Source organism: Pseudoalteromonas sp. CuT4-3 (assembly GCF_035666335.1).
Lineage (GTDB): Bacteria > Pseudomonadota > Gammaproteobacteria > Enterobacterales > Alteromonadaceae > Pseudoalteromonas > Pseudoalteromonas atlantica.
Map to the genome: position 1 here is coordinate 576,713 of NZ_CP142031.1, position 115,343 is coordinate 692,055.

Here is a 115,343-nt window from a genome sequence, read left to right on the forward strand (position 1 = left end):
CTGCGCGACTACAAGGTAATTTACCTCGGTGTTAACTTTGCCGGTAGTAGGCGCGAAGCTTGCTCGCGCGCGATGCAAGTTACTTCTCTAAAAGCGAAGCGTCTCTTAACCTCTTTGTGGTTTATTGATCTTTAATACAGAAATGCACAAAGAGAAGGGAAAGAGGAGTAAATGAGAAGTGAAAGTTGTAGATACCATCTCTCATTTTAAGCTTCAAGGTCGTACTTAACTTTCTTGGAGCTTAAACTCTTCTTGGTTTTTTATTACACCAAAACATATATGAATGAGCTTTCTCATATTCGCACATACAGCTTGCATCGGTGTTTTACCGTTATTTATTAATGTTAACTTGTGTCGTTTTATTCTTTTATTCCATTGCCCAGCGACAATGGCTGCCATGTAGAGTTTACAGCGAATTCTGGCTGGCCCAAGTTTACTGATTGTTGTTCGCCCTTTTAATTTACCCGATTCATTGTGCCGTGGGATTAATCCACAATAAGCTGCTGCTTCTTTGGCTTTATTAAACTTTTTAGCCGCAAACAAATATGTCAGCTCTCTCGATAATACATGCCCAATGCCAGGTATAGACTCTAGTAGTTTCCTGTTTCTTTTTAAACCAGGCTCATTATCTATGTGATCATCAATGTCAGATTTAAGCTGTTTAATTTCGTCATCTAAAAATGCGATAGTCACTTTTATCGATTGGCGAACACGTGCTGAAACGTTGCTGAATTCACTTGCTTCTAATCGGTTAGCTTCTCGTTGCCGGTTACTCTCAAGCGCATCTAAACGACGGATAAGGGCTTTAAGCTCTCTAACTTCTAACGCTTCAGGTTGCCAATAATCAACGACTGCGTGCTTTGCACAGCCGTAGTGGGCAAGCATCGTTGCATCAGATTTGTCTGTTTTATGAATTATGTTTAACGCGTCAGCATACTTTTTCGCTTTGCCTGTATTCGCTAAAATAATATTAAAGCCTTGCTCATGTAAAAAATACATCAGTGCTTCATGATAAACACCCGTTGGTTCGAGGGTGATAACGAGCTCACTAGCAACGCTTTTAGTTGTATTTAAAAGCCACTTTTCTATTTTCTCAAAGTCTTGATGCTTGTTTTTAAAGACTTTTGTTTTAATCTTGTTTGTAAGCTGGTCTCTCAACCACGATAAATCAATTTTCTCTTTACTAATATCAATGCCGATAAACATCATCTCTACTTACTCCCCTTGTACATACAGCATCTACTTAAATAAAAGTGTGCTTGGATACCATTCAGTTTGTGAGAATAGAAAGTCAGGGCTTTATCTACGGAGCAGTATTAAATACTAGGCGCAAAGGCAAGCTCACTGACTTCGATGTGATAAATGATAGCTAATCATTTATCAACGAGAGATACAAGGCGCGAAGCTTGCTCGCGCAAAATAGTAGCTATGACATTTAATAAATGCTTACCTTACAACTAAAAAAGCGGTGTTAGAATTTAACACCGCTTTTTTACGTTAAGGCAATAAAGATGCGTTTAAAGCATTGGTTTTAGAACATCATATAAAGCGTTAATGTGGTCGTCTCTGTCGTTTAAGGCTGCAATATAACGGTACTTTTCGCCGCCTGCGTTTTCAAATATTTCGCGGTTTTCTTCTTCAAGCTCTTCGAGTGTTTCTAAGCAGTCGGCGCTAAAAGCAGGGCTTAAAATTGCTACGTCGGTAATGTTTTCATCAGGTAACAATGCAAGCGTGGCGTCGGTGTATGGCTTTAACCATTCGGCTTTACCAAAGCGGCTTTGAAAAGTGCTAATTACTTTATCTTTATCAAGGCCTAGTTTTTCTACCACTAAACGCGTGGTTTGCAAACATAGGCAGTGGTATGGGTCGCCTCTATCTAAAAATAGCTTTGGCATACCGTGGTATGAAAAAACTAATTTTTGTGGCATGCCGTTTTTTTCTAAATCTTCACTAATGCTGCTAGCTAATGAATCAATGTAAGCGGTGTTTTTGTGATAACCATTTACAAAGTGTAGCTCTGGCACCCAGCGCCATTTTTGCAATACTCTTGATACGGCATCAAATGTTGAGCCGGTGGTAGGGCTTGAATATTGCGGGTAAAGCGGTAGTACAATTATGCGCGTTAGGCCTTTATCGCGCAGCTCTTCAAGGCCCGCCTCTATTGAAGGGTTGCCGTAACGCATGGCCATAACAACTTCGGTATTGGTATAACCTTGCTCTTGGAGTAGCGCGTTTAGTTTGTCGCGTTGCAGGCGGGTAATATGTGTTAGCGGCGAACCGTTTTCGGTCCAAATGCTTTCGTATAGTTTTGCTGAGCGCTTAGGGCGAATACGCAAAATTATACCGTGCAGTATTATCATCCACACTAAACGTGGAATTTCTACAATGCGCGGATCGGATAAAAATTCACGTAAGTAGGTACGCAGTGCCGCTGGTGTGGGCGCGTCTGGACTGCCTAAGTTGGTAAGTAAAATGCCCGTTTTTTGATTAAAACGTCCGTCGTGGGGATTGTCAGTGACTGCAGAAAATCGCGACACGCTATGCTCCTTAAAGCAATGTGATACCAATTCGCAATAATACTTGCTCATTCTGTGGGACTAAACGTGTCGCTACCAGCGTTAAAAAACTCTCATTTAGAACAACTAAATAGCGAATTTTTTTGCCTAGCTATCTACACGTTTTTCCACCCTCAAAATAAATCACTTAATTAAGCGGATTGGTATTAAACAGTTTAAAATTTATACCCAGATTAACAGGTACCTGTTTGAATTAGTTTAGCTTATTTACGGTAATTGTAACGAAAAAAGCCACAGTTTAGATCACTCATTTAGCGCTTTTTACCATTATTCTAAATGGGGTCGGTTTTTTGGCTTCTAGTTGCTGTAGTTTTTCGATGGATTTTTTACCAAACACATGGCCTTTAGGTAACAACATAATACCGCTGTGGCTGTGTAACGTATGGCCTAAAACCATATTAGCTTTTAGCTCTTGAGCGCTGCATATAATAATAGAGCCCGCATTATTAAGTTGCTCATTTAATTTGCTATGGCTTGCCTCGAGTGCGCGCACAATTTTAGGGTGGTAAAAAGTACCACTGTACATTTTAACGCTTTCGAGTGCATCGCTGTGGCGCTCTTTGTCTGTGGGGCTTTGGCTTTGTTCAAATGCGTTCCAATAATCGCGAGCAACGCTAAGCACCATAGCGCCAATAGGAATGTCGTTTGCTGCTAATCCTTTTGGTAAACCGTTGCCGTTAAAGCGCTCATATTGATGATAAATTGCATCAGATACATCATGTAAATGTATAGCAGGCATAAGCATTAATTGTGCTGTGCTTGGGTGTGTATAAAAGGCTTTGCGCTGTTGCTCGCTTAGCCGACTCACTGGCTTTTTATAGAGCTCTGGGTCCATAGCAAGCAAACCTATTTGCGCTAAGTAACCCGCCATGGGGGCTAAATCTATACTTTTTTGCGAGAGGTTTAAGTACAGTGCTATTTGGGTGCAGGTGTCGGCAATTTTTTGCGCTTTGTTGCCATCTAAGTATGGGTTGGCGTTTATAAAATTATAAAGTAGCTCTACGGTGGCTTTGTGTTCGTGTTTTTCGCGCTCGTTGGCATCTTCTAGTTGTTTAAGTACCTGCTTAATTTGCTTTGTACGCTTTTCTACTCGTTGCTCTAACGAGTTATTTAATTCGAGAAGTTCTTTGTTTTGCTGTTTTACTTGCTGCTCGAGTTGTTTGTTTTGTTTTTTTAACTGAAATTTTTCGATGCTGTCGTTAATGCTGCGCAAAAGCATATCGTTTTGCCATGGCTTTTGTATGTAGCCGTTAATTTTTGCCAGATTAACCGCTGCTAGGGTGGTTTCTATTTCGACGTAACCGGTTAATAAAATACGTTGTGTTTCGGGAGCTTTGTTACGGGCTTGCTCTAAAAATTGCGCGCCATTCATGGTGGGCATTTTCATGTCGCTAATAATTAAGCTAAATTCGTGGCTGTTTAAAAGCTCAAGCGCTTGCACTGGGCTTTTGCAGGTCATAAAACTAAAGTTATTATTTTTTAATAAGGAGGTTAGTGAGCGCAGAACAATTTCGTCGTCATCAACACAAAGTACATCTACGGCAGTGATTGAATGTGCAGCGTCTGCTGGTTTGGTCATAGTGCTACCTTTTAAAATAATAAGCATAGCCTAAAAATTGCCCCTAGTTTGCATAATTACGTATGGCAAACTAAACGTTATACATGGATGCGTATTTATGGAGCGAATAGGATGAGCACTTTAACCGACGACTACAAACAAGCCTTTTTAGATGAGCAGCAAAAGCGTATAGCCGCAGAGCATGCTTGCCGATAAAAGCCAATTGTTAGTTGTGTTAAATGGCGAACTAACCAAAAACGTTGCTGAGCTGTCTTTGTATCAGCAAATGTTTGTTCAGGCCGACAAAATGGCAAGTGTGGGTGTTTTGTCTTGCAGTATTGCGCATGAAATAAATAACCCGCTTTCGTATGTAATTAGCAATATAGAAAGCTTGCAATATGTTAGCCCTCTTTTATCAAAATCTCTTCACTATAACGAGCAGTTTTTAAACGGCCAATTAAATGCAGGGCAGTTTAAAAACGTGTTGGTTGATCTAAAAAAACAATACGAACTGGCATGGAATGGACACGAAATTTACTCGCAGTTGAGCGAAAGCCTAGATGGTTTAAAGCGCATAAAGCAAACCGTGCATAATTTATTAAACCTTAGCCAATTTACTAGTACCCATAACAAGCAATATTTAGATGCAAGCGAGGTTGCAGGCTCTGCTTTAGGCGTGTTGCAAGGGCAACTAAAATACTGCGAAATAAAAACTAATTTTGAGCAAGTGCCGCTAATTTGGGGGGAGCTGTCGTCTATTCATCAAATTTTTGTTGAGCTGTTATTAAATGCTCAACAAGCGTGCGAACATGAATTAGAAAAAGGCACCATTATTGAACTAAGCGTAACGCAGCAAAATGAGGGTGTATGTATAAAAGTGAAAGATAACGGTTGTGGAATGGATGAAAATACCCAAGCGCACTTATTTAAGCCTTTTTTTACTACACATAAAACAACCCACTCATTAGGAATAGGAATGACCGTTGTTAACTTTATTTTGCAAGATCACGGCGGAAAAATAGAAGTTAGCAGTACTTTAGGAACAGGTACTACCATTTGTTGTTGGTTACCCGTAAAAGTACAAGAAAGCGTGATAAACCTATTGTAAATAAAGTGTTAATTTAGTTTGAGGTTGAAATTAAAATCCTTGATTGTATGTGTTTTGAACAAGTTTAAGTGTTATTTTTTAGTATTTACATTTTTTTTGCATAGTTAGACCTATCATTTAGTTTTTTTCATTTCTTTTTATTTGCATATGTTGCTAGGATGTTCCCCAGTGCGATGCGTTACATCGCAATAACAAATATTAAAGAACACACTAAACAGGGTCGTCACCATGTCAACATACCGTTTAAATACATTAGCTGCCGCTGTTGCGTTTGCCGTAAGCGCACCAAGCATTGTAAGCGCTCAAGAAGCACCTGTTGAGGCTGCACAAAATATCGAACAAATTTCTGTATTAGGATCGCGCGTTTCTAACCGCACCTCTACTGAGTCTTCGTCACCTATTGATTTAATAGACGCTGATGATTTAAACAAAGGCGGCTTTACAGAACTAGGGCAGAGTCTGCAAGCTACTGCCCCGTCGTTTAACTTTTCTCGTACGCAAGTATCTGATGGCTCTGATTTATTTAGACCAGCAACGCTGCGCGGCTTACAGCCAGATCAAACGTTAGTGTTGGTTAATGGTAAGCGCCGCCATAATCAATCTATTTTTGGCCTTAACGGCACTGTAGGTGCAGGCGCTGCCGGCACCGACATGAACGCCATTCCGCTAACTGCGCTTAAAGGTGTAGAAGTACTACGCGATGGCGCAGCAGCTAAGTATGGCTCTGACGCGATAGCTGGCGTAATTAACTTATCGCTTAATAATTCAACTGGCGTAACAACGGGTTACGTACAGTACGGCGGCACAAGTGAAGGCGACGGCGATACGCTTTCTGCAGGTTTAAACCGTGGTTTTGACTTAGGTAACGAAGGCGGCTTTATTAATTTATCGCTTGAGTATCGTGATGCCGATGGCACTAACCGTGCAGAGCGCGATACCGGTGGGTCGTTAAATGTTGAGCCAGGCACGCTGAGTGAAGATGTACGTTGGAGCCAAGGTAACTCAGAAAGTGAATTTACCTCGTTGTTTTACAACATGGCTTTGCCAATGGGCGACAGCGAATTGTACTCATTTGGTGGCTACTCTGAGCGCACCGCGCTGGGTAATGGTTTTTACCGTAACTTTAACGAAGCGTCTAAAAATGTAACGCAAGTATACAGCGATGGTTTTTTACCCCGCATTTATAACGAAGCTGAAGATATTTCAGTAGCGGTTGGTTTTAGAGGCGATATAAACCCAGATTGGGGATACGATGTATCGGCAGTGTATGGTGAAAACCAATACGACTTTACCTCACGTAATACTATAAATGCCTCTTATGCGGCGGAGTACGTATTTAACAACCCAGATGCAAGCGATGCCGATATAGCAGCAAATGCAGGCCCAAGCGGCGGTTACTCTGGTGGTTTTAGATTTGATCAAACAACAGTTAATGCTGATTTTAACGGCATCGTTGATATTGGCCGTAATGAGCCTTTATATGTAACTATTGGTGCTGAATACCGTAAAGAAAACTACGAAATAGTCCCTGGCGATGAAGCCTCTTACGCATGTGGCTTGGCAAATACCGATGCTTCGTATCCTTCAGTAAACGATCCTGATCAATTTGCTGAGTGTGGTTTTCAGGCTTATAACGGTTTGCGCCCAGAGGCAACAAACAAGAGCGATCGCCACAGCTACGCGTTTTATGTAGATGTAGAAACCATGGTCACTGATGCATGGAACGTAAGTGGTGCGCTGCGCTACGAAGACTTTTCAGATGCGGGCGATGACTTAATTGGTAAATTAGCGACACGTTATGAATTTAACGATGACTTTGCAGTACGTGGTGCGGTTTCTACTGGTTTTAGAGCGCCATCGCTTCAGCAAAGTGGTTATACCGCATTTACAACTAACCTAGGCTCAGATGGCACACTTACGCAGTCGTTCACTGCAAATACGGGGACTGCTTTTCCAAGTGCGTTAGGTGTAGATAGCCTAGAGCTTGAAACCTCAACTAACTACAGTGCTGGTTTTGTTTACGATGTAACAAGTGAGCTTTCGTTAACGGTTGATTTTTACCGCGTAGAAATTAAAGACCGTATTACGCTTGGTAGTTTACTTTCTGCAGAGGATGTTGCCTTTAGCGATGAAGCCGTAGCCGCGCTTCAAGCAACCGGCGCAGTGCAAGCTAATTACTTTTCAAACTCTGTAGATTCAACTACACAAGGTGTTGATATTATTGCCTCTTACCGTACTGATGTAGAGGGCGGTAATTTTGGAGTAACCTTTGCGGGTAACTTAAACGACACTAAAATTGATAACGTGAATGCAGAAGAAGGTATTCCTGAGTCGGTGGCGTTTGATGATTTACAACGTAGCTTTTTTACCGACGGCCAGCCAGGTGAGCGCGCAACTTTAACGTTTGACTATGAGCGAGATGCGTATGAAACAACGCTTCGCTTTAATTACTTTGGCGAAACAGACGTTAAATACTTTGGTAATGACCATATTTCACTACCGGGTGAGCTTTCGCCTACGGGGTCGTTTAAACCAACAAGTACAGTTGAATCAGCAGTACTAGTGGATTTAAACGTTAGCTACCAAATTAACGAAATATTTAACGTATCGGTAGGGGCTGATAATATTTTTGATGGAACCCCAGATGAGCTAGGTGATGACGAAGTGCTTAACTTTATTACCAACGGCGCGTTTAAATACCCTGTACGTGCATTGCCTTACGGCTTTGACGGGCGTACTTATTATGCAAAAGTAAGCTTTGAGTTTTAATTATTTGAGCTAAAACTTGTTACTAAGCGCAGTTATTTACTGCGCTTTTTTGTTTGCCCAGCGAAGCTGGCAAACCCGATAGGCTGAAAGATGCCTTATCACCCCGACTAAGGGGAAGATAATCTGAATGGCAAGGGCGTCACTGGCCAACGGTGGGGTCTGAAGGAAGCCATAAGAAGTTAGAGGTACACAACTAACCGTAACCTGTTTCGGCAGTATTGGTGGGTCAGCGTGCAAAATAGCGCAACGCCCTATACTTAGTCAGACCAATGCTGTGCTTGAGGGTGGAATTTCTAACAGGGAGCCAGTGCAGTAACTGGGGAAGCCTGGCATCTAAACTTAGTGTAAATAAGTGGCCTAAACTCAAGGGGAAACCCAAGGTTTAACGTCGGTGTGAGGTGGCAGATGAACCCGTAGTAGTGAATAAGGCTAGGCCGATGAAAGCCAGTAATGGTGTGGAGGACAAAACCAAGCCGACTATCAGCAGAATGTTTGATAGGGTCAATTTCAACCAAAAGTTTTAATTGATTGCGAAGGGGGAAGTATTCTTTAAGTGTATGAAAATCAGGAATATCGGCGTATAGGCTCACATGTATTTCGACGGAAATAGGCAAAAGATGACGGCTAAGCAGGAATGTGGACGCTGAGAATTGAAGGCCGAGCACGGGAGTAATGACTGACCACTTAGGCAGATTGCCATTCGGCTAGCACACCTAATGTCATCATGAAGAACCCGACTATACATCAATGTGAAACGACAGACATACCGCAAGCAAAGGCAATTGATGACAGTTTACTACAGCTTGTATGGGCAATTATTAGATATTAATAACCTGTACAAGGGATTCAAAAAAGTGAAAGCAGCGAAAGGAGCAGCCGGAATAGATGGGCAGTCCATAGCCACGTTCGCCTTGAATTTAGAAGAAAACTTGAAACAACTGCAACGTGAACTGCACACCAAGCAGTATCGGGCGCAGCCAGTCAAACGGATAGAAATACCGAAAGGCGATGGCGGCGTGAGATTGCTGGGTATACCAACAGTTCGCGACCGCATAGTACAACAGACACTATTGAACATTCTCCAGCCGATCTTCGACATCGACTTTCATCCATCAAGTTATGGGTACAGGCCGACACGAAGCTGCCATGATGCCATCAGTAAAGCGACGGTATTTATTCGTAAATATCACCGTGAGTGGGTGGTTGATATGGATCTGTCGAAGTGCTTTGACCTACTTGATCACGATTTGATTATTAGCAGCGTCAAACGCAAAGTGACAGACGGTAGCCTTTTAAAGCTGCTCGATCAGTTCTTAAAAAGTGGGGTAATGATAGGTAATCACTGGGAAGCGAGTGAGCAAGGAAGTCCACAAGGTGGGGTTATCAGTCCATTGTTGGCGAATATCTACCTAGATGCGTTTGATCAAGAAATGAAAAAGCGACATCACAGAATAGTGAGGTACGCCGACGACATTTTGATCTTATGCTGCACAGAAACAGCAGCCAAGAATGCACTCACTGTAGCAACCCATCTACTTGAAAAAGACTTGAAGTTAACAGTCAACCAAAAGAAAACCCATATAGCGCATAGCAGTGAAGGGGTAAAGTTTTTGGGAGTGGAGATAGGCAGTAATTGGACACGGATCCAAGCCTCAAAACTCAAAGGCTTCAAACAAAAAGTTAAACGATTAACAAAACGAAATAGCGGCATGAACTTAGTTGAAGTAATAAAAAGACTAAACCCAGTGGTGCGTGGTTTTGTAAATTATTTCAGTATAGCCAATTGTAAACGGGTGCTAGAGGTGTTGGCGAGGTGGGTGAGACGACGATTAAGGGCAATTCAGTTAAGGTTGTGGAAAAATCCAGCGAGGTTGCATAAACGACTAAAACAGTTAGGGAAAAAGCCGCCATTTAAGTTCATCAAAATGAACTCATGGCGAAACTCTCTAAGTCCATTATCGAGTGTAGCGATGCCAAACCAATGGTTTGAAGAGCAAGGTTTATATTCAATGGAAAAAGTAAGTACAGGGTGGCTTGCTCAATCGGCGTTTAGAAAATAAGCCGAAGGAATAAAAGAATACAGGAGCCGTATACGAGGCCCGTACGTACGGTTCTGTGAGAGGGATGAGGCAAAAGCCTCACCCTACTCGATTATGTTTATTTATTATGAAAAAGAGCGTTAAAACACTTGCAAGGTTGAAAATTAGGCATACAATCGCCACTTCTTAAAGTTCTTATTGTTATAAATAGTTAGGAAATAAAATGGCTAAAAAATCGAAAACCAAAGCCGTAAATAATAGAGCGGTAGACACCGGCCGAGGTGTTATTAATCATAATGCGCTGGCGGCGCTAGTAACCTCTAAAGTGTTTAAACCTCAAGTGGTTAAAGCTAAAAAAGGGAAAGGCTCGTTTAAGCGCAATAACAAACACGTAGGACGAGAGTCTTATTTAATCGCGGCTTAAATAGCACCGATCAAATAAGACTTTTAACTACCTACTTTTTGCCAAGCATACGCGTAAGTGTATTGTCTTTATCAATAATATGGTGCTTTAAAGCGCCCACAATATGTAAACCTAACGCGATAAGAAGCGCATTTGCTGTAATACCGTGAACGGTTTTTCCTATCTCAGCTAAGCCTTGGTTAAAAGCGAGGCTTTTTTGTGGGTTTTCTGGATTGGGGTTGTGCGGTATAAGCTCTAGCCCGAACACCTCTACGCCGTGCCCACCAAAGCCCGACATAATCAGTCTCGAAATAGGCATAAGTAACATGCTTATTATAAGAACGTAATGCACAATTTTAGCTAACACTTGCTCATAATTTGGGTGTTTAACATCGTGCTTTGGCCAGCCATTTACAATGCGCCATGTTACTCTTAATAACGCAAAAGCAAGCAGCATTATGCCAAATGATTTGTGCTAACTCATTAGAAAAAACGCTTTAAAGTTTTCCATATATAGGCCTGAGCCTAATAACCCAATAATTAAAATAGCTACAATCCAATGCAGGCTTATGGTGGTTTTGCTTAACGTACTTGTTGTATCTTTTGTAAGTTTCATTGTGGTTATTCCTAACTTAAAAAGTGGCGCTTAGTTGCGTGTACAATTGAATAATCTACATTATTGCAGCTAGCTTAAACTATAGAGGGTTAAAGTAGGGTTAACGAAACTTATTTTTTAAATTTAAAAGGATAAACCCGCAACGTGAAGTGAAAGTTTTAGGCGCGAAGCTTGCTCGCGCAAGATGTAAGTTACTTCTCTAAAAGCGAAGCGCCTCTTAACCTCTTTGTGATTAATTGAGCTTTAATACAAAAATGCACAAAGAGAAGGGGTAGAGAAGTAAATGAGCAGCCAAAGTAAATTGGTATAAGTTATCTGTATATCACCACCGAGTAAACTGAGGCGCTTCGCGCAACACAGAGAAAACACGAGTAACGTTTAGTCACTTCTCTAGGTATTCTCCTTCGTTTCTCGGTGGTATAACAATCACTTTATACCTCGGTTAAAGCGTTGCTTTTAAACGCCAGCAAGGTGCGCTTCTACAAGGTAATTTACCTCGGTGTTAATTTTGTCGGTACGCGCGAAGCTTGCCTGCGCGAGATGATAGTTGCTTCTCTAAAAGCGACGCGCTTCTAAGCCTCTTTGTGGATGCATTGGTTTTATTTACGAACTATCGCTCGTCACGCCAGCAAGCTGCGCGTCTTGTATCTCTCGTTGATAAATGATTAGCTATCATTTATCACATCGAAGTCAGTGAGCTTGCCTGTGCGTCTAGTATTTAATACTGCTCCGTAGATAAAGCCCTGACTTTCTATTCTCACAAACTGAATGGTATCCAAGCACACTTTTATTTAAGTAGATGCTGTATGTACAAGGGGAGTAAGTAGAGATGATGTTTATCGGCATTGATATTAGTAAAGAGAAGATTGATTTATCGTGGTTGAGAGACCAGCTTACAAACAAGATTAAAACAAAAGTCTTCAAAAACAAGCATCAAGACTTTTTAGAAATAGAAAAATGGCTTTTAAATACAACTAAAAGCACTGCTAGTGAACTCGTTATCACACTTGAACCAACGGGTGTTTATCATGAAGCACTGATGTATTTTTTACACGAGCAAGGCTTTAATATTATTTTAGCGAATCCTGGTAAAGCTAAAAAGTATGCTGACGCGTTAAACATAATTCATAAAACGGATAAATCTGATGCAACGATGCTTGCCCATTACGGCTGTGCAAAGCACGCAGTCGTTGATTATTGGCAACCTGAAGCGTTAGAAGTTAGAGAGCTTAAAGCCCTTATTCGTCGTTTAGATGCGCTTGAGAGTAACCGACAACGAGAAGCTAACCGATTAGATGCAAGTGAATTCAGCAACGTTTCAACACGTGTTTGCCAATCGATAAAAGTGACTATCGCGTTTTTAGATGACGAAATTAAACAGCTTAAATCTGACATTGATAACCACATAGATAGTGAGCCTGACTTAAAAAGAAACAGGAAACTACTAGAGTCTATACCTGGCATTGGGCCCGTACTATCGAGAGAGCTGACGTATTTGTTTGCGGCTAAAAAATTTAATAAAGCCAAAGAAGCAGCAGCTTATTGTGGGTTAATTCCACGGCATAATGAATCGGGTAAATTAAAAGGGCGAACATCAATCAGTAAACTTGGGCCAGCCAGAATTCGCTGCAAACTCTATATGGCAGCTATTGTCGCTGGGCAGTGGAATAAAACAATAAAACGACACAAGTTAACATTAATAAATAACGGTAAAACACCGATGCAAACTGTGTGTGCGAATATGAGAAAGCTCATCCATATATGTTTTGGTGTAATAAAAAACCAAGAAGCGTTTAAGCTCCAAGTAAGTTAAGTACGACCTTGAAGCTTAAAATGAGAGATGGTATCTACAGCCCATTTAACTTATGCGGGTTACTTTTACTTTTATTTTCCCTGCATTGGCGCCGTAAAATCGGCTTAAGTCATTGGCAAAGGGGCTAAATTCACCGGATTTAGTAATAGTTACTGTAGCGCCATTGGCTATTTCAAATAAATATTCGTCGTTATTGTTAATTGCGCCAACCAAAGAGAACCACTGCGCTCTTGGAAGTCGTCTAAATGGTTCAAGCAATGCCATGGGGATTTCTTTAACCCCTAATTGCACATTATCGCGGTGCCAGCCGCTTGCAGTGCATTTTATGCCGTCGTCATACCAAAATTGATTAGGGTAGGGTTCAAACTGATAAGTTGCGCCTTCAACTAACATAAGCCCTGTATTGTTATGTGCCTCGCTGGCAAACACTATCACATCTTGGCTTTGCGAAACTTGTAATACGCTCATGTTTTGGTTTTCAAGGGCAATGTGTTGGCTTAAACCAGTAAAGCTTAATGTGCTGTTATCGTTATACCTAATTTTGTAATGCAGGTTTTTAAGCGATTCTGGGCGATAGCTAGTTAGTTTATTAATTCGTGTAGCTACGCTTTGATGTATATGTGGTTCTAAGTTGCTGGCTTCGTTATCAATAAGTACATAGCACTCCCTATCCACCAATTTAAAAAACGGATTAAACCAAAAGTAATTTTGCTGATGGCTTAAAGCTAAAGGATCGGGCGTTACGGTTACATCGTCTTGGTCAACTAATTTACTGCCAGGCAATAAGGTTTCGTAGTCAATGTCGTGGCTGGTTAATAAACTAATATTAAGTGGTTGCTCAATTAACCATTCAAGCGCATAGCGCAGGCAAATGTCAGCTAGGCCATCGCGGTAATAACCGCCGCCAATATCTGAATGCGCCCCTGCAAACCAAAGCTCGGTAATATTATTTTGATGGTTCATTAGGGTGGGTTCAAACGCACGGCGTTTTTCATCAAGTGCTACGCAGTGCAGTGCCTGCGAAATATTATTAGCAATGGTGTGGTTTTCAAATATTACATGCTCGGCACCGCGCGTTGCTTTACTGACTTTTGATAAACCTATTGAGGCCACGGTATCAAATACACATACGTAAACATTATCGCTAATTAAAGGTTCTAGGATTTTTGCAAAACGCCTAGCGAGTGCGCCGCCTCGGCTAAAACCGTTAAGTAAAAGAGTATCGCCTAGTTGGTAATTTGCTTTAAAATCACTCATGGCTTGATTTAAAATACTAGCAACATCGTCACCACGTGGCGCTAAAGTTTGGTTTAAAATACGTTTTAAGCGGCTACCTTTAGTGCCAATACCTTGATAATAAAAACTAAGCTGGTTTGTAAATGGAGTGGTGGGGGAGTCATCGAGTTTGCCGCCTAATAATAAATGCAGCTTAAAAATATTAGAAATACTACTGTCTTCTTTAAAATGGTCTGAGCTAAATTGCTCAGCATCGCGCGGCTCGCCACCAGTACCATCAAAATTAAAAATTAGCGTTTTACCCGTCATAGCCCTAATCCTTTAATTGTTTTAAATACTCTACACAGGCAATGTTAAATATTAAAGACATTAATTTTTCAAATAGCACGCTAAGAGGCGTTAGCGTGCTTAGCGGGTTATTTAGTGATTATCAAACATATAATGATTTAGCTCTGTGCCCTGGGCAGGCTTAAGCGCTGGGTTTAGCTGAATTAACTGCTGATAAACCTCAGGGTAAAACATTTTTAATCGTGCTACGCGGGCTAAGTGGTTTGGCTCAAATTTTTCCACAAGCTGCAAAGCTAAAGGAATCATTGGGCTTAACTCCCCTTTGGTGTAACTTTGCTCTAGTGCTAAGTCGAGTATATCTACGCCAAGCTTACTGGGATCAGCCGGTATTTTATTATCAATTAAAAATTGTACTGCCTCAGAAGAAGACGATGCAGCTTGTGTATAAACGTCGCGCCCATGTATATCGGTAATCAAAAAATCAAAACCCGCCTGTGCGAGTGCTTGCCAATGGTTTAGCGAAAAGCGGCTTAATCGTGTTAACTCACGCGGTGGCTTAGGGTTTATGCGGTTTTGCCAAGTAGTGATTAAATCATCAGGGTTTAAGAGTAATAAAGAAAAAAGCGTATCGGTTTCGGCTTGAGTTAATACCGTACTGAGGCTGTATTCATAAGCTTTTTGATATTCTTTCTTAGATAAATATTCGTTAAATGTGCTTTGGCTTCTATCGTTTGAAAGCTGGTTACTCAGACTACTCCACCAATAATTGACTAAAACAGGGTCTATATCGTGCAAAACACGTACAAAGTTAGAACCGTGCTTATTTTTAACCTGTTGAACTTTGTCATAAGCTTGCATTACTGTGTGCAGCTGCTCTGTATCTTTTAACTGTTGTTGTAACAGCTCACAGTTTTGCCTTTTATTGTTTAGCTGCGCTTTTTGCTGCTTTAAATCTACTAAAAAAAGGGCAACATCAGAATTATCAGGCTCAGTTATTTGGGGTAACGCGTTATTGTTAATTTTACTAATAGGGCTAAAGTAAGCGTATTGCGCGGGGTTGTCCTGCTTATTAATATAGGCCCCTTGCTGGTAAATAAAGTCATTTACAAAAAATACCCCTTTGCTATTTAGGTCTTCATTCGCATTGCCGCTATGTGCTTTGTAACCACGCTTTTTAAGATAATCTAAAAGCTGGGTGTGCTTAGTATCTAATGGGGCTAGGGTTAAGTTACCGCTTTTAGGCAGGTTTACAATAGCCACGTCTAAGCTTGTAAATAGGCCTGGCTCGTTGGTTGGCGTAACGCCTTTTGTTTGCAGTGCTTTTACAAGAGGTAAATTAAATTTACTGACCGCAATATCGGCTAAGTTATATAAAACAGTGTTTTTTCGTATAACGGCATGGCATCTAGCACGGGAACTTGCTGTAAAAGCGCAATAATATACTCATTTGGAATATCGTTTTTTATAGCGGTAGCCACTTCATTCACTGTAAATTGGTTAGATGAAATTGCCTGCTCAAACTCTTTTGGCGTAAATTTATTTGCATTAAGCACAAACAATGTAGCCGGAGAAATTACCTCACTGCCTTCAAGTTTAATAAACGTTTTAGAGTAAGTGGTAAATGTATCTGTGTTGTTTAATAAAGCATAAAGGGTTTCTTTTTGTACATTTTCATCAAGGGGTACACTCAGAGTAAGTCCTGGAGGGCTATGCTTATTATCTCCAAGCTGTTGAATCATTTCCTTTACTTTATCATTGGTGAAGCCCTTAATAGCCTCAATACCTTGCCAATTAGCTAACTCGTTTAAAGAGCTAGTAATGTTAAGTTGCTGCTTTTGCTCTGCAATAATGGCATCTTTTAAAAGGGCAATGTATGTACGCTGATTGATTTTTGATAAATCTGTATACTTTAAAAGCGTGGATACCGATGTCCCTTTTTTAAGTTCACTTACAAAAAATGAAACAAGCGATTGATTCAATGTTTGTACTTTATTGCTTTGTTGTTGTGACTGATCTCTACACAGGCTAATCTGTTTTTTTAGTTTATTAACTACCTGTAGCGGTGAGTCCTCATTTGGCTGCTTTTTATTAACTACGCTGGTCTGAGAGGTGGTTGGTTTAACTTGTTCTGCTTGCTCTACAGCTACAGAGTGCGGTTGAGTTTGAAAAAAATAAACAGCTAAAGCAGTGATTATTACAATTCCAAAAAGTATTTTTTTCATTAGCGTCAATCCCTTGAATTACAATTACATCTAACTGCATGGTACTATTTTAGATACGCATAATGCAAAAAAGCTTTAAAAGATAATTTACATTACCTATTAAAGCTTTTTGACTATTTAGCTGCTGTTTATGTATTAATGCAGTTTCATTTTAGGGCGTACTACGCGCAGTACTTTTTCGCTTATCCATAACGCAAAGGTTTTTGCGCTGCCGTGTATGGCGCGCTGGTGCATGCGATACAGTGATATATACATAAAGCGAGCAATTTTACCTTCTATAAAAAAGGTATTGCTGGTTAAGTTACCCATTAAATTACCTACCGTACTGTAGCGCGATAAGTTAACGAGAGAGCCATGGTCGCTATATTTAAAGCCGCATAATGGCTGTTGTTTTAACGTGGCAATGAGGTTTTTTTCTACACATAGCGCCATTTGATGCGCCGATTGCGCACGCGGTGGAACGAGCTTTCCGTCTTCTTGGGTAAAGGCGCAGCAATCACCAATAACAAAAATGCTTTCATCTACGGTGCTTTGTAAAAACTCGTTTACTTGAATTTGGTTGCTACGAGTAAGCTCAAAAACACCTAAATCTTTAATAAAATCTGGCGCTTTTACACCTGCAGCCCATACCATTATATCGGCGTCTATGTGTTCTTCGTCTTTTGTTATAAACCCTTGCTCGGTGGCTTCTTTTACCAGTGTTTGCTCTCGTACGTTTACGCCGAGTTTTAATAACTCGCGCTTTGCGCTATCGGCTATGCGCTCGGGTAGGGCGGGCAAAATACGTGGCCCCGCTTCTATTAAATGAATATGTAAACGCTTAGACGACATATTTGTAAGGCCGTAAAGCTTTAATAATTCAGATACATGGTAAAGCTCTGCCGAGAGCTCAACACCGGTTGCGCCGCCGCCCACAATGGCAATATTTAATGATTGCTGTTGGTTATCGTCTTGGTGAAGGCGAGTAAAGCTGTCGAGTAGTGAATGCTGAAAACGCTCAGCTTGCTGGTTTGAGTCTAAAAAGTAGCAATGATCTTTTATGCCTGGGGTATTAAAGTCGTTGCTTACGCTGCCAATGGCAATAACAAGGTGGTCGTAGCGTACGCTGCGCTGCGGCAAAATAGTGTGGCCTAGCTCATCAAGGTGCGGTGCAAGGGTAATGGTTTTATTGCTTTGGTCTATATCGCAAAATGTACCAAGCTGAAAATTATAATGATGTTTTGCAGCGTGGGCTGAATACACAACGCCATCTAAATCGGGGTCAATAGAGCCTGTCGCTACTTCGTGTAGTAACGGCTTCCATATGTGGGTGCGGTTTTTATCGATTAAAAGAATTTCGGCTTGTTTTTTCTTCCCTAATTTATGCCCTAATTGTGTTGCCAGCTCTAGTCCGCCTGCGCCACCGCCAATAACGACGATTTTAGGTTTAGTTATATTCATAGCAATGCCCTTAAAAAATAATATACCCAAATAATCTGCTTATAACGCTTATAAAAAATCACTTGGGTATACAAAATTAGCTTGGCTGTTAACACCATTGAGCATCTGCTGCGTATTTTGCGCCTAAATAAAACATATGTCAGCAATTGATAAGCTTATTTGTTGTATACTAAGGTCTAAATTGCCTCAATATGAAAAATTTAGCGCTTTACAGGGGCCTAATATAAAGGCGTTACTTTACATAAAAGGCAGCTTGCTTTTAATAGGGTATAACGCTGATATTAAATGCTTTTAATTATTTTAATCTATTGATTTATAGTGGGTTTTAGTGCTTTGTGGACTATTGCAATAAAGCTGCTAATACTTGCAATCTATGCTTTATCTAAATTGCTTTTAATGCCAACAGACACTCTTATATTGAGATGCTTTGGGGTATATGCAAATATTTCATTTACGTTGCACTTTTGCTGTTAAAGCCTATTCCCTAGCCAAAAAGGATATTTATGACCACGCCATTAATTAAATCACTTGAGCAGCATTTTGGTTTTAGCCAATTTAGAGCAGGGCAACAGCAAACCATTGAGCAGCTTTTAAATGGGCAGTCTTCATTGGCTATATTTCCTACGGGCTCGGGTAAGTCGTTGTGTTATCAGCTAACAGCTATGCATTTACCAAACTTAACCTTGGTGGTGTCGCCCTTACTTGCATTGATGAAAGATCAAATTAGCTTTTTAAATAGCAAAGGTATTTACGCGGCAAGCCTTGATTCTAGCCAAGATCAAATGCAAAGCAGCACCGTAATGAACGATGTGCGAAATGGTAAAATTAAAGTATTAATGGTGTCGGTTGAGCGTTTTAAAAACGAGCGTTTTAGAGAGTTTATAAGCCAAGTTGCGCTTTCTATGCTGGTGGTAGACGAAGCGCACTGTATATCTGAATGGGGCCATAACTTTAGACCCGACTACCTTAAACTACCGCGATACCGCGAAGAGCTAAATATTCCACTGGTACTATTACTCACCGCCACAGCCACAAAAAAAGTAAAACGTGACATGAGCGAGCGTTTTAATATTGCCCCAGAATGCATTGTACAAACGGGCTTTTACCGCGCTAACCTCGATTTAAGTGTGCTAAGTGTAAAAACGGCTGATAAAAACACTGAGCTTACAAACATAGTGCGTGCGCAAAATGGCCCAGGTATTGTGTATGTAACGCTTCAGCAAAGTGCCGAGCAAGTGGCTAATACGCTAAGTGCGCAAGGTATTCAGGCGGTTGCGTATCATGCAGGGCTTGAAGATACACTACGCTGGCAAATTCAAGATGATTTTATGGCGGGTAAAATTAACGTTGTTGTGGCAACAATAGCCTTTGGTATGGGTGTTGATAAATCAGATATTCGCTTTGTTATTCATTACGATTTACCAAAATCAATTGAAAACTACAGCCAAGAAATTGGCCGCGCAGGGCGCGATGGCAACCCATCAAACTGCTACACCTTGGCTAATTTAGATGGCCTAAACACAGTAGAAAACTTTGTATATGGCGACACCCCTGAGCTTAGCGGCATTGAATACGTAATTAACGATATTAAATCGCAGCCGCAGCAATGGGAAATGCAGGAGTACAGCTTATCGAGCGAAAGTAACATTCGCCAATTAGCGCTTAAAACATTGCTGGTACAACTAGAAATGCAAGGCGCGATAACGCCGCAATATGCTTACTACGCCGATTTTAAATACAAGTTTTTGGTTGATAAAAACGAACTACTTAGCCAGTTTGACGAGCAGCGCCAAGCTTTTTTAACGCAAATATTTAGCCATACCGATTTTAAAAAAATATGGGGCACGCTTAATTTCGACACCCTTACCCAAGCCGCGCAGGTTGACCGTAAGCGGGTTGTGGCCGCGCTTGACTACCTAGCCGAAAAAAACCTAATAACCCTTGAAACCAAACGTATTACCCAAGTTTACAAAGTGCATAGTGAGGTTATAAATAACCCTGAACTTGCAAAACAATTACACAGTTATTTTATCGAAAAAGAACAAGCCGAGATTAAACGTATAGCTGCACTGGTGCGCTTTTTTGAACTACAAAGTTGTTTAAGCTATAACTTGGCGCGCTATTTTGACGATCAAAATGCGCCAGCGCAATGCGGGCATTGTAGTGTATGCCGTGGTAATGCTGTAAAGCTTGAGTATTCAATAGAGCCTGCTCACATTGCCGATGACGTTGTTTATCAAAAAGTGGATGAGTTTTTAGCGCACATGGCAACAAAAGGTATTCACAATGTAGGTATTGAAACTCAGTGCCGCTTTTTAGCGGGCATGAGCGTGCCATTATTTGCACGTAATAAAGTGCGCCAACTGAGTGGTTTTGCGCTTTGTGAGCAGATGCGTTACAGCGATATAAAAGCAAAACTACTAGCGCGTTAAATTAGTTACTGTATCCTAGTGGCTTATTAAAAAAAGTAAGTCACTATGCCTAATACTGTTATTCCAAGTAAAACTATTTCCTCTACACCTGAGCCCGTAACCTGCGCTAATTGCCAGGCATGTTGCTGCCAATTAGAAGTGCGCATAGTGACCGACACGGGCGTGCCTTTTCAGTACATTGATTACGACAAATGGGGCAGCGAAGTAATGAAACGTGCAGACGACGGCTGGTGCCAAGCACTCGACCGCAATACCCTAATGTGTACCATTTACGAAAACCGGCCACTTACGTGCCGCGAGTTTGAAATGGCCTCGAACGAGTGTATTACAGAGCGCGAAATAGCGGGTATTTAATAAAAACATATGCACTAAAAAAGGGGCTTAAAAAGCCCCTTTGGTTTATCTGTGTTTTGTACTAATTAATCGTATTTAGCTTCTAGCTCATTAGCTGTATGAAACTTCTCGTGGCTTTGTAATTGCTCATCGTATTTTACAAGGTGTTTAAAGTGGGCGAGCTGGCCTGAGTTTTTAACTATTTCTACAATAAACGACATCATAATATCGGCACCGGTTAAAGTGTCGCCTACTAAATAACGTTTACCTTGGAGTCGGTCGTTAAAGTAGCTAATTACTTTTACGGTTTCTGCATCGGCGTAATTTTCTAAAAACTCTGTTTTAGCGCCATCTTTTAAAACAAACATTTTAAGTAGCAGCGGTAAAATAGCAGAGCTTTCCGCAAAGTGTAGCCATTGTTGATATTCAACATATTCGGCAGTGCCGGCTTTTGGTGCAAATTTACCGTTACCGTATTTAGTAATTAAATAGTCGGTGATCGCGCCAGATTCGGTAACAATTAAGCCATCGTCTTCAATCACTGGTGACTTACCTAATTGGTGTACTTTTTTAAGTTCGTCAGGCGCTAAAAAGGTCTCTGTGTTGCGCTGGTAGTCAACAATTTCGTAATCAACATCCAGCTCTTCTAAAAGCCAAATAATACGTTTTGAGCGCGATTTATTTAAATGGTGTAGTTTAATCATGTCAGTCCTTGTTGGCGTTACTGCATGCGCAGTAACGCTTTGTAAAATTTAAAGTGGCTCGTTAATTTTAACAACGGTTTTACCAAAGTTTTTACCATTTAGCATATCGTTAAATGCGCTAATAGTGTTTTCAATACCTTCTACCATGTGTTCGCGGTATTGTACTTTGCCATCTTGTAGCCATTTTTGCATGTCTTGTGCAAATTCGTCGTAGCGGTGGCCGTAGTCGTCAAAAATTATAAAGCCCTGCATTTTAATACGTTTAGTAAGCAGTTGCCCCATTAGCATACCCATACGATCAGGCCCATCTGGAAGGCTGGTAGAATTATATTGCGACACTAAACCACACAGTGGCACACGGGCTGCGGTATTAAGTAGAGGTAATACGGCATCAAACACTTTACCGCCCACATTTTCGTAATAAACATCTATGCCGTTATCACAGGCTTTTTCTAGCTGCTCTGCAAAGTCATCGGCTTTGTGATCAATACAGGCATCAAAGCCCAGCTTTTCAACGGCATGTGTACATTTTTCGCTGCCACCAGCAACGCCTACCACTTTACAGCCTTTAATTTTAGCTATTTGGCCAACGGTTGCGCCAACCGGCCCTGTTGCTGCAGCTACTACGACGGTTTCGCCTTCTTTAGGTGCGCCAATATCAAGTAAGCCCATGTAGGCTGTAAAGCCAGGCATACCCATAATACCGAGTGCGTACGATGGATTTTCTGGCTCTTTACCTAATTGCATAAGACCTTCGCCGTTAGTAATGGCGTAATCTTGCCAACCGGTGTAAGCAAGTACCCATTCGCCTTCGCTGTATTTATCGTTTTTAGACTCTTCTACTTGGCATACGGTAGCGCCTACCATTACATCGCCCACATTAACCGGATCGGCATACGACTTTGCATCGCTCATGCGGCCACGCATGTATGGGTCAAGTGATAAGTAAATAGTGCGCAGCAGCACCTCGCCATCTTTAAGCGCTGGTAAATCTACTGTTTTAAGTTCAAAGTTTTCATCGGTAGGGGCACCGTGCGGGCGTGATGCTAAAGTAAGTTGACGACTAGTTGCAGACATAAAAATCTCCTCTTAAGAGTGAATTTACTTAGCGAATGTTTACGCGTTTAAAACCAGGTTGAGCCTAAACAATAATGCGCGCTAAGTTATACGAAAATAAAAATTTGTACCTTAATACACGAGCTTTGGGCGCGAGGCTGGTAATTCAAGCTTTGCAGAGTATTTATTCTAAACGGTTTATTTTAGCTTGCTAAAAATATGGCTATCGTAAAACACACCATTTTTATAAATGGCCTGTTTGAGAACAGCCTCGGCCTTAAAACCGCATTTAGTGAGTGCCTTTACAGAGCCTGTATTGCCAGCAAATACAGCGCCAAAAATACGGTTTAGGTTTGAGCTTTTAAATGCGTTATCGCAAATTTGCAAAATAGCATGAGTCATTACTCCTTGCCCCCAAAAGTGGCTATTAAGCCAATAGCCTATTTCGCCACTGCGGCTATATTCAAATTCTCCGGGGGTGATACCAATACACCCCGCAAATTGCTCATCTACAACAATGGCCTTAACTATTCCACTTTTAGAGCCTTGGTTTATCCACCAGTCGGCGTCGGCTTGAGTATACGGAAATGGAATTTTAGACGATAAAAAGCGCGTAACCTGTTCATCGTTTAAAGTATTAATAATTTGCGGCGCGTCCTTTGGTTTAAAGTCTCTTAGGGTGATCATTGTTTTAATTAAGTGTCTGTTGCATACGGGTCAACTTAGCAAGCAATTAGAGATTGCACAATCACAAAGATTAACCGTTTACGCCTATAACTTTGTTTTAAAGTACTCTAATATAAGCAAAATATGATACCTGTTTAAGATACCTTTATGCACCCACACATAGCTGCCCTTTATAATAGTGCCCAAAAACCAAGCCGTTTAATTATAGGTTTAATGAGTGGTACCTCGTTAGATGGGCTAGATGTAGCACTGTGTAAGGTAACGGGCGCAGGTATAAATACGCAAATTGAAGTGCTGAACTTTACCACCGTTGACTATAACAACGAGTATAAAAGTAAAATAAAGCAGGTATTTGCCAAACGAGAGTGTGATTTAGAACTTGTTACCTTACTGCATCCATGGGTGGGTAAACTCCATGGCGATATGGTTAATCAGTGCTTACATACTTGGCAGGTAAATCCAGCAAGTATTGATGTAATAGCCAGTCACGGCCAAACAATTTACCACTGCCCACAGTCGCAGCATAATCATAAAAGCTTTACTAATGGCACACTACAAATTGGCGACAGCGACCAAATAGCCGTTACTACCGGTATTACAACGATTGGCGACTTTAGGCAAAAACACATAGCCGCAGGAGGGGAAGGTGCACCGCTTGCGGTATATGGCGATTACTTATTTTTTGCAAACCCCACTGAGAACCGCATTTTATTAAACATGGGTGGTATTGCTAATTTAACGTTTTTACCTAAAAGCGGTGATGCAAATAGCGTATTTAGTAGCGACATAGGCCCTGGTAACACCATTATGGATGCGTACGTACAGCAGAATTTTAAAGGCATGCACTTTGATGATGGCGCAAAAATAGCAAAAGCGGGCAAGGTAAATATAGCCTTATTAAATGCAATGTGTAGCAACACTTTTTTTGAGCTTGCGCTGCCTAAAACAACGGGGCCTGAGGTATTCAATTTAGGCTATTTATATGCTGCTCAACAGCAAACAAATACACAGCACTTAAGCCATGAAGATGTAATGGCAACTTTAAATATGTTTAGCGCGAGGGTAATTGCAAATGCGTTAAACGAATGCGCGCAAAGTGCTAAAGAGTGTGTGGTGTACGCAAGTGGTGGCGGTATTCATAACCCATTATTAATGGCGCACCTTAATGCGCTGTGCCCGACTATTAAAGCGTTTAAAAATACTGATGATTTAGGCATAAACCCCGATGCCAAAGAAGCCGTACTATTTGCCATTTTAGCCAACGAATGCCTAGCAGGTGAGCAGCAGCACCTAAATAATACTGCGCAGGGTATTGCTGGGGTTACTATGGGTAAAGTGAGTTTTGCTGATTAAGGTTTTATGAGTGTGTATACCAACAGATTAAAAAAACGAAAATAAACTTGAGCTCATATTCCGAAAGTATTTTTTAACGCCGTGTGGCTTAGTTTGGCTTTTAAGGGCTTGCTGATTTTTATAACCAGCCTCAAACGCATTTACTTGCATATCAAACTGTAAACTATTTTTTAAAGTGGCATTTAAGCCATGCAGCATCAATTGCATTACTAAGCAGTGGCTTTGGGTAATTTTACTTAATGTTAAATACACATAACCACGCTCTAAGTCGGCGTTAGTGAGTACTTTTTCAGTAAAGTATTGCGCATCACGGGCACTGGGATACGTTGCGCTCAGCGAAATAATATCGTTTTCGTGGGCGTCGTCAGGCAATACGCATTGCAGCGTTATTTCATGCATAGCACTGGCTTGCAAGGTTAACTGCTCGTATTCCATTGTGTGGCCCATAGCCGCAGAGAGAGGATCTTCAAACGATTGTAACGCAAATGTGAGTTGCGTCATTGGTGTGCTCATTTACTTCAACTTCTAGATTATAAAAAATACAGTTCGAGTTTAAATTATCACCTATTTTGATTGCAGTTTTATGACAAATTGCACTTAATCGGATAATCGCTGTATTTTGATCAAAAAAGATCGCTATATGTTCTTTCTCATTCAACTTTGGAATAGTTTGTCACACATCTAGAATAAAGAGCCTTATGTGGCAAGGCTTGTAGCGATGGTGTTGTTGTTCCTTATTTGAGTTTTTCTCATAGGGTTTTCTTCATAGGGAATAGAATTTGGTTTTTAGGCTTTACCTAATCAAAGCATTAAATAGAGATTCCAAATTAAAATTTCATACTTATCTTTTTTGATTTAATACGGTATGCATTGCGGTTGAATGTTGTAGCCCGTATTAAAAGAGTGCCCGCACAAGCCAAGCTATCTTATGCTAAAAATGTAGTAAGGCCTTTATGAGCGATAACAGGTCATTGAGATTGGCTAAATATCGTCGTTAATTGATTGGTTAAACTGCACTTTGCGCATATATTCATGAAAATGAGCGCTGCGCGCAAATTGGATTATTTAAGTTTACCTAAAAACTTTAGAAAACTTAGTGATAGTAATACCTTAGGTAATTTGTTAAAACTATATAAAGTAGATAAATGAGCGCTAAGTCGGTAGAAATATGCGCGACGAGCGCACTATTAAATTGTTGAACTAAGCCGCTACGCGGAGATCCTATTCTTATCATTTGAGCCACACTTACCTTGGGGTTATCCCATAACTTGGAGGTAAGTCATGAATACACTCATTGAACAAGTCAAAACTGAAATAGCCTATCGTGGTTATTCGCAAAGTACATGTAAAAGCTACTCTGAACATTTACTCAAACTCAGTCATTATTTTAATAAACCGCTCGATTCGATTACTGATGAGGAACTTAACGCCTTTTTTAACGATCCCGCTATTCGTAAACTGTCTAGAGCAAGCCAAAAAATACAGATAAACAGTATTTGGTTCTTGTTTAAGAATATTTTACATCGGCCACTTAACTTAGATATCGCATTGCCAAAAGCGAAGTCACGCGCACCCACCTATTTATCACGTGATGATATGCGGCGGCTGATAAAAAGTTGCACGGATATGCGCTTAAAAACGTTAATAGTGGTGTGTTACGGGTGTGGTTTACGTATTGGCGAGTTGTTACGTATTAAAGTGCAAGACATCGATGGCCAGCGTAAAACCATTTTAATTGAACAAGGTAAAGGAGATAAATCGCGTTATGTTGTAGTTTCAGATAGCGTACTAAACCAATTACGCAGTTACTGGAAAATGTACCACCCAACGGGTTGGATGTTTTACTCGCGATTGTTAATGGATAAACCTATGTCAGCATCGACCTTCAGGAAGCCATTGAGAAAGCACGGACAAGCGTGTGGCTTAAAGCACTGTAATCCACATGCACTTCGCCATGCTTATGCAACACATCAACTTGAATCAGGGATGCCACTGCATCAACTTCAACAGCAACTTGGACACAGTGACATTAAAACCACGCAAAGCTACTTACATTGGTTGCCTGAATTGGGGCATGGCGGTGTTGATTTACTCGCAAGTTGGGTAAAACCATGAACGCTTTGCACCTCGCTGATATTTTAAACTCAAACCTTGAGAATTATCGGCAACATCATACGATGAGCTATCAAGCATGGCAATGTGATAGCTGTGGTGAGTTACAAAAGATTGGATGTAGTTGTCGAGACCGACATTGTCCACGTTGCCAAGGCATGGCCACGGCTAAGTGGGTGCAAAAACAGCAAGAGGATTTATTACCATGTCGGTATTTCCACCTTGTTTTTACGCTCCCTCATGAGTTGAATATCATTGCTCACTATAACCCAAGTGCGTTGTACCAAAGTTTATTTAAAGCCGCATGGCAAACGCTGAGCAAATTTGCGAAACGAAAGAGGGATGGCCAATTAGGAATGACAAGCGTACTGCATACATGGGGACAGAACTTAAGTCAGCATATCCACTTGCATTGTTTGATACCCGCAGGAGCGCTAAAAAAATCGCATTGGCATGAAATAGAAAAAGGCTATTTATACCCCGTAAAAGCGTTATCAACAGTCTTTAGAGGTAAAATGCTGGCGGCGTTAAATGAATGCGATAGTTCATTTACGAAGATAAACATGCCAACCAAATGGTGTGTTTATAGCAAAGCCTGTTTAACGTACAGTGAAAATTTAGTTAGCTACCTTGCTCGCTATACCCGAAAAGGCGTAATGTCAGAATCACGTTTAGTGAGAGCAAATAAACAAACTGTGAGTTTTAAATACCGAGATTATGCAGATAAGAACCGCGATAAAGTAATGACACTGAGCTGTGATGAATTTTTACGGCGTTACTTACAACATGTATTGCCGAAAGGGTTTATGCGCATTCGTCACTATGGTTTTTTAGCTAATGCATGTCGCAAGCGAAAGTTAGCATTAATAAGGTCACAAGAATCACACATAGGTAAAGTGGAGAAGCTAAAGACAGAAAACGTAACACTGATACCGCATTGGCCTTGCCAGCATTGTAAGGCAGGTATCTTGCGATTAATTGGCGTATTCAAGTTATATGAAACAACGACCAAAGTAGAGCGAACGAGTTAGCAGCTAGGTAGCTGCTTAAAATCAATTAGTTAACCTGCTTAACTGCTCAGGCTAGCGGCCTCTGTACGTGTAAAAAATATAATTGCTTATTAAGGCAAATTTAGGTGTAATGAATATATAATAAGCGCTGAGCAATGCAGGGAAAGCTTACATAACACTAGCTAAGCTGATTAAATCAGCTAGGAAAGTGAGAGCCTCCAAAAAGCAAATTCCCATAGCATAAACAACACCAACTCTGACACACCGAGCAGGTAGCGGCTCAGTCCAACAAGCGATTATGCAACACAAACAGCGTGTCGCATAAATACTAAAATGTTATACGCAAACTAGGAATCTGTGAATATGTCGGATGTAATGGAAAAAGTAGAAGATGACATTAAGAAACATGGTTGGCATGTTCTTTCTGTTTTTAGCAAGGATGCTCCGAGCTTTTCATATTCAATAGGTTTTACTGAAACGCTTGATCATCCTGAAATCATCATGTCTGGGTTGGATACCTCATTGATGCACTCACTTATCAACGATATTGGACAGTTAATCAAGAACGGTCAACGATTTACCAATAACCAATTAAGTGAAGAAGTTATAAAAGGCTATCCGGTCAAATTTAGTAAAATTAGCGAACTCAACAAAGAGGAATACTTAAGGGCGGCTGTTAGTATTTATAGCATTGAAAAGTTTGACGCTCTTCAATGTATTTGGCCTGATAAAGAAGGTAAATTTCAAGAAGAAAGTAACACAGCTCAAGAGGTATTATCGTGATTGCGTATAACAAAAAAATTAAGTCACTCACTTCGTTCGCTGGGACGCATACATGCGGGGCGGCTTCGCCATTATGCCCCACATGCCTGCGCCCCTTATTTAAAAGTTATGTGACAGGTGGAAAATTAAACTTTTATGGCCTTAAGTGAATTCGAAATAAAGAAGATAGAAAAAGCTGCCAACGCTTTTTTAAATAAGCGTAGGCCACCAGTGCATATTAGAAATGAGTTAGACATTGGTTGGCGGCTGGAGAAGCAATCAGTTTATATATATGAAACGCGTCCTGTTTGGAACAGCCCAAATGAATATCATGACCTGGACATGGCTAAAGCAACTTTTATCCTCGCTCAAGGTAAATGGAAAATTTTCTGGATGCGACAAGATCTAAAATGGCACGGCTATGAGCCAAATATGTATGTAAAAACTATTGAGCAAGTCTTTGCCGTTATAGATCATGATGAATACGCTTGTTTTTTTGGGTAAGTCACATAACAAAAAAATCAAGTTCGCCCGCTGCGCGGGCTGGGACGCATACACGCGGGGCAGCTTTGCCATTATGGCCCACATGCCTGCGCCCCTTATTTAAAAGTTAGCTGCTTTGAGGTCAATCATTAGTAAGGTGTTTTGATGAGAATTTTAGTAACAGGCTCTGCCGGTAGAGTCGGGCGTGCAATCTATATTAAATTAATGCGCACCCATGACGTGGTCGGCATTGATAAAACGCCTTGCTCAACAGCCGATTACATTGGTGATATTCTTGATAGTGATCTGATTGATCGGGCTCTTAAAAATGTTGATGTCATCATTCATACAGCGGCTCTTCACGCTCCACATGTTGGTTTAGTACCTGATTCAGAGTTTCAGTCTATCAACGTAGACGCGACCGAGAAACTCGCTCTGGCTGGATTAAAAGCAGGTATTAAGCACTTTATTTTTACCAGCACTACTGCATTGTACGGCTATGCTTCAACACCTAAAGGTATTGCTGGTTGGATAAATGAAGACGTCACACCTCAACCCAAGTCGATTTATCATAAAAGTAAAATTGCGGCTGAAGCTAAGCTAGAAGAAATTTCAAAGTTGTTTCAGCTTCCAGTTACTGTGCTGCAAATGTCGAGATGTTTTCCTGAACCTGCGGATTTAATGGCAGTATTTCGCCTTACTCGTGGCATAGATGCTCGTGATGTAGCAAACGCTCATTTATGTTCTGTGGAAAAACGCTTAAGTGGTTTTAATCGTTTTATAATCTCAGGCGCTACACCTTTCAACTTTCTGATTGTGAAGCTCTATATAATGATGCTGCATCTGTCATCGAGCGTCAATGTCCTGACATCGCGCTAGCATTTAAACAAAGAGATTGGCAACTACCTCAAAGCTTAGATCGCGTATATGATTCATCATCTGCATGTGACAAATTAGGGTGCTCACCTATACATGGTTTTAAAAGCGTTTTGGAAATGCTAGATACTGAAATACCTGAAGTATTGCCAATTTTGAAACGCAGCTAACAAAGCAGTTAAGAGTGATTCGGCATGGGCAGCGTTTTTACTATGCATTGCTTTTAACATTAGGCAAAGCGAGTTCGCCCTCAGTACACTCTTTTTTAAAAGTTTCATACTTTGTGCCTAAACTCGTTTGCAAGTTTAGTTTTTCGATAGCTGCCTGTATTAGCCCTTGTCCATCTTTTGTTCACTAAATGCTGGTGTTCATTTTTATTGAACGATATTAATTAGTGAACAGGTAAACTTAAATCCCTTACTGTAATTAGTGGAATAAGTACAAGCCTGATAAGTAACCTTTAGAGAGTTTATAACAGCTCAATTAAAAAGCCCTGTGTTAAACGTTACGTTTAACACAGGGCTTTATAGTTTTAGGCTAACCGGCTTAACATGCAAAGCGCATTAAAACGAATACTGCAGCCTTAATGAGATTGCATTGCCCGATGTGATAGTACCGCCTGCTTCAAAGTAGTCGGCTTTAATGTAGTCGGCCATAAACTTTATATTCTTGTTTACGGTGTAGTTAACACCAAGGGTGTAGGTTTTTGCGTCTTGGTTTTCTTGCTTGAGCTTAAGTAGGCTGTAGCGGCCTGTAATTTCCCAGCCTGGCTCTGAGCTTGCGCCTAGTTTTGCGTTTTTATACTTACGGTATCCGCCCGATAGCTGATAACCAAATTGCAAATAGCCGCCTTCGTAATCATTGGTTGTATTTTCAATACTGGTTACTTGTGCTTGTTGCCACTCGGCCATCATGGTAAATCTATCTTTAAGCCATAGTAGCTCTACGCCTTGTTGCGAGAGGCTATCTGCATTAATTTTATCGCCTTCTATTAATGAGTCGGCGGTATAAACTTCAAGAGGTTCATTCACTCTAAATTCGTTACCGTCGTACTGCCTCTCACTAAAGGCGATGCCTAGGTGTAAAAGGTTGGTATCTTGCTGCCACGGCACCCAAGCTACGCGCCCTGTAATAGCCGACGTTGCTTCGTCTTCATCGGGCTCGTAATAACCTAACTGCCAATTTACTGAGGCTATGTCGCCGGAAAGGCTAATACCTAAGCTGCGCCCTGGTGAAAATGCTTCGCTTATCATGCTGCGTTCGAGCATTAGTAATTTACGCGAGCTGGTTAGTTTTTCTAGGCCAAAACCTTCTTTTTGTTGGCCTATGGTTACATCGGCATATTTCCAGCCAGAGTATTCTAGGTAGGCGTCTTTTATTTCGGTTTCGCCATCGGCAAAGCCAAGCTGAAATTTACTTTTCCAATCTTTGCTTATGTCTGATTTAAAACTTAGGCGTGCGGGGCGTATTTCTGAGGTACTTTCTGAGCTGTTGCTGTCGTATTGCCCCTCTAACAATGAGGTATCAAACTTGTTGTAGTCGAGCATGATATAGCCGCTTAAATCTATGTCGTCGTTAATTTTGGCAAAGGTTGCGTTACTAACAAGGCAAAGAGCTGAAAGTGCCGCATAGGTAATCGTTTGTTTAGAGATCATGTTAGGCTGCCTTTGTTTGTTTTTCGGCTAAGTAACTTACTTTTAGTTGCGCTACGTCTCTTAAAAAGTCGATGTGTTCTATATCAATGGCAACGACGTTTAGCCCTGTGCGCTGTTTTAAATCGCTGATCAATGTGGCTTGGTTTTGCGGGGTTATGTTTTCTATGCGCTCGTAGCAAACGCTTTGTACTTCGTAGCGTTTTACAAATACGCTTGAGTCAATCAAAAAGGCAATTAAGCAAATAATACCGTTAAGAATGCTTAGCTCAATTAAACTCATTTGCCCTACAGAGGTCAGTAAAGCAATGGCAGTAACAAGGAATAAGTAGGTCATTTCTTTAATCGAAATAGACTCAGTGCGGTACCTGAGCATGGTAAATACGGCAAATAGGCCAAATGCAAATTCCATCGACATATCAACGCCGTGCAGCAAAAAGGTAATAATAAAAACGCCTACCCCAAATAAAATAAACGAGCCTGCCACCACTGCATTTTTACTTATGCGAAAGTAACAGCCATAGCAAAGTACAGCCAGCGATAGGATGTTTACTAAAAAGCGGGAAAGAAAAATAAGATCTAATTTGGTCATTTTAATTATTCTCTAAAGGTAAAAGCGGGTTAGTGCGGTTAAGGTGTTTTAAACGGGCTAAAACAGGTTTAAAGCGGTTTACTTTTAATCGCTCGGGGTAGAGCAAAGCACAGCCAATGCAGTATTTACTAAACGAGGCAGGGAATATGTGGTGTTTGCTCATAAGTTTATAAAATGGCGAGCGTTTTGTTTTTTTACTTTGCTTAAGCTCGGCAATAAAAAAGCCCGGAGCCGTAACTAAAGCCTTCAGCGGCTTCACCTTCTTCCCAATCAAGTACAGACACCGCAGTGCCGTCCTCGTATAATGTAACCGCATCGTCGCTACCTAATTTAAAGGTTACGTAACAGCCGCTAGCGGGCGGGGTGTCGGTTTCATCAATGGCTTGAATAACAATAAACTCACCTTGGGAAAGCGATACTGCAGGCAAAGCTTGAGGCTCTCTGTCGGCGTTATCATCAACAAGTGAAAATACCGATAAGTCGGCTATATCTTCAGTGGCGTATAGCTCAATCCAATCGTAGGTGGTATCGCTTGGGCTTGCGACAATTTCGTTAATAACTAAGCCCGTTGAGGTGGTTGTTGATGATGAGTCAGTTTGCTCTGTGCTGCTATCGGTTGTTTGCTCAGTACCGCCACAGCCATATAAAAATGTAGTAGAGGCGATAACTGAATAAAATATAAAAGGTTTTATATTCATGTATGCACGCTTATTATTTTATTAAAGTGGGCAAACTATAAAAATAGAAGGTGCAAACAATGTGTAAACATTCAGTAAGTTACATTTTTATGATGGTTTTATGACTGGATTTTAATAACTAGTGTGAGGAGCTTTGTAGAGCGCGTTAAAAACACGCTTAGTTTAAAGTTATCAAACAGCGTCAATGGGCGTGACGATGTCGATATCATTATTCGTGGTGGTTGTGATAAATAGGTGAACAATGGCTCAACGTATCAGCACCTGCTATCGCTATTTCAAATAATGGACTTTGGCTTGCTAAAAAAACCTGCAACGGTGAAGGAGTTTTAATGTCGACTCGAAGGGGGCTAAAATCAGAGCATGAAACGGATGAGCTTCAGAAGTCTAATTTTGAGTATGAGTTAGCGATAACGCAAAACACCAATATGGCGGTTTATTTGTTGTATAAAAAACAGCGCTCTTTAGTGCCAAAGGTAAAAGCGGCGGTCGACTTTTTAGTACAAAAAATAAAAGAAACAAATGAAGAGTAATAAGCGAGCAGAATAGCGCTTAAGAGCTAGGTGGGTTGTTTGTATAAATAATAGGTAAAAAATATCTCCTTAAGCTAAAGCTTTTAACTAAGCGCCCGATACATTACTTAATAGGGTCTAGAGATTAAGGATAATCATGGTTTATAATGCACTTGGCAGCCAGTCTAATTTAAGCACTTTACTTGCCCAATCAGTTAATAACGCTAACCAAACCTCTGTGAGTCCTTCGCTACTGACCGGTAGCGACCTTCAAGCTATTAATGATTTACAAACTAACGCCCCCAAAACATCCGATGAATTATTAAGCCAGCTAAATAACCACACTATTGACGAAGCACTAGCTAGCAATCAAAAAGTAGGGGATATTTTACAACAGCAACTTACTTCGCTATTTACTATTTCAAGTACGCCTAGCACTCTTAACTATAAACTCTCCGGTGAAGAACTCGCCCTGCGCACCGTAATAAGCTCTCAGCATGAGGGGTTATTAAAAAACGAAAATAGTACCCAATTAATTGAGCGATTAAATACATCCGTTAAAAATATTCAGGGTGCCTATGCTAATACCAGCGATATTTTATCGAGCTTGGGGCAACTTGGGCATGAGCAAAAAACCTTTTTAGCCTCAAGTCAGCAACGTGTTGAGCGCTCACTTAATCCCTACATCGAAAGCCTCAATCGCGCAAAATACGAGGATGACGATAACTACCTGTTTGAGCTCTCGGTAAAAACTAAAGAAGGTGATGTTATAAACATTACCTTCAACTCGTCACAAGGTTATGACGAAGAAACAGGCGAAGCCGTTGATGGCTTTAGCTTAAGTTACGAAGTTAATGGCGATTTATCTGAGGCTGAGCATAAAGCACTTACGCAGGTGCTCAGTGGTGTTGGCGAAATGGCCGATGAATTTTTTAAAGTGAGTGAAAACTCATTTAATCCTCTTATAGTGCCAAACCAAGCAGACATGAGTTTAGATTTTTTAGCAGGGTTTAATAGTGAGCAGCTAACAGGCTTTGATGTGTCGTTTTCAACAACGCAAAATAAAGATCTTGATTCGAAAGAGAACACGCTTGATTTAAGTTACTCCATTGATGAAGCATCAAACCAGCAAGCACTCGTGTTTAAAGCTGTAGGTGGGCAAAACGACATTGATTTTGCACTCGATATGTCAACCATTGGCGCTAAAGACAAACAGCAAATGCAGCAGTATTTAGCGTCGCTCGATCAAAGCCTAGAAGATAGCCGAGTAAACAGCACCCAGGACGATAAAGAGTCGGCATATGGGCGCAAAGACGACGAGGTAATGCAGCAAGGGTTTGCATTATTTAAAAGTGCATTTACGAGCATGTCATCAGCGGCTGAGCGTTATAGCAAATTAGAGTCGCTTGCCAGTCAGCAATTTAATAACGGGCGCGCTATAGTGGCCGACTTAGTCGATAATATGATCACAAATGATCCTCGTTACCAAGGCCTTGGCGATAAAGCGCCAAATACCTTAGGCGCGGGGATTTCTAAGCTCGCTGATTTTGATGCTACATTTTCTTATGCGCTGGATAACGGCGATTATCAGCCTAAAAGTACCATTGAGCTAAGCCAAGCGACTGATCGAACCCAATTAGGGGATCTTAGCGGTGTAACGCAAAGTAAAAATGTAAGTAGCCATTTTGATTATCAATACAGTCGCCCTGATTACTACAACAAAGAAGAGAGTTATAACGTAGGGACTGCGGTTAAAAATAAAGAGCTAGTGGGGCTTGATCAGTCTCACGAAGTGGATGTTGATGCAAAAATGTATGCGTTTAACCCGCAAACTAACCAATACGAGCTGCAAATGGCGATGCAAGAGCAAACCGTTAGTAAAAGTGACATTCGCTTAATTGACGATATTTGGCTTGAAGAAAACGAAAACAGCTACTCAATGCATAAAAAAGAGCGTGATAATAGTGATGACAAGCAAGATGATTTTATAGAAACAAACCGTCACTCACACACTAAGCTTGTTACCTTAATTGGTGACTTAGATAAGTTAGCCGAGAATAAAGGCGTAAGGCGAGAATATTTAACTAACTTATCGCAAGTAAACTTTTTTATGGATAAAAAGTAACGCCTGAGAGCTGTTCACTCCACGCTTAATATTAGGTATAGTCGTTTAATACCTAAATTAAGAGTAACCTCATGTTTAAACAATTAATTTTATTGTGTGCTTTAAGCATGCCGTTATTAAGCTGTGCTGCTGACGCACCATTTGCGGGGGGTATTACAACTGATGTACTATTAAGCGATTACGATAAGTTTAATAAGCAGTACAACGCATTTACGCCAACCGAGCAAGATATAGCCTTAATGCAAAAGCTAGAAGGCAAGGCATTAGTTGTATTATTTGGCACTTGGTGTCACGACAGCCAACGCGAAGTCCCAAAGCTTATTAAGTTACTTGATGCGTCTAAGGTAAAACTTGCAAGCGTTAAATATGTGGCCGTGGGTTACAACAAGCAAGACGACGCTGGAATAGCACTAGCGCACGACTTGCAATACACGCCAACGTTTATAGTAAAAGACGATGGTAAAGAGTTAGTACGCGTAATTGAAAAACCAACGGGCACACTGGCACAAGATTTAACGCAGGGTTTGTGAATTCAGCTTGGGGGTATAAGAGCTTACGGATTTAGCTAATAGATTTATGGGTAGCTGATGAACTGCTATGAGTGATTTCTTAAAATTATAATGTGTGAAGTCGGGTTTTGCCCATTTAGCTATCTTTGTTTTTTGCATTATGGGCGCACTATAAATTGTTTCTTCTAGAATGAGTGGTAAAGGTGAACTTAAAAAAATCAAACAGCTTAGGAAAACTCACTCTCTCGAGAAATTTGAGTTGGTTGACTGTGAACGAAATATTACGGGGCTAAATACCCATTACAACGTCTCAGTGCGGTTAGGTGATTCTGTAACAAATTTCAATATACTTGCGGATGCTACTGATACCGTTTTATATGTTGAGCGGTGGGCTGATGAAGTGAGCTTGGTGCGAACAGAGCGATTTGAAGAGATTTCCAAAAATGTTTTTCAGCCATTTACGAATGGCGAAACCCTAGATGATGATACTGTGATTTGGAAGTATATGGATTTAAACAAGTTTATTTCTTTACTTTCAAGTCAATCCCTTTGGTTTGCAAGATTAGATAAAAATTGGGAAGTTGACCCGTTTGAGGGGAAAGTTCCAACTGCACATTGGGAATCACTTGTAGAAAGAATTCTAAATACCAAATTTGCTCCTCAGTTTTTTGGTAACAGTAAAGTACAGTTTGGTGGAATGCCAGAAGTAGGAATGGCACAAGTTCCGCAATCCGAACAAAAATCGAGGGAGATCGATTTACAAAGAAATATGTATGAGGCTGCCATCTACAATTCTTATGTGACTTGCTGGAATATCAGCACTCATGAGTCTTATCATATGTGGAAGTTATACTGTAATCATCACAACGGAATTGCAATTAAGTCTACTATAGGTCGACTTAAATCATCATTAGGAAAAAACAAAAACTATACTGTACTAGGTGGACTAATTGAATATTTAGACTTTAAAAACCAAATGCCAGCTAGAGGCGACAATCTCTTAACACATATTTATTGCAAAAGCATGCCATATTCTTTCGAGAATGAATTTCGTTTATGTTTAAGAGACTTTGGTTTTGTTAATGATGTCATAGGGGGAGACGCCCCGTACTCAGTAGATCCAGAAGAGATTAGAGCTAACTTAGATTCCTACAGATCAGGATATACTGTCAAGCTGGATTTAAATACTCTCATTGAATCAGTCGTAACATCTCCACACTCTGACCCTTGGTTTTTTGACTTAGTCACTTCAATCGTAGGAGATGGTCGAGAATTCCCGAATTCACTTAGTGATTTAAATGCGATTAGTGTAACTTCCTCTAACATGAATTAATACATTAGATAAACGGAGTAACAAGCGCATGTTTTCGAATTGGCTTTCCGGTGCGCTCTAAAGCAAACTCGAATGTGGGTATAACCAGTGTCTTTAAACCAAACATTCGCAACTTACAGCTCAGATCTAAATTCACTCATATAAATATTATTCACTAAACAGGCTTTTTTCGAACGCTTGCGCAGCATGCGAAGACGGTCTGTCTTTATAATGCAGTTGGTATAGCGGCCGAGAGAGTTGCTTGTTATTTTTTTGGCTCAGGCGCGTTAATTTGCCTAACTGCACTAAATCTTCTGTGACTACATTTGGCAATAAAGCGACCCCCATACCTTGAGCAACAGCCCTGGCAATGGCTTCGTTGCTGCCTAATTGCATACTTTGCTCTGCTTGTACGTCATGTTGTGCTAATAACTTTACCGACATTTCTAACGTGCCAGAGCCTGGCTCGCGTAATAACCAAAACTGCTCGTTTAACCATGCTTTTAAGTCTTTAGTGGGCTTAAAGTTGCTCGGTATAACCACACTCATTAAATCATTTTGCCAGTGCTTACTAATAATGTGCGGCTCGGTAGGTGTACCTTCAACCAGTGCTAAATCGATAGTGCATTCAAGTAAGGCATGCTCAATTTGCGCGGTATTAGCCACTTGTACTTCTACTTTTATATGCGGGTACTGCGCACAAAATTTGGCTAAATAAGGCGGTAGCCAATAACTGGCAATGGTGGTGCTGGTGCCTATAACTAATGTACCGCGCTTAAGCCCTGTGCGCGATTTAATATCTTCAATGGCGGCTTTTTCGATAGCAAAAATACTGCGGGCGTGATCATACAAAGCTTGGCCGCCTTCGCTTAAGGTGAGCTTTTTACCCTTAGATGCACGTTCAATAAGTTGAATATTTAACTGATGCTCTAGCTCTTTTAGCGCTTTAGAAACAGCGGGCTGGCTTATACAAAGCGCTTCGGCTGCGCCTGAAAAGCTACCCAATTTAGCCACTGTATAAAACACCCTAAGCGCATGTAAGTTCATTGTATAACCTTAAATTGCATAACTCTAAATTGTATAACTCTAAATTGTATAACTTTAAGTTATCAAATCATGATTTTAATATATTGGAGTTATATTTTGAGCTTTCTTACAATTAAGTCAACACATCAATATGGTTTAAGTGAGGGAATATTATGCTTAGCGCTATTAAAAATAGTTTTCAGCCTATAGGTATTAATACTAAGCAATACGGCGATACGCGCTGGTGGTTAGGTATGCTGCTGGTGGTTGTGTTAGCGGGGGCATCTGTTGCATTAAGTAAGTTACCTATAATGCAAAGTGCGCAATTTAGCTCCTTAACAATTGGTATAGTGCTTGGCATTATTGTGGGTAACAGTGTGTTTTCGCGTATAGCTACGCGTACAGATGTAGGCGTTGATTACGCTAAAAGTATATTACTCAAAGCGGGCGTTATTTTATTTGGGTTTAGAATTACTTTTGCGCAAGTAGCGGGTGTAGGCTGGCATGGCCTATTAACCGATGTGGTAATGCTGCTTGGTACGTTTATATTAGCAGTACAGCTAGGTAAGCGCGTTTTTAAGTTTGATGAACAAACAACCATACTAATAGGTGCGGGTAGCTCTATTTGTGGCGCCGCAGCGGTAATGGCAACTGAGCCAGTTATAAAAGCACAAGCGCATAAAGTATCTGTAGCGGTGGCAACGGTTGTGGTGTTTGGCACGTTAAGTATGTTTGCCTACCCAATTATGTTTGAATATATGGGTGTGAGTGAGCATGCGTACGGTATTTTTGTTGGTTCAACCATTCATGAAGTTGCGCAAGTGGTAGCAGCAGGGACTGCGGTAAGTGCCAATGCAGCCGACACCGCCGTGATAGAAAAAATGCTCCGTGTAATGATGCTTGCGCCATTTTTAGTAGGCTTATCGTTTTGGCAAAGTAAAAAGCATGCAAACATAAACGCACAGGGCGGCGAGCAAAAATCAGGAATTACAATCCCTTGGTTTGCAGTGTTATTTATAGTGGCAAGTGGCGTGCATTCGTTATCGGTTATTCCGCAAGGTACTACAAGCGCCATTATATGGTTTGACAATATACTACTTACCATTGCCATGGTCGCACTTGGGCTTCGTACCCACGTTGGCGCTATTCGCCAAGCGGGTATAAAGCCACTGTTATTAGCAGGTTGTTTATTTTTGTTTTTAACCTTAGGTGGCTTTGCCATTAATATAGGCATTGCGCAGCTGTTTTAAAATATAACCTGGTGGAGGGAGATTGGCTTAAATAGGCCAGTCTACTTCGTTTAAGTGATCGAGCTGCTGTGTTTTATTACTGTGCCCGTGCCATTTATTGGTATAAACACCATTTGGATCAAACTGCGCCGTTTGCTTTTGTATATTAAAGTGGCGGCCGCCACGCGGGTCAACCCCCACACCGGCTATGTATTGCCAGTTGCCCCAGTTTGCTGCTACATCGTAATCAATAAGTTGCTGCTCAAAATAGGCTGCGCCGTATCGCCAATCAAGGGCAAGCTCGTTTACTAAACAGCTTGCTGCAATTTGCCTTGCTCGGTTTGAAATGTAACCCGTAGTGTTTAGCTCTTTCATAATGGCATTTACAAGCGGGTAAGGCGTTGTGCCGTTACACCAAGCAGCAAAGCGTGTAGGTGTAAAAGTAGTAAGCGGTTTAGTTTGTTTTTGCCCTTTAAAGCTAAACAGGGTGTTACCTGCTTTAAGTGCGTGCCATTTAAAATACTCTCGCCATAGCAGTTCAAATTTAATCCAATAAGTAGACTCGTTTGCCGTATTGCATTGCTCGTAATTTTCTACGATTTTGTAAACTTGTTTTGCACTTATACAGCCAAAGGCAAGCCAAGTACTAAATTTGGTGGTGTTGTTAAAGCCATCAAGTTCGTTGCGAGTCGTTTTATAAGTACTTGGCATTGCGCCTGCAAAGTATTGCTTTAAATGAGCTTGCGCACTGTTAAGCCCGCCATGCATTACGCCTTTATTTGTTATACGTTCTATAGGTTTTTTTGCGCACAAAGTTATTGGCTGAGGGAGCAAACCGTTTGGCAAAGTAGAAGGTGTAATGGGGCTATTGGCGGCCTCTACCTTTTTACGAAACGGGGTAAAGTGTTTGGGTAATTCGCTTAAATCAAAGGGGAGGTCACTTTGCTTAAAGAGCGTGTCTTGCTGCGACCCTGTAAATTGTGTATTGGGGCAATGTGCTTTGAGTAAGTTTATTTGGCGTTGCTCGTACACGCCAAATTGTTCGCTGTATACAACTTCATCAATATTTTGCTCATTAATACGCGCTTTTAAAAGCGATACGGGTTCGCCCTCAAGCACATGCAGGGTTTGCCCGCGCTCAATAAGTGCTTGTTGTAGTTCGTACAAGCTTTGCATTAAAAATTGCTGTTTGTGTATGCCGTAAGGTTTTTGTTGGTAATTATTATTTTTAAACCAGTGCGGGTTTATAACAAATACAACATCAAGCACGCACTGCCTAGTAGCAAGGTCACTAAAAACTGGGTTATCGGTTAGGCGTAAATCGTTTTGTAGCCAATATAAAATGCGTTTGCTCATACTTATGCTCTGGTCTTTGTAATCATTAAGTTTACGAAGCAAAAGCGGCTAGGGATTAGTTTTGAGGTGTTTAGTGCAGTTTTGAAAAGGGCGATAAACTTACCGCCCTTCAGTGTTTAAAAGTATTGTTTTAACTTACTGGTTTTTGCTCTGCTATCCAATCGTTTATAACGTCTTCAAGCACTGCCATAGGCAATGAGCCTTGGCCAATAACAGTGTCGTGAAAGCTGCGTATATCAAATTGTGTACCAAGCTCTTTTTCGGCTTTTGCACGTAGTTCTCGTATTTTTATTTCGCCCATTTTGTACGAGAGCGCTTGGCCTGGCCATGAAATATAACGATCTATCTGATCTTCCACCGCACTTTGTGGTAAAGCGGTGTGACTGGCTAAGTAATCAATTGCTTTTTGGCGGCTCCAGCCAAATGCATGAATACCGGTATCAACCACTAAGCGTACTGCACGCCACATTTCGTAGCCTAAACGGCCAAAATCACTGTACGGGCTTTGATAAAAACCAGCTTCTTTGCCTAAGCGTTCTGTGTATAGTGCCCAACCTTCGCCAAATGCAGAGTGGCTAAGTGTGCGTCTAAATTCGGGTACGTCTAACTCCATAGCAATGGCGTTTTGTAAATGGTGCCCGGGGATGGCTTCGTGCAGACTAAGTGCTTCTAAATTATATAAAGGCTGCAGTTTAGGTGTTGAGGCTAAAAAGTAAGTGCCAGGAGAGCGGCTATCTGGCGGTGGCATATAAAACGCCCCACGACTTGCTGAGCCCTTAATAGTAAAGGTGTTACGCGGTAAGTGGCCAAAGTAAGTGGGCAATTTACCATACATTTTTTGCGTGATGAACGCGGTTTTTTCTAGCAAGTCTTGCGCGTCTTTTGCGTAAAATTGCTCATCGGTTGCTAAAAATTCTAAAAACTCACTATAGGTGCCATCAAAGCCTACTTCATCAATAATATTTTGCATTTGCGCCTTAATACGCGCGACTTCTTTAAGGCCTAGTTGATGTATTTGTTTAGGTGTGGCGTTTGTTGTGGTGTAGTAATTAACCGTGTACTTGTAGTAGTCAAGCCCGCCTTTAACGCTTGCTATGCCCGGCCGCGCTCTACAGTGTGGCATATAGTCATTTTCAAAAAAGTCGTAAAAATGCTGATACGCAGGAATTACTTTATCTTTAATTACGGCTTGTGCTTTTTGTTTTAAGTTTGATTTTTGCACTGCACTAAAGGTATTAGGTATACGGGTAAAGGGCTCGTAAAGGGCGCTGTTTTCGGGGTTTTTAACTATGTGCGCGCTAATGCTTTGGCTGTAATTTTCAAAGGTTTTACAGTAATGGGTAAATCCTGTTTTTATACCTTCTTTCATTAAATCAATATTTTGCTGATTAAAGCGCGGGTAGTCGGCAAGGCTGATTAAAAATGCGTTGTAATCATCAGCTGTTAAAAAAGCCATATTAGCGGGTGCTTCTGCAAAGTAGGTATGCCAGCCACTTAAAAAATTTACCGGAAAATACTTATCTTGATAAAGGTAGCTTTGCTGCTCGGTTTCTCGCTCATATTTAAATAAGCGGTAGTTCATTAGCTGATCCTTGTTGAGCGTTTTTGGATTAATGTTGGCTAAGCTTTTTAGTACGCTGTTGTTATAAGCTTGGCGCTTTGCAATGGCTTGCTCGCTCCAATTTGGTAATGTGCCATTCGGTTTCCAACCGTCTGGATCGGTTCGAAAAAATATTTTTTCAGCTTTGGCATTTTGCCAGTGGTTATCAATAATGGTTTTTAAGTCGCTGTTACTGTCGGCAAGGCTTGGTAGCGAGGTGGCTGCTAAGCAAATAGCTAAAATACGTTTTTTAAACATAGTGATCCGTTATTGGCGAGTTAGTCGCGCTTTTTTATTTTAATTTGTGCTCAATATAGTACCAAGTTAACTTAATCAATGCGCTTACTTTTACAACCTGTATTTATTGGTTTTGTATTATGATTGAGCAAATTTCACTGCATAACTGAGTGGCGCACTAGTTTATTGTTTCATCAGCGTTTAGAATGATAAAAACTTACTATAAAAAATGACCGTCATGTTTAATAAAGTAATCGCCTTAATTGATGAAGCAAACAACCAAGACCCAAACAGTGAGCAATTTAATGGGGAGAGTGTTCCAAAAGAGTATTTATACTCACAGCGTATGAGCGATATGCTTAGCCGTTTTAACCCAGGTGCTGACGAGCTTATGCAAATTGCAGTGCGTGGGCAGCATATACAACGTTGGAAGTCGCCGCGTAGCGACTTTGCAATGAACAAGCAGGGCTATCATCAATGGCGCAGTGCGCTTTATATATATCATGCAAGTAGCGTTGTTGCGCTTATGCAGCAAGCTGGGTACAGCGATGCTGAGCAAAACAGAGTGTACGATGCAGTTGCTAAAAAAAATATTAAACGTAACCCTGATAGCCAATTAGTAGAAGACGTAGCAAGCCTGGTATTTATTGAGCATTACATGCTCGGGTTTGCTAATAGTAAGCCTGATTACGATGAGCAAAAATGGATAGGGATTATTCGCCGTACATGGCAAAAAATGTCAGACGATGCGCATGAGTTTGTACTTGCAGGTAATATTACATTGCCAGCGCCGCTTGTTGGGCTTATTCATAAAGCGCTTGAGTAAAGTAGTGTAAGTTAAGTATTAAAATAAAAGGATTTTAGAATGTTATGCCCACGCACAAATACCTCTCTTGAGCCGTTATTAATTGGCGGGATTACTGTTTTTACGTCAGCGCAAGGCGGCGTATTTTTTGATAACAGCCAAATTTTTAAGTTTAGCTCGCCTGAGTTAAAGCATGGTCAGGTTCTAATTAAGTATTTGAGTAATTATACCGAAGGCGCGGGCGAAGTCTCATCGCGAGTAAATTGCCCTAAATGCTTAGGGTCTGTTGAACTTTGCGGATTAAAATTTGTTCAAACTAGGGGCTATTTAATCACGGCGCGAGGTTTGTAACCTAGTGGACTAAGTAAAAGCCGAGCAACAAAGAGTAAATAGTCCCTAGGAAGAACCCTTTGGGTAGCGCCTGTTTGGCATTAATGCTACGTTATCGCCTATTTATGGGGAATAACCAAACTACATAGGCTCTGCCTTGCCTAAATACCAAACAGGCTGCTGCAAATTTAACCTTGAAAGATCAACAGACCCTAGATATTGTGATGATGCGCCGGTTTTTTCACCGCTCAAAGTTGTTGAAATAGACGAGTGCCCAGGTTGCGCTGGCATATGGCTTGATAGCGGCGAGCTTGCAAAAATACACGAAAACCACCTAACACCCAAAGAGCGAAAGCTGTTAGCGCACGAAATGGCCACCAATCATGGGTTTATATCTATTAAGCCGCCAAAATCTAAGTATTACCCCAAAGCGCCTAAAAATACCCAAGACACCACCGTTGAACGGTTGGTGCAATTGGCATTACTTAATCTTTAATACCCAGCCTCAAAAATAAATCACTTAATTAAGCTAATTGGTATAAAGCATAAAAAAACGGCGTACTAAAAAGTACGCCGTTTTTTTGTAGTAAATTAACTCTAACGAATTTATTTATTACGGTTTTCTTTGGCAAAGGCACGTATTTTACGTTTTTGCGAAAGCGTTACTTTGTTAGTACGCCCTGCAAATGGGTTATCACCTTCTCTAAATTCAATTTTGATTGGGGTGCCCATAATTTTAAGTGCTTTACGGTAGTAGTTCATCAGGTAGCGTTTGTAGCTATCTGGTAAATCGTGAACTTGGTTACCGTGAATTACAATACGTGGCGGGTTATAACCACCGGCATGCGCATATTTAAGCTTAACACGACGACCACGAACAAGTGGTGGCTGATGATCGGCCTGTGCCATGTCCATAATACGGCGTAGCATTGCGGTGCTAATACGTTTAGTTGCTGACTCGTACGCTTCGTCAACCGATTCAAATAAGTGGCCAACACCTGTACCGTGAAGTGCAGATATAAAGTGCAAGCGTGCAAAATCAATAAAACCTAAACGGCGATCAAGCTCTGTTTTAATGCGATCTTTAACGTAATCATCAAGCCCATCCCATTTGTTCACGGCAATAACCAATGAACGACCTGAGTTAAGCGCAAAACCTAATAAGCTTAAGTCTTGATCAGAAATACCATCGCGAGCATCAACAACCAGTAATACTACGTTGGCATCTTCAATGGCTTGAAGCGTTTTAATTACTGAGAACTTTTCAACTACGTCGCTTACTTTTTTACGCTTACGAACACCTGCGGTATCTATTAAAATATATTCTTTGTCGTTACGAGTCATCGGAATATAAATAGAGTCGCGAGTGGTGCCTGGCATATCGTATACAATTACACGTTCTTCACCGAGTATACGGTTTGTAAGTGTAGACTTACCTACGTTAGGGCGACCAATAATAGCCAGTTTTACTGGTTTATCGGCAAACGCTTGGTGGTCTGTATCGTCGCCTTCAGCTTCTTGATAAAGGTCGATTAACTCTTCATCGTCATCAGCAACGTCTTCATCTAGTGCTGCAAGCTCTGCAATTACAGGCTGTAAAGTGTGCTCTAAAAGCTGTGTAATACCACGCCCATGTGCTGCTGCAATATGATGAATATTACCTAATGATAATTGATAAAATTCTGCACAGTTTGAGTCGGCGTCAATACCATCTGTTTTGTTGGCAACCACAAAGCTTTTTTTCTCTTGCTTGCGCAAGTGATTAGCAATTGCTTGGTCAGCAACGGTCATGCCTACGCGGGCATCAACCAAAAACAACACAATATCGGCTTCTTCAATGGCAAGTAACGACTGGTCGGCCATTTCGGTTTCGATGCCTTCTTCAGAGCCATCAATACCACCCGTGTCTACCACGATAAATTCATAGCCATCGTAATTAGCTTGGCCATATTTTCTATCTCGTGTTAAACCTGGAAAATCGGCTACGAGTGCATCACGAGTACGTGTTAAACGGTTAAATAATGTGGATTTGCCCACATTGGGTCGCCCAACTAGAGCGATCACGGGAAGCATAAACTACCTCTTTAAAAAACAACAAAAGGCTTCGCAGTGCGAAGCCTTACAAAAAACCTTTAAGTGTTAGCTAGTTAGTTAGGGGTGTTTACCACACTAACTTCACCATCACGGGTGTATAAAATTAGCTTGTCGTCGGCTACAACTGGCTCAACAAAAAAGCCTGAGCTGTCAAATTCTTCACGAGATACTAACTCGCCAGTGTCTTTGTTTAGCCAATGCAGGTTACCTTCTTGGTCACCTAAAGCTAAGTGGCTACCTGCAACTGCAGGGCCTGTTAGGTACCAACCACGTAGAGCGGGTTGGCTCCAACGTTCAATACCTGAATTTTTATCTAATGCGTAAATTACGCCTTCGCTATCTACTAGGTAAATAGTTTGTGCATCCATCGCTATTTCGCGGTAGCTGCTGTATTCACGTTTCCATACAACATTGCCTGAGCGAATATCTACTGCTGCTAGGTTACCGTTGTATGCAATAGCATAGGCGTAAGGGCCGCTAATAATTGGTTGTGTGTCTACATCAACCAAACGCTCAAATTCTGATGCGCCTTTAGCAACGGCAATTTCTGCACTCCATGCTGAATAACCGCTCTCAGAAATGAGTACACTTAATTTACCTGTTTCTAAGCCTACTAACACACCACCGTTTGCAACTGTTGGCGAGCTTTGGCCACGCAATGTAAGCGGCGGTACTTCTTGTTCAAAGTTCCAGCGTTCTTCGCCTGTATCTGGGTGCAGTGCTAATAGTTTACCCGAGCCTAAATTTACAAAAATTAGGCCATCGCCAGCAGCTGGTTTTGATAACGCTTCGCCTGGCACATTTTTACGCCATACTTCTTCACCCGTTTCACGGTCAAGGGCAATAATAAACCCGTGCTCAGAGCCTACGTAAATTTTACCATAAGCTTGTAATATACCGCCTGATAATTTAGCTGTGCCGTTATCTGACCATGGCCAAAACGATAAATCTTCACGTACGTCGGTTTCCCATAACGTGTCGCCATTGGTAAGCGAAAGCGCTTCAATTTGGCCTTCGCGGCTAGCTACATAAATAGTGTCTTTGTATACAGCAGGCGATAAGCGAGAAAAATAATGTTCTACACCACTGCCAACCGACTCTTGCCACACTACGTCTGTTTCAAATTGATTAACAATTTCAGGAAGTACTAACTCGTCTTCGTCATCACTTGATGAACAACCCATTAGCGTTGCCATGCACAGTGCGAGAGTTGCTGTTGTTATTTTTTTCATAACTAAAACCTTATGCCGCTGGGCTAGTTACTGCTAGGTCGTCTAATTTAATTTGTAATAAAGGGTTTGTTGTTAAACCGCCTGCATCGGCAGCTGCTTGATACGCAGTGCGAGCTTGGTCTTTATTACCTTGTGCAATGTAAATATCGCCTTTTAGCTCAGCTACATTGGCGTTATATGCCTCTGGTAGTGGTGAGTTTAATGTACTTAGGGCTTCGTCAAATTTACTTTGCGCAAGTTGAATACGTGCTAAACGCGTAATGGCAATGGCTTTAAGCTCTTCGCTTTGGGCGTTTGTAACAATCCAGCTAAGCTTTTCGCTAGCAAGGTCTAATTTTTTTGCATCAACAGCGTCTTTTGCCGCAACAAAAGCGGCTAAAGTTGCATAGCTTGTGTCTTGGTTGTTTTTAATGAATGTATCGGCTGCGCCAAGTACATCGTCACTTTGAACAAGTGTTGTATATTCGTCAGACGCTTGCTCAGCAGTTGTAATTTGGTTTTGGTTGTATGCTTTCCAACCGTATAAGCCGCCTAAACCTACAATTACACCTAGCGCAAGTGAAATACCGTTTTCGCGAAAAAAGCGCTTAATGGCTTCTGCTTGTTGTTCTTCTGTTGAATAAATGTCCATTATTACCTCTTAAGTTAGCTTAGCTATTGATAAGCTCAGCTAATAGCGCTTTAGCTTGTTCTAATTCTAGTGTGACTTGCTCTTTACGCTCACGTAAATATTTGATGGTCACAACGCCTTTTTCTAATTCATCTTCGCCAATAATAACAGCCACTAGTGCATCGCTTTTATCAGCTCGTTTTAGTTGTTTTTTAAAGTTACCGCCACCGGCATGCACCATAACGCGTAAACCGGGTACGTCGCTACGCAGTTGCGCTGCAATGGCAGGGGCTTGTACGCTGGCTTTGTCGCCCATTGCTGCTAAATATACATCAGCATTACGGCGAATGTCACCTACACACTCAAGTGCTTGGAGTAACAGTACTAAGCGCTCTAGACCCATAGCAAAACCAACTGCGGGCGTTGCTTTGCCGCCAAGTTGCTCAACTAAGCCATCGTAGCGTCCGCCAGCACACACTGTACCTTGTGCACCTAGGCTATCTGTTACCCATTCAAATACGGTGCGGTTGTAGTAGTCTAAACCACGTACTAACTTTTCATTAACCGTGTATATGACGCCAGCTGCGTCTAAACGTTCACATAAATTTGCAAAATGTTCTTTTGATTCAGCATCTAAATGCTCAGACAATTTAGGCGCATCCACTAAGATTGCTTGCACGTCTGGGTTTTTGCTATCAAGTACACGTAATGGGTTTGAGTACATACGGCGCTTTGAATCTTCATCAAGCACGTCGGTATGCTGTTCAAGGTAGGCAACGAGTGCATCGCGGTAATCAGCACGTGCTTCGTTAGAGCCTAACGAGTTAAGCTCTAAACGTACGTGTTCGTTAATGCCAAATGCTTTCCATAATTGCGCGGTAAGTAAAATAACTTCTGCATCTATGTCGGCTGTGGCAATACCAAATGTTTCTAAACCAAATTGGTGAAACTGACGGTAGCGGCCTTTTTGAGGGCGCTCATGACGAAACATCGGGCCCATGTACCACAGGCGCTGCTCTTGGTTATAAAGCAAGCCATTTTGGTTACCTGCACGTACACACACTGCGGTGCCCTCTGGGCGAAGGGTTAGCATGTCGCCGTTACGATCGGCAAAGGTGTACATTTCTTTTTCTACTATATCGGTTACTTCACCAATAGAGCGTTTAAATAAGTCGGTTGATTCTACAATAGGAAAACGAATTTCTTGATAACCGAACGATGCTACTGTCTCGCGTAAAATGTTTTCTACTTTCTGCCAAACTTGCGTGTCGCCCGGCAGACAATCGTTCATACCGCGAACTGCCTGAATTTGTTTTGCCACTGATAAATCCTAATTACTGTTTATGTGTAATAAAAAAATGCTTACACAACAAGAATGCTAAAAATTGACCCGTCATTATATACCCAAATGACCCCATGATGCGAGCGTCGTTTGAATTAAAAGCGATTTAGGCAAGGCATTGATTGAAAGTAATAGTGGTTCTATTGTTAAAATCAATAACGCAGTATAAATCGCTTTTAAACCAACCCGTTGGGCGGTTCACAGACACTTACTCTCATCGTTGTTACTTTTTAAAAGGGATTGCCATTCTTGCAAAGTAACGCCTTGATATTAAGAGCCTGTGAAACGCTGAATTCTGTACCTTGGGGTCGCTTGGGTATCCTCTAGCTATAAAGGTAAACGCCAAACACCGTGGTTTGGCGCTTTATAGGGTATTTATTCGACTATTTTAATATCGATAGGTGTTTGCTGCTCTTTTTGAGCAATAAAGTCGCGCACGTAGCCTTCAAGCTGGTCAACAATGTTGTTGTTATCAATACGCGCTTTTTGACGCTCGCCATTAATGTATAAACCTGAGCGGCGGTTTGCACCGGCAAGGCCAATATCACTAACAAGGGCTTCGCCTGGGCCGTTAACGACACAACCAATTACCGAAACAGACATTGGCTCAACAACATCTTCTAGGCGCTCTTCAAGCTGGTTCATGGTGCTCACTACATCAAACTCTTGACGTGAGCAGCTAGGGCAGGCAATAAAGTTAATACCGCGAGAGCGTATACGCAGCGATTTTAAAATATCAAAACCTACTTTGATTTCTTGAACTGGGTCGGCAGCAAGTGATACACGTAGCGTATCGCCAATACCTTCGGCAAGTAACATGCCTAAACCTACAGCCGATTTAACCGAGCCTGAGCGCATACCGCCGGCTTCGGTGATCCCTAAATGCAGGGGTTGATCTATTTCTTTAGCAAGTAAGCGATAAGCGCCTACAGCTAAAAATACGTCTGATGCTTTTACCGATATTTTAAATTGGTCAAAATCAAGGCGGCGTAATATATCTACATGGCGCATTGCTGATTCAAGTAATGCCTCGGGAGTTGGCTCGCCGTATTTTTCTTGTAGGTCGCGCTCTAATGAGCCGCCATTTACACCAATACGAATAGGAATGTTATGCTCGCGTGCTGAGTCTACAACGGCTCTAATGCGCTCTTCACTGCCTATATTCCCTGGATTTATACGTAGGCAATCCACGCCGTATTTTGCCACTTTTAACGCTATGCGGTAATCAAAGTGAATATCGGCTACAAGCGGTATACTAACTTGCTCTTTTATACTTTTAAACGCTTCTGCTGCATCCATAGTTGGTACAGATACACGCACTATATCGGCGCCGGCATCTTGTATTGCTTGGATTTGCGCTACCGTGGCATCTATATCCATGGTGTCGGTATTGGTCATAGACTGCACGGCAATAGGGGCACCGTCACCAATAGGCACGTTGCCTACATTGATGCGGGTTGATTTTCTGCGTTTAATTGGAGATTCTGAAAACATAGCGACTACTCTGCTAATGGTAATTTAAATTTGGCTAAACGATTTTTAGGATAACCAGAAATATCAACTGGTTCGCCGTTTAGAGAAACACTAACTACGTCGTGCTTACCCAACACAACTGAAAAAGGCGGGGTGCCGCTTACAGCCATTTTATAGCCTGCTTTTTTTACGCCAAATGCTATGCGCTCACCTTCGCCATCGTGTATTTCTACCCAGCTCTCATCGTTAAACACCATGTTAATTGTACTGGTGTTACTTTGCGTGTCGGGCTCGTTAGTGGCTGTTTGGGTGCTAGCGGCAATAGGCGCCGTGGCATTAACGGCTTCACTTAAGGGGACTTGTTCAGCACTTAAAGGCATTACAGCCGGTGTGCGCTCAACGGCCTGTGTTGCTGGCATTTGCGAGGTGTTCTCGCTTTCGTTATTTAGCGCGTTGTTATTTTGCTGGTTATCTAAAATTGAATTTTCAATATTGATTGTGCTTGTTTGCTCATCGATAGGCGTAGCATTTTGCCAAAACCATAAGGCAGATGAGCCAATAACAATGGCTAAAATAATGTAGCTCACCAGCATTAGGCGGCTGTCATGGGCTTCTTTTTCTGTGCGGCGCGAAAAGCTTTGCATGTTAGCCGGCTTTGTAGGCTCGGGCGGTGCTGGCAATATAGCTAATATAGGGGCGCTATCGACGTGTAGTTCACGGCAATAGTTTTTAATGTAGCCTTTTACAAAGGTAATTGGGCCTAACGTTTGGTACTGATCGCTCTCTAAGCGTTGCAGCTGAGAAATAGAAAGCTTAAGTGGGCCAGTAAGTGACTCTAAGCTTACATTCGCTTGCTCTCTGTGCGCTTTTAATAGTTGCCCAACACTTGGCTCATCGCTTTGTTGCGTAGTTTCTTCTGTCATAATAGGTACGAATTTGGATCCACTAGTAATAGTCTGTGCCCAGGTGTAAGTTCTATATCTGGACTTAATTTATTCCATCGCATTAATTCATCAATTAATACATGCCGCTGGGTAGCTATGTCGTAAAGGGTATCGCCAGCTTTAATCTCGTAATAAATATTAGGATCGTTTAAATAAATTTTACTTCCGTTGATAACACGATCCGACTCCTTTAGACCATTCCACTGCAGGAGTTTTTGTAGTTTAACATTGTATCGCACTGAAATGCTAAATAGGTTTTCACCAAACTCAATAATATGAAAAGGCACCTTTAAAGGGGGGACTTTTGGATTAAGCATGGGAGGCTCTTGTTTTACACTTGGTTGGTAGTTTTTTAGTGTAATATCGTTACTGTCGCTGTATGGGTTATTACTAAATACCGCACTGTCTTTTTTAGCCTCATAAAATACTACCGAATTATTTAAGCCCGCATTCTGTGGGCCATTTGCTGCAGGGCGTGTATTTTGTGGGGTGTTAAAGTTAGCTTGTTTTGGCGCACCAAATGAAATTATTTTTACTTCGTCATCATCTTTGGGTGTTTGTTTAGCGACGGCTTTTGGCGGCTCAGCTGTGGGTGTAGACGTTTGTTGCGCTTGGTGATCCGTTGTTAAAGCCAAAAGCACCGCTGCGGTATCTGTTTTAGACTCTGCAGGCACAGATGTTGTAGTTGTAGTTGCTACTTGGGCAGTATTTGTTACGGTTGGAGCGGCTGCCACAGCTGGCACTACTGCTTTAGTTGTTGTCGCTACTTTAGCCTGCGTTGGTTGAGCCGCAGGCGTGAGAGTGGCAGCGTCATCACTTTGCTCAGCTACGGTTTTTTGTTTGTTTGCTGCGGCAATGGTTGCCTGTGCTTTTGCCGTCTCATTTAATACTGGGCTTGAAGGCTCAACCCCTGGAGAAATTAAGCTGGTCGAATTATCGGTAGTTGGGCGCTTTTTACGGATAATTTTAATTTTTGGTTGCTCAACACTGATTTGCTCTTCGCCATACTGCTCTTGAAGCTCTTCGAGTTGCGCTTTACGGTATTTTTCGCGCAGTATTTCAAACTCAGTTTGTTTAGTACGATTATCGCGAATAGCATAGGCTTGCTTACTTGTTGGGTAAGTTTGCATTATGGTGGCGGCAATTTTTTCTGCTTCTTCTATTCTGCCCATGCGCTGCTTAATTAAATAACCAAGCAATAAAGCCCGTGCAGACACTCGGCCGGTGTCGTCATGACGCTTTAATACTTCGCTGGCTTTATGTAAATCGCTTTTAGCATAAAAAAGGGCGGCTAAGCTTATTAGGGTCGATGTACGTTGCGAGCTGTGATTAAGTGCTTGTTTAAAGTAACTCTCTGCATTTTCAAAGTCGTTAAATTCTATGGCACATAAGGCAAGGTTTTCGTAGCTTTCGGCAACGCGAATATAGCTTGGAATATCAATTGCTTTTAAAAACTGATCGGTCGCGCGGTCATACTCTTCAATACTACATAAAAACACACCGTAGTTATTAAGTGTGTTCGGATCGTCAGGCTTAATTGCTAATGCTTTTTGATAGGCTTTATCGGCACGCTCTTTTTCGCCTACTTGTTGGTAATAATAAGCAAGAGAGTAATGTACTTCAGGTAGATTTGGGGCAAATTCTATAGCTCGCTCAAGGTTATACTTTGCTTGCGAGTTGTTGCCAGTTTCTAAGTATTGTAAAGCGAGGGCGATACGTGTGCGTGCTGCGCCTGCATTATTGATTTTGTTTTCGACGACGGGTTTGTCACTGCCGTTATAACTACTTTCACTTACGCACCCTGTAAGGGTTAGTGTTGAAAGTGTTAAAGCAAGTAAAGATCGCATTACCTTGTCTCTGTTTTTCTATCCATAGCGCCTATCTTACCTAAAACCCTTAGTGTTGCATCATTTATTTAAAAATAAACAACTTAACCACCCTGCACAGGGAATATACGCAGGGTGGTTACAGGCTTATGCTTGCTGGATATTTACGCTAATTGCGTTATCGTCACGCATTTTCTTTTTCGCCATACGTTTAGTACGGTCAACAACATCGCCGGCTAATTGCCCACAGGCGGCGTCAATATCGTCACCACGAGTACGGCGCACAATACACGTAATACCCGCAGCTTGTAAAACCTTAGAAAAACGGTCAATACGGCTGTTGCTAGAGCGTGTGTATTCGTTACCCGGGAACGGGTTAAACGGAATAAGGTTAACTTTAGAAGGTGTACCTTTAAGCGTTTTAACCAGCTCATGTGCTTGGTCGGTGCTGTCGTTAACGCCATTTAGCATAACGTATTCAATGGTCACGTCTTTATTTGCTTTAGAGCCATCGATATAACGACGACACGCGGCTAAAAATTCTTCAATAGGGTACTTTTTATTAATTGGCACAAGTACGTCACGCAGTGCGTTATCGGGAGCGTGAAGTGAAATAGCAAGTGCTACATCTATTTTTTCTTTTAATAAATCAAGGGCAGGTACAACCCCTGAGGTACTTAATGTTACGCGGCGCTTAGATAAGCCAAAGCCCCAATCGTCCATCATAAGTTCCATTGCCGGCACTACGTTTTTAATATTAAGCAGGGGCTCGCCCATACCCATCATTACAACGTTGGTAACTGGGCGTTTTTCGCTGTTGCCATCAAGGCCTATGTCTTTAGCTACACGCCAAACTTGGCCAATAATTTCAGACACTTTAAGGTTACGGTTAAAGCCTTGTTGCGCAGTTGAACAAAACGTACACTCAAGGGCACAACCCACTTGCGAAGATACACACAAAGTGGCGCGGTCTTTTTCTGGGATCCATACAGCTTCAACTTCTTGGCCGCCATCAAGCACTAATGCGTACTTAATTGTGCCGTCGCTTGCTTGTTGGCGTACAGAGATTTCTGGCGCAACAATTTCGCATTCGTTTTTAAGCTTTTCTTTAAGCTTTTTATTAACGTTGCTCATGTCGTCAAAGTTATCAACGCCAAAATGATAAATCCATTTCATCACCTGGTCGCCACGAAATGGCTTTTCACCGAATGATACAAATAGGTCGCGCATTGCATCTCGGTTTAAATCTAATAAGTTAATCTTTTTTTGCTCGGTCATGAAACAACCTCAATCGGTGACGGTGGAGATAAAATTTACAAGGGCGAATTGTACACAATTCACCCACTTTAATCATTAAGTAAAATATCAAAAATGCATTTAAGGATACTTTACGTAATGACTAAAAAAGGGCTCGAAAGCCCTTTTCTTACTTTGCATTACAGCGTTAACTGTAAAACTCGAATTAACGAGTACGTGGGCAAAGCTCTTCGTCAGCGAAGAAGTACGCGATTTCGCGAGCAGCAGATTCAACAGCGTCAGAACCGTGAACAGCGTTTTCGTCGATGCTATCAGCGTAGTCTGCACGTAAAGTACCTGCTAGTGCTTCAGCTGGGTTAGTAGCACCCATGATTTCGCGGTTTTTAAGAACAGCGTTTTCGCCTTCAAGAACGGTAACCATTACTGGACCAGATGTCATGAAAGATACTAAAGCACCGAAGAAAGGACGCTCGCTGTGCTCTGCGTAGAAACCTTCAGCTTTCTCTTTTGAAAGGTGAACCATTTTAGCTGCAACGATTTTAAGACCCGCAGTTTCGAAACGGTTGTAGATTGCGCCGATGTGGTTTTTTGCTACTGCATCAGGTTTTACGATTGAGAAAGTACGCTCTAAAGCCATCTTTATGCTCCAATAATTTTTAAATAAAAGTGTGAATATTTACGGGCGCGAATTATACGCGTTTTAATTGAAAAAACCTAATTTTATTAAAAACCAGTTTGGTTGCAGTTTAATGATCTTGATCAAAAGCACAATGTTTGTCGCATTTATAATGCCGCGCTTGTAAATTGATTAATCATGTAACCGACGTGTACTCGGTTAGCTGTATGGAGCGCATATGCCAGCTGTTTCTTCTGTAACTTCTTTTATTCCCGAACTGTTATGCCCTGCGGGGAGTTTAAAAAACATGCGCTACGCCTTTGCATATGGGGCCGATGCCGTTTATGCCGGCCAGCCTCGCTACAGTTTGCGGGTACGTAATAATGAGTTTGATTTAGAGACATTGCAAATAGGGATTAATGAAGCCCATGCGCAAAATAAAAAGTTTTATGTGGTTTCAAATATTGCTGCGCATAACGCAAAGGTTAAATCGTATTTACGTGATATAGAACCAGTGATTGCTATGGGGCCCGATGCGCTGATTATGTCAGATCCTGGGTTAATTATGCTGGTACGCGAAAAGTGGCCAGCTATGCCTATTCACCTATCGGTGCAAGCAAATGCAGTTAATTATGCAAGTGTTCAGTTTTGGGCAAAACAAGGTATTGAGCGGGTTATTTTATCTCGCGAGCTATCGCTTGAAGAAATAAAAGAAATACGCACACTTTGCCCAGGCACCGAACTTGAAGTATTTGTGCATGGTGCGTTATGTATGGCGTATTCTGGGCGTTGTTTACTTTCGGGTTATATAAATAAGCGCGATCCTAACCAAGGCACCTGCACGAATGCCTGCCGCTGGAATTACGATGTAAAACCGGGCGTTGAAAACGAAACGGGCGACATGGTGCATAAAATTGACCCTAACCACGTTATACCAAATCTTGGAGAAGGTGCGCCAAGTAACGATGTATTTATGCTTGAAGAGCAAGGGCGCCCTGGTGAGTATATGCCAGCATTTGAGGATGAACACGGCACTTATATTATGAATTCAAAAGATTTGCGCGCTGTGCAATACGTAGAGCAGTTAACAAAAATGGGTGTACATAGTTTAAAAATAGAAGGGCGGACAAAATCGTTTTATTACGTAGCGCGCACCGCGCAAGTATACCGTAAAGCCATAGATGATGCGGCATCGGGTAAACCATTCGATACTCACTTATTTAAAACACTCGAAAACTTAGCACATCGTGGCTACACCGAAGGCTTTTTAAAGCGCCATGCCCACCAAGATTATCAAAACTATGAATACGGTCACTCTGTATCAACTAAGCAGCAATTTGTTGGGGAAGTAATAGGGCGCCATGCTGATGGTTTAGTTGAAATAGAGGTAAAAAATAAATTCTGCGTTGGGCATTCTTTAGAGCTTATGACACCACAAGGGAACATTATTTTTGAACTTGAATACATGCAAAACAAAAAGGGCGAAAGTATTACCGATGCCAAAGGCTCTGGGCATCACGTTAAAATTCGATTAGATACACGCATTAATTTAGAGCACGCAATATTAATGCGAAATTTAGATGAGCACCAAGATACCCGCAACCCCTATAAAAAAGTAGCAAGTGAGTAAGCGCTAGCATGGCACTATTTATAAATAATAAATGCATTAACTGCGATGTATGTGTAGATGAGTGCCCCAACAGCGCGATTTTTATGGGGTCAAAAATTTATCAAATAGACCCAGATAAGTGCACTGAATGTGTGGGGCATTACGATAAACCAACGTGTGTCATAGTGTGCCCTATTAATTGCATTAAAAGCGATCCTTTAAATAGGGAGTCACTTGAGCAGCTCGCACAAAAGTATGTAAACCTAGTTGAAAGTGAAGGCTGAGCACATAAAAAGGAACATATGCTTACAAATTTAGCAATAAATTAGCTTAAACTACTTATTAATTATCGCGTTATCATTAATACCTCCTATACTGGAAGTAACTTGATTTAGTGTTTTTTGGTAGGGAAGTTAATGTTTTTTTCAAAAGGTAAGCAAAACGAAATAGCCGCTTTAAAAGCCCAGTTGTACCCTTTAGAGCAAGTGTGGGAAGGGCTTTACAAAGAAATGCTGGTACTTAATGTACTTTATGATGGGCGAATTTCGCATGCTAACGATAACTTTTTAAACGCATTAGGTTATAACGAAGATAATTTAACAAATAATCAGCTAGGCGATTTTATTGCTGATCAGTCGCGGCTATCACCTGAATACGCAGAACTTGAAAAAGCATTCCAAAAAGAAGGCCACTGGAGTGGAGCTATTGAATTTGTTCGCCAAGATGGCAATGCAGAGTGGCTAAGATTAATTGTGCACCCTGTGGTGGGCGAGCAAAATCAGTTATTGTATTTTTCGGTGTTTGGCACCGTACTTACTAAAACCATTACAACCGCTCGTGAACAAAGCGACACAATAAAAGCGATTTATCGCTCTATGGCTGTGATTGAATTTGATTTACAGGGGCATGTGTTGACGGCAAACGATCAGTTTTTGTCAGCCATGGGGTACAATGAATCAGAAATAATTGGCCAGCATCACCGGGTGTTTTGTGAAACCGAAGAAGCTAATTCGGCTGAATACCAACAGTTTTGGAGCAAGCTTAGGCAAGGCCAATTTATTGCCGACAGGTTTAAACGCATAGATAAATATGGCAATGTAATTTGGTTAGAAGCCACCTACAACCCTATATCGAATGATGCGGATCAGCTTTATAAAGTAATGAAATTTGCCACCGTAATTACTGAGCAAGTAAACCGTGAAATTGCTATTTCGCAAGCAGCCGAAATAGCCTATGGCACCTCTACAGAAACAGATAAAACCGCAGAGCGTGGCAGCTGCGTATTACAAGAAACCGTATCTGTTATGAACGAGCTGGCTGTAAACATGGAGCAAGCAGCTAACGAAATTTCGGCGCTGGATCAACAATCTCAACAAATAGCCAGCATAGTACAAAGCATAAGTAGTATTGCCGAGCAAACCAACTTACTTGCACTCAATGCTGCAATAGAGGCTGCGCGTGCAGGAGAGCAAGGGCGCGGGTTTGCTGTGGTTGCTGATGAAGTAAGGCATTTAGCGTCAAGAACGTCAAAAGCAACAGAAGAAATTGTGGAAGTGGTACAGCGTAATCAGTCACAAACCCAAAGTACGGTAGCGCTTTCTAAAGAGTCGGGTGAGGTTATGGCAGAAATTCAAGATGGAGCCCAAAAAGTGGTAAATGCGGTGGGCCAATTTACCAGCCAATTAAACTCTAATAACTGATTGAGTAAATACGTTAAAACAACAAGCATAAAATAAAACCGCGAAAGCGGTTTTTTGCTTTAACAAGAATGCGTACCGGCACATATTAAGTAATTTGAACTGTGGGTAATAAACCTACCTCTGGCTAGAGAAAATAAATTTAACTATCACTGTAATTTAATTTGTTAGTAAGTATCTTAACCGGAGTTTAGGTTAAGTAAAGCGGCGGGTAATATTTTTATAACAAGGGGTTATTTTCACCTTAGCTAGCATTAAATAGCTTAAAAACGGGCGCATAAACCCTAGTAAGGTTAAATAGTGAGGTGTGAGTTATTTTTTAACCACAGTTGAGACTAAATTAAGCCAGGCGTTAACAATACATTAAGTTTCGCCATGTAAACTTTGCAGCAATTTGCCATTACGTACTGCAATACGCTAATGGATCACTGATTTGCTTAGCCTAAGCAATGTAAATGGAATAGCTGTAAAAAATGATTAATTGCCTACGTCATTACCCTTTATCTAAAGTATACAAATCTTTATTTTGCGCATCACTTATTACCTCAAGCCCATTTAGCTTAGCTGATGATGCTGCCTCACAAAACGCTAAAACTCTGCTTAAAAAAAATATGGAAGTAATTGAAGTACGGGGTATACGCTCAAGCATGGCTGAGAACTTAGATGTTAAGCGTATGTCTGGCTCTGTGGTGGATGCAATTACAGCCGAAGATATTGGCAAATTTCCTGATAAAAATGTAGCGGATTCGTTGCAGCGAGTACCTGGCGTTGTTATTGAACGCGATGGCGGAGAAGGGGCATCGGTGAGTATTCGTGGTTTATCATCTGAGCTCACATTTACTCAGCTTAATGGCAATTTTATAGCCTCATCACCCGAGGAGCCTTCACGCTCGTTCGATTACACTTTATTGCCCTCTGCCATGATAGAAAGCGTAGAAGTGTATAAATCGCCAGAAGCACGTTTAGATGAAGGCGGCGTAGGCGGCACAGTATTAATGCATAGCCGCAAGCCTTTAAGCATGGAGGCAAACTCAGGTGTATTTAACGTTGAATCTACTTACGCCGATGTGACAAAAGAGTACGAGCCGCAATTTAGTGGCTTATATTCGTGGAAAAATGAGGACGACACCTTTGGTGTATTAGTGGGTTATACCTATCAAGAGCGTACTAATCGCACTTTAACAGGCAGCACCGATGCAAATGTATGGCGTTACACGGGTGGCGGTCAACCAACTGATATTAATGGAAATGCCGTTGATAACAATAACGGTTGGGATACGATAAGTGATGCCAGCGGTAATCGTTATGATGGCGTGTGGTTTCCGCAAGTTATACGTGGCTCTGTGCTTAATGAAAAACGTGAGCGTGAAGGTATTCAATTTAGTACACAATGGCGCCCAACTAATCGCTTAGAACTAGGGTTTAACTACTTTGGCTTTACACTTGGACAAGACAGAACCGAATCAGTCATTGATATACCTGAGTGGTCACTTAATCCTGATTTTTTAACCGCAGTAAACCTAGACGAAACAGGCACCATTGCAACGGGTATGCAATATAATGCCAGTGCTAGCGGTGTTGAAAACGATATGCAATTTCCGTGGATGCGTGGCAGTTATGTACGAGAAGAGTCTACCTCCGATACTATCGATTTTAATTTAACCTACGAAGGCGATAGCTTTAAAGCCCGCTTTGTTATTGGTAACACTCAATCTGAGGGCGGCCCTGAAGAAAGCTGGGAAGCCGCTTATAAAAGCTCAAACGCCGGCGAAAACGAAACCATTATTCAAAACGCATCGCAAAGCGCAGCGTGGTCTTTAAATGAAAATAATGTATCGCTGAGTATTGATCCCAACACATTAGCTAACTTGCAAAGTGGCTTAGGCGGCGGGCGTGATGCGGGTTCGTCAAATTCAAGCTTTGTGCGCAGCGAACTCGAAGAGGATTATTATCAAGCCGACATCGACTTTTATGTTGATTGGGGATTTTTAAAAACGATTAGAACCGGGGCTAAATATCGCCATGCCAACTTACACCGCGAGACCGGTAATACGTTTTTTTTAGATCCTAACTTTGATATTGCTGCAGGTGAAGCGAGTGAGCAAGGTATCACGCAATTTGATAGCTACCAATGGAATGGCGGTATGCCACTTGCCGAGGATGTGTTTATTAATCAAACCAATATAGTTGGCGGGTTTAATATAAACCAAATGCCCAGCATAGATTGGGATAAATACCGAGATTTAGTAACCGACAACTACACGCCTTATACTCGCATAGAAGATAACTTTGTATACGATATTGAAGAAAAAATATCAGCGTTTTATATTCAAGGCGATTTTGAATTTAGTGAAGTAAGAGGTAATTTAGGTGTGCGCGTAGTACAAACTAAAACCTTAACCTCTTCTACCGATTTATATACTTATCAACTTGATCACACCAATGATGAAACAGGCGAGCCGGTAACTGGCGATGCGCGTTTTGTAGAAGACTATCAGTTGGTTACACAAAAAAATACCGACACACAAATTCTACCAAGCTTTAACATAGCGTGGGATGCCACCGACGATTTAGTGATTAGAGGCGCTATTGCTAAAGTGATGGCGCGACCAGATTACAGCGATTTAGGCTCGCAGCAGCGTATCACGTTTGTATCAAATGAATGGGCAGAAGACAGAGCCGCATTCAACGAACTTGCAGGCTTTAGTGGCAGTGGCGGTAATAAAAATTTAAAACCTTTTGAATCAGTGCAGGCCGATTTATCTATTGAATATTATTACGCCGAGGGCTCTGCATTGGGGTTAGCGCTGTTTCATAAAAAGGTTGATAACTTTGTTGTGCCGCTGGTAATAGATATGCAGCAAGAGTTTGCAGGCAAAGAAAATATAGTAGAGAGCGGTTTCATTACCGTTGCGCCATACAGCACAGTGGGTAACGGCACCGATGCGGTATCAAAAGGGGCCGAAGTATTTATTCAACATGTATTTGCAGGTGGTTTTGGTTTTTATGCTAATTACACCTATAACAAAACCAATAAAGCCGATGTAAGTGTAAATGGTGAAGAATTTGGCCAATCGCCATTAATTGGAAGCGCTAAATACCAGTACAACACCTCTGCTTATTACGAAGGCGAGTACTTTACTCTTCGCGCGTCGTACAATAAACGCGGCGAAACAGTACTTGGCTTAAACAGTGGTTTAAATGTATACCAAGATCCTTACGAGCAAGTTGATGTAAATGCCGCCATTAATATATCTGATGGCTTAAGTTTAACAGCTTCTGTTATTAACTTAACTAAATCGGAAACTGTTACGCGTTTAGGTGATGATAGCGATGCGCGTTTATTAAGTTCAAGTTACTCAGGTAGACGCTACTACGCGGGTATAAATTATAGTTTTTAAATAAAAGCCCACTATACGTTTTTAGCACACTAACCTTGTTAATGAATAGCATGACTATTATGATGAAATTATTATAAAAGGATGAAGAAAATAAATTAATGAGTTACCAACCGTTTATAGATGATTCTGCTTCGCTAATCGAGTTTACGCGTGTGTATTTAGCGCTTTTTTATACGTTTGTGGCGGGGTTTTACACCGTTAGAATTATTTATAAAAACCGTTCAACGCCTGCGGGTGTTATTTTTCCTGGCGCTAAGTTTTGTACTAGCTGGTGGAATCATATGGCGTTTAAGTTTTTTAGAGCTGCTATATGGTTTGTGTGTGTGCTGCGTGTGTTTGTGCCTGGCACCGATAACTACTTAGGTATGTTTTATACCTTAAATGGGTGGCCGGGTGTTATGTTTGGCAATATTATGCTCACGGCGGGCTTTGTGCTCAGTATGGTTGTTCATTTTCATATGGCGTCACTTTGGCGCTCGGGTATAGACCCAAATGGGCCTCAAACGCTTAAAACTACAGGGTTATATAGTTTTTCGCGCAACCCTATGTATGTTGGTGTGGCAACTGCTCAGTTGGGGTTCTTTTTAGCGTTACCAAGCTTATTTAGCTTAATTTGTCTTGCTGTGGGCTTATATGCGCTTTATAAACAAATAGCCGTTGAAGAAGCGCATTTAGTCACGCGTTTTAATAATGACTACCTAAAATATAAGCAAACCGTACCGCGCTGGTTGTAGGTTATTCAACGGTTGCTTTTATTTGCAGATGGCTATTTATAAAGTCTTGCTTTGAAAGCGGTTTAGAATATAAGTAGCCTTGAATGTAATCACAGCCCAACGCGATTAATTGTGCTTGTTGGGTTGGTGTTTCTACCCCTTCGGCGACCACTTCTACCCCTAAGTTATGCGCCATAGTAATTATGGCTTTAATTAGCGCTATACTGCTGCTGTTGGCTTCGATATTTTGTATAAACGATTGATCTATTTTAAGTATATCAATGTCTAACTGCTACAAGTACGCAAGCGATGAGTACCCAACACCAAAATCATCAATGGCAATGTCTATATCAAGCGCATTAAGGCGTTTTAAATGGTGCTGAATAGCGTTATCTGGGTCCATTAAGCTGTTTTCAGTTATTTCAATTAAAATAGTATGAGGTGGCAAATTATAAAGTTTGCACGCCTCTACCCATTGGGTAACCCAAATACCGTCGCGATCAATTTCTAAAGGCGAGGTATTTACACTAATTTGCACCGGTGTATAGCTTAGCTTATTAAACTGCACCGCATCGCGAACAGCTTGCGATTTAACCCATTCGCCTAGCTCTTTTATCAAGCCATTTTGCTCTGCTATATCGATAAACTCAACAGGGCCAATAATGCCTCGCTCTGGGTGGTTCCAACGGATCAGCGCTTCAGCTTTTTTTAGCGTACGTGAATGGGGGTCCCATATTGGCTGATAGTAAAGTTCAAATTGATTGTTATTTAAGCCAATGCGTATTTCTTCTATAAGGCGGCGCTTTTCAATCGCCAGTTCTTCCATTTCGTATGAGAAAAACTCAAACCTATTTCGCCCCTTACTTTTTGACAAATACATCGCTTGGTCGGCTCGTTTAACTAAGGTTTCGACCGATATGCCGTCATGCGGAAAAAACGCCACGCCTATACTCGCGGTTACCTGCACATGTTCGTTTTTTATGGTTATCGTTCGGGTCAGGCTTTTCATTACATCGTGTGCAATGTGCGAAACCGCTGTTGTATCGCTTATTCCTTTTAGTATTAGGGTAAACTCATCACCGCCTAAGCGCGCCACTATGTCTTGCTGTTTTAAGCAGCGGCGAAGTCGCTTAGCAACTTCGTGAAGTAATAAATCACCAAAGTCGTGGCCTAAGCTATCGTTTACTTCTTTAAAGCCGTCTAAATCAATAAATACCAAAGAAAATGGTTGTTCAGGTGTGCTTACAAGCTGTTGCAGGTGCTCATAAAAATAACGGCGATTAGGTAGGTCGGTTAAGCCATCTTGATAGGCATATTGATGCAGCTGAACATTGGCATTTTCGAGCTCTTTTGTTCTTCGTTTTACTTGGTTTTCTAGTAGGTTATCGCGCTGTTCTATAGTTTGCAGCATGGTATTAAAACAGCTAGTTAGTTTACCCACTTCATCCTTTGAAAGCTCTTTAGCACGTAAGCTATAGTCGTTAGATGAGGTAATTTGCTCTGCTGTTTGTGCTAAATATAAAATGGGGTTTAAAAAACGTTTTCTGAGCATTAGCGATACAAGCAAACTTAAAATAAAGCTAAAAATCATTAATACAATAATAAACCGGCCATAAAAAGCGGCTCTGTCGTTTAGGTCACTGTCGTCGGCGCGCACAATCAGCGTACCGTAGCGTTGAGCGTCAATTGTTAATGGTGTTTTTACTTCTATTGTATGCGGGGCTGAGCTTACTTGGCTGTATTTAGGCGAGGTTACGCTTGCAATTTGTTGGCTCAAATTGTTTATCACTTCTACCGATACAATATCGGAGCGCATTAATAGCGGCTCAATCAGCTCTTTTATTGCGGCGGTGTCGTAAAATATTAAAGCAGTACTAATATTGGGGGCTAATATTTGCGAGAGTGATTTTAGGCTTTGTGTTTGTTCTTGTTTTGCGGTTTTTAGCTCATACGCGCTAAAAACGGCAGTAACGGTAGCCGTAGAAATAAGCGCAACGCTCATTAAAATAAACAGCAGCTTTTTACTCATTGAGTTGAGTGAGAAGTAGTTTTTCATTATTTACCCCTCAACAACACGTGCTAGGCGCAGCACTTTTGAGCTCATAGTAATACCTGCTTTTTTAAGCTTGCTTGGGGCAACTTCAAAGCGCACCTTACTACTTGAAAGGAAAAATCGAATATGTCCTTGTGCGGCTATAAAGCCATCGGTTTCGCCAACTATCATTGTATTTTTTAAATTAAGCGCGGGGTGGGCATCTAACCACATGTTATAGGTATTATCAGTAATAAATACTATATCACAGCCCTCAAGTGCAGTGGCCTCGAGGGGAGTTAGTTTATTTCGTAAGTGGCGTTTATGTACTTTTCTGTTTTCTAGGGCGGCATTTGCTATTGCTATAAATTGGCTGTCGGGGCTACAAATTAAAAAGTCGGAGCTGTTTTCGGGTGCAGATTGCCATTGCCCTAAGTGGGCAAAGTTATATAAAAAGCCTGCTTTAAGCACATATTCTTTTTGCACCGCAAACGCGCTTGAGCTTGTACAAAGCGCAAGGCAAAAAAATAGGTAAAGCAATCGATTTAAAGGCTTAAGCATTGGCTCTCTTAAAATGTTGCACTAACAGAAAACGTAACACACTCGTCTATGTAATTAGGAACCGTAAATGTTTCGCGAGTATTGGCGTATTCTATGTGTGAGCCTGCAAATAAATTTTTGCCTGATACTGCTGTGGCCCAGTTATTGTTTATTTTCCAGTTCCATGTAAGGTCTACAGCGGTGTAGTTATCTGTATTGTAAGTGCTTGAGTTTTCGGCTCTTAGCGTGGCAAAAATAGAATGTTGCTCACTTAATTGGTAATTCAGTTTAGTAAATAATTGCCTGTTTACTGAGTCGTAGCCAATAGTAGGGCGCGTTGCATTAGGTAAGTCGTAATCTATTTTTGTATAGCTGTAGCCAACTTCGCTGCTTAAGTCGTCCATTAGTTGCATCGAGAACAATAAATCACCACCGGTTGTGGTGGTTTCACCTACCGAAACAAAGTCGTAATCTAAGCTTGTTGTTTGAAGCGCCGCAAATGCTTGTGACACTTCCCCGGCTAAGTAAAAGTTTAATGCAGGTATAAATTGTTCTACGTGAGGGTTTAAGCTAATTACGGCCACATCATCCGCTTGCGTATTAAATGCAGAAACATCTAAAGACCACTCCGCCTTTGATATACGGTAGCCTAGCTCGTACGAGATATAATTTTCGGCTTTTACGTTATCGTTACCATTTAAAAATGTAGCTATATGGTATTGATCTATTTCGGCAATACCCGACTGCATGCCAATAACGTCTGAGATTTTTTGGCCATTTACTCTAAAGTTATCGTTAAATTCAATTAATGTAGGAATACGCACGCTACGTGAAATTGAACCCCATGCTAGGTGCTCGTTATTTGGCTGATAGGTAAAGCGGGCAAGGGGTTGGTTTTCCCAACCGGTTAAATCGTTATGCTCTATTTTTGTGCCTACAATGAGGTTTAACGTATCTGGAATAACACTGTATTGCGCTTGCAGCATGGCACCGTATTGATGAAGGTCTTCTAGGTCTTTATCGCTATTAATAAAAATGCTGTCTTGAAAAGAAATATCATTAAATCGATAATTAAGCCCCCAATCTACCTGGAGTGCACCGGTAATAAAGTTCATTTGATAATCAACGTCAATCGATTCAAAATCTTCATTTATATAGGGTTGTTCACCATGTTGTTTAAGTCACGACATTTGCAGCATTTGGTTTGCATTATCTGAAAGACGATGCTCTACACGGGTCATTAATCGTGTTGAGCGCCTATCTGCAATAGTTGGAAATTGCTGACTGCGGTTAGACGCATCTACTACCCCAGTAAGGTTTTGGCCGTGCTCTGTGTGGGTATGATCCCCTTGCAGGAGGATTGACCACTCATCGCTTGGCGTAAAATCAGCTCTAAAGCCGCCAGCGTGCTGTTTAGTAAAGTCATTAGGTTTAATGCGGCTGCCTTTTTTAGAAGGTGCGGTATTTTTAGTATTATAGTAGCCCCTGTAACTACCAATATCAGAAATATCACCACCATGGCGAAGGCTTATGTCGGCATTTATTTGATTACCTGTAATTGCTTTAGCGTAAGTGTTGCGTGTATCTAAGCTATTTTTAGTAATGATATTGATCACGCCGTTATTTGCGTTATTACCCCATAACAACCCGCCCTGACCACGAATAACCTCAATACGTTCAATATCGTATAAAGGCACATGCAACGACTCCCAATACACAGCCGCAAATTTGGGGGTGTATAGGCTTTGCCCATCTATCATTACTAATAATTTGCTGGAATAGCGTGAAGCAACACCGCGTGCAGAAATAGCCCATTGATTGTTATCAAGTTGTCTTACGGTAAGGCCTGGCACCATTTTTAATGCCTCAGGAATAGAGGTAGCGCCCGAACTGGTAATTTGCTCTTTGCTTAGCACATAAATAGAAGAGGCGGTGTTAAAGGCCGATTGTGCTCGTTTCATTGCAGAAGTTGCTTGAACATCCATTCCCATTAACGCGTCAAGGTCTAAATCATCGTCGTTTAATGGTTCTGCAGCAAGTATTGGTGAGGCAATAATAAGTGAGCACAATAACTTTTTAGGTATTTTCACCTAGGTTTCTCCACAGGGATCAAAAATCAAAAACAGGATATATTTTTGTAAAACATTTGTTACCACAAAATATTAGCATACTTTATATTGCTAAAAGTACACTTTATTAGGCTAACTAGCATAAATTACTAAGTAGTAAGGATGTTTTAAAACTTAACGCTAAATTATTAAAGTTTTGTAGTTTTTAAATAAAATTAACAAAAAAGCCTCAAAATCAAGTAATAAGGCGGTGTAAATTAGGCGCTGCTTGTAAATACGCTTATCTAATTTAGCTCGCTGGCTACGCCATTAATCATTAGATGGTTTGTAAAACGCAGCACACCTAAACACACGCATTAATAAGGTAAATTACTTATAGTTAGCTGGTTCATGCAGGTAAAATAATTTACCCTAAGTGTATTAGTCACTTTTATATTATTTGTTTTTATGAGCCTTCTTTTTTCTATTGCGCTAGCAAGCCTTCCTGCTTTACCCGAACCCGTTGCAAACAATGCCGTAGCTAAGGTTACTGTTGAAAACCAACGCTATTTTTTGAGTTTTATGGGGCTTGGTAAAAACAAACAACATAGCGATGTACACAATAAGGTATTTTCGCTAAAACTGGGCGACAGCGCATGGCAGCAACAAGCGAGTGTGCCTTCAAGTTTGCCATTAAAGGGGCGCTTAGCCAGTACTGCTGTTGGCTTAGGTGAATACGCTTATATTTTTGGTGGCTACACGGTAGATAGCGATCATACTGAAATTTCAAGCCCCGATGTGTACCGTTTCGATATAAAAAACAATACGTATAAACACCTTGCAAGCATGCCAGTACCAGTTGATGACAGCGTAGCGCTAAGCTACAAAGAGCGTTACATATACCTTATTAGCGGTTGGCATAACGATGGCAACGTAAATTTAGTACAGGTGTACGATACTAAAAACAATACATGGCAGCAGGCGTCGCCTTTTTTAGGTGAGCCTGTATTTGGCCAAGCGGCTGCTATTAGTGGTAATACTATTGTTATTTGCGATGGCGTTAAAACCCAAGCAAATCCAGATTCTCGCCGCTCGTTTGCAGGTGTTGCGCAGTGTTTAAAAGGCACAATAAATGCCAACAATCCGCTAAAAATAGATTGGCGTACTTTGCCCCACCCAACGGGGGAGCCGCATTACCGTATGGCTGCTACTAGCTACAATAACAATATTTACATGCTGGGCGGCTCAAATAACCCCTATAATTACGATGGGATTGGCTACAATAAACAGCCCGCCCCGGCCAGCAACCATGTATGGCGTTTTAATGTAAAGCAAAACACGTGGCAGGTACTACCTAATGTAGCTGTTGGCAGTATGGATCACCGTGGCCTACTTGAGCACAATGGGGCTTTATATCGTATTGGCGGCATGAACAATCAACAGCAAGTAATAAGCAATGTATTAGGGTACGAGGTAACACAGTGAATACACTTTATATTACCGGTGCAGGGGTAAGCGCAGCCAGTGGCATACCTACATTTAGAGGCGAAGATGGCTTTTGGACTATAGGTAGTAAAAATTATACGCCTATGGAAATGGCCACGCGTGATATGTATCAAAATAATCCACGCGAGTTTTTAGCTTGGTATTACAACCGTTTTGCTGCCTATCGTAACCATGGCCCGAATGAAGTACACCATTGGCTGAGCGATAAAAACTTAATAACCCAAAATATAGATGGCCTTGATGGCAAAGCCGGTAATAAAAATTACATTGCTATACACGGCAGGCTCGATCAAATGACGTTATTTCATGAGCAAGGCGAAGCCGTTAAACCGCTTATGACTCCGTGGGATAGTGTGGATGAAAGCCGCCTGCATGAGTCTCTTTTTGAGCTATTTAATATTCAAAACCAAACACCTGAGCTTAATCATTCGTTTAAGCCTTTTGTGTTGTTGTTCGATGAATTTTACACTGAGCTTTACAGAATAACCGAAGCACAACAGCGTATGCTCAACGCCGATAAAATTGTATTTATGGGCACCTCGTTTAGTGTAAATATCACCCAAATGGCATTAGAAGTAGCCCGTAATTACGACATACCTGTAGAAGTGGTAGACCCTAACCCTGTTCACATAATGCACAGCAATGTAACGTACAAAAAAATGAATGCATTAGAATACATCCAATCTAATTAGAAAGTGCTATATTTTGAAGAGATTGCTAATGTTTTCTTAAATATTACAATCTCTTTATATAATATTAACGAGTCAACAATGTTATTATTATCCTTATTATAACAATACTAAAGAGACTTGAATGAGCGACCTAACTGCAATAGCAAACTTGTCCATTTTACTTGTAGAGCCTTCAGAGGTTCAGCAAAAAATAATAATAAAATCGCTTGCAGAAAGTGGCGTTAAACAAGTAGAAACTGCGGCTACTCAAGCGCAGGTTTTATCGTTACTTGAAAGTTACCACCCAGACCTAGTAATAAGCTCGATGTACTTATCAGACGGCACCGCCGACTCATTATTGCAAAAAATAAGACTTAACCCCGCCACTGAACATCAACCTTTTATGCTTATATCGAGCGAGCGTAATAAAAAGTACCTTGAGCAACTACGCCAATCCGGTGTGCTGGCTATTTTACCTAAGCCTTTTAGTGCAAAAGCCATTACTCGCGCACTCAAAGCAACCCTCGATATAATAAGCGAAGAAGAAGTAGATCTTGATCATTTTGATGTAACGCTACTTCGTGTACTTGTAGTAGACGACAGCCGCTTTGCTCGTAAACACATAATACGCGTACTTGCTGGCATGGGGATCCCCGAACCCGTAGAAGCCGAAAACGGAAAAGAAGCCATAGCGCACCTTAGTGAACAGTCGTTCGACTTAATCGTTACCGATTACAACATGCCAGAAATGGATGGACGCGAGCTAACCGAAACAGTACGTGGCTCAAATGCTTACTCGCATATTCCTATTTTAATGGTGAGCTCAGAGGCAAACGACACTCACCTAGCTAATATTGCGCAAGCAGGAGTTGATGCCATTTGCGATAAACCGTTTGAACCGGCCACAGTGCGAGAATTACTTTATAAAATAATGTCTTAGTCTTTTAAAAAACGGCTAACAACATTGGTAGTTAAATACATAACTACCGCTGTTTTGGCTTATTGGCTTGGCACGTTATATAACTGAAACGCTACAAAACATAAAATAACCGCAATACAGCTATCAAATACGCGCCATCTAAACGGGGAGCTTAAAACCTTTTTTAATTTTGGCGCAAACAACACTAAGCTACTAAACCAAATAACAGAGGCCACACAAGCGCCAATAGCAAAGTGCATAGGCACGGGTTGTAATGCGCCAATGCTGCCAAGCAGCAATACGGTGTCTAAATAAACATGTGGATTTAGTAAGCTTATAGCAAAGGCCGCAAGGGCCGTTTTCCACCAGCTCACTTTTATTACCTGAGTTACTTTTAACCCCGATGTGCCTTTAATTGCGCTGCGCGCAGAGCCAAATGCTAAGTAAAGTAACATAGCTATACCACCCCAGGTTAACCACGGTAATAACCCCGGCAGCCATAGCTTTAACTCATTAGCGGCAAATACACCTACAATAATTAATGTGGCGTCGCAAAGTATACAAACCGCGGCTAAAACAAAACGGTTAGCGCCCGCCATACATTGGCTTAAAATCCAAATATTTTGCGCCCCAATGGCAATAATTAAACTCAGCCCTAACATCACACCCGACAAAAACGACATACTTCAAATCCACTCAAATAAAACCTGTTATCCAATGCCTTGCAGGGTAGGGGGATTCTGTTACAAATCCAATGAATATATTTATTGTTATATGCGTAAAACTCATGATTGATTACCAGTTACTCAATGCGCTTAGTGCCGTTATAAGTGAAGGCGGATTTGAAAAGGCCTCAAAAAAATTATTTATTACCCAATCGGCGGTGAGTAGGCGTATTCATCAGCTTGAGGCCAAACTAGGCGAGCCCGTATTAATAAGAACCCAGCCGCCAACGCCCCTTGGTAAACGTTTACTTAACCATTTACAGCAAGTATTACAGCTAGAAGTGGCCCTTAATGTAGAGGCACTTAACGAGCACACAGATTTAAACACCCCGCTTAGCGTAAAGCTTGCTGCTAATGCGGATTCGCTTGCCACCTGGCTTCCCGAAGCACTCGCCGTATTAGATACAGAGCTTGCGTGCAAATTACGCTTTGAAGTCATTAGTGAAGATCAATCCATTGCCCATAAAAGAATGAAAGACGGCGAGGTTATGGTGTGTATTAGCTCATCCCCCGAGCCCGTTAATGGCGGCCTAGTTAGCCCACTTGGCGCCATACGCTACAAAGCCATTGCAAGCCCCGATTTTATAAAACAACATAAGCTTACTGAGCTTTCGCAATTAGCGCATTTACCGTGCTTGGTATTTAGTGAGTATGACAAGCTACAACACCAGTTTTTAGAAGATATTAATGGCTCAGCCCCACTGTTTACCCATATTTACCCTTCGTCAGAGGGATTTAAACAAGCCATGATAGCAGGCCTAGGTTATGGGCTATTACCTACATTACAGCTAGGAGACTCGCTGGTAAAAGGGGAGTTAGTCGATTTATTCCCAGAATATTATATAGATACACCTTTGTACTGGCACTATTGGCAAACCGAAAGCCCGCAGCTTAAAACGTTGCGTAAGTTTGCATTGCAAGTAGCAGGCAAACGGTTAGAGCCTATTAGCCCATAAAGGCTAAGCCTGCGTTTATAACTGCCCTAATCTGTAAATAAGCAGTGCTGTTTTAGCGGTGTTTTTATTAAGTGAGGTTAAATCGGCGGTTTCGTTTTTAGTGTGTGCGCCACTGCCCATTAGGCCTAGGCCATCAAGCGCCATATCAACATGGTTTGCAGCAAACGAAATATCAGCCGCACCGGCATTACGTGGGTTTGCAGCCTCCACTTTGTTATAGCCTAAGTCTTGGCTTGCTTGGCTATACAGTGCAAGCAGCTTTTTATTACCCTCAGTGAGCCCCATTGGTGGGTAGCCGTCTTCAAAAATAAGCTCAGCGTGGCTGCCATTTAAGCTTTTAGCCACTATTTGCTGCATCACTTTTTTAGCGCCTTCTACCTGCTTTGGCGAAAGCGCCCGTAAATCACCCGCTACATGCACGGTTTGCGCAATTACGTTACTTTTACCAAACGCCGTGGCTGACGAGTTAGCACTGTCGTAATCGGCATTTGTACCGCCTACAATAAGCCCTGGGTTAAAGGTTAAGTTAGGTTGTGTGGCAAGTTGTTCTCTAAAGTCATTTAAAATACGCGACGCCTCGTAAATAGCGCCATAGCCAACATTGTCACTAAATATTTGCGACGAATGTGCAGCATTGGCCGTTACATTTAACGTCCAGCCGGTATAACCACGGCGCGCCGCCATCGCGGTTTTAATATTGTTATCGCCGTTCTCAAAACCTAGCGCTACGTCAGCCCAAATTGCTGCATCAACAATAGCTTGTTTAGATAAACTAAGTGGACGACCGCTGCTTTCTTCATCGCCGGTAAGCAGTACTTTTACGCTTACGTTTTCAAGTAAATTAAGGGCTTGTAAGCTTTTAAGGGCGGTAATAATGATGGTGTTGCCGCCTTTCATATCGGCTACCCCTGGGCCGCTGGCGGTGTGTTCATCAATTTGTTTGTAGGTAATAAAGTTATCGTGTTTAGCAAAAACAGTATCAAGATGGCCGATCATCAGTAGTTTTATTGCCTCGGGGTTTTTACTTTCAAAGGTTGCGAGTACATGCCCTGCACGGTTAAACGCGCTGCCATCTAACCACTCAACCTTAAAACCAATCGCTTTTAGTTGCTCGCTTGCAAGCGCGCCCACCTTTTTTACGCCTTCAATATTTAGTGAACCGCTATTAATGTTTACCGCTTGTTCTATTTCTTTGAGCGCTTGCGGCATGTTTTGCTCAACTTGTTTTACTATTTCACGCTCGTTTTTATTAAGCGCCGCATGGCTTGTAAGCGACAAGGTACTTGCAAGGATAAATATAAGTGCTTGGCTAAATTTTAAAAGTGACATAACAGCCTAATAATTGAAAAGTAGTTCAGCTAATATGAAGTAAAAATACAAAGGGTTCAATAGAAGTAGATTGTGATTCTTAACTAATTTTATAAGCAATAACGGGTTACAAGTTTACGGGTTAATGGGTGTATGCGTTATTGATTTAAACACAGATATTTAAAATATAACCTGTTAATTAATAATCAACTAGTACAACTAAACAGCTATATGTCTGATATTACTGATCTCCACCATTTTGGGGTTTTGCTACATTTAGGAAAAGTAAGGTGAAGCTAACTATTTGTTTACAGGTGTTTATTTTATAGCTAGGATGAAATCAGTATAAAATAGGGACATTTGGCAGTTTATAAACGGCAAATGTCGTAGACTAAATTGTTATAGCAAAAGGGAGAACCATGGCATTACCTAAGCCAAGAACGGATATCACAAAACTGCTTTTATCGACTCCATCTCATTTTGTAGGTCAATATGAAAATGACGTGTTTCGAATCGTCAATGCAAACGAGAATGCACGAGTAAACGTATACACACCAAAGGCAGATGAAAGAATTTATCGGGAATACATTGAAATTACCGTTGCAACGCCTGAGTACAAAAAAGACACCATCGTAATACCTGACTATAGCCAAATTGGTGAGAACTTTTGTATCGCACTCTCTGTGTTATTTGGAAAACGGTTCGACTCTCATGGATTAATACAACAACACGGATGGCCTTACGTTCCGTCAGTTGAATCTAGCCACCAAATATATAACAAGAACCTGAGCTTCAATAGTGTTAATAAAAGAGCGGATTATCAGATAGGACTATGCCTAGAAAACATTAAATACATTGAACACGTTTTGTTTGAGCATGATGGCGATAACGCTGATGCTCACTCAACATTTTGGTATGCGGGTAGGTACTATATACAGGCAATTCGAATAGTTGAAGAAAGCCCAGAGTTAGCATTTCTTAGTCTTATAACTGCTGGTGAAATATTGGCGTCTCACTTCAAATACCCAATAGAAGAGTTGCTTGACGAAAATACAAAGCAGTTATTAAAACAACTCAAGGGGCTAGGTAAAGATGGGGAGAAACTGCACAAAAAAGTTAGCTCTAAATTAATGGGGATTTCAGAGGCATTCTGTAAGTTTATTATTGATTGCCTAGATAGTGATTTTTTCAATAGAACTGAAGCAAAGCATGAATTCCAAAAGCTTTCAGAGTCGGATATAAAACAGAGATTAAAAGCCGCCTATAATTTGCGTAGTAAGTATGTTCATGCTGGGAAATTACCGTCTTCTTGGATGGCGGTGAACTATTTACGTGATAATGAGGAAGTCATACACAGTAATCCTGTAATCGAAGATAAAGACATGCAGAAATCAATCAAACGTTCGCCTACATTCATCGGGATGGAACGGATAATAAGGTATTCATTGATAAAGTTTCTCATACAAACGGATATTATCGAGGATGACTTGGAAAGCTATAACAAGTCAAGCCAGGGGAAAGATCAAGAAATAGACTAGACACCTATCTTAAATTCTTCATTGTATCCAGCCAGTATTTATTAAAAAAACCGTCAGGTTTAACGTCATTGGCATTAAACCTGACAGCTCAAACTCAACCAATCAACGTTAGTTAGTTGGCATTAAATAAATCTCGCGTATGCTATTGCGCTGGTTTGCCTCTATTGCAAACAATACGGCGTCGGCTACATCTTGCGGGTCGAGTTTATCGGGTTTAGCTTCATCAAAAAATGGGGTGTTTACCATGCCAGGGGCTATGGTAGTACAGCGGCCGTTCCACTCGCTCATTTCCTCAGCTAAGTTTTGACCAAATCCGTAAGCAAACCATTTAGTTGCGCCGTAAATAGAGCCTTTAATTGGCATACGGCTAGCAGCTGGGCTGGTTAATATAAAGTGGCCTTTGTTTTAGCCCACATGTCTGTGCGCTTTGTTTAGAAATTTGCTACCACAACAAAGTAATGCACAGTATCCTGTACATGTAATAATTTTCCAGCTAAACTTGTCTTATATAATGTACAAGTGAGGTGCAAAATGAGAATAGTGTCTTTTACCGAAGCCCGAAATAGTCTAAAAGCCGTTTTGGATAATGTAATTAATGATGCAGATACGACAGTAATCACTCGTCGTGACACTGAAGATGCGGTTGTAATGTCATTAGATTACTACAACAGCCTTATGGAAACTGTTCATTTACTTCGCTCTCCAGCGAACGCTGAACATTTAAACCGTTCAATTGCGCAGTATAAAGCGGGCAAAACGACTCCACGAGAACTTATTGATGAGTAACAGGTTATTATCATGGACTGATGAAGCTTGGAATAGTTATGTCTACTGGCAGACTCAAGATAAGAAAACCTTGAAACGTATAAATAAGCTAATTGTCGATGTTAAGCGCTCTCCTTTTGATGGGATTGGAAAACCGGAACCCCTCAAAGAAAATCTTTCAGGCTTTTGGTCTCGTAGAATAGATGATACAAATCGTTTGGTATATGCCGTGGATGATACAGCAATTACAGTTATCTCGTGCCGTTACCATTACTAAATAAACAAGATAAATAAACAAGACACCCATCTTAAATTCTTCATTCTATCCAGCCAGTATTTATCAAAAACAACCATCAGGTTTAACGCCATAGGCATTAAACCTGACAGCTCAAATTTAACCAATCAGCGTTAATTAGTCGGCATTAAATAAATCTCGCGTACGTTGTTGCGCTGGTTTGCTTCAATGGCAAACAGTATGGCGTCGGCTACATCTTGTGGGTCGAGTTTGTCGGGCTTTGCTTCATCAAAAAATGGGGTATTTACCATACCAGGGGCTATGGTGGTACAGCGGCCATTCCACTCGCTCATTTCCTCAGCTAAGTTTTGCCCAAACCCGTAAGCAAACCATTTAGTTGCACCGTAAATAGAGCCTTTTATTGGCTTACGGCCAGCGGCTGAGCTGGTTAATATAAAGTGGCCTTTGTTTTGGCGTAAATGAGGCAGGGTTGCTTTTGCCGTCCACAGCAGGGCTTTAATGTTTATATCTATCATGGTTGACCATTCATCGGGGTCGCCTTTTTCAGTGCCTGCGGTTGAAACGCCCATACCTGCGTTGGCAAATGCGGCATCTAGTCGGCCAAATTTTTTAAGCCCTTTTGTTACTACGTTTTCAAGTTCGGTAAAGTCGGTGGCATCTGCGGGTACACTCAGTGCGTTATCTTCACCTAACGACTCAACTAGTTCAGCTAATTTATCTTCACTTCTGGCGGTAAGAATGACTTTATGGCCGTTATTAACCAATGTTTTTGCACTCGCTTCACCTATGCCACTAGAGGCACCTGTAATTAGAACTACTTTTTCTTTCGCCATGATTATTTCTCCTATGTTTACATATTCAAAATGATAAGAACGGTTTAACTAATACGTGCTATTGACTGTACCAGTTCTGGGTTAACGGGGCTTGAATGCAGGTCACTTTTCGAATGAATTATTTGGATGATGTTAGATGAGTGGCTTTAATGGGTTTTTGCAAAGGTGGAGTGTTCGTTTTTGTTATACTTTTTATAAAAAAAGCGCACCTTAAAGTGCGCTATACGTTTATTGTGTTATGTCAAAGCTAACTGAAAGGTCCTCAGTTTGCGGTACACTAATTTGCTTAAGTTGATAAACAGAGAAACCTGTATCTTCTAGCTCTGCATCGTCTATATGTGCGGTGCACGTATAGCCAAGTTGGTAGTCTCCCGGTGTAATGAAAGCAAGCTCAAACTCATATTGGTTATCGTCTTGGTCAAATACAACATTTGCGGTCGCAAGTGGAGCATCTTCTGGGGTTTGCTCATCTATTTCGTATATATCTTTAGGTATTTGAGCATCTGATGAATATAAATATACGGCGTGTCCAAACGTTGAATCTGCAGCAGCAGTGGCGATATTGTCTGTTTCACAGTTATTAATAAGCGCTTGGCTTACTGTGCCTTCAATTTCTTGTGACTCAGAAAGATTTTGTAATCGTACGCCTCTAGGTTTTAAAAAGATCTCCTCATTATTTTGGGGATCGACCAGCGATTTTTTTAGGTCAAATTCTAAAACAAAGTCGTTATCAGTTTGGTTAAGTGTAAAGCCATCGAGTTGTATTTCGCCTACACCATCATTCCCTTTTCTTTTTACCACGAGCGGAGCAATGCTGTCGTCTTCGTATACTACGTGAGATGTAAAACTAAGGTTATTAGTATCGCCATTTATAACTTGAGCGCGGATCCACGAGTATTCGCCTGCTGGCACTTCTTGATCGTCAAGCAGCTCAAAAACATCGTCCCCGGTGTAATCGAGCAAATCAACCATTTGTGGTTGAGATGCGTCAGCTTCACTTCGGGTTTCAAAACTAAATTCTTCATCGCCTTGTGTTTTAATAGTGATTGAATCAAACACGACGTTAACCGCTTTTAAACCACTAACCGGCGCATCTGACACACCAAGGCTAAAGGTTGACTTGTCGCTAGATTGTGGCGGTGTTGTGCCATTGTCATCACTTGAAGAGCCACACCCGGCTAATGCAAAAAGAACGGCGCTGCTGACTAATGTTGATTTAAAATTCATGATTTACTCCTTTAGTTTATAAAGCGGATTGTAGAAGGGCTAAGCTGAATTTAGATTGAACTGGTTTTTAGAATAGTTACTTGAAGTTAATCTTTATTTTACTTTGCGCATTTTTGAACAAAAGTATGTACGCCATAGGTTAACTAGTTTGTGAGCACTAAGGCTTTAAGTGTGAAAATTTAAGCGAAAAAAAGAAAAACTTTGCCCAATTAATTTGCTGATATAGGCACACCTTCCACTTATTTTAATGCTATCGCTTTAAAGTTTTTACTATATACTCCCGCCAGTTCTTTTGAAGTGTATAGATTTAATTCTTGCTGATAATCAGCCCATAGTTGGAATATGTATGAAAGATAAACTTATTGTGTTTTGGCAAAGCCATTCAGAAACAATCATCACTTTAGGTTACAAAGTGGTATTAGCCTTGGCTATTTTAGTTGCGAGTGCACTTATTGCGCGTTCGGTAAAAAAAGCGATTAAAAATTCTAAGTCGCCATTAAAAAAAGTAGACGAAACGCTACTGCCGCTTCTATCGAGCATTGCGGGGTATTTAGTTTACATAATTGCTGGGCTGTTTATATTAGATATTTTTGGCGTTAATACGGCAAGCTTAATAGCGCTAATGGGCGCGGCGGGTTTAGCGATTGGTTTGGCGCTTAAAAACACTTTAAGTAATATTGCAGCCGGCATTATGTTATTAATACTTAGGCCATTTAAAATAGGCGATTTTGTAGATGCGAGCGGCACGCTTGGCACAGTAAACGAAATAAACTTATTTACGACCATTTTTAAAACCACCGACGGCCTGTATATCGCATCGCCTAACGGTAAAGTGTGGGGCGGCAACATTAAAAACTTTACCCGCAACGGTAAAAGGCGCATGGATATAGTAGTGGGAATTTCGTACGCCGACTCTATTGATGTTGGCTTAAATGTACTTAAAGAAGTTGCCGAATCAGAAAGCCGATTACTCGCAGAGCCCGCGCCTAAAGTAATGGTTACCTCAATAGGCGAAAGCGCAGTAAATATTCAATTACGTGCATGGGCTGTAAATGGCGATTACTGGCAAACCGTGTGGGATTTAAATAAACGCGTTAAAGAGGCCATAGAAGGCGCGGGGCTGAGTATTCCGTTTCCGCAGCGTACGTTGCATATATCTGAGTCGATGGCATCGGCAGTAACGGTTAATACCAATCCGCAATAATACTTAATCATTTTGCGGGGCTAAACGTGCCGCTACCTGCGTTAAAAAATTCTCATTTAGAACAACTAAATAACGAATTTTTTGCCTAGTTATCAACACGTTTTTCCAGCCTCAAAATAGCTCACTTAATTAAGCGAATTGGTATAATAAAAACCTTTAAACACTCTTAGCATAAGCACAAATAAAAATAGCGAGCCTTGGCTCGCTATTTTTGTATCAGCTTTTTGCTGACGAGTATTACCCTTCTAATTGAAAGTCGTACACTGAGCCTAAATTAAGCAGCTGGGTTAGTTCATCCAGTGCTTGGTAGCTTTCGGTGAGTAGGGCTGAGTCGGCAAAGTCGCTTGCACCTAACTTATCGCGGTAGTTTCGTTTTGCCCAGTCACAAAGCTGAGTGTATTTAGTATCGGTTAAAATAACCTCTGGGTTTACCGCAGCAAGTTCTTGCTCGTTAAGAGCTACACGTAAACGTAAGCAGGCAGGGCCGCCGCCATTTTGCATACTTTGGCGCAGGTCAAAAAACTGCACTTGGTTTACTGGGTTATCGGCTAAAATCATTTCTTCAATGTAGGCGTTTACTGCGCTATTACGTTGGCACTCTTGTGGCGCTACTAATAGCATTGAGCCATCATCTAGGCTTACTAATTGGCTATTAAATAAGTAACTGCTTACTGCATCGCTAATGCTTACTTTATCAGTAGGTACTTCAATTATGTATAGCTGTTTGCTGCCGGTGTAGGCATCGCGAATTTCTTGCAGGGCATCGTGTTGGTTTAAAAATGCTTGCTGGTGGCAAAGCAATACGTTTGCGTTACCTACTGCAATTACATCGTTATGAAACACGCCTTGGTCTATAACATCTGGATTTTGCTGCAGTAAAATTTGGCTCGATTCTTTTAAATTATGTAATCGGCAAATGGCTTCTGATGCTTCTAGTGTTTGCCTTGCAGGAAACTTAGCCGGTTTTGGTAATTGGCTGTTAAAGGCACTTGCGCCAAATACAAACATTTCTAGGCCTTGCTCGCCGTGGCTGTCGCAAAGTCGGGTATGGTTAGCCGCGCCTTCGTCGCCAAAAAAGCCCTGATCGGGTAAATGCGTGTGGTGTGCAAAATAGCTATCGTTATTAAACATGGCTTTTAGTAAGCGGGTAGTTGTAGCAGGCTCTAGGGAGCGATGAAACTTATTGTTTAAATTAGCTGAGGTAAAATGCACTTTGCCATCGAGGGTGTCTGGCGATGGAGAAACAGTAGCGGCATTGGCGGTCCACATTGCAGAGGCCGAATAACACGCGCGCAATAAAATAGGGTCTGCTTTAAATGCTTTATGAATAACTTGCGAGTCGTTGCCGGTAAAACCTAGGCGACGTAGTACGTTTAAATCGGGGCGTGCGTGGGGCGCAAACACACCTTGTGTTAGGCCTTTGTCGTGCATGGCTTTCATTTTTTCAAGGCCCTGTAACACAGCTTCTTGAGGGTTTGAAAAACTTGCCGCATTATTTAACGAGGCAACGTTACCATACGATAAACCCGCATAGTTGTGAGTAGGGCCAACTAAGCCATCAAAATTTACTTCTAAGGCGTGCATACACGTTCCAATCATATTGTTTTTAGTTACTTAACAATACAACGCAATGGCCGCGCTTGCAAAGCCTATAAATACGAAATTTATCGGCTGTAAACTCGCTCTTTGTCGCACGTGGTATGGGTATTGCTCGGATCGTTTACCTGCCATACGCTAATGTCTAAACGCCATAGTAGGTAAAGGGTGTGGTATAGGTTAGCCATGGTATTTTCCTTGAAAGTTTCACTGAACACATCTGTACTGTGGAAGAATTATGCCAACTGTTAATTGAATATTTTATGAATACAAATCAGATATTTATTAAAACACTAAAAATAACTTTTGAGCGCTTAGCACCATTTTGGGGCTAAAAGGCTTAAAAGTTGCACCAAAAAGCCACGCAGCGGGTGCGTGGCGTATGGTTTATACGCTGTATTTAGCGCCCTACTTTACCCTTTACTAGCGGGTCGAACGACAGCACACTAAATTTTCCTTGGCTGGCGTTTTTACCGTTATTTAATACTGGCGAGCGGTGTAACTCATCTACGGTAAAATATATTTTATGATCGGCGCCATAACTAAAGCCATCAGGCCAGCTTAAGCGCTCGTCTTTATATAATACGTGGTATTTACCGCTTGGTTTTACTACACCAATTGCGCCGTTGGTTATGTCTGTAACATACACATTGCCGCCACCATCAACAATAATGCCATCTGAAATTGGTTTAGTGCCGTAACGCGTTACTTTACTTTCAAGGGCGCTTGCGCTCAGGCTTTTATTGTTAATATCGCTTGTGGCAATACGATAAACCGATGTGCCAGACATAGAGCCAAAGTAAAGCCACTGTTCGCTTGGGTCGAGTGTGATTGGGTTTACCCCTAAACGTGCTGGTTGGCCGCCTAGTTTCATGGTGCGCCCTTCAATGACCATGTCGATGTTTTCGGCTGTGGTGTATGGGCTATTTTGTAAGACTCTGCGCGCCTCACCTGTTTTTAAATTTACGGTAATAATAGCGGCTTGGTTGCCTTGTGCGGTGTCGGCAATGTATACAACGCCGTGTTTATTATCGATAACTAAATCGTTTAAAAACGAGGTGTCGGTAATGGTGGGTTTAGCTAAATAAATTATTTTATGCAGCTGCTCTTTGTTGGTATCCCAACCGACTAAACGCCCAGCATGATCAGGGCCTGATGTATCAAGCATCCATAATACGCCATCGGCTGATACATTTATGCCAAGTACATCGTAAAAGCCTTTGCCGTTTTTATACGCGTATGCCCATTCTTCATTAGGGTAGGTTTTGGTGGTGCCATCGCTTAATAGCTCCATAATTTTTTGTTTTTGGCCGTAAAAACCATGTACCGATAAAAACTTACGGCCCGAGGGCGTAATAGCAATATTACCCGGTGGGTGCTGCGCGTCGAATGTGGCTACTGTTTTTAAATCAGCATTTTGATTAGCGGTATTAGCAAACACACTGCTGGTTAAAAACGCGGTGCTGCAGGCTGCAACTAAAAGTATTTTTTTAATCTCGATCATGTTTAAAAGCCTTCTAAAACAAGTTTACCGCGTGAGGTGTGCGACTCTAAAATTTGATGTGCTTTATATAAATTAGCGGCGTTTATTAATCCTAAATTTTGCCCAAGCGTGGTTTTAAGTGTACCTGCGTCTATCAGCTCACTAATTTCATTAAGTAAGGTGTGCTGCGCCGTTATATCGGCGGTAGTAAATAGCGAGCGGGTAAACATAAACTCCCAGTGCACTGAAATACATTTACGCTTAAACTTTAAAATATCGAACGATGTAGGGTCATCTATTAGCGCAAATTTACCTTGGGGTTTAATACACTCCACTATTTGGTCTTGGTATTGGTCGGTATGGGTTAAGCCAATAACGTAATCAAACTCAGCTAAACCTAGCTCTTTGCGCTGCTCGTTTAAGTTTTTAGAATGATTGAGCACATGATTGGCTCCTAACTCTTTAAGCCAAGTTACGCTTTGCTCGCGCGATGCAGTACCTACCACGTTTAGCCCAGTAAGTTGCTTGGCAAGCTGTACTAAAATAGAGCCAACGCCACCTGCGGCGCCAATAACTAAAATAGATTGCTGAGTATTTTGCTTATTTTTTGGCACTTGCAGGCGATCAAACAGCATTTCGTAGGCGGTAATGCTGGTTAGCGGCAGCGCTGCGGCTTGTGCGTCGGTTAATGTTTTAGGCGCACGCCCTACAATACGCTCGTCAACTAATTGAAATTGCGCATTACTGCCTTGGCGCGATAAATCGCCGGCGTAAAATACACGATCCCCCACATTAAATAACGAAACCGACTCGCCAACGGCTTTTACAACGCCTACGCCGTCCCAACCTAATACTTTGTAGCCTTGCTCTGGCGCTACATTTGCACGTATTTTTGTATCAACAGGGTTTACCGAAATAGCATTTACTTCAATAAGTAGGTCGTGCCCGGTGGCGGTTGGGGTATCAGGTTCAATTGCTTGTATAGAGCTTGCTGTAAGCGTTTTAGTGTTTTTGGTGTAGCCAAATGCTTTCATGTGCGTTCCTGATGATTTTAACCAAGTGTTTTTAACTTATAAGCACTATAGCTCAGTTGAAAAATAGAAAAAGACATGAAAAACTAAAGCACTTTCAAATTTTAATTGAAAATATGCGATCATTTAACGATATTCAAACTTTTATAGATGTAGCCAGTTGCGCCAGTATTTCTGAAGCCGCAAGGCAAAACGCACAAACCCCAGCGGCGGTAAGTGCAGCTATTAAGCGCCTAGAAAAAGACTTAGGAAACGTGCTGTTTATTCGCTCTACTCGCAGCTTACGCTTAAGTGTGGCAGGGGAGCAGTTTTTAAGTTACGCCAAAGACTCCCTTTCGCTTATTCAACAAGGGGTAGCTGCAGTACAAACCGCAGTGGGCGAAGTAACGGGAACGCTACAGGTATCGGCCCCGTGCGACTTAGGGCGCAATAAACTAAGTGAATGGCTTAATGAGTTTTTAGCACACTACCCGAATGTAAAACTTAAACTGCACTTAAGTGACGAAGTAAGCGACATTTACAGCCAATCAATTGATATTGCGCTGCGCTTTGGTGTACCAAAAGATTCGCAGTTAATTGCAGCGCCACTTTTTTTAAATAATGCGCGTATTTTAGTGGCCTCTGCTGAGTATATTGCTAAAAATGGATTGCTTACACATCCACTTAATTTAACGCAGCACATCACCATTACCTTTATGCGCTTTGGCGAAGTGTTTAAAGAGTGGCGATTTTATAAAAATGGCGCAGTGCAAAAAGTGCAGCTAAATTGCCAACACATAGTTAACGATGGCGAAATGGTTAGGCGCTGGGCGCTAGAGGGCAAAGGCATTGCGTATAAGTCGTACTTAGATGTAATTGATGATTTAGCAAGCGGGCAGCTCGTTCATTTATGCCCCGAGTGGCAAAGCGATCCACTACCGCTTTATATGATGTACGCCGACCGACGCCAAATGACCCCGGTGATCAGCGCATTTAGGGCGTTTATTCAACAAAAAATAACCGCGTTAGTTGGCTAACTCATCATCGTTTTTAGTTGTTAAATCGCTTATTACTAAATCAAGCAGCTGCATTAGCTGTTTGGCTTGTGTGGGGTCTACACTTTCAAACTTACATAATATATTTTTCGGAATATCAGCGGCTTCTTTTTTAAGGGCTTGCCCACTTTGGGTAAGCTGAATTAGGCGCTTACGCTTATCGTGCTCATCTTTAATAACAGCCAGCAGAGACTTTTCGGTCATTTTTTTGAGTATTTGGGTCATAGCGCCACCATCAATAGCGGTTTTATCTATTAGCTGCGCTATGGTTATTTTGTCTTGCTCCCACAGCGCCATCATTACTACATACTGCGGATACGTTAAATTAAGTGCAGCTAAAGGCTCACGGTAAGCACGTGCAATGCTATTTGATGCCATATATAACCTATGACAAAGCTGATTTTTTAATTTTAATTGCTCAAATGACATACCTAACTCCTAGTGCGTTAATAGCTTCAACTCAAAAAACATTTTAATTTGCATGCAAAGTATTTGCAATCTCTAATTACTTGACTTATTATTTTGCATGCAAATTAAATTAATTGATAAACTTTGGAGTTCACTATGAATGTATTACAAAACGTTGCCTACACAGCAAAAGCAACTGCAACCGGTGGCCGTGAAGGTGTAGCTAAATCAGACGATGGCCGTTTAAATGTAAACTTATCAACCCCAAAAGGGCTAGGTGGTGACGACGGACAAGGCACTAACCCAGAGCAATTATTTGCAGCTGGTTATGCAGCGTGCTTTATTGGTGCACTAAAATTTGTAGCAGGTAGCGAAAAAATTGCGCTACCAAGTGATACACACATTAACTCTGAAGTATCTATTGGCGCGATTGAAGGCGGGTTTGGCATTGCAGTTAAATTAGCAGTATCACTCGGTGATATGGATAAAACAGCAGCGCAAGAGCTGGTAAATAAAGCACACCAAGTATGCCCATACTCAAACGCTACACGCGGTAATATTGAAGTTGAGCTTTCGGTTATTTAATTAACTGATCACTTAGCATTGTAATAGCCCAGTGGTTTGCCACTGGGCTTTTTTGTGTGCTGCAATTTACTAGAGATCACATTAATTGAAGCGGGCTTTTAAATAAATATACGAAAATTCGTATATTCACTATTTCATATGTTCTTATTTTGTTTTATTGTATGCACACTAACTAAACGAGGATGCTATGGAACAACTCAACCCACTTCAATTTTACAAATGCTTAGCCGACGATACGCGCTTAAAAGCCATGTTATTAATTAGCCATGAGCAAGAGCTATGTGTGTGTGAGCTTGTTGCTGCGCTGGAACTGAGCCAACCTAAAGTGTCGCGCCATTTAGCGCAACTTAGGCAATGTGGCCTATTGAGCGACCGTAAGCAAAATCAATGGGTGTATTACAGTATTAATAAAGCCCTGCCACAATGGGCTCTTAGCGTACTAACGCAAACACGAAACGAAAATTCTGCGTTTTATAACGATGATTTAAATCGACTCAATGCAATGGGTAATCGCCCTGAGCGTGCAGCAAGCTGCTGTTAATTAAGCAAATTGATATAACTTTACTAAAGGTATTTATTATGACAATTAAAGTAGGTATTAACGGCTTTGGCCGTATGGGACGTTTAACACTGCGCGCAGCTTTAGAGTGGCCAGAAGTAGAATTTATTAAAGTAAACGATGTTGCAGGCGATGCTAAAACACATGCCCATTTATTAGAGTTTGACTCAGTGCACGGGCGTTTAGCGCACAGCGTCACAGCAAACGAGAATAGCTTTAGTGTAGGCAAACACACTATTGCAGTTACCAATAATAAAACCATTAGCGATACCGATTGGTCTGATTGCGATGTTTTAATAGAAGCCAGCGGTAAAATGAAAACCACTGAGCTGTTAAATCAATATTTGGCACAAGGTGTTAAGCGCGTTGTGGTAACTGCTCCGGTAAAAGAAGACGGTATTTTAAATGTGGTTATGGGCGTTAACGATAATTTATATAACCCAGATGAGCACAAAATTGTGACTGCGGCTTCGTGTACGACTAACTGTTTAGCGCCTATTGTAAAAGTACTGCAAGAAAAAGTAGGCATTAAGCACGGCTCAATGACCACTATTCACGATATTACCAATACCCAAACTATTATTGATGCGCCACATAAAGACTTACGTCGTGCTCGTTCATGCGGGACAAGTCTAATACCTACCACAACCGGTAGTGCAACAGCTATTACGCATATATTCCCTGAGCTAAAAGGTAAGTTAAATGGCCATGCTGTGCGTGTACCTTTAACTAACGCATCTATTACTGACTGTGTATTTGAGCTTGAGCGTGGTGTAACTGCCGCTGAGGTGAATGAATGGTTTGCTCAAGCGTCTGAAAACGAGCTTGCAGGCGTATTAGGTTATGAAGAAAAACCACTTGTATCGATTGATTACAAAACCGATCCACGCAGTAGCATTATTGATGCTCTCTCTACCATGGTTATTAATAATACCCAGCTTAAATTATACGCTTGGTACGATAACGAATGGGGCTACGCTAATCGTACTGCCGAGCTTATGCTTAAAGTTGCTAAAAGTGACTTGGTTTAACCATTAATTAAAGGTTTTAAGGGCGTTAACCATGTTTGAGCAACTCGCTAATTTACCTACAGCAATAAAACAGTATTTAATAATTACCGGTAATTACTGGGCATTTACCTTAACCGATGGCGCACTCCGTATGCTGGTGGTGCTGCATTTTCATCAGTTAGGGTATGGTGCGCTGGCCATTGCCATGCTGTTTTTGTTTTACGAAATTTTTGGTGTGATCACCAATTTAGTGGGCGGTTGGCTAGGGGCTCATTTAGGACTTAATAAAACCATGAACTTTGGCTTGGCGCTGCAAATAATGGCGCTTGCCATGTTATGTGCGCCAAGTGAATGGCTCACCGTAGCTTATGTTATGGCGGCGCAAGCGCTTAGCGGCATAGCAAAAGATCTAAATAAAATGAGCGCCAAAAGCGCCATTAAACACTTAGTGCCCGAGGGAGAAAGCGGCCAAGGCCAGCTCTATAAATGGGTGGCTATTTTAACGGGCTCAAAAAATGCGTTAAAAGGGGTCGGCTTCTTTTTAGGTGGTTTACTCCTTACGGTACTGGGTTTTGTAGGTGCTTTAAAAGCCCTAATTTTATTACTCACTATTGCGTGGATAATTAGCGTTGTATTTTTAAAAGGCGACATGGGCAAGGCTAAAAATAAGCCTAAGTTTAAAGAGCTATTTTCTAAATCCCGTGCAATAAATTTATTAAGTGCAGCACGATTATGCTTGTTTGCCGCGCGTGATGTATGGTTTGTAGTGGCTTTACCTATTTATTTAGCCCAGCAGTTTAACTGGAACTTTTGGTGGGTAAGTGGCTTTATGGCACTTTGGGTAATTGGCTACGGTGGTGTGCAATCGCAAGCGCCGCGTATTACCGGCACCAGTAACTCAAACGTTGATACCGTTAAACATACCTATTTATGGGTGTTGCTGCTAAGTGGTGTAACAGCACTTTTAGCACTTTTTATGCAACATGATGTGGCCGTGCATGCCACGCTGATTATAGGTTTGCTTATTTTTGGCGGTGTATTTGCCGTTAATTCATCTGTGCATAGTTACTTAATTGTCAGCTTTGCTAAAAGCGATGGTGTATCGCTTGATGTTGGCTTTTATTATATGGCCAATGCCATGGGGCGTTTACTGGGCACGGTGCTTTCGGGGTGGGTGTTTCAGGTTTATGGCTTTGTAGCGTGTTTGTGGGTGAGCGTTGCTTTACTCATAGGTGCCACGATAACCACTGCTATTTTGGCCAAGCGTTAGGCTTAATTGTTCAAAAAACTTAAATTATTTTATGTTATTGATGGCTTGATGCAGTTTGTATATTAAACTGTAGGGGTGTTTTAACAAAAGGTAATTTAAGTGCGAGAACTCACGTTAGCAAAAAAGTTATTATGGATAACTGTTGGGAGTACATTTTTAACAGTATTAGTACTTTCTGGGGTTTTATGGTGGCAAATGTCATCAAACAGCGAGGCGCTCGCTAAAGAATCTGAAGATTATATCGTGGCCGAAGTTGAGCAAAAGCTTAACGCAAACGCGGCTGCTTACGGCGAGAAAATTGCCGGATTTATCAACGAAGCTTACCGAATTCCAAACTCATTAGCTGCATTACTTGGTGATGCGGCTAATACTCAAACATTAGACCGCGACACGGTAGTGAGCATTAACCGCTCTATACTTGAAAAAAATCGGTTTTTATCGTCAATTTATTCGCAGTTTGAAGCCAATGCCTTTGATGGGCAAGACGCGCAATTTAAGCAAGGATATAAACACTCAGTTAATGGCGATGGCACGTTAGAAGTATATATAACGCGTGACCAAAACGGCATTATTGAGCAGCAAAAAGTAGCTAACGCTGCCGATAAATACCTGACCTCGTTAAACGAATTTGGTATTCGTGAAGCGCATTGGTATTTATGCGCAAAAGATACACTTAAGCCCTGTATTATGGAACCTTACCTTTACGAAATACCTTCTGGCGATTCGGTTATGCTTACCTCATTAACCGTACCTATTACTAAATCGGGCCGCTTTATTGGTTTAGCAGGCGTTGATTTAACGCTCCCTACGTTTCAGGGCTTAACCGAAAAACTTTCGAACGAACTTTATAACGGCCAAGCAAAAGTAACACTTTTAAGTGATATAGGTTTAATTGTAGGCAGCAGCCACTACAAATCTAAATTAGGCCGCCCATTTAAAGAGGCAGTTAGTAGCAATACTTACAGTGAACTGGTTAAATTTAAAGGGCAACATGGCCTTTTTAAAACACCTAGCGAGTATTTAGTTAACTACCCAATTAATATTAAGCTGGCTAACACTCAGTGGAGCCTACTTATTGAAGTGCCAAGTAATTTAGCACTAGAGGGGCCTAATGCCTTAGCTAAAAACATGAGTGACTCGGCCAATCAGCTCGGTGTTGTTATTTTAATAACCGGTGCTGTTATTGCTTTAATTGCTTTTATTATAATGAAAGTAGTAGTAGGCACTGTGGTTGCACCCCTTGAGCAAATTCAACAACGTGTAGATAACCTTGCCAGCTCAGAAGGTGACTTAACTCATACACTCCATGTAGATACCCACGCAGAGCTAATTGCGCTTGCGGGTGGTTTTAATGCCTTTTTAGCTAAGTTACGTGGCTTAATTGCAGAGCTTAAAGATGTATCGTCGCAAACAAAACAGCAAGGCGAAATAGCACAGCATATTGCTATTGATACCAAGCATAACGTGCAATCGCAATTTCAAGAAATTGAAAGTGTGGTAACCGCTATGAACGAAATGAGCGCCACCGCACTTGAAGTGGCTAGAGCCTCTGAGCAATCTGCTCAACAAGCGGATGAAATAAATGGTTTAGTGGTAAGTAGTGAGTCGAGCTTGTCATCGGCTATGAGCCAAGTGAAAACCATGTCTGAAGAAATAAAAGAAGCCAACCAAGCGGTTGAAAAAGTGGCTTCGCGTAGTAAAGATATTACGCAAATTTTAGATGTGATCAGAACCATTTCAGAGCAAACAAACTTACTTGCACTTAATGCAGCTATTGAAGCAGCACGTGCTGGCGAGCACGGCAGAGGCTTTGCGGTAGTTGCCGACGAAGTACGTGCACTGGCGTCTAAAACACGCTCATCTACCGATGATATTAGCCAACTTATAGATAGCTTATTGTTAGAAGTAGGTAATGCATCAACCGTAATTGAAAAAGGCGTAGTACGCGCGCAAAGCGCAGTAGACGAAACCTCAGTGGCGTTTGACGCGCTGCACAGTGTGGTAGTAAAAGTAGATGAAATTACTAATCAAATTACCCACATTGCCACCGCAGCCGAGGAACAAAGCTTAGTAACCGAAGAGATAAATCGTAACCTTACGCTTATTTCTGATGCTGCATCGCAACTTGCTGATTTATCTACCCAAGCGGGCGATAGCAGTGAAGCGCTTAATGCATTAGTAGCGCAGCAAGATAGCGAGCTTAATAAACTTAAAACGTAAGTAAAGCTCAACCCTAACAAATATAAAAAGCGGCTAATTCACACGAATTAGCCGCTTTTTTTAGTTGAGACTTTTTAGAGGTTAGTAATGCGAAACGTTATAGCTTTTTGATCAAGGCAAACATTTGGTTGATCATCGGCTGCGCTAATTGCTCAACCCCAGGGCGGTTAAAATAGCCACGCAGCCCAGTAAATTGCACCTGAAAAAACTGCGCGTATTCAAGCGCGGTAAGGTTGCTGCTTAGCTCATTATTTTTAATGGCTTGAGCAAACAAGGTGGTTAAGTAGGCTTCAAACTTTGCTGATAGGTCTAAGCTTAGCTCGTATAACGAGGCGTCTTTTTCTGCAAATTCGCTGTTTGCTTTTACCAACATACAAATAGCACTTGGGCTACAGTCTTTGGTTTTAATAATTACGTTTTCTACAAACGCACGCAAACCACCTAAAACAGAGTCAGAACTTGCTAAAACCCCGTCAATTTGGCTTTTCATTTGTACTGTGTAGTCTTTTAAAGACTCGCTGTATAGGCCTTCTTTAGAGCCAAACGCCGCATATATACTGCCTGGGCGCATGTTAATGGCTTCTTGTAAATCGCGGGTTGAGGTGGCGTTAAACCCCTTTTCCCAAAACAATTGGCTTGCAACGCGAATTACATTATCGCGCTCAAATTTAACTTTGTTTGCCATTTTAATCTCAACTATTTTGAACGTATGCTCAATTTTAACTTGAACGGTCGCTCAAAATCAAATAGTATGTGTCTCGAAGTTACTTAACCTGACACTAGGTTACTCAAACACATTAATTTATTGGAGCAGAGCATGGCAGAATTTACGTTATATACTCAAGACAACGCACCAGAAGAGTCAAAATCGCTTATGGCTGATTCAGTAGCAGCATTTGGCATGTTACCTAACCTTCATGCCGTAATGGCAGAAGCGCCTACGCTACTTAAAGGTTACCAAGTACTGCATGAGTTATTTCAAAACACCTCGTTTAACGCAGAAGAGCTAACTGTGGTATGGCAAACAATTAATGTTGAGCACGAGTGTCATTACTGTGTACCAGCACACAGCGCAATTGCCGCTTCAATGAATGTAGACCAAGATATTATTGATGCTCTAGTAAACAAAACACCACTTGCAGATGCAAAGCTTGAAACACTACGTGAAACCACACTTGCAATGACACGCGATCGCGGCGTAATTAGCGATGAGCAAATTGAAAAGTTTTTTGCAGCAGGTTATGGTAAACAGCAACTACTAGAAATTGTTGTAGGCTTATCGCAAAAAGTAATGAGCAACTACACTAACCACCTTGCTGATACACCAGTTGACGAACCATTTAAAAAGTTTGCTAAATAATAGCGGTTTTATAAATAACAAAGGCAGCCTAGGCTGCCTTTTTGTATTGTAAGCGAATGGCCATTATTTAAATTTAACGGCTTTAGTGCTGCGTGTGTAAGTACGCTGCTCGGGCTTAGTCCACTCACCCTTTTTTAAATAAGAAGTTGAAACTACAAACGTATCGTTTTTTAGTTCGCTGATCGAGCGCACTTTAGTAATACCTTCTTTACTGCCTGTTACCTCTTCATACGCTACAAATTGGGTAGGGCTGAGCACTTTCATGGTGCCTTTTGTGTAAAAACCTGCGGTAGTAAAATAGTAAAACACCAATGACTCTTTTTTACTGTCGTAAAAAATCATTGATTCCCCACCATACTCACCTTCATTAATAGAGTGCTTGGTATGTATAGCTTTACCATTTAATGCGCGCTCCCAGTGGCCAACATCTTGTACAGGTTTGGCACCTTTAGGTACGTCAAAATCGGCCTGCCAAGTACCTAAATAAGGTTTAAATACAGCGAGTTCTTTATCAAGGTTGCTTGGGGTATCAGTGGCGTAACTATTAAAGGCGTATAAGCATAATACTAAAAATAGGGCTTTAAAGTATGTCATAATTTGGCTCTTATTATTTTGGTTTAACTCTTTTTAGTATAGGCGATCATGAATTGATAAAGAAAACATTAATCACCTTTGCACTGCTTTTTTTGGTCGCAGTATGGCAAGCTCATTGGCTTTATAATATGAGCATTTATATACCAAGTTACTTTACAGGTTTAAGCTTTTTTACTTTTATAATGTACGCATGGGATAAACGACAAGCTAAACAATCAGCGCATAAAAAAGTAAACCGCACACCCGAGCGCACGCTTCAGCTACTGTCGTTACTAGGCGGTTGGCCCGGCGCACTCATTGCACAGCAATGGCTTAGGCATAAATCGCAAAAACGTCGTTTTATAGTGGTGTTATGGCTGTGTATTGTTTTAAATGTAGCGAGCATACTGTCGGTATTTTTTCTGGTAGGCTAAAAATATAAACACAAAAAGGACTTTTATGACTAGTTCAAGGTTAGCAGGTGTCACTTTAACGCTTATTTTATTTTTACTATTTCCGATACAAGGATGCGCAGATATGTTTGGCTTTTTTAACAAACAAGATGTAACACTATCACTGCAAATAAAAGGCCGGCTATTAAAAAATGGGGAGCCGCAGGCGGGTGTTAAAATTACCCGAGAACTCATTTATGGTGATACCTACACAGATGAAGTAATAAGCGATAGTAATGGAGATTTTTACTTTAAAAGTAAAACTATACGCAGCTCTAATCCTTCAAATATGTTTTTTAATAGCTCTTTGCTACAGAGTATTTATATTGGAAATAAAAAAGATGAAGATTCAATACTTTGGGATACTTCAATACAGTTCACGCAAGAGCAAGCGCTACTTTCTGATATGCTAAATCACTTTGAATGCGACCTCAGTGAAGAGGCTGAAACTTACGATATACCGATAAAAGATACTGGCCAGTATTATACAGTTTATACGCGGTGTATACGCTAGGGATTAAGTTAGCTTTATAAAGCCACTAATGTTTATCTATCAGTGGCTTTATAGCAATTGTTAACGTTTTAACTGTGCTTCGCTTTGATTAAGCAAACGAATTATTGGGTTTCCTGCTAAAATTTTGTTTTTTAGTAAGTAACCAATAATTAAGCCTGCTATAAACCCACCAATATATGCGCCATAATCAATTCCATCTGGGCCTGTTATTGCACCAAAAATATTAAACCCTAACCAAATCGCGAAAAACCACACCGCAGAAAGCTTTTTCTGGTAAATTACAAACATAAAAGTAAGGCTTGCATGCCTAAACCACATTAAGTACATACCAAATAAACCAGCAATTGCGCCACTTGCACCTACCCCAGGAATTGCCGACATAGGGCTTACTATGAAGCTAGCAAACGAGGCAAGTAATCCGCACACTAAATACCACATTAAAAAGCGCTTATAACCTAATACATCTTCTAGGTTATCGCCAACTATATGTAAAAAATACATATTGCCTACTAAGTGCATAATAGAGCCATGTAAAAATACACACGTTAAAACACTCCATAACTCTTTGCCTTGGCTTAAATCTGCGGGTGTCATCGCAAAATTATCAATAACATAATTAAAGGCATTTGGATTTGAAAAATACAGTGCAAAAATGAGTGTATTTAAAGCAATAAGGCTGCGGGTCACACCCACGGTGATTTTTGTGGTTTTATATTATATTCAACTGGCATTTGCGTTAAAAATTGAAAAAGATAGGTTTTCCAACTTACTTTTTGATTGAGCTCACTTAAGCTGTTTTTTAATTCAGGGCTTTTTTCTACGCTTTCTAACTCGTCTCTATCAATCCATGTGCCATCACAATGTCTACATACATCAATTTCGGTATGATAGGCCTCGAGAAGATGAAAACGCTCTAAACTTTTACTACAATCTGGGCAATCAAGTTCTGAAACACCTAAAGATTCTCCAAAATGAGTTTCAAATTTATCACCTTCTGGCCCTTCATTTATTTCGCTGATCATCCTGTTAACTTCGTTTTTTTCAAACCATAAGCCACCGCATTCTCGGCAGATGTCAATTTCTTCACCTTGATATTGGGTTACTTCTAATGGATGATCTTTACAATGAGGGCAGCGTTTAGTTGGCATGTGTTAACTCCTTTAATGAGCCGACTGAAATATCGTTTTGTTGCAGCTCTTTTTTCAATTGTTCGGCACTATTTTTTAATCGAGGAAGGGTAGTCGTTTTTAGTTGTTCTGCTATTTTTTTAAGCTCACTTGCAGCATGCTTAGCTGAGGTTTTTCTGCTAACGGCTGCATTAATTGAAAACTCTGAACGAGAGTAAAAACGGCGTATTTGGGTCAACAGTTCGCTGGGAGTTTCAAGCGTTGTTGGCGAGTATTGCATTGTTTGCCATATGTATTTTTCAAGCGTTGGCTTAAAATATTCCATTTCAGATTTTGGCGGGCTTTTAGCTAAAAGCGCTGCATATTCACTCACACTTTTAACATTATCGGTTACTTCATCAAACAATGAGGTACGTAAATAATAGTTATCTTCCATTTTGCTAAAGTTATCAAATTTAAGTGCCAGTTCTAAACCGCTTTGAGCGGCTAAGTACACGCCAAAAATAGTAGAGATCACCATAAAAAATTGATTTAGCCAAAAGCCAGTACTTTTGAGTTCTTTGTTATCGACCGTTTTTAAGGCCTGTGCCAATTTTTGTGTTGTAGCTGGGTTTTTAGAGTTGTTATTGGGTGGAGCTGGGTTAGTAGGTTCCAACGCTATATCCTTATAATTGCTTCCTTTTTAGACATGATAGAGTACTTACATTGTAGCTAATTATCAATGCGACTTGCCGATAAATGTACCTTTAATGCTAACTAGATGAATTTAACAGCACAGCACCACTTTGGTTTTCGCCTAAGTGGTCGTTTTTGTTATAAATAGGGCACTTACTCATAGATAAACATCCACAGCCAATACAGCCATCTACGCGGTCGCGTAGGCGCTGCATATACGCTATGCGCTCATCAAGCTGTGCTTGCCATTGCTTTGAAAGGGCTGACCAGTCTTTTTGTGTGGGAGTGCGCTGCTCAGGTAATGTGGCCAGGGTGTGTTTAATTTCATCAAGTGTTATTCCCATGGCTTGTGCGGCTTTTATTACCGCTATACGGCGCAGAACATCTTTTTTATAGCGGCGTTGGTTGCCGCTATTTCGCCAACTACGTATGAGTCCTTTTGTTTCGTAAAAGTGTAGGGTTGATACTTTTACGCCGCTGCGCTTAGCGACATAACCTACGGTTAGGTTAGCCTCGGTTAGTTTTTTTTGATCTATTGTCATTGTTTTAAATTTCCGGTTGACCTCAATATAAGTTGAGGTTTTAAGCTTCTTTCAACATTAAAAAAGGAGCTAACTAAATGCAACAAAAACTTAAACGTAGCACTGTTATTATTTACTCAAGCGCACGTAAAAATGGTAATACGCAGGCACACGCTAACAGCTTTGCTGAGCAAAACGATGTAAGGATAATATGCTTAGATGATTATAAAATAGCGCCATACTGCTACAGTAAAAACTATAAAAACGATGATTTTTATGCGGTATTTGAAGCACTGTTAAAGTATGACCACTGGGTGTTTGCCTCACCCGTTTATTGGTACAGCACCACGGTACAAATGAAGTTATTTATTGATAGAATAACCGACTACATGGACGATGAAGCATTAAAACCAAAGTTACGAACGCTGCGTAGTAAGTATTTTTCAGTGCTTTCTAATGCGTCATCAAGTGAAGCGCCGGCGTGTTTTGTAGAGCAATTTAAAAATACGTTTAGTTATTTAGGTATGCAGTTTATTAATCATCACCATAAAAGTACCCAAAAGGTTGCTTAAATTGCAGCCTTTTTTGGTTGTCTCTGGTAGTTTAGTAATACGCTTAAAAACACAGGATTGTTTTATGAAATATTTACTAGGGTTAGCGCTGCTTTTTAGCCCGTTTATTAATGCTAATGAGCAACCAATTAACGGGTTTGGTAATTATTACAATGTACCCGAGCATGACAAAATTAATAGCTCTACGGTATTTAAAATAGCATTTGATGTTGCCGATGGCGCAAAAAAAGGCGAGCAAAATAACTCAATAAATTCGTTAGCGCGTTTTATTAATATGCATGTAGCGCATGGTGTAAAGCCTGAAAACATTCAACTTGCATTAGTTGTGCACGGCAGCGCAAGCGTTGATGTGTTAGCTAACAGCGAATATAAAAAGCGCTTTAGTGCTAACAATAAAAACCAAGCCTTAATCAAGCAGCTACTTGCTAATAACACTCAGGTGTATGTGTGCGGGCAATCGGCAACTCACTTTAAAGTAACGCCTGAATTGCTTATTGATGGCGTAAAAATGTCGCTTTCTGCGATGACCGCGCACGCACAACTTCAACAACAAGGCTATACGCTCAATCCATTTTAATGACGCAAATAACAAAAAATATACTCTGCTTTGGCGAATCTAATACGTGGGGTTTAAATCCCGAAACAGGTAAGCGCTATGATGAAAAGACCCGTTGGACCGCGCGGTTACAGCAACAGCTAGGCAGCGGCTTTAGCGTAATAGAGTCGGGGCAGCCAAACCGTACGCTTGTGAATAACCCGCCTTTTACGGGGGAGCTTAATGGTATTCGCTATTTAAAACCCGATTTGCAGCAACACGCTTTACACACGCTCATTATTGCACTTGGCACTAACGATTTAAAAAAGCGTTTTAACTTAGCCCCAACAGATATAGCCACCGGCCTTGCGCATTTTATTGGCTCTATTAAACAATTTTACTCGCCTGCTAATTTACCGAACATAATTGTTATTGGTCCTTTATTTATTAACCCTCAGCATGGGTTAAGCCGTATTTATTTAAACTATAATCAAAAATTACAACCCTTAAACGCTCTCTTTAAACGTGTAGCACACGAGCACGCGCTTAATTACGTTGATATATCACACCTTAACGCCCCCCTAGGGAGTGATGGTATACATTTAAATAGCCAAGGCCATAAGCAGCTTAGCGATATACTCAGCCACCTGGTTTTGCAATTATAATGCAAACAAATCAATAAATTAAAAACGTAATTTGCTTTAATTATTTTACAAGCTTGATTGCTTTTATGCCCAGATATGCAATTATTATTGCACCTGACTCACACACAGCTTCTTTAAAAAGGTGTTATGAAATAATATCAACGTAGGTCTTTAATTGCAGTATTAAGCGGTGTCGTGGTTTTTATTATATGTGCTAGCACACTTATGTACTTTGCTGCACAAAAGCTAAGTAGGCAGTTAGCGCGAGATTCAAATTATATTGTTCAACACATAGATGCTGCCGCAACAGAACGTAGAAAAATTTTAACCCGCCTAAATAACGCAAACGCTAAACAATGTAATAACAATACATTGATAGAAATGCGCCGCGCGTTGTTTGATGCACAATACGTGATAGATATTGGCTTTTTTACAAATAATGAGCTGGTTTGCACCACCGGTGCAGGAAAGCTGGCAGCTACAATTACCGATAATCCTCCCGACTACATTCGAATTGATAAATACGATAATAAACCTGTGCGCGTAAGGTACGAACCACAATTGTATTTACTTTTGTTTAGTGGCCGTGCAATGGAAGTGATAATTGTAAGGCAAGGTAATTACAATTTAATAGTCGATACGCGCGCTTTTAACGATAAAGTAATTGTTTCTCCTCAGTGGGAAGTACTTTATAAAAACACGCGCGAGACGTTTCATTTAGTGGGGGCTAAAGGGGTTTATGAGCAGGTAAAAAATCACTCATTTTTACCTTATGAATCAATTATAAAATGCAGTACTAATAACCCCGGGTACTGCGCAGCCGCACAACTTCCGTGGAGCCAATTTTTTGCTGATAATCAATTTTTATTGATTATTTCGCTTATTTTAATTTCGTTAGCGGGTGTATCAAGTGGACTGTTAATTGACTATAGCTTAGCGGCTAGGCGCTCAACTATCACGCGTGTGCGCAAAGGCCTTAAAAAGGGCTCATTTTATTGGACCTACCAACCCATTATTTGTTTGCAAACGGGTAAAGTGGTTGGCTGTGAGGCATTGGCCCGTTTTGAAGATAAATACGGGGTTTTATTTCCTGATCAATTTATTCCTATTATAAGAAAAACCAATTTAACGTGGCGCTTTACCCAAGCCATGATTGAAAAAGTACTTTATGAGCTAACCACCGTTGAGGCATTACCGCGCAATTTTAAAATTTCTATTAATATTTTTCCCTACGATGTAGAAACAGGCAATATTGCGCTTTTAAAAGACATACCTGCACTCACCGATTCGCGCTTTATTATTTGTTTAGAAATAACAGAAGACGAATACTTAGACTCAACAGTTGCCCATACCCACTTTAAAAGGCTGGTTGAGGCGGGCTTTAATTTATCGATAGATGATTTTGGTACGGGTTATTCTAACTTAAAAAATCTACAAAACTTGAGCTTTCATCAGCTTAAAATTGACCGCACCTTTGTACAAGATATAACAACACAAGGCTTAAAGGCATCAATGATCCCTAATATTATGGCGTTGGTACGTAAGTTTAACTACACCAGTGTAGCAGAAGGCATAGAAACAAATGAGCAAGAAGCCATACTAAAACAAGCTGGCGTACATTATGGCCAAGGCTGGAAATATGCCAAGCCCATGGCACTTCGAGAGTTTAAAGCGTATTTAAAATTGCAAACGGTTTAAACCTGTTTTACCTCATACACGTATTAGTATGATATTTATAACAGTGTAAGGTTTTAAAATGATTAAAATAATAGCCAGCGCATTTATGGTGTTAATGCTTAGTGCGTGCTCAGCTCAATACCCAAATCAGCAAATTACCGGTAAGCAGTTTCCTACCATTAGCGGCCAAAGCCTAGATGAGAAAAGCGTAACCATACCTAGTGATTTTAAAGCCGATAAAACCTTGTTACTCATAGGCTATAAACAAGATAGCCAATTTGACATAGACCGTTGGTTAATTGGCTTAGACATGACAGGAGTTACATTACCCACTTACGAACTGCCTACCATAGCAGGTATGGCCCCGCGTATGTTTAGTACATTTATAGACAGCGGTATGCGCAAGGGTATTCCAAAAGAGCTGTGGGGCGGGGTAATCACTATTTATGAAGATGGTGACACTGTGCAAAAATTTACAGGTAATAAAAACCCAAACAATACTCGCGTTGTTTTAATAGATAGCAAAGGTAAAATTTTACATTTTTACGATAGGGGCTTTTCGGTAGAGGCGCTTAATACACTTAAAGAAAAAATAAAATAAAGGGAGCCAAGCTCCCTTTAGTATTAAGTGTGTTTAAAACGCATAACTTACACTAAAGCGCGTAGTGCGTGGCATAATATAGCGGCCATTTGGGGCATCGGCATTACGTGGGTCGCCCTCTGTTATACCTTGCTCATCCGTTAAGTTATCAATGGCCAGTTGTAGTTTTATGCCTTCCATAGGTTCTAAAATTAAACCTAAGTCTACTTTTTCGTAGCCATCAAGAGTCACCGTGTTTTCGTTGTTACCAAAGCGGTCATCAACAGCCGACAGTGTGCCATATAACGCAGCAGCTCGCCGCACACTGATTAATAAATACATGTGGAGTGAGCAACAACACTTTTTTGTTGATTATAATCATCACAAAGCGAGTCAATCTAAGGTGTTAAGCGCTGCCGCAAGTACTGCATTATTTTTTAACTTAGCGTCTGAACAACAAGCTCAACATATTGCCGAGCGACTAAGCCGCGACTTTTTAAAGGCCGGTGGCATAGTTACTACCGTTACCTCTACATTACAGCAATGGGATAGCCCTAATGGGTGGGCTCCGCTGCAGTGGTTTGCTGTTAAAGGGCTTAATAATTACGGTTTTAGTGATCTTAGTAAACGTATAATGAAAAACTGGTTAACAATGGTAGAAAACGACTCTTCTGTTAATCAGTGCCTACTAGAAAAATACAATGTGTGCGTGCCTCAATTAAAAGCAGGGGGCGGAGAATACGTAGTACAGCAAGGTTTTGGCTAGACTAACAGGGTTACCTCACGCTTTTATACGTTATGTGAGGACTGATCAGAGCAGTATTTTATATGAAAATAATTCATTCATTATCATTAAGTTATTGTAACTATTAACTAAATATAATTGGTGATTGTTTTATGTCGTGTATGAATAATACCAAGGGCGCATTGTAAGTTGTTAATAAATTCGGTAATGTGGTGTAAACATTTCAAGGAAGAAATCTATGCTACAACCACACGCCGTTTTTGTAAAAACCACGTTTCAATCTTCTTTTCACTGTGAAAGCTACACAACTATATTAAAAACCATGCAAGCCATTTTTGGAGATATTAAAATGGACGACGTGATCCCTAAAAACGAGAAAAGGGACAAGTTTGATTTATTTTTAATTGATGGCGCTAAAAATAACTGGTTAGATTTACTGCCTGCCGACTTAATTTGCCTCGCTAAAAAGCACAAAGTTGTCTTATTTAATGTAGAGCCCAATGCCGTGTGCGAAAAAAACCTACTGTTAAATCATTTCAATGGTGTGTTTTATAAATCAGATGCACCAGAAACTATTTTTAAAGGGCTAGTTAGAATAACCGCAGGCGAGTTATGGTTTACGCGAAAGGTTATATCAAAAGCGTTTTCAGATATTCTCTTGGTTGCCTCTTCGTTTAATAGCCTACAAGAAGACATTACCCTCAAAAAAGGGGATTATGCGCACCTTACTAAACGTGAAAAATCGGTTATTCACTTAATTGCTCAAGGGGCGAGCAATAACGCCATTGCCGATAAACTTAATATAAGTGACCACACCGTTAAAACGCATTTGTACAGTGCCTTTAAAAAAACCAATTCTCGTAACCGTGTTGAATTAGCAAATTGGGCTCAGCGTTACATATCGGTGTTATTACCTATGGCTAAGTAGTTATAGCAATTTTTTAAAACACGATTGTTGTATTCACTCATACAAAAAAGGCTACATTATGTAGCCTTTTTTGTTTTTAAATTATAGCCTTATACTAATTTCGCTTAATCAAATGTTATTGCGCATTGGTATTACGCTGCTTTTTGTGCCCACAACCCTCTATCAATTCCTTTTGTAATTAAGTCTGTGAGTGCTTTTTCAATGGCTTGGGTTACACATATGCTCATCGGTTCGTTATCACTAAAGCCGGCTTCAGCTTCGGCTAAGCGTTTGTAGCTTACGTACCTAAAAAATCCTGCACGCATTTCTTGGCTAAGTACTTTTTTGCTGGTGGCTACGCTAAGTAATACTTGGCCGGTGCGAACATCAACTGCGCGTAAATATATAGATATTGCATCTTCACGGTATAACTCAGATGCGCCAATACCAAAGTATTCCATTCCTAAACCGCCTGTTTTTACGTTGGTATCGTAGCTAATAATACCGCCTTCTAAAATTATTTTAGCGGTTGTTAGGGGCGGTAAATCTGGTTGGTTAGGGTTGTCAGATTGGCCTGCACGAATAATTTTTCGCTCTGTTAAAATATTTTGTAAGCCTTCGCGTTCAACCGGTGTAAACCAATCAGACTCGTGCAGTGCTTGCACTAAAATAGAGTTAGCACCTTGCGTTACTGCAGTTGAAAACGAGCTAACATTAGTTTGCGGTTTGTATTGGCCTGTTTGATCTCTAAACGAATACACAGACACAGGGATACTGCCTACAGGTTTAGGTAAGTTTTTTAAATCACTAAATATTTCAGTGGGTTCTAATGTGGTGGCGACTTGCTGTGAGGGAGGTATTAAGTTTCCCATACTTGAGCAACCAGTTATGGCTAATAGAGTTATTGTTATGAGTATTTTGCGCATTATCCAAACCTCGGAACTTCGATGATCACGACAGAGTCATCTAATATATTGGTTATTTTTACTGTAATAGTGTCGGTTGTACTGGTGATGACTTCTATTTGATAATCGCCACTCATAAATATTGAGTCTTGGTCAAATAGGCTGTCTTCAATTTCTTCACCAAACGCCATATCGGTAATTTCTCTTACCATGCGGTTTAAATACGTGCGCTCTAATGAGTCTTGAAATTGCTCGGCGTAGCCTTTTTCGATGGTTGGGGCTTTGTGTTTGTTTTGCGCTTGCGCTTTACTAAGCAGCATAGTGGCATTGAGTGGGTTACCACCAAAGCTTGGGTTGATTGGGGTATAAATTATTTCAGTTGCCGAGGCTGAAAAACTAAGTGTTGTTATTATTATAAGTGCTATTTTTTTCATTTTACCATCCATTTACTGCCATATCGGGTGACGATGTTGCCATATTTGAGCGTGCCATCGCGTCTATTACAGTGTAAACAGCTTGCTCAACGCGTTCGTCGAGGGGCGCTAATCTACGTCCTAAATAGGTTACATACACGAGTTGGTTATTCATAATTAGCGAAAGCTTTGTGCCAGCTTTTGGTATTACTGTTTCTCTTATTTCTATATTAAAACCAGCGGTTGAAGGGAGATCTCGCCAGTAATTTGAAAATTCGTAATAAAATTGATGGCCAAAACGACTAATGCTTCTATCAAGCAGTAAGCCATCTATTTCTAGTTCTTGCGCAGCATTGCTTAGCGAAGAAAAAAACAGAAAAAAACTCAGTAGGTAGTAACGTAAGTGAATATTTTTTTTCATAATAAAATGGGGAGGGTTAACCTCCCCACCTCAATAATTACATTTGCGTAATTGTTGCTGTATTGCCATCACCAATTTGCGTAACAGAAACCGTGCTGTCGTAGCCAATTACTGAGCCTTCAACAAGGTTATCGTTACCTACTTGAGTAACTGTGAACGATACGTTTTCACCACCCACTAAAAAGGCTGACTGCTCAACGCCGCTTACCCAGTTACCTTCACCTTCTTGTGAAATATCAATACTGTGGCTACTACCTTCAACCATCATATCGACTAGGTTTAACATGCCATCTTGCGCAATATCTATTTGGTTATCGTTACTATCTAAAATACCTGCAAGCGTAACAACTGCCTCGTTTTGAGCACCACTTTGGGCAATATCAATATCGTTATTGTTTGATGTAAGCGATACATCAGGGTACGACGATTGCACCAGCATGACGTTTTCATCACCAGATTGAACTAAATCAACATCGTTATCTGTGCCGTTAAAGTTAGCAAGGTGAACAGAGTTTAAGTCGCCAACTTGAGTGGTTGAAAACTCATTATCAGAGCCAATTACACCCATGTAAGATTCGTTAAAGTCACCGTTTTGTAGTGAAGTTAGCTCGTTGTTATCGCCAATTAAATCGGCTGTCATTAAGTTTTCAGCGCCAACTTGCGTTGCTGTCACTTCGTTATTTGCGCCTTCAAATAAGTTTGATTCAATTGTATTTAATGAACCTTCTTGATCTAAATCTATTTGGTTATCATCGCCAACAACAGCTGCAAACGTTACTGCATTTGTTAAGCCATCTTGCTCAATTTCAATTTCATTTGCATCACCAGAAATTGAACTAAATGCTACAGCGTTACGGTCGCCGTTTTGTTCAACTTCAAGTTCGTTGTCGTTACCTTGTAAGCTGCTTACTTTAAAGGTATCCCAGTAGCCGTCTTGAACTAAATCAAGTGTGTTTTCATCGCCTGAAAGCATGGTGATTTCTGCTTCATGCCATTCACCCTGTTGTAAAGACATGATTTCATTTGCATTACCTTGCATATCCATGTTGTAGAACCAGTGGCCGCCGCTACCTTGCTCTACATCAATAAGGTTGTCATCACCGGTTACGATGTTAATCGCTTCGTTATTTACGAAAAAGCCCTGGCCAAATTGGCTAACAAATAACATGTTGTTGTTACCTGTTACCTCAGAAATAAACCCATTAGCAACGCCATCTTGCGAGTACACTTGCGTGTTGTTATCGCCAGTTGTTGTTACTTCGGCATAATTACCAAATTGGCTTTGCACAACTTCAGTGTCGTTATTGTTACCTGTGGTGGTCACAAGCATGGTGTTGCTGTCGCCTTCTTGATAAAGAAACGCGTTATTTTCATTTGAAGTTTGGCTGAGGGTTAAGCTGTTTTCTAGACTCTCTGTAGATACTTGTGTACTTAGTTGCGAGCTAGACATTGATTTGTTTTGTGTATCTGCGTGTGAGGCAAAGCTGGTACCGACTGCTAATGCAACAGCGCAGCTTAAAAGTGTTTTATTCAACTTCATTATTATTCTCCTTGAAATAGTAAAATCAAATACCTTAAGTGTTATAAATTTTAATAAGATATTTTCGCTCAGCATGCCGTGCTGAAATAATGGTGTGATCCACTGTTAATTTGATTTTGTAAATCGTTTGTTATTACAAATGCTAAGTTTAAGCCTGTCATTTTTATTAAACATAAAGTGGCTAAACTTTTTTGTAAATACACCTTCACTGTATTCTCCCCGGCGAAGGACTTAAATCATCTTTTTTTACCAATTTTATTTTTTATGTATTTCATCGAGTTATTAAAAAGTATCTATATAGGAACAAAACTGGGAAGGAAAACTAGTAAAAATGTTTGGTCCTTAAAAAGGTAAAAATGGCGGACGGTAATTCATAAAAATGACTGTGTTGTATGTTTTTTTGTTAATAAGTCTGGTTAAAAATGTTGATTTTTAGTTTTTTGTTATTTTTTGACTTGTGTAAATCCATATTTATTAGTTTTCTAGTTCTATGCCACGTGATCCTCTTGTATTTGAAGTTGTAAGTAAACTTACTTAGTACGGCTAAGTTAAACCAACTATGGATAGAACAATGAAAACAAAATTATCTATTATCACTCTTGCTTTACTCCCGTGTTTAGCTGCTGCAAAACTACCTGATGCAGGTGTTAAACACCCTGTTGTAGCAAGTAGTGATGCAGTAATTGTTAAATACAAAAAAAATGCATCAGCACAAATGCGTAAACAAGCGCGTTCGTTAGTTAAAGCAAAAATTTCAGATGTAAACGCTGATGAAATTGATGATAACTATAAGTCTTTACTTTCTGGGCGGTTAGCTAAGTTTAAAATTTCGGGCATGAGTACTAAAGAGGCGATTAAACGCCTTAAAACTCATCAGGCTATTGAGTATGTTGAACCAGACTATCGTGTAAGCATTGCCACTACGCCAAATGATCCGCGTTTTGGTGATCTGTGGGGTTTAAACAACGAAGGTCAAACTGGCGGTGTAGCTGATGCTGACATTGATGCACCTGAAGCGTGGTCAATTTCTACGGGTAGTAGGGATGTGGTTGTTGGTGTGATTGATACTGGTGTTGATTACAGTCATCCCGATCTTTTAGCTAATGCTTGGGTTAATCCTGGTGAGATTGCTGGCGATGGAATTGATAACGACGGTAACGGTTATGTTGATGATGTTCATGGCATCAATGCCATAACTAACACAGGAAACCCAATGGATGATCAAGGGCATGGTACGCATGTTTCAGGAACCATTGGTGCAAGTGGCAACAATAACGAAGGTATTGTGGGTGTAAACCATGATGTATCTATCGCTGGTTGTAAATTTTTAGATGCTTCAGGTAGTGGTTCAACGTCTGATGCTATTAAATGTATCGACTACATGGTTGGTCTAAAAAACTCAGGTGTTAACTTACGCGTTTTAAATAATAGCTGGGGCGGAGGCGGTTATAGCCAAGCTTTAGCCGATGCGATAACGGCTAGTGAGGACGCAGATATTTTATTCGTTGCTGCAGCAGGGAATGACGCAGTAGATAACGATGTAAACCCGCACTACCCGTCTAACTATGAAAACGACAGCGTCCTATCGATCGCAAGTACAGATAGCAGTGATAACATGTCCGGTTTTTCACAGTGGGGCCTAGTAAGTGTTGATATGGGCGCGCCGGGTAGCGCTATTCTTTCAACTATTCCAGGTGGCGGTTACGCTAGTTATTCTGGCACTTCAATGGCAACTCCACATGTTGCAGGTGTGGCTGCTCTTGTTCTTTCAGTAAACCCTGATTTAACAGCCGTAGAGTTAAAAGAGTTGTTAATGAGCAGCGGTGATGCCAATACTGCTTTAACAGGTAAAACAGTTGCAGGTACGCGTTTAAATGCAAACCAGGCATTATTAGATGCTGACCCTACACCTGGCTTTAAATTATCGGTTACTCCTACAACTCAGCAAGCAACTGTTGGCGACACGGTTACCTACACGTTTGAGATAGGTTCGATTGCGCAGTGGGATGGCGATGTAGCGCTTTCTCTTAGCGCAGGTTTAGAGGGTGCATCATTAAATGCCTCTAATGCACGCCCTGGTGATGAAGTTGTGTTAACTGTAAATACGTTTGATGACACGCCTTGGGGTAATTATGATTTTACTGTTGAAGCAAGTACAGAGCAGCAGTTAAAAACACAAACAGTGTCATTAATGCTTCAGCCTGCAGGCTTAAACGATTTTACATATAGCAGTGATGAAAACGTATCTATTCCAGATAACGATCCACAAGGTGCAAGTTCTGTAATTACCGTTGCTGATGATTTAACTCTTTTTGGCACTTCTGCCGATGTAAACATTACACATACTTGGTCTGGTGATTTGGTACTGACGCTAACATCAGCTCAAGGCTCTGAAGTTACTTTACAGAGTAACGAAGGTGGCAGTGACGACGATATTGTTAAAACATTCACATCAAGCGCCTTTAACGGCGAAGTTGCAACCGGGGATTGGACACTTCATGTTGTAGATACTGCGGGTGCTGATGTTGGTAACATTAATGGCTGGTCTCTTACTTTTAGTGCTATTGGAGAGGTTACTCCTCAGCCACCACAAGCTAACTTTGATGCTGAAATAGAGGGCTTAACGGCCATGTTTACAGATGCAAGTACTGATGCCAACAACGATATTACACAGTGGAGCTGGGAGTTTGGTGATGGTGCAACATCATCTGATCAAAACCCAATGCATGTCTATGCAGCTTCTGGTAATTACGATGTTGTACTAACCGTAACTGACAGCGAAGGCAATACAAGCACGTCAACGCAAACGGTTGTAGTAAGTGACGTAGAGCTTGAGCTTACCCTTAAACGCGCTAATAAATCTCGCCTTGATACTATGCGTGTAGATTTAAGTTGGGAACGAGTTGGCGCTGAGTCATTAAGCGTATACCGTAACGGTGAGCTGGTTGATACCACATCAGACAACGGCCGTTACCGCGACTACGTACGTGGTGCTACATTACCATCGTACGATTACCAATTATGTGTAACTGAAAATGTATGTTCTAACATCATTACAGTGTCATTTAACTAACTACTCCTAAAGTGACCTTAAGCCCAGCACTGCTGGGCTTTTTTTGTTTTACGATAACTCTAATAAGCTCTTAGAGTTTAGCTTTAACGGCTCACATCTAGGCTTTTTTATACCAATGTGCATAATTAAATGATCTATTTTGAGGATGGATAAACGTGTTGATAGCAAGGCAAAAAATTCGCTATTTAGTTGTTCTCGGCAATTGCTCCTGCATTGCTCTACCTTCTGCATCCATGCAGTCGTAAATGAGAATTTTTTAACGCAGATAGCGACACGTTTAGCCCCTGAAAATGATTAAGTACTATTGCGGATTGGTATTATACGGATGAGTTTTAAGCCAGTGCTCGGCTATTTGCTCGCGCGTGGCAAACCAAACTTGCTCATGCGATTTAGCATATTCTAAAAACCGTGCAAGGGCTTTAATGCGCCCAGGGCGGCCAATTAAGCGACAATGCAGCCCTATAGACATCATTTTAGGGGCGTTTTCACCTTGTGGGTCGCCTTCTTCATAAAGCGTATCAAAGGCATCTTTTAAATAATTATAAAACTGATCGCCGGCATTAAAGCCTTGCACAGCGGCAAAGCGCATGTCGTTTACATCAAGCGTGTAGGGCACTATTAACTGTGGCTTACCTTCTTTAATACTGTAAAAGGGTAAGTCGTCGCTGTAATCGTCGGCATCATATAAAAACGAGCCATTTTCTACCACAAGGGCTGCTGTGTTAGGGCTTGTGCGCCCGGTGTACCAGCCTGTGGGCTTTTTACCGGTAAGCGTTTGAATGATTTCAATGGCTTTTTGCATGTGCTCGCGCTCGGTTTGTTTATCTATATGTTGATAATTAATCCAGCGCAGGCCGTGGCTTGCAATTTCGTGCCCAGCTTCAACAAAGGCTTTAGCTACATCGGGGTGGCGCTCAAGGGCCATTGCCACAGCAAAAATGGTGACCGGTATATCGTATTTTTTAAAGAGTTTAAGTAAGCGCCACACGCCTGCGCGCGAGCCATATTCGTAAATAGACTCCATGCTTATGTGGCGGTCTTCTACATGGGGAGCGCTGACTATTTCAGATAAAAACGTTTCGGCTGCTGCATCACCATGCAGTACACAGTTTTCACCGCCTTCTTCGTAATTTAATACTACTTGCACGGCTATACGGGCTTTATTAGGCCAGTTGGCATGCGGAGTGTGTGCACCATAACCAATTAAATCGCGCGGGTAATGTTTAAATTGCTCGCTCATGTTACTGCTCCTTTTTTACTGCGCTAAGCCAAGTGCCGAGCATTTCACGCTCTGCATCAGTCATTTTTGTCATGTTAGCCAATGGCATGTCTTTGGTTATAACCGCGCGAGTATGAATAAGTGCACTGGCTTTTTTTACATCAGCAAGTGAGTCGAGCTTAAAGCCGAGCGGCGCGGTTTGAAAAAGCTTCGATGTAGGGGTTTCACTGTGGCACTGTGTACAGTGTTTATTAATAATATCCCATGCTTGCGCATCACTTATGCTTACTTGTAGCTCATTTTGTGCGTTTACAGGACTACTTGGCCACGGTGCAATGGCTAGCATCAACGCAAAAAACGCGGCAATACCGCTTATTAGTACTGAAGGCTTATTAACACCTTGGTGCTTTAAGTTAAAAAAGTGGCGTATCCACATACCAATAATAAAAAAGCCAATAAGCACTAACCAACCAAACTCATGGCTATAGGTATACGAAAAATGGTTACTTAGCATAATAAAAATAACTGGTAGGGTGGCGTAGTTATTATGGACTGAGCACTGCTTTGCTTTTAAGCCCGGCGCTGAATCAGGAATGCGCCCAGCTTCTACTTCGCTTACCATGTAGCGCTGTGCAGGCATAATAATGTGATATACATTACCGGCCATACAGGTACCAATTAATGCACCAACATGAATATACACTGCGCGGTCACTAAATAGCTGATCAACCCCATACGTCCATAACGCTAAAAAGCCTACACCTAGGGCAATAAATGCCTTGCCATTTTCAACAAGCGGGCTTTTACACAATAACCGATAAACACCATAGCCTAAGCCTATAAAACCAAGTGATGCACCAATAGCTGCAAACTTACTGAGCTCACTTTTACTGGCATCGAGTAAATACACATCTGCGCCCACATAATATAACAGCGTAAATAACAGCGCGCCGCTGATCCAGGTTGTGTAGGCCTCCCATTTAAACCAATGTAGGGTAGAGGGCATTTGTTCTGGGCCATTTTGATACTTAGCCACTTCGTAAAAGCCGCCGCCATGAATAGCCCATAAATCGCCTTTTATGTCTTTATCTTGTTTCCATTGTGGCGGTGTTTGTAAGTTGTTATCAAGCCACACAAAATAAAATGAGGCGCCAATCCACGCTATACCTGCTACCACGTGAAAGTATCTAAACACCAAATGAGCAAGCTCAAATAAATAGTTTTCCATCGGGTTATGCCTCTTCTAAATCGGGTGTGGGTGTGGCTGCAAACTGGGCTTGTTGGTCGCGTTTATACACGCTTTCACCCATAATGTAGGTTTGTTCAATACAGCGGTCGTCGCCTAGCATCATCATGGCAAAAAGCTGTTCGTGAAGGGTTTTGGCATGGCCAATTCTGAACTTTAAAAACGAGGTGGCCGCGTAATCCATTACAATAAAGTCGGCCTCGCAGCCTACATTAAAGTTACCTATGGTGCCCTCTAAATCAAGGGCACGTGCGCCGCCTAGGGTGGCTAAATAAAAACCTTTAAATGCTGAGAACTTTTGACCTTGTAGCTGCTGAATTTTGTACGCTTCGTTACCTGTTTGTAGCATAGAAAAACTTGTGCCTGCGCCTACATCGGTACCCATACCCACATTTATTCCATGCTCTTCACATCTCTTTAAATTTAAAAGGCCCGAGCCTAAAAATAAGTTAGAGGTAGGACAGTGCGATATAGCCGCGTTGTTATCGGCAAGGCAGCAAAGCTCGCGCTCAGATAAATGAATACTATGGGCAAATACCGAGCGTTTACGCACCATTTTAGCTTGCTCGTACACGCTAAGGTAATCATCAGCCTCTGGGAATAACCCTTTTACCCATTCGCACTCGTCTTTGTTTTCAGATAAGTGGGTATGTAGGTAGGTGTCGGGGTATTCTTCTAATAATTGAGTACATTTTTGTAGTTGCTCTGGGGTAGATGTGGGCGCAAAACGTGGCGTTACTGCATAGCTTAACCTATCAACATTGTGCCATTTTTCTATCAGTTCTTTTGATTGATCGTAACTGGTTTGCGCGCAATCTGATAAATCATCTGGGCAGTTTCTGTCCATCATCACCTTACCGGCAATCATGCGTAAATTACGTTTTTGAGATTCGTTAAAAAACGCATCTACCGATTGCGGGTGCACAGTACCAAATACCAATGCGGTAGTGGTGCCATTACGCAGTAGCTCGTCTAAAAAGCGATTAGATATGTCTTTTGAATAATGCTCACAGGTAAACTTTTTTTCAGTGGGGAAGGCGTATTCGGTAAGCCAGCTTAAAAGCTGCTCGCCATACGCACCGACCATTTCGGTTTGCGGTAAGTGTATGTGCGTGTCTATCATGCCGGGCATTACTAATTTACCATCGTGGCGAATAATAGTGGCTGACTTATCAATGCTTGGCAGTATGTCTTGCTCGTAACCAAGGTTAACGACTTTGCCGCTTTGAATAACTAATGCGCCTTTTTCAAAATAGCGATGGGCGCTTTCGTCTGCGATGGCGGGGTCGTCAACAAAGTCGAGTATGTTGGCACAAATTACGGTCATTTTATTATTGTTGTAGGTGCTCATAATTAGCTGCCTCTGTACGTTGAGTAGCCAAATGGGCTAAGCAATAACGGAATATGATGATGCTTTTTATCTTGTAATCTAAAGGTAATTTGCGCCTCAGGGTAAAACGCAGGTGTTTCTTGGCTTTCATAATAGCTGTCTAAGTCAAAAACCAGTTTATAGGTTGCAAATTCTACGTCTGTGTTGAGCCAGTCGGTAATTCGCCCGTCGCTATTTGTTTTTCCTTGAGCAATTAATTGCCACTCGTTATTAGTGAGTGAAAATAATTGTACAGCTACATTTTCAGCCGGTTTGCCCGTGCTGGTATCTAAAATATGGGTAGTAATAGGGCTTTTATTCATAGCAATGACTCCAATCTTATTTTTGTTATTTTGGCTTGTTCGCCCGCGGCTATATTAAGCTCTGTGCTGCGGGTGTTGTGTATACGCTGCTCAATAAGTTCAAGCATTTGCTCAGCACTTTTACCACTGGCACACACAATAAATATAAAGCCAAATTTACTGAGGTATTCTTTATTTAGCGCAATCATTTTTTTTAGGGTTTGCTCGTTTGCTTTACTCATGCCTGATTGTTCGTGCCCCGCTTTTTGCGCTGTAGCGGCGTACTTTTTACTTAATGTTGATAAATCGCCTATTTGCGGGTGGCCTTCAAAAGCGGCTAAATAATCGCTTTCGCCTAGGCTATCCCATACGCTTTGTGCGCTGTTAAATAAGTGCTCTTTGTTTTCAAATGGCAAGATATTTAGCATACCGCTTACCCAGTTAGGGGCGGCGCAGCAATGCTCTAATGCTTGATGCGCTTGCGCTGCATTTAGGTCGTTAATTTTTAAGCTACTCATGCGTTTTCTTCCTCGTGCGTGGTGCTAATTAAGGCATTTTTAAGAGCACGCCATTGCAAGCCTTGGCGTTTGGGCGCATGGGTTTGCATAGCCTGATAAAGCCCAATTAACTGCCCGCTAATTGATATTGCCACTTCCATAGGGAGCTTGCCCGTTACATTTTCAAGCCCGACAGGGCAGGTTATTTGCTTTATTTGCTCGGTGGTAAAGTCACGATGAGCTAAGCGCTGCTTAAAGCGTTTTGCTTTGGTATCAGAGCCAATAACGCCAAGCCAATTGGCATCAGCGCGTTTAATAATGGCTTGTGTAAGTGCAAAGTCGAGCTGGTGGTTATGGGTCAGTATTAAGTAATTGTTAGCTTTAGGCGCACGTTTTACTTGCTCTGTTGGCTCTTCATCAACCACTTTTATTACGTTATTAGGAATAACCTGCGGGAATACATCGGCGCGGCTATCTATCCAGCGTATGCGCATAGGTAATTGCGCCAATATACCAATAAGCGCCTGTGCTACATGGCCTGCGCCATAAATATCAAGCGTAAAGCGCTCGCATTGCATGCACTCAAGCATAACGGTGGCAGCTCCCCCGCAGCATTGGCCTAAATTTGCGCCTAGGTTAAATTGCTCTATCACTTGCGCTGCCTCGCCTTTGGCAAGTAGCTCGCGGGCTTTTTCTATTACTACGTATTCAAGGTGTCCACCGCCAAGGGTGTCGTAAATGTGCTCGCCGCTTATTACCATTTTAGAGCCTGTGCCGCGTGGGGTTGAGCCATTGGTGCCAAGTACAGTGGCAATAACATAATTAATGCCGCTTTGTTCGTGCTCGTTTATAGCTTGCGCCCAATTTTGCGTATGAAAACCCTGAAACGACTCATTTAAATTAGCCATGTTGCTGCTCCTTAAACCAGCTAGTGGTTTGCTCAATTGCATTTAATACACGCTCAGGTGTGGCAGGTGTATCAAGTGGAGCGGTGTATTTGTAATCGGCCACACTGCTTATAGCATTACGAATAGCACTCCACACACTAAAGGCCAACATAAACGGCGGCTCGCCAACCGCTTTTGATCTAAATACCGTGGTTTCTGGGTTGGCCGAGTTATATAAATTTACATTAAATTCGGCTGGGGTATCGCCAATTGCAGGAATTTTGTAGTTAGCAGGGCCAAAGCTTGCAAGCTGGCCTTTATCGTTCCATTGTAAGTCTTCGGTGGTAAGCCAGCCCATACCTTGCACAAAAGCGCCTTCAATTTGGCCTATATCAAGTGCAGGGTTAATTGAGCTGCCCACATCGTGCAGTATATCCACGTGAGTTACTGTGTTTTCGCCTGTCAGCGTATCTACTTCTACTTCACTGAGTGCTACGCCATGCGCGTAGTAAAAAAATGGCCGGCCTTCGCCTTTCGCTCTATCGTAATGAATTTTAGGCGTGGCGTAATAACCGGTTGATGAAAGCGATATACGATTCATATAAGCAAGGTTTGCAAGTTCGCTAAAGCTAATTTCGCCTTTGCTAAAGGTAATGAGATTATCTTTAAATACAATACTTTGGCTGTCTACTTCAAAGTGCTCACTTATAAAGTTTATTAAACGCTCTTTTATGGTATTTACCGCGTTTAGCGCCGCCATGCCATTTAAGTCAGTCCCGCTTGATGCGGCGGTTGGCGAGGTGTTTGGTACTTTGTCGGTACGGGTAGCGCTTATGCTTACTGCGTCAAAATCAACGCCAAAGCCATGGGCTACTATTTGCGCTATTTTTGTATTAAGCCCTTGGCCCATTTCGGTGCCGCCATGGTTTAAATGAATTGATCCATCGCTATAAACATGTACGAGTGCACCCGCCTGGTTTAAGTGTTGTACGGTAAACGATATACCGTATTTAACCGGCGTCATCGCAAGGCCTTTTTTGATAATAGGGGATGATGCGTTAAAGGCTTTAATTGCCTTTTTTCGCGCCCAGTAATCACCTGACTCCTCAAGTTGGCTTATCATATCTTTTAAAATATGCTGCTCTACTGTTTGATGATACGGGGTGGTGTCGCGGCCTTTTTTGTATAAATTAAGTTTTCGGATCTCAAGCGGATCTTTACCTAATTTAGCGGCTATGTCGTCCATTATTAGCTCGCCCATGATCATGCCTTGCGGGCCACCAAATCCTCTAAACGCAGTGTGACTTACGGTGTTTACTTTACAGCGGTTCCCCTTAATTGTGGCCGCTGGGTAGTAATAAGCGTTATCAGCATGAAACATTGCACGGTCTACAATGGCATCAGATAAATCAGGCGAATAACCACAAAATCCATTTACAGTTACATCAGCGCCTTCAATCAGGCCATTTTCGTCAAACCCTACATGGTATTGATTATAAAATGGATGGCGTTTACCGGTAAGTTTAAAGTCGTCGCTGCGGGCTAGGCGCATTTTAACGGCGCAGCCAAGGTAGTAAACTGCAAGGGCAGCAAGGCAAGCCCACGGTGCGCCTTGGGTTTCTTTACCGCCAAAGGCTCCGCCCATCCGGCGGGTTTCTACATTTACAAAGCTAAATGGCTTTTTTAAAATTTTAGCAACTAAGTGCTGCACCTCTGTTGGGTGCTGTGTAGAACATTGAACATGAATCCCGCCATCGTTGTCGGGCTGAGCGAGTGCTATTTGCCCCTCAAGGTAAAAGTGTTCTTGCCCGCCTATGTGTATTTCGCCTTTAAGTTGGTGGGCTGCATTATTAATGGCTTGCTCGCTATTACCGCGGTTAAGTGAATGTGGCGGCCTTACCCAGTGCTCTTTTTTAATCGCTTCTTTAATATCAAGTATGGGGGTGGTTTGCTCGCACTCTATAACCACTAAGCGAGCAGCGCGGCGCGCAATGGCGTAGCTTTTGGCAACCACTACCAGCACAGGTTGCCCGTGATATTGAATTTCGTGATTGGTTAATAGCACATCCCCAGGAAATACTGGGCCAATATCAAGCTTACCGGGTACATCATCGGCCGATAAAATACGTTTAACGCCTGCCACTTCAAGCGCTTTACTTGTATCAATTGATTTAATAAAGCCGCTGGTAATGGGC

General features: G+C 41.2%; 103 protein-coding genes and 8 pseudogenes (1 of these 111 cut by a window edge). 52 read left to right on the forward strand and 59 right to left on the reverse strand.

What is annotated here, in order from left to right; genetic code table 11:
• Window positions 1-225: 225 nt before the first annotated feature.
• The 3 genes from VOI46_RS19470 to VOI46_RS19480 form a co-directional block, all read right to left on the reverse strand.
• Window positions 226-1,209 carry an IS110 family transposase gene (locus VOI46_RS19470; RefSeq protein WP_096739135.1) on the reverse strand — a complete coding sequence of 328 codons (984 nt, stop codon included), beginning with the start codon at window positions 1,207-1,209 and terminating at the stop codon, window positions 226-228.
• A gap of 308 nt (window positions 1,210-1,517) precedes the next feature.
• Window positions 1,518-2,537: a ferrochelatase gene (hemH, locus tag VOI46_RS19475; RefSeq protein WP_282338696.1), complete on the reverse strand. Its 1,020-nt coding sequence runs from the start codon at window positions 2,535-2,537 to the stop codon at window positions 1,518-1,520.
• 286 nt (window positions 2,538-2,823) lie between these two features.
• Entirely contained in the window at window positions 2,824-4,155 is a 1,332-nt protein-coding gene (locus tag VOI46_RS19480) for an HD domain-containing phosphohydrolase (RefSeq protein WP_039972575.1), read from the reverse strand.
• 48 nt (window positions 4,156-4,203) lie between these two features.
• Between VOI46_RS19480 and VOI46_RS19485 the strand changes: the two genes are divergently transcribed.
• The 5 genes from VOI46_RS19485 to arfA all read left to right on the forward strand — a co-directional run bounded on the left by VOI46_RS19485 (window position 4,204) and on the right by arfA (window position 10,474).
• Entirely contained in the window at window positions 4,204-4,350 is a 147-nt protein-coding gene (locus tag VOI46_RS19485) for a hypothetical protein (RefSeq protein WP_282338695.1), read from the forward strand.
• Complete coding sequence (locus VOI46_RS19490; protein ID WP_324738288.1) at window positions 4,337-5,242, forward strand: ATP-binding protein; 906 nt, start codon at window positions 4,337-4,339, stop codon at window positions 5,240-5,242. The genes VOI46_RS19485 and VOI46_RS19490 overlap by 14 nt, the downstream gene beginning before the upstream one ends.
• 228 nt (window positions 5,243-5,470) lie before the next feature.
• Complete coding sequence (locus VOI46_RS19495; protein ID WP_004589667.1) at window positions 5,471-8,011, forward strand: TonB-dependent receptor; 2,541 nt, start codon at window positions 5,471-5,473, stop codon at window positions 8,009-8,011.
• 785 nt (window positions 8,012-8,796) lie between these two features.
• A complete protein-coding gene (ltrA, locus tag VOI46_RS19500) occupies window positions 8,797-10,071 on the forward strand; it encodes a group II intron reverse transcriptase/maturase (protein WP_324737986.1) in 1,275 nt (424 codons plus the stop codon).
• A 202-nt stretch (window positions 10,072-10,273) separates the two neighbouring features.
• Window positions 10,274-10,474 (forward strand): alternative ribosome rescue factor ArfA, encoded by a 201-nt coding sequence (arfA, locus tag VOI46_RS19505; protein ID WP_004589668.1) that lies wholly within the window; start codon window positions 10,274-10,276, stop codon window positions 10,472-10,474.
• Window positions 10,475-10,505: 31 nt separating this feature from the next.
• On the opposite strand, the pseudogene VOI46_RS19510 reads toward arfA, so the two are convergent.
• Both VOI46_RS19510 and VOI46_RS19515 read right to left on the reverse strand, forming a co-directional pair.
• A pseudogene (locus tag VOI46_RS19510) lies at window positions 10,506-10,916 on the reverse strand (cytochrome b); the annotation flags it as partial.
• A 12-nt stretch (window positions 10,917-10,928) separates the two neighbouring features.
• Window positions 10,929-11,069, reverse strand: a complete 141-nt coding sequence (locus tag VOI46_RS19515) for a hypothetical protein (protein WP_004589670.1) — start codon at window positions 11,067-11,069, stop codon at window positions 10,929-10,931.
• An 829-nt stretch (window positions 11,070-11,898) separates the two neighbouring features.
• Between VOI46_RS19515 and VOI46_RS19520 the strand changes: the two genes are divergently transcribed.
• Window positions 11,899-12,882, forward strand: a complete 984-nt coding sequence (locus VOI46_RS19520) for an IS110 family transposase (protein WP_324738289.1) — start codon at window positions 11,899-11,901, stop codon at window positions 12,880-12,882.
• Window positions 12,883-12,927: 45 nt separating this feature from the next.
• Here VOI46_RS19520 and VOI46_RS19525 read toward each other — a convergent pair whose 3' ends face one another.
• From VOI46_RS19525 to VOI46_RS19540, 4 genes are all read right to left on the reverse strand, one after another.
• A complete protein-coding gene (locus VOI46_RS19525) occupies window positions 12,928-14,427 on the reverse strand; it encodes a DUF2235 domain-containing protein (protein ID WP_004586957.1) in 1,500 nt (499 codons plus the stop codon).
• A gap of 111 nt (window positions 14,428-14,538) precedes the next feature.
• Window positions 14,539-15,666 (reverse strand): hypothetical protein, encoded by a 1,128-nt coding sequence (locus VOI46_RS19530; RefSeq protein WP_004586958.1) that lies wholly within the window; start codon window positions 15,664-15,666, stop codon window positions 14,539-14,541.
• Window positions 15,667-15,767: 101 nt separating this feature from the next.
• A complete protein-coding gene (locus VOI46_RS19535) occupies window positions 15,768-16,628 on the reverse strand; it encodes a hypothetical protein (protein ID WP_004586959.1) in 861 nt (286 codons plus the stop codon).
• 135 nt (window positions 16,629-16,763) lie between these two features.
• Window positions 16,764-18,068 carry an NAD(P)/FAD-dependent oxidoreductase gene (locus VOI46_RS19540; protein WP_054981625.1) on the reverse strand — a complete coding sequence of 435 codons (1,305 nt, stop codon included), beginning with the start codon at window positions 18,066-18,068 and terminating at the stop codon, window positions 16,764-16,766.
• A 503-nt stretch (window positions 18,069-18,571) separates the two neighbouring features.
• Here VOI46_RS19540 and VOI46_RS19545 point away from each other — a divergent pair.
• Window positions 18,572-20,500 (forward strand): RecQ family ATP-dependent DNA helicase, encoded by a 1,929-nt coding sequence (locus VOI46_RS19545; protein ID WP_282337830.1) that lies wholly within the window; start codon window positions 18,572-18,574, stop codon window positions 20,498-20,500.
• 45 nt (window positions 20,501-20,545) lie between these two features.
• A complete protein-coding gene (locus tag VOI46_RS19550; RefSeq protein ID WP_004586962.1) occupies window positions 20,546-20,854 on the forward strand; it encodes a YkgJ family cysteine cluster protein in 309 nt (102 codons plus the stop codon).
• Window positions 20,855-20,919: 65 nt separating this feature from the next.
• On the opposite strand, the gene VOI46_RS19555 is transcribed toward VOI46_RS19550, so the two are convergent.
• From VOI46_RS19555 to VOI46_RS19565, 3 genes are all read right to left on the reverse strand, one after another.
• Entirely contained in the window at window positions 20,920-21,537 is a 618-nt protein-coding gene (locus VOI46_RS19555; RefSeq protein ID WP_282337827.1) for a glutathione S-transferase, read from the reverse strand.
• A 48-nt stretch (window positions 21,538-21,585) separates the two neighbouring features.
• Window positions 21,586-22,614 (reverse strand): NADP-dependent oxidoreductase, encoded by a 1,029-nt coding sequence (locus tag VOI46_RS19560; protein ID WP_121638253.1) that lies wholly within the window; start codon window positions 22,612-22,614, stop codon window positions 21,586-21,588.
• 177 nt (window positions 22,615-22,791) lie between these two features.
• Window positions 22,792-23,280, reverse strand: a complete 489-nt coding sequence (locus VOI46_RS19565; protein ID WP_282337825.1) for a GNAT family protein — start codon at window positions 23,278-23,280, stop codon at window positions 22,792-22,794.
• Window positions 23,281-23,427: 147 nt separating this feature from the next.
• Between VOI46_RS19565 and VOI46_RS19570 the strand changes: the two genes are divergently transcribed.
• Window positions 23,428-24,633 carry an anhydro-N-acetylmuramic acid kinase gene (locus tag VOI46_RS19570; protein ID WP_282337824.1) on the forward strand — a complete coding sequence of 402 codons (1,206 nt, stop codon included), beginning with the start codon at window positions 23,428-23,430 and terminating at the stop codon, window positions 24,631-24,633.
• Window positions 24,634-24,660: 27 nt separating this feature from the next.
• On the opposite strand, the gene VOI46_RS19575 is transcribed toward VOI46_RS19570, so the two are convergent.
• The gene (locus tag VOI46_RS19575; RefSeq protein ID WP_024032946.1) at window positions 24,661-25,146 is read right to left on the reverse strand and encodes a hypothetical protein; all 486 of its coding nucleotides are present in this window, start codon (window positions 25,144-25,146) and stop codon (window positions 24,661-24,663) included.
• A gap of 768 nt (window positions 25,147-25,914) precedes the next feature.
• Between VOI46_RS19575 and VOI46_RS19580 the strand changes: the two genes are divergently transcribed.
• The 5 genes and pseudogenes from VOI46_RS19580 to VOI46_RS19600 all read left to right on the forward strand — a co-directional run bounded on the left by VOI46_RS19580 (window position 25,915) and on the right by VOI46_RS19600 (window position 30,046).
• Complete coding sequence (locus VOI46_RS19580) at window positions 25,915-26,748, forward strand: tyrosine-type recombinase/integrase (protein WP_282337823.1); 834 nt, start codon at window positions 25,915-25,917, stop codon at window positions 26,746-26,748.
• The gene (locus VOI46_RS19585; protein WP_282337822.1) at window positions 26,745-27,776 is read left to right on the forward strand and encodes a transposase; all 1,032 of its coding nucleotides are present in this window, start codon (window positions 26,745-26,747) and stop codon (window positions 27,774-27,776) included. The genes VOI46_RS19580 and VOI46_RS19585 overlap by 4 nt, the downstream gene beginning before the upstream one ends.
• Before the next feature lie 342 nt (window positions 27,777-28,118).
• Window positions 28,119-28,538 (forward strand): DUF4262 domain-containing protein, encoded by a 420-nt coding sequence (locus tag VOI46_RS19590; protein ID WP_141152196.1) that lies wholly within the window; start codon window positions 28,119-28,121, stop codon window positions 28,536-28,538.
• Window positions 28,539-28,673: 135 nt separating this feature from the next.
• Complete coding sequence (locus tag VOI46_RS19595; RefSeq protein ID WP_004586968.1) at window positions 28,674-29,021, forward strand: DUF3024 domain-containing protein; 348 nt, start codon at window positions 28,674-28,676, stop codon at window positions 29,019-29,021.
• 144 nt (window positions 29,022-29,165) lie between these two features.
• Window positions 29,166-30,046: pseudogene (locus VOI46_RS19600) on the forward strand (NAD(P)-dependent oxidoreductase).
• A gap of 393 nt (window positions 30,047-30,439) precedes the next feature.
• Here VOI46_RS19600 and VOI46_RS19605 read toward each other — a convergent pair.
• The 3 genes from VOI46_RS19605 to VOI46_RS19615 form a co-directional block, all read right to left on the reverse strand.
• The gene (locus tag VOI46_RS19605) at window positions 30,440-31,531 is read right to left on the reverse strand and encodes a porin (RefSeq protein ID WP_282337821.1); all 1,092 of its coding nucleotides are present in this window, start codon (window positions 31,529-31,531) and stop codon (window positions 30,440-30,442) included.
• A gap of 1 nt (window position 31,532) precedes the next feature.
• Window positions 31,533-32,120, reverse strand: a complete 588-nt coding sequence (locus tag VOI46_RS19610; RefSeq protein WP_004586974.1) for a DUF4956 domain-containing protein — start codon at window positions 32,118-32,120, stop codon at window positions 31,533-31,535.
• Between the two features lie 203 nt (window positions 32,121-32,323).
• Window positions 32,324-32,818: a lamin tail domain-containing protein gene (locus VOI46_RS19615; RefSeq protein WP_004586976.1), complete on the reverse strand. Its 495-nt coding sequence runs from the start codon at window positions 32,816-32,818 to the stop codon at window positions 32,324-32,326.
• Between the two features lie 239 nt (window positions 32,819-33,057).
• Here VOI46_RS19615 and VOI46_RS19620 point away from each other — a divergent pair.
• From VOI46_RS19620 to VOI46_RS19635, 4 genes and pseudogenes are all read left to right on the forward strand, one after another.
• Window positions 33,058-33,348, forward strand: a pseudogene (locus tag VOI46_RS19620) (LysR family transcriptional regulator); the annotation flags it as partial.
• 136 nt (window positions 33,349-33,484) lie between these two features.
• On the forward strand, window positions 33,485-35,452 hold the full coding sequence (locus VOI46_RS19625) for a hypothetical protein (RefSeq protein ID WP_004586978.1): 1,968 nt from the start codon (window positions 33,485-33,487) through the stop codon (window positions 35,450-35,452).
• Between the two features lie 71 nt (window positions 35,453-35,523).
• Window positions 35,524-35,982 carry a thioredoxin family protein gene (locus tag VOI46_RS19630; RefSeq protein WP_004586979.1) on the forward strand — a complete coding sequence of 153 codons (459 nt, stop codon included), beginning with the start codon at window positions 35,524-35,526 and terminating at the stop codon, window positions 35,980-35,982.
• Window positions 35,983-36,151: 169 nt separating this feature from the next.
• Window positions 36,152-37,294, forward strand: coding sequence for a DUF2971 domain-containing protein (locus VOI46_RS19635; RefSeq protein WP_004586980.1), 1,143 nt, complete (start codon window positions 36,152-36,154; stop codon window positions 37,292-37,294).
• Between the two features lie 147 nt (window positions 37,295-37,441).
• On the opposite strand, the gene VOI46_RS19640 is transcribed toward VOI46_RS19635, so the two are convergent.
• The gene (locus VOI46_RS19640; protein ID WP_004586981.1) at window positions 37,442-38,320 is read right to left on the reverse strand and encodes a LysR substrate-binding domain-containing protein; all 879 of its coding nucleotides are present in this window, start codon (window positions 38,318-38,320) and stop codon (window positions 37,442-37,444) included.
• A 152-nt stretch (window positions 38,321-38,472) separates the two neighbouring features.
• Between VOI46_RS19640 and VOI46_RS19645 the strand changes: the two genes are divergently transcribed.
• A complete protein-coding gene (locus VOI46_RS19645) occupies window positions 38,473-39,549 on the forward strand; it encodes a YeiH family protein (protein ID WP_004586982.1) in 1,077 nt (358 codons plus the stop codon).
• A gap of 27 nt (window positions 39,550-39,576) precedes the next feature.
• On the opposite strand, the gene VOI46_RS19650 is transcribed toward VOI46_RS19645, so the two are convergent.
• On the reverse strand, window positions 39,577-40,884 hold the full coding sequence (locus VOI46_RS19650; protein ID WP_004586983.1) for a DASH family cryptochrome: 1,308 nt from the start codon (window positions 40,882-40,884) through the stop codon (window positions 39,577-39,579).
• A 130-nt stretch (window positions 40,885-41,014) separates the two neighbouring features.
• Window positions 41,015-42,742: a DUF885 domain-containing protein gene (locus VOI46_RS19655; protein ID WP_282337820.1), complete on the reverse strand. Its 1,728-nt coding sequence runs from the start codon at window positions 42,740-42,742 to the stop codon at window positions 41,015-41,017.
• A 217-nt stretch (window positions 42,743-42,959) separates the two neighbouring features.
• Between VOI46_RS19655 and VOI46_RS19660 the strand changes: the two genes are divergently transcribed.
• The 3 genes and pseudogenes from VOI46_RS19660 to VOI46_RS19670 all read left to right on the forward strand — a co-directional run.
• Window positions 42,960-43,547, forward strand: coding sequence for a DUF4202 domain-containing protein (locus VOI46_RS19660; protein WP_004586985.1), 588 nt, complete (start codon window positions 42,960-42,962; stop codon window positions 43,545-43,547).
• A gap of 39 nt (window positions 43,548-43,586) precedes the next feature.
• A pseudogene (locus VOI46_RS19665) lies at window positions 43,587-43,802 on the forward strand (GTP-binding protein EngA); the annotation flags it as partial.
• A gap of 292 nt (window positions 43,803-44,094) precedes the next feature.
• Window positions 44,095-44,352: pseudogene (locus tag VOI46_RS19670) on the forward strand (zf-TFIIB domain-containing protein); the annotation flags it as partial.
• A gap of 110 nt (window positions 44,353-44,462) precedes the next feature.
• Here VOI46_RS19670 and der read toward each other — a convergent pair.
• The 9 genes from der to ndk all read right to left on the reverse strand — a co-directional run bounded on the left by der (window position 44,463) and on the right by ndk (window position 55,271).
• A complete protein-coding gene (gene der, locus VOI46_RS19675) occupies window positions 44,463-45,929 on the reverse strand; it encodes a ribosome biogenesis GTPase Der (RefSeq protein WP_004586988.1) in 1,467 nt (488 codons plus the stop codon).
• 74 nt (window positions 45,930-46,003) lie between these two features.
• Complete coding sequence (gene bamB, locus VOI46_RS19680) at window positions 46,004-47,182, reverse strand: outer membrane protein assembly factor BamB (protein ID WP_004586989.1); 1,179 nt, start codon at window positions 47,180-47,182, stop codon at window positions 46,004-46,006.
• Window positions 47,183-47,192: 10 nt separating this feature from the next.
• The gene (locus VOI46_RS19685) at window positions 47,193-47,813 is read right to left on the reverse strand and encodes a tetratricopeptide repeat protein (RefSeq protein ID WP_004586990.1); all 621 of its coding nucleotides are present in this window, start codon (window positions 47,811-47,813) and stop codon (window positions 47,193-47,195) included.
• A 19-nt stretch (window positions 47,814-47,832) separates the two neighbouring features.
• Complete coding sequence (gene hisS, locus VOI46_RS19690; protein WP_004586991.1) at window positions 47,833-49,113, reverse strand: histidine--tRNA ligase; 1,281 nt, start codon at window positions 49,111-49,113, stop codon at window positions 47,833-47,835.
• A gap of 396 nt (window positions 49,114-49,509) precedes the next feature.
• The gene (ispG, locus tag VOI46_RS19695; protein ID WP_004586992.1) at window positions 49,510-50,628 is read right to left on the reverse strand and encodes a flavodoxin-dependent (E)-4-hydroxy-3-methylbut-2-enyl-diphosphate synthase; all 1,119 of its coding nucleotides are present in this window, start codon (window positions 50,626-50,628) and stop codon (window positions 49,510-49,512) included.
• Between the two features lie 5 nt (window positions 50,629-50,633).
• Window positions 50,634-51,530: a RodZ domain-containing protein gene (locus VOI46_RS19700; protein ID WP_282337819.1), complete on the reverse strand. Its 897-nt coding sequence runs from the start codon at window positions 51,528-51,530 to the stop codon at window positions 50,634-50,636.
• Entirely contained in the window at window positions 51,527-53,398 is a 1,872-nt protein-coding gene (gene pilW / locus VOI46_RS19705; RefSeq protein ID WP_282337818.1) for a type IV pilus biogenesis/stability protein PilW, read from the reverse strand. Before pilW ends, VOI46_RS19700 begins: the two co-directional genes overlap by 4 nt.
• 126 nt (window positions 53,399-53,524) lie before the next feature.
• The gene (locus tag VOI46_RS19710) at window positions 53,525-54,655 is read right to left on the reverse strand and encodes a bifunctional tRNA (adenosine(37)-C2)-methyltransferase TrmG/ribosomal RNA large subunit methyltransferase RlmN (protein ID WP_324738290.1); all 1,131 of its coding nucleotides are present in this window, start codon (window positions 54,653-54,655) and stop codon (window positions 53,525-53,527) included.
• A gap of 184 nt (window positions 54,656-54,839) precedes the next feature.
• Window positions 54,840-55,271 (reverse strand): nucleoside-diphosphate kinase, encoded by a 432-nt coding sequence (gene ndk / locus VOI46_RS19715; RefSeq protein ID WP_004586996.1) that lies wholly within the window; start codon window positions 55,269-55,271, stop codon window positions 54,840-54,842.
• 217 nt (window positions 55,272-55,488) lie between these two features.
• Here ndk and yegQ point away from each other — a divergent pair, with 217 nt between their 5' ends.
• The 5 genes from yegQ to VOI46_RS19740 all read left to right on the forward strand — a co-directional run bounded on the left by yegQ (window position 55,489) and on the right by VOI46_RS19740 (window position 62,691).
• Window positions 55,489-56,880 carry a tRNA 5-hydroxyuridine modification protein YegQ gene (gene yegQ, locus VOI46_RS19720; RefSeq protein ID WP_324738291.1) on the forward strand — a complete coding sequence of 464 codons (1,392 nt, stop codon included), beginning with the start codon at window positions 55,489-55,491 and terminating at the stop codon, window positions 56,878-56,880.
• An 8-nt stretch (window positions 56,881-56,888) separates the two neighbouring features.
• Entirely contained in the window at window positions 56,889-57,143 is a 255-nt protein-coding gene (locus tag VOI46_RS19725) for a YfhL family 4Fe-4S dicluster ferredoxin (RefSeq protein WP_004586998.1), read from the forward strand.
• 132 nt (window positions 57,144-57,275) lie between these two features.
• On the forward strand, window positions 57,276-58,559 hold the full coding sequence (locus tag VOI46_RS19730) for a PAS domain-containing methyl-accepting chemotaxis protein (protein WP_324738292.1): 1,284 nt from the start codon (window positions 57,276-57,278) through the stop codon (window positions 58,557-58,559).
• 470 nt (window positions 58,560-59,029) lie between these two features.
• The gene (locus VOI46_RS19735; protein WP_324738293.1) at window positions 59,030-61,957 is read left to right on the forward strand and encodes a TonB-dependent receptor; all 2,928 of its coding nucleotides are present in this window, start codon (window positions 59,030-59,032) and stop codon (window positions 61,955-61,957) included.
• A gap of 98 nt (window positions 61,958-62,055) precedes the next feature.
• Window positions 62,056-62,691: an isoprenylcysteine carboxylmethyltransferase family protein gene (locus tag VOI46_RS19740; protein ID WP_004587001.1), complete on the forward strand. Its 636-nt coding sequence runs from the start codon at window positions 62,056-62,058 to the stop codon at window positions 62,689-62,691.
• A gap of 1 nt (window position 62,692) precedes the next feature.
• Here VOI46_RS19740 and VOI46_RS19745 read toward each other — a convergent pair.
• The 4 genes and pseudogenes from VOI46_RS19745 to VOI46_RS19760 form a co-directional block, all read right to left on the reverse strand.
• Window positions 62,693-64,726: pseudogene (locus VOI46_RS19745) on the reverse strand (EAL domain-containing protein).
• Between the two features lie 3 nt (window positions 64,727-64,729).
• Window positions 64,730-65,263, reverse strand: coding sequence for a YfiR family protein (locus VOI46_RS19750; RefSeq protein ID WP_004587004.1), 534 nt, complete (start codon window positions 65,261-65,263; stop codon window positions 64,730-64,732).
• An 8-nt stretch (window positions 65,264-65,271) separates the two neighbouring features.
• Entirely contained in the window at window positions 65,272-66,357 is a 1,086-nt protein-coding gene (locus tag VOI46_RS19755) for a TonB-dependent receptor (protein ID WP_232423981.1), read from the reverse strand.
• A 66-nt stretch (window positions 66,358-66,423) separates the two neighbouring features.
• Window positions 66,424-67,332 carry a TonB-dependent receptor plug domain-containing protein gene (locus tag VOI46_RS19760; protein ID WP_232423982.1) on the reverse strand — a complete coding sequence of 303 codons (909 nt, stop codon included), beginning with the start codon at window positions 67,330-67,332 and terminating at the stop codon, window positions 66,424-66,426.
• Between the two features lie 426 nt (window positions 67,333-67,758).
• On the opposite strand from VOI46_RS19760, the gene VOI46_RS19765 reads away from it, so the two are divergent.
• From VOI46_RS19765 to VOI46_RS19775, 3 genes are all read left to right on the forward strand, one after another.
• Window positions 67,759-68,775 (forward strand): kelch repeat-containing protein, encoded by a 1,017-nt coding sequence (locus tag VOI46_RS19765; RefSeq protein WP_004587005.1) that lies wholly within the window; start codon window positions 67,759-67,761, stop codon window positions 68,773-68,775.
• On the forward strand, window positions 68,772-69,488 hold the full coding sequence (locus VOI46_RS19770; RefSeq protein ID WP_004587006.1) for a Sir2 family NAD-dependent protein deacetylase: 717 nt from the start codon (window positions 68,772-68,774) through the stop codon (window positions 69,486-69,488). Before VOI46_RS19765 ends, VOI46_RS19770 begins: the two co-directional genes overlap by 4 nt.
• Window positions 69,489-69,609: 121 nt before the next feature.
• Window positions 69,610-70,407 carry a response regulator gene (locus tag VOI46_RS19775; RefSeq protein WP_004587007.1) on the forward strand — a complete coding sequence of 266 codons (798 nt, stop codon included), beginning with the start codon at window positions 69,610-69,612 and terminating at the stop codon, window positions 70,405-70,407.
• Window positions 70,408-70,466: 59 nt separating this feature from the next.
• Here VOI46_RS19775 and VOI46_RS19780 read toward each other — a convergent pair whose 3' ends face one another.
• Complete coding sequence (locus tag VOI46_RS19780) at window positions 70,467-71,069, reverse strand: LysE family transporter (RefSeq protein WP_004587008.1); 603 nt, start codon at window positions 71,067-71,069, stop codon at window positions 70,467-70,469.
• Window positions 71,070-71,173: 104 nt separating this feature from the next.
• Between VOI46_RS19780 and VOI46_RS19785 the strand changes: the two genes are divergently transcribed.
• Complete coding sequence (locus tag VOI46_RS19785; protein WP_039972190.1) at window positions 71,174-72,067, forward strand: LysR family transcriptional regulator ArgP; 894 nt, start codon at window positions 71,174-71,176, stop codon at window positions 72,065-72,067.
• 15 nt (window positions 72,068-72,082) lie between these two features.
• Here the strand turns inward: VOI46_RS19785 and VOI46_RS19790 are convergent, their stop codons facing one another.
• The gene (locus VOI46_RS19790) at window positions 72,083-73,396 is read right to left on the reverse strand and encodes a M20/M25/M40 family metallo-hydrolase (protein WP_004587010.1); all 1,314 of its coding nucleotides are present in this window, start codon (window positions 73,394-73,396) and stop codon (window positions 72,083-72,085) included.
• Window positions 73,397-73,794: 398 nt separating this feature from the next.
• Here VOI46_RS19790 and VOI46_RS19795 point away from each other — a divergent pair, with 398 nt between their 5' ends.
• Window positions 73,795-74,913: a HEPN domain-containing protein gene (locus VOI46_RS19795; RefSeq protein WP_004587011.1), complete on the forward strand. Its 1,119-nt coding sequence runs from the start codon at window positions 73,795-73,797 to the stop codon at window positions 74,911-74,913.
• A gap of 108 nt (window positions 74,914-75,021) precedes the next feature.
• Here the strand turns inward: VOI46_RS19795 and VOI46_RS19800 are convergent.
• Window positions 75,022-75,312: pseudogene (locus VOI46_RS19800) on the reverse strand (SDR family NAD(P)-dependent oxidoreductase); the annotation flags it as partial.
• A 132-nt stretch (window positions 75,313-75,444) separates the two neighbouring features.
• Between VOI46_RS19800 and VOI46_RS19805 the strand changes: the two are divergent.
• Entirely contained in the window at window positions 75,445-75,699 is a 255-nt protein-coding gene (locus VOI46_RS19805; protein WP_004587013.1) for a type II toxin-antitoxin system prevent-host-death family antitoxin, read from the forward strand.
• Entirely contained in the window at window positions 75,692-75,955 is a 264-nt protein-coding gene (locus VOI46_RS19810; protein ID WP_004587014.1) for a Txe/YoeB family addiction module toxin, read from the forward strand. The genes VOI46_RS19805 and VOI46_RS19810 overlap by 8 nt, the downstream gene beginning before the upstream one ends.
• A 131-nt stretch (window positions 75,956-76,086) precedes the next feature.
• On the opposite strand, the gene VOI46_RS19815 is transcribed toward VOI46_RS19810, so the two are convergent.
• Together VOI46_RS19815 and VOI46_RS19820 are read right to left on the reverse strand one after the other, a co-directional pair.
• Window positions 76,087-76,767, reverse strand: coding sequence for an SDR family oxidoreductase (locus VOI46_RS19815; protein ID WP_324738294.1), 681 nt, complete (start codon window positions 76,765-76,767; stop codon window positions 76,087-76,089).
• 228 nt (window positions 76,768-76,995) lie between these two features.
• A complete protein-coding gene (locus VOI46_RS19820; protein WP_004587016.1) occupies window positions 76,996-77,994 on the reverse strand; it encodes a DUF4382 domain-containing protein in 999 nt (332 codons plus the stop codon).
• Between the two features lie 346 nt (window positions 77,995-78,340).
• Between VOI46_RS19820 and VOI46_RS19825 the strand changes: the two genes are divergently transcribed.
• On the forward strand, window positions 78,341-79,198 hold the full coding sequence (locus VOI46_RS19825) for a mechanosensitive ion channel domain-containing protein (protein ID WP_004587017.1): 858 nt from the start codon (window positions 78,341-78,343) through the stop codon (window positions 79,196-79,198).
• A 237-nt stretch (window positions 79,199-79,435) separates the two neighbouring features.
• Here the strand turns inward: VOI46_RS19825 and astB are convergent, their stop codons facing one another.
• The 3 genes from astB to VOI46_RS19840 form a co-directional block, all read right to left on the reverse strand.
• Entirely contained in the window at window positions 79,436-80,782 is a 1,347-nt protein-coding gene (gene astB, locus VOI46_RS19830) for an N-succinylarginine dihydrolase (protein WP_004587018.1), read from the reverse strand.
• A 412-nt stretch (window positions 80,783-81,194) separates the two neighbouring features.
• Window positions 81,195-82,298 (reverse strand): L-dopachrome tautomerase-related protein, encoded by a 1,104-nt coding sequence (locus tag VOI46_RS19835; protein WP_004587020.1) that lies wholly within the window; start codon window positions 82,296-82,298, stop codon window positions 81,195-81,197.
• A 2-nt stretch (window positions 82,299-82,300) separates the two neighbouring features.
• Window positions 82,301-83,311: a zinc-binding alcohol dehydrogenase family protein gene (locus VOI46_RS19840; RefSeq protein WP_004587021.1), complete on the reverse strand. Its 1,011-nt coding sequence runs from the start codon at window positions 83,309-83,311 to the stop codon at window positions 82,301-82,303.
• 113 nt (window positions 83,312-83,424) lie between these two features.
• Here VOI46_RS19840 and VOI46_RS19845 point away from each other — a divergent pair, with 113 nt between their 5' ends.
• Window positions 83,425-84,324, forward strand: a complete 900-nt coding sequence (locus VOI46_RS19845; RefSeq protein ID WP_039972197.1) for a LysR family transcriptional regulator — start codon at window positions 83,425-83,427, stop codon at window positions 84,322-84,324.
• Here the strand turns inward: VOI46_RS19845 and VOI46_RS19850 are convergent.
• Window positions 84,313-84,771 carry a MarR family transcriptional regulator gene (locus tag VOI46_RS19850; protein WP_004587023.1) on the reverse strand — a complete coding sequence of 153 codons (459 nt, stop codon included), beginning with the start codon at window positions 84,769-84,771 and terminating at the stop codon, window positions 84,313-84,315. The genes VOI46_RS19845 and VOI46_RS19850 overlap by 12 nt on opposite strands.
• 135 nt (window positions 84,772-84,906) lie before the next feature.
• Here VOI46_RS19850 and VOI46_RS19855 point away from each other — a divergent pair, with 135 nt between their 5' ends.
• The 5 genes from VOI46_RS19855 to VOI46_RS19875 all read left to right on the forward strand — a co-directional run bounded on the left by VOI46_RS19855 (window position 84,907) and on the right by VOI46_RS19875 (window position 90,394).
• Window positions 84,907-85,335 carry an organic hydroperoxide resistance protein gene (locus tag VOI46_RS19855; RefSeq protein ID WP_004587024.1) on the forward strand — a complete coding sequence of 143 codons (429 nt, stop codon included), beginning with the start codon at window positions 84,907-84,909 and terminating at the stop codon, window positions 85,333-85,335.
• A gap of 187 nt (window positions 85,336-85,522) precedes the next feature.
• Entirely contained in the window at window positions 85,523-85,876 is a 354-nt protein-coding gene (locus tag VOI46_RS19860) for a metalloregulator ArsR/SmtB family transcription factor (RefSeq protein ID WP_004587025.1), read from the forward strand.
• A 38-nt stretch (window positions 85,877-85,914) separates the two neighbouring features.
• Window positions 85,915-86,925 (forward strand): ArsJ-associated glyceraldehyde-3-phosphate dehydrogenase, encoded by a 1,011-nt coding sequence (locus VOI46_RS19865; RefSeq protein WP_004587026.1) that lies wholly within the window; start codon window positions 85,915-85,917, stop codon window positions 86,923-86,925.
• A 31-nt stretch (window positions 86,926-86,956) separates the two neighbouring features.
• Entirely contained in the window at window positions 86,957-88,174 is a 1,218-nt protein-coding gene (arsJ, locus tag VOI46_RS19870; protein WP_004587027.1) for an organoarsenical effux MFS transporter ArsJ, read from the forward strand.
• Window positions 88,175-88,273: 99 nt separating this feature from the next.
• Complete coding sequence (locus tag VOI46_RS19875) at window positions 88,274-90,394, forward strand: methyl-accepting chemotaxis protein (protein WP_004587028.1); 2,121 nt, start codon at window positions 88,274-88,276, stop codon at window positions 90,392-90,394.
• Between the two features lie 97 nt (window positions 90,395-90,491).
• On the opposite strand, the gene VOI46_RS19880 is transcribed toward VOI46_RS19875, so the two are convergent.
• Window positions 90,492-91,079 (reverse strand): TetR/AcrR family transcriptional regulator, encoded by a 588-nt coding sequence (locus VOI46_RS19880; protein ID WP_004587029.1) that lies wholly within the window; start codon window positions 91,077-91,079, stop codon window positions 90,492-90,494.
• Between the two features lie 132 nt (window positions 91,080-91,211).
• On the opposite strand from VOI46_RS19880, the gene VOI46_RS19885 reads away from it, so the two are divergent.
• Window positions 91,212-91,754, forward strand: a complete 543-nt coding sequence (locus VOI46_RS19885) for a carboxymuconolactone decarboxylase family protein (protein WP_004587030.1) — start codon at window positions 91,212-91,214, stop codon at window positions 91,752-91,754.
• A gap of 63 nt (window positions 91,755-91,817) precedes the next feature.
• Here VOI46_RS19885 and VOI46_RS19890 read toward each other — a convergent pair whose 3' ends face one another.
• Complete coding sequence (locus VOI46_RS19890) at window positions 91,818-92,348, reverse strand: hypothetical protein (protein ID WP_004587031.1); 531 nt, start codon at window positions 92,346-92,348, stop codon at window positions 91,818-91,820.
• 53 nt (window positions 92,349-92,401) lie between these two features.
• Here VOI46_RS19890 and VOI46_RS19895 point away from each other — a divergent pair, with 53 nt between their 5' ends.
• Both VOI46_RS19895 and VOI46_RS19900 read left to right on the forward strand, forming a co-directional pair.
• On the forward strand, window positions 92,402-92,761 hold the full coding sequence (locus tag VOI46_RS19895; protein ID WP_004587032.1) for a DUF1294 domain-containing protein: 360 nt from the start codon (window positions 92,402-92,404) through the stop codon (window positions 92,759-92,761).
• Between the two features lie 25 nt (window positions 92,762-92,786).
• The gene (locus tag VOI46_RS19900; protein WP_039972191.1) at window positions 92,787-93,293 is read left to right on the forward strand and encodes a DUF6795 domain-containing protein; all 507 of its coding nucleotides are present in this window, start codon (window positions 92,787-92,789) and stop codon (window positions 93,291-93,293) included.
• 60 nt (window positions 93,294-93,353) lie between these two features.
• Here VOI46_RS19900 and VOI46_RS19905 read toward each other — a convergent pair whose 3' ends face one another.
• From VOI46_RS19905 to soxR, 4 genes are all read right to left on the reverse strand, one after another.
• The gene (locus VOI46_RS19905; protein WP_324738295.1) at window positions 93,354-93,980 is read right to left on the reverse strand and encodes a rhomboid family intramembrane serine protease; all 627 of its coding nucleotides are present in this window, start codon (window positions 93,978-93,980) and stop codon (window positions 93,354-93,356) included.
• Entirely contained in the window at window positions 93,977-94,441 is a 465-nt protein-coding gene (locus tag VOI46_RS19910; protein ID WP_004587035.1) for a zf-TFIIB domain-containing protein, read from the reverse strand. The genes VOI46_RS19905 and VOI46_RS19910 overlap by 4 nt, the downstream gene beginning before the upstream one ends.
• The gene (locus VOI46_RS19915; protein ID WP_004587036.1) at window positions 94,431-95,075 is read right to left on the reverse strand and encodes a hypothetical protein; all 645 of its coding nucleotides are present in this window, start codon (window positions 95,073-95,075) and stop codon (window positions 94,431-94,433) included. Before VOI46_RS19915 ends, VOI46_RS19910 begins: the two co-directional genes overlap by 11 nt.
• 97 nt (window positions 95,076-95,172) lie before the next feature.
• Window positions 95,173-95,637 (reverse strand): redox-sensitive transcriptional activator SoxR, encoded by a 465-nt coding sequence (soxR, locus tag VOI46_RS19920; RefSeq protein ID WP_004587037.1) that lies wholly within the window; start codon window positions 95,635-95,637, stop codon window positions 95,173-95,175.
• A gap of 77 nt (window positions 95,638-95,714) precedes the next feature.
• Between soxR and VOI46_RS19925 the strand changes: the two genes are divergently transcribed.
• The 5 genes from VOI46_RS19925 to VOI46_RS19945 all read left to right on the forward strand — a co-directional run bounded on the left by VOI46_RS19925 (window position 95,715) and on the right by VOI46_RS19945 (window position 99,645).
• A complete protein-coding gene (locus VOI46_RS19925; protein ID WP_004587038.1) occupies window positions 95,715-96,188 on the forward strand; it encodes a flavodoxin family protein in 474 nt (157 codons plus the stop codon).
• Between the two features lie 64 nt (window positions 96,189-96,252).
• Complete coding sequence (locus VOI46_RS19930) at window positions 96,253-96,765, forward strand: DsrE family protein (RefSeq protein WP_004587039.1); 513 nt, start codon at window positions 96,253-96,255, stop codon at window positions 96,763-96,765.
• A complete protein-coding gene (locus tag VOI46_RS19935) occupies window positions 96,765-97,388 on the forward strand; it encodes a GDSL-type esterase/lipase family protein (protein WP_004587040.1) in 624 nt (207 codons plus the stop codon). Before VOI46_RS19930 ends, VOI46_RS19935 begins: the two co-directional genes overlap by 1 nt.
• A gap of 174 nt (window positions 97,389-97,562) precedes the next feature.
• Entirely contained in the window at window positions 97,563-99,065 is a 1,503-nt protein-coding gene (locus VOI46_RS19940; protein ID WP_004587041.1) for an EAL domain-containing protein, read from the forward strand.
• 58 nt (window positions 99,066-99,123) lie between these two features.
• Window positions 99,124-99,645 (forward strand): hypothetical protein, encoded by a 522-nt coding sequence (locus VOI46_RS19945; RefSeq protein WP_004587042.1) that lies wholly within the window; start codon window positions 99,124-99,126, stop codon window positions 99,643-99,645.
• Between the two features lie 33 nt (window positions 99,646-99,678).
• Here the strand turns inward: VOI46_RS19945 and VOI46_RS19950 are convergent.
• Window positions 99,679-99,930 (reverse strand): annotated as a pseudogene (locus tag VOI46_RS19950) (TonB-dependent receptor); the annotation flags it as partial.
• Between VOI46_RS19950 and VOI46_RS19955 the strand changes: the two are divergent.
• Complete coding sequence (locus VOI46_RS19955; protein ID WP_232423983.1) at window positions 99,920-100,390, forward strand: trehalase family glycosidase; 471 nt, start codon at window positions 99,920-99,922, stop codon at window positions 100,388-100,390. The pseudogene VOI46_RS19950 and the gene VOI46_RS19955 sit on opposite strands and share 11 nt — an antisense overlap.
• Before the next feature lie 217 nt (window positions 100,391-100,607).
• Entirely contained in the window at window positions 100,608-101,297 is a 690-nt protein-coding gene (locus tag VOI46_RS19960; RefSeq protein ID WP_004587045.1) for a response regulator transcription factor, read from the forward strand.
• A gap of 131 nt (window positions 101,298-101,428) precedes the next feature.
• Here VOI46_RS19960 and VOI46_RS19965 read toward each other — a convergent pair whose 3' ends face one another.
• From VOI46_RS19965 to VOI46_RS19980, 4 genes are read right to left on the reverse strand one after another with little or no spacing between them, the layout of a single operon-like run.
• Window positions 101,429-102,202 carry a CsgG/HfaB family protein gene (locus VOI46_RS19965; protein WP_004587046.1) on the reverse strand — a complete coding sequence of 258 codons (774 nt, stop codon included), beginning with the start codon at window positions 102,200-102,202 and terminating at the stop codon, window positions 101,429-101,431.
• A complete protein-coding gene (locus tag VOI46_RS19970) occupies window positions 102,202-102,627 on the reverse strand; it encodes a curli assembly protein CsgF (RefSeq protein WP_004587047.1) in 426 nt (141 codons plus the stop codon). Before VOI46_RS19970 ends, VOI46_RS19965 begins: the two co-directional genes overlap by 1 nt.
• The gene (locus tag VOI46_RS19975) at window positions 102,617-103,015 is read right to left on the reverse strand and encodes a curli production assembly/transport protein CsgE (protein ID WP_126009353.1); all 399 of its coding nucleotides are present in this window, start codon (window positions 103,013-103,015) and stop codon (window positions 102,617-102,619) included. The genes VOI46_RS19970 and VOI46_RS19975 overlap by 11 nt, the downstream gene beginning before the upstream one ends.
• Before the next feature lie 37 nt (window positions 103,016-103,052).
• On the reverse strand, window positions 103,053-104,555 hold the full coding sequence (locus tag VOI46_RS19980) for a curlin (protein WP_282337784.1): 1,503 nt from the start codon (window positions 104,553-104,555) through the stop codon (window positions 103,053-103,055).
• Between the two features lie 571 nt (window positions 104,556-105,126).
• Here VOI46_RS19980 and VOI46_RS19985 point away from each other — a divergent pair.
• Window positions 105,127-107,628, forward strand: coding sequence for a S8 family serine peptidase (locus tag VOI46_RS19985; RefSeq protein WP_282337783.1), 2,502 nt, complete (start codon window positions 105,127-105,129; stop codon window positions 107,626-107,628).
• A 301-nt stretch (window positions 107,629-107,929) separates the two neighbouring features.
• Here VOI46_RS19985 and puuE read toward each other — a convergent pair whose 3' ends face one another.
• The 7 genes in view from puuE to xdhB are tightly spaced (at most 4 nt apart) and all read right to left on the reverse strand, a layout consistent with a single transcriptional unit that may run on beyond the window.
• Window positions 107,930-108,868, reverse strand: coding sequence for an allantoinase PuuE (gene puuE / locus VOI46_RS19990; protein ID WP_004587051.1), 939 nt, complete (start codon window positions 108,866-108,868; stop codon window positions 107,930-107,932).
• Window position 108,869: 1 nt separating this feature from the next.
• On the reverse strand, window positions 108,870-110,075 hold the full coding sequence (locus VOI46_RS19995; protein WP_282337890.1) for a urate hydroxylase PuuD: 1,206 nt from the start codon (window positions 110,073-110,075) through the stop codon (window positions 108,870-108,872).
• A 4-nt stretch (window positions 110,076-110,079) separates the two neighbouring features.
• Window positions 110,080-111,444 carry a guanine deaminase gene (gene guaD / locus VOI46_RS20000; RefSeq protein WP_004587053.1) on the reverse strand — a complete coding sequence of 455 codons (1,365 nt, stop codon included), beginning with the start codon at window positions 111,442-111,444 and terminating at the stop codon, window positions 110,080-110,082.
• A 2-nt stretch (window positions 111,445-111,446) separates the two neighbouring features.
• A complete protein-coding gene (gene uraH, locus VOI46_RS20005; RefSeq protein WP_004587054.1) occupies window positions 111,447-111,785 on the reverse strand; it encodes a hydroxyisourate hydrolase in 339 nt (112 codons plus the stop codon).
• A complete protein-coding gene (gene uraD / locus VOI46_RS20010) occupies window positions 111,782-112,282 on the reverse strand; it encodes a 2-oxo-4-hydroxy-4-carboxy-5-ureidoimidazoline decarboxylase (protein WP_004587055.1) in 501 nt (166 codons plus the stop codon). Before uraD ends, uraH begins: the two co-directional genes overlap by 4 nt.
• The gene (xdhC, locus tag VOI46_RS20015) at window positions 112,279-113,169 is read right to left on the reverse strand and encodes a xanthine dehydrogenase accessory protein XdhC (protein WP_004587056.1); all 891 of its coding nucleotides are present in this window, start codon (window positions 113,167-113,169) and stop codon (window positions 112,279-112,281) included. Before xdhC ends, uraD begins: the two co-directional genes overlap by 4 nt.
• A protein-coding gene (gene xdhB, locus VOI46_RS20020; RefSeq protein ID WP_004587057.1) for a xanthine dehydrogenase molybdopterin binding subunit crosses the window boundary here: on the reverse strand, window positions 113,162-115,343 show its 3' portion. Its footprint extends 158 nt past the window's final position; only the last 2,182 of its 2,340 coding nucleotides appear in the window; its start codon lies off the right edge, out of view; its stop codon occupies window positions 113,162-113,164. Before xdhB ends, xdhC begins: the two co-directional genes overlap by 8 nt.

Bases quoted from the DNA above. Each gene is read 5' to 3' on its own strand.
- VOI46_RS19470 (WP_096739135.1), bottom strand. From the start codon at position 1,209: ATGATGTTTATCGGCATTGATATTAGTAAAGAGAAAATTGATTTATCG.
- VOI46_RS19480 (WP_039972575.1), bottom strand. From the start codon at position 4,155: ATGACCAAACCAGCAGACGCTGCACATTCAATCACTGCCGTAGATGTA.
- VOI46_RS19490 (WP_324738288.1), top strand. From the start codon at position 4,337: ATGCTTGCCGATAAAAGCCAATTGTTAGTTGTGTTAAATGGCGAACTA.
- VOI46_RS19495 (WP_004589667.1), top strand. From the start codon at position 5,471: ATGTCAACATACCGTTTAAATACATTAGCTGCCGCTGTTGCGTTTGCC.
- ltrA (WP_324737986.1), top strand. From the start codon at position 8,797: ATGACAGTTTACTACAGCTTGTATGGGCAATTATTAGATATTAATAAC.
- arfA (WP_004589668.1), top strand. From the start codon at position 10,274: ATGGCTAAAAAATCGAAAACCAAAGCCGTAAATAATAGAGCGGTAGAC.
- VOI46_RS19515 (WP_004589670.1), bottom strand. From the start codon at position 11,069: ATGAAACTTACAAAAGATACAACAAGTACGTTAAGCAAAACCACCATA.
- VOI46_RS19520 (WP_324738289.1), top strand. From the start codon at position 11,899: ATGATGTTTATCGGCATTGATATTAGTAAAGAGAAGATTGATTTATCG.
- VOI46_RS19525 (WP_004586957.1), bottom strand. From the start codon at position 14,427: ATGACGGGTAAAACGCTAATTTTTAATTTTGATGGTACTGGTGGCGAG.
- VOI46_RS19535 (WP_004586959.1), bottom strand. From the start codon at position 16,628: ATGAAAAAAATACTTTTTGGAATTGTAATAATCACTGCTTTAGCTGTT.
- VOI46_RS19540 (WP_054981625.1), bottom strand. From the start codon at position 18,068: ATGAATATAACTAAACCTAAAATCGTCGTTATTGGCGGTGGCGCAGGC.
- VOI46_RS19545 (WP_282337830.1), top strand. From the start codon at position 18,572: ATGACCACGCCATTAATTAAATCACTTGAGCAGCATTTTGGTTTTAGC.
- VOI46_RS19550 (WP_004586962.1), top strand. From the start codon at position 20,546: ATGCCTAATACTGTTATTCCAAGTAAAACTATTTCCTCTACACCTGAG.
- VOI46_RS19555 (WP_282337827.1), bottom strand. From the start codon at position 21,537: ATGATTAAACTACACCATTTAAATAAATCGCGCTCAAAACGTATTATT.
- VOI46_RS19560 (WP_121638253.1), bottom strand. From the start codon at position 22,614: ATGTCTGCAACTAGTCGTCAACTTACTTTAGCATCACGCCCGCACGGT.
- VOI46_RS19565 (WP_282337825.1), bottom strand. From the start codon at position 23,280: ATGATCACCCTAAGAGACTTTAAACCAAAGGACGCGCCGCAAATTATT.
- VOI46_RS19570 (WP_282337824.1), top strand. From the start codon at position 23,428: ATGCACCCACACATAGCTGCCCTTTATAATAGTGCCCAAAAACCAAGC.
- VOI46_RS19575 (WP_024032946.1), bottom strand. From the start codon at position 25,146: ATGAGCACACCAATGACGCAACTCACATTTGCGTTACAATCGTTTGAA.
- VOI46_RS19580 (WP_282337823.1), top strand. From the start codon at position 25,915: ATGAATACACTCATTGAACAAGTCAAAACTGAAATAGCCTATCGTGGT.
- VOI46_RS19585 (WP_282337822.1), top strand. From the start codon at position 26,745: ATGAACGCTTTGCACCTCGCTGATATTTTAAACTCAAACCTTGAGAAT.
- VOI46_RS19590 (WP_141152196.1), top strand. From the start codon at position 28,119: ATGTCGGATGTAATGGAAAAAGTAGAAGATGACATTAAGAAACATGGT.
- VOI46_RS19595 (WP_004586968.1), top strand. From the start codon at position 28,674: ATGGCCTTAAGTGAATTCGAAATAAAGAAGATAGAAAAAGCTGCCAAC.
- VOI46_RS19605 (WP_282337821.1), bottom strand. From the start codon at position 31,531: ATGATCTCTAAACAAACGATTACCTATGCGGCACTTTCAGCTCTTTGC.
- VOI46_RS19610 (WP_004586974.1), bottom strand. From the start codon at position 32,120: ATGACCAAATTAGATCTTATTTTTCTTTCCCGCTTTTTAGTAAACATC.
- VOI46_RS19615 (WP_004586976.1), bottom strand. From the start codon at position 32,818: ATGAATATAAAACCTTTTATATTTTATTCAGTTATCGCCTCTACTACA.
- VOI46_RS19625 (WP_004586978.1), top strand. From the start codon at position 33,485: ATGGTTTATAATGCACTTGGCAGCCAGTCTAATTTAAGCACTTTACTT.
- VOI46_RS19630 (WP_004586979.1), top strand. From the start codon at position 35,524: ATGTTTAAACAATTAATTTTATTGTGTGCTTTAAGCATGCCGTTATTA.
- VOI46_RS19635 (WP_004586980.1), top strand. From the start codon at position 36,152: ATGAGTGGTAAAGGTGAACTTAAAAAAATCAAACAGCTTAGGAAAACT.
- VOI46_RS19640 (WP_004586981.1), bottom strand. From the start codon at position 38,320: ATGAACTTACATGCGCTTAGGGTGTTTTATACAGTGGCTAAATTGGGT.
- VOI46_RS19645 (WP_004586982.1), top strand. From the start codon at position 38,473: ATGCTTAGCGCTATTAAAAATAGTTTTCAGCCTATAGGTATTAATACT.
- VOI46_RS19650 (WP_004586983.1), bottom strand. From the start codon at position 40,884: ATGAGCAAACGCATTTTATATTGGCTACAAAACGATTTACGCCTAACC.
- VOI46_RS19655 (WP_282337820.1), bottom strand. From the start codon at position 42,742: ATGTTTAAAAAACGTATTTTAGCTATTTGCTTAGCAGCCACCTCGCTA.
- VOI46_RS19660 (WP_004586985.1), top strand. From the start codon at position 42,960: ATGTTTAATAAAGTAATCGCCTTAATTGATGAAGCAAACAACCAAGAC.
- der (WP_004586988.1), bottom strand. From the start codon at position 45,929: ATGCTTCCCGTGATCGCTCTAGTTGGGCGACCCAATGTGGGCAAATCC.
- bamB (WP_004586989.1), bottom strand. From the start codon at position 47,182: ATGAAAAAAATAACAACAGCAACTCTCGCACTGTGCATGGCAACGCTA.
- VOI46_RS19685 (WP_004586990.1), bottom strand. From the start codon at position 47,813: ATGGACATTTATTCAACAGAAGAACAACAAGCAGAAGCCATTAAGCGC.
- ispG (WP_004586992.1), bottom strand. From the start codon at position 50,628: ATGTTTTCAGAATCTCCAATTAAACGCAGAAAATCAACCCGCATCAAT.
- VOI46_RS19700 (WP_282337819.1), bottom strand. From the start codon at position 51,530: ATGACAGAAGAAACTACGCAACAAAGCGATGAGCCAAGTGTTGGGCAA.
- pilW (WP_282337818.1), bottom strand. From the start codon at position 53,398: ATGCGATCTTTACTTGCTTTAACACTTTCAACACTAACCCTTACAGGG.
- VOI46_RS19710 (WP_324738290.1), bottom strand. From the start codon at position 54,655: ATGACCGAGCAAAAAAAGATTAACTTATTAGATTTAAACCGAGATGCA.
- ndk (WP_004586996.1), bottom strand. From the start codon at position 55,271: ATGGCTTTAGAGCGTACTTTCTCAATCGTAAAACCTGATGCAGTAGCA.
- yegQ (WP_324738291.1), top strand. From the start codon at position 55,489: ATGCCAGCTGTTTCTTCTGTAACTTCTTTTATTCCCGAACTGTTATGC.
- VOI46_RS19725 (WP_004586998.1), top strand. From the start codon at position 56,889: ATGGCACTATTTATAAATAATAAATGCATTAACTGCGATGTATGTGTA.
- VOI46_RS19730 (WP_324738292.1), top strand. From the start codon at position 57,276: ATGTTTTTTTCAAAAGGTAAGCAAAACGAAATAGCCGCTTTAAAAGCC.
- VOI46_RS19735 (WP_324738293.1), top strand. From the start codon at position 59,030: ATGATTAATTGCCTACGTCATTACCCTTTATCTAAAGTATACAAATCT.
- VOI46_RS19740 (WP_004587001.1), top strand. From the start codon at position 62,056: ATGAGTTACCAACCGTTTATAGATGATTCTGCTTCGCTAATCGAGTTT.
- VOI46_RS19750 (WP_004587004.1), bottom strand. From the start codon at position 65,263: ATGCTTAAGCCTTTAAATCGATTGCTTTACCTATTTTTTTGCCTTGCG.
- VOI46_RS19755 (WP_232423981.1), bottom strand. From the start codon at position 66,357: ATGAACTTTATTACCGGTGCACTCCAGGTAGATTGGGGGCTTAATTAT.
- VOI46_RS19765 (WP_004587005.1), top strand. From the start codon at position 67,759: ATGAGCCTTCTTTTTTCTATTGCGCTAGCAAGCCTTCCTGCTTTACCC.
- VOI46_RS19775 (WP_004587007.1), top strand. From the start codon at position 69,610: ATGAGCGACCTAACTGCAATAGCAAACTTGTCCATTTTACTTGTAGAG.
- VOI46_RS19780 (WP_004587008.1), bottom strand. From the start codon at position 71,069: ATGTCGTTTTTGTCGGGTGTGATGTTAGGGCTGAGTTTAATTATTGCC.
- VOI46_RS19785 (WP_039972190.1), top strand. From the start codon at position 71,174: ATGATTGATTACCAGTTACTCAATGCGCTTAGTGCCGTTATAAGTGAA.
- VOI46_RS19790 (WP_004587010.1), bottom strand. From the start codon at position 73,396: ATGTCACTTTTAAAATTTAGCCAAGCACTTATATTTATCCTTGCAAGT.
- VOI46_RS19795 (WP_004587011.1), top strand. From the start codon at position 73,795: ATGGCATTACCTAAGCCAAGAACGGATATCACAAAACTGCTTTTATCG.
- VOI46_RS19805 (WP_004587013.1), top strand. From the start codon at position 75,445: ATGAGAATAGTGTCTTTTACCGAAGCCCGAAATAGTCTAAAAGCCGTT.
- VOI46_RS19810 (WP_004587014.1), top strand. From the start codon at position 75,692: ATGAGTAACAGGTTATTATCATGGACTGATGAAGCTTGGAATAGTTAT.
- VOI46_RS19815 (WP_324738294.1), bottom strand. From the start codon at position 76,767: ATGGCGAAAGAAAAAGTAGTTCTAATTACAGGTGCCTCTAGTGGCATA.
- VOI46_RS19820 (WP_004587016.1), bottom strand. From the start codon at position 77,994: ATGAATTTTAAATCAACATTAGTCAGCAGCGCCGTTCTTTTTGCATTA.
- VOI46_RS19825 (WP_004587017.1), top strand. From the start codon at position 78,341: ATGAAAGATAAACTTATTGTGTTTTGGCAAAGCCATTCAGAAACAATC.
- astB (WP_004587018.1), bottom strand. From the start codon at position 80,782: ATGCACGCCTTAGAAGTAAATTTTGATGGCTTAGTTGGCCCTACTCAC.
- VOI46_RS19835 (WP_004587020.1), bottom strand. From the start codon at position 82,298: ATGATCGAGATTAAAAAAATACTTTTAGTTGCAGCCTGCAGCACCGCG.
- VOI46_RS19840 (WP_004587021.1), bottom strand. From the start codon at position 83,311: ATGAAAGCATTTGGCTACACCAAAAACACTAAAACGCTTACAGCAAGC.
- VOI46_RS19845 (WP_039972197.1), top strand. From the start codon at position 83,425: ATGCGATCATTTAACGATATTCAAACTTTTATAGATGTAGCCAGTTGC.
- VOI46_RS19850 (WP_004587023.1), bottom strand. From the start codon at position 84,771: ATGTCATTTGAGCAATTAAAATTAAAAAATCAGCTTTGTCATAGGTTA.
- VOI46_RS19855 (WP_004587024.1), top strand. From the start codon at position 84,907: ATGAATGTATTACAAAACGTTGCCTACACAGCAAAAGCAACTGCAACC.
- VOI46_RS19860 (WP_004587025.1), top strand. From the start codon at position 85,523: ATGGAACAACTCAACCCACTTCAATTTTACAAATGCTTAGCCGACGAT.
- VOI46_RS19865 (WP_004587026.1), top strand. From the start codon at position 85,915: ATGACAATTAAAGTAGGTATTAACGGCTTTGGCCGTATGGGACGTTTA.
- arsJ (WP_004587027.1), top strand. From the start codon at position 86,957: ATGTTTGAGCAACTCGCTAATTTACCTACAGCAATAAAACAGTATTTA.
- VOI46_RS19880 (WP_004587029.1), bottom strand. From the start codon at position 91,079: ATGGCAAACAAAGTTAAATTTGAGCGCGATAATGTAATTCGCGTTGCA.
- VOI46_RS19885 (WP_004587030.1), top strand. From the start codon at position 91,212: ATGGCAGAATTTACGTTATATACTCAAGACAACGCACCAGAAGAGTCA.
- VOI46_RS19890 (WP_004587031.1), bottom strand. From the start codon at position 92,348: ATGACATACTTTAAAGCCCTATTTTTAGTATTATGCTTATACGCCTTT.
- VOI46_RS19900 (WP_039972191.1), top strand. From the start codon at position 92,787: ATGACTAGTTCAAGGTTAGCAGGTGTCACTTTAACGCTTATTTTATTT.
- VOI46_RS19910 (WP_004587035.1), bottom strand. From the start codon at position 94,441: ATGCCAACTAAACGCTGCCCTCATTGTAAAGATCATCCATTAGAAGTA.
- soxR (WP_004587037.1), bottom strand. From the start codon at position 95,637: ATGACAATAGATCAAAAAAAACTAACCGAGGCTAACCTAACCGTAGGT.
- VOI46_RS19925 (WP_004587038.1), top strand. From the start codon at position 95,715: ATGCAACAAAAACTTAAACGTAGCACTGTTATTATTTACTCAAGCGCA.
- VOI46_RS19930 (WP_004587039.1), top strand. From the start codon at position 96,253: ATGAAATATTTACTAGGGTTAGCGCTGCTTTTTAGCCCGTTTATTAAT.
- VOI46_RS19935 (WP_004587040.1), top strand. From the start codon at position 96,765: ATGACGCAAATAACAAAAAATATACTCTGCTTTGGCGAATCTAATACG.
- VOI46_RS19945 (WP_004587042.1), top strand. From the start codon at position 99,124: ATGATTAAAATAATAGCCAGCGCATTTATGGTGTTAATGCTTAGTGCG.
- VOI46_RS19960 (WP_004587045.1), top strand. From the start codon at position 100,608: ATGCTACAACCACACGCCGTTTTTGTAAAAACCACGTTTCAATCTTCT.
- VOI46_RS19965 (WP_004587046.1), bottom strand. From the start codon at position 102,202: ATGCGCAAAATACTCATAACAATAACTCTATTAGCCATAACTGGTTGC.
- VOI46_RS19970 (WP_004587047.1), bottom strand. From the start codon at position 102,627: ATGGATGGTAAAATGAAAAAAATAGCACTTATAATAATAACAACACTT.
- VOI46_RS19975 (WP_126009353.1), bottom strand. From the start codon at position 103,015: ATGAAAAAAAATATTCACTTACGTTACTACCTACTGAGTTTTTTTCTG.
- VOI46_RS19980 (WP_282337784.1), bottom strand. From the start codon at position 104,555: ATGAAGTTGAATAAAACACTTTTAAGCTGCGCTGTTGCATTAGCAGTC.
- VOI46_RS19985 (WP_282337783.1), top strand. From the start codon at position 105,127: ATGAAAACAAAATTATCTATTATCACTCTTGCTTTACTCCCGTGTTTA.
- puuE (WP_004587051.1), bottom strand. From the start codon at position 108,868: ATGAGCGAGCAATTTAAACATTACCCGCGCGATTTAATTGGTTATGGT.
- VOI46_RS19995 (WP_282337890.1), bottom strand. From the start codon at position 110,075: ATGGAAAACTATTTATTTGAGCTTGCTCATTTGGTGTTTAGATACTTT.
- guaD (WP_004587053.1), bottom strand. From the start codon at position 111,444: ATGAGCACCTACAACAATAATAAAATGACCGTAATTTGTGCCAACATA.
- uraH (WP_004587054.1), bottom strand. From the start codon at position 111,785: ATGAATAAAAGCCCTATTACTACCCATATTTTAGATACCAGCACGGGC.
- uraD (WP_004587055.1), bottom strand. From the start codon at position 112,282: ATGAGTAGCTTAAAAATTAACGACCTAAATGCAGCGCAAGCGCATCAA.
- xdhC (WP_004587056.1), bottom strand. From the start codon at position 113,169: ATGGCTAATTTAAATGAGTCGTTTCAGGGTTTTCATACGCAAAATTGG.